This window comes from Bradyrhizobium sp. S3.3.6 (assembly GCF_040546905.1).
GTDB lineage: Bacteria > Pseudomonadota > Alphaproteobacteria > Rhizobiales > Xanthobacteraceae > Bradyrhizobium > Bradyrhizobium cytisi.
In genome coordinates this window covers 338484-450237 of sequence record NZ_JBEPOT010000002.1, presented here as the reverse complement: position 1 = coordinate 450237, position 111754 = coordinate 338484, and the positions used below count along the sequence as shown (strand labels likewise).

Here is a 111754-nt window from a genome sequence, read left to right as displayed (position 1 = left end):
GCCGACGTGTTCGCCGTGCAACCGGTGGTGAACCCCGACGACAGCGCCATGTTCACGGCAACGGTCGCAGGGCTGCAGCACGAGGCGCCGACCAATGGTGGCGCGACGCGTCAGGCCTCGGTGCTCGCCGGTCTCGAAGCGCTCGCCAGGCACAAGCCCGACATCGTCCTGATCCACGACGCCGCGCGTCCCTTCGTCTCGGCCGGCGTGATCTCGCGGGCGATCGAAGCGGCAAGCCGGACGGGCGCGGCGATCCCCGTCGTTCCCGTCACCGACACCATCAAGGTCACCAGCGCGGACGGCAATGTCGAGGACACGCCCGATCGGGCAAGTCTACGAATCGCGCAGACGCCGCAATCCTTTCGTTTCGACGTCATCCTCGAGGCGCATCGTCGCGCGGCAAAGGACGGACGAGGCGATTTCACCGATGATGCCGCGATCGCCGAATGGGCGGGATTGACGGTTGCGACCTTTGAAGGCGATGTTGCCAACATGAAGCTCACCACTCCCGAGGATTTCGTGCGCGAGGAAGCGCGCCTGGCCAGCCTGCTCGGCGACATCAGGACCGGCACGGGCTATGACGTGCACGCCTTCGGCGACGGCGACCATCTCATGCTCTGCGGCGTGCGCGTGCCGCACACCAAGGGTTTCCTCGCCCATTCCGACGGCGATGTCGGCCTGCATGCGCTGGTCGATGCGATCCTCGGTGCATTGGCCGACGGCGACATCGGCTCGCACTTCCCGCCGAGCGATGCCAAGTGGAAGGGCGCCTCCTCCGACCGGTTTCTGAAATACGCCATCGAGCGCGTCACGGCGCGCGGCGGCCGCGTCGCCAATCTCGAAGTCACCATGATCTGCGAGCGGCCGAAGATCGGTCCCTTACGCGACACCATGCGCGCGCGCATCGCCGAGATCTCCGGCGTCGACATCTCCCGCGTCGCGGTGAAGGCGACGACCAGCGAGCGGCTCGGCTTCACCGGCCGCGAGGAAGGCATCGCGGCCACCGCGAGCGCCACCATTCGCCTGCCGTTTAACGAGAAGATTTGGAGCGTCTAGGCCATGGGCGGCAGCGACGCACGCGCCCTCTCCCGCTCGCTGCTCGATTTGTGCCGGATGCGCAAGCTGACGATCGCGACCGCCGAGTCCTGCACCGGCGGTCTTGTTGCCGGCGCCCTGACCGACATCCCCGGCTCGTCTGACGTCATCGATCGCGGCTTCGTCACCTATTCCAACGACGCCAAGCGCGCGATGCTAGGGGTCGAGGCCAGCACGCTCGCCAATTTCGGTGCCGTCAGCAAGGAGACCGCGACCGCGATGGCGGTCGGCGCGCTGGAGCGTGCTGGCGTCGATCTTGCGGTGGCCATCACCGGCATTGCCGGCCCCGGGGGGGCCACGCCCGGCAAGCCGGTCGGCCTCGTCCATTTTGCCGCTGCTGCGCGCGACGGCCGCATCATCCATCGCGAGCAGCGTTTTGGCGCGATCGGCCGCACGGCGGTCCGCCAGCGCTCGGTGGTCGAGGCGCTGCGCATGCTGATGGAGCTCGCCCGCGGCCCGCAGGCCGCGGCCAAGCCGCGCCGCACCGCCGCCGCAACGAGACTGCGTCCCCGCGTCACCCGCTCGCCACGCCGGCATGTGGTGAAGCGCCGGCCACCGCGGTCGCCGCGGGGCTGATGCACGCTACGCCGCCGCCAGCAGCGCGCTGGCGTGGTCCAGCACACGCTGCTTGACCGCATCGGTATCCGACGGCTTCACCTTCGCGCTCACCGTCAATTCCACGACAGGCGCGGCCGGATCGGCGGCGATCACCTTGGACACGTTGACGGACGGCTCGGTCCGCGCGTCGACGCGGGGATCGTCGCGCAACTCCTTCAAGATCTGGTCGGCGAGCGTATTGGCTGAACCTGCCCGGACCGGAAACGTCACCTTGACCTCGCCCGTGCCGGGATAGGCGCTGTGATTGATGATCGCCGCGCCCCACACCTGCCCGTTCGGCAACAGAATCTGCGTGTTGTCGGCCGCGACCAGCTCGGTCATGAACAGCGACAGCGATCTCACCTTGCCGGCCTTGCCGCCGACCTCGACGTCATCGCCGATGTGGAAGGGCCGGAACAGCAGCAGCATCACGCCGGCCGCGAGATTGGACAGGGTGCCTTGTAGCGCCAGACCGATTGCGAGGGACGTCGCGCCCAACACCGCAACGAGGCTTGCGGTCTGGATGCCAAACAACTGGAGCACGGCGATGCCGACCACCGCCAGCACGCCGTAGCGCGTGACACTGGACACGAACAGAGTGACGAGCGGATCGACGCGATGGCCGACGGCGAGCATGCGCGTGACGACGCGCTGCATGGCGCCGGACAGGTACCAGCCGATTGCAAGCAGCAGGATCGCGTAGATCGCGTTGAACCCATACAGGACAAGCGAGGCTTTCAGCGTGTCGAAATTGATGGTCATGATATCTCCAACCGGAACATTCGGTTGAGAACTCGCAGTTGCGTAGAACGATCCCTTTCGAGCCCGACCGACCGTCAGACGCCCGTTGCTGGATCGCATAGGTGAGGTCGACCTGAATTCCCCGGTATCTATCGGCGGGAATTCGACATTCAAGGCAGGTCCGATCCTTGCGAGGTTCGCTCGATCCGATGGATGACGGGAAGGTTTTGCTCGATCGCCTTCGCGAGCACAGTTCCCGTGGTCCGACCGAGCTCCTTCGCGATCAACGTGATTGGCTTGGTCCCTGCAAGTTTCCTGAGCCGATTGAGGTCGTCGTCGCTCCACGATTGTTTCCAGCGCGCCATGTCTCCTGGGTCCCGCTACACAAGCCCTGCGCCCGACTCGGACTGTAATTGTCCTCCTCACGAAAAGCAGCCGGTCCAGATGTGCCGTCCACGGCAAGGGGTGTTCCGTCACTCCCCAGCGTTTTGGCACAAACTGCACTTGTCACCGTCGCTCATCGAGGCATGAGTGGCCTATTACGCCTCGCAGCCGCCGGATGTGGTGAAGGCGGTGGATTGATCAGGACGACGCCAGCTTCGGCCGGCCGTAGATCGCATCGGCCCGCTTCTCGAACGCGGCCGAGAAGAGCGCAAACGCAGCGTCGAACATCGAGCCCATCAGCATGGCCAGCATGCGGCTCTTGAATTCATAGGCGAGGAAGAAGCCTACATCGCAAACGTCATGGCCCTCCTGCTGGCTTTTGGGCTCGAACGTCCAGCGGTTCTCGAGATTGCTGAACGGACCTTGCAGATATTCGACCAGGATTTTCAGATTGGCGCGATCGAGCGTCACGCGGCTGGTGAAGGATTCCTTGACCAGCTTGAACGACACCGTCATGTCGGCGACGAGCACCTCGGTGCCGTCGGGTTTCGCCATGCGCTGACGGATCTTCAGCGCGCTGCACAGCGGCACGAATTCCGGGTAGCGCTCGACGTCGGCGACCAGATCAAACATCTTGGATGCGCTGTGATTGACACGGCGCTTGCTCGAAAATTTGGGCATAGCGGTTCAGCGGGCCGTTGCGGCCCGCGCAGCCTTCAGTCTCGCAAAGTCCTCGCCGGCATGATGCGACGAACGGGTGAGCGGGCTCGCCGACACCATAAGGAAGCCCTTGGTGTAGGCGACCTTTTCGTAAGAACTGAACTCGTCCGGCGGCACGTAGCGCATCACGGCGTGATGCTTGCGCGTCGGCTGGAGGTACTGCCCGATGGTGAGGAAGTCGACGTCGGCGGAGCGCAGGTCGTCCATCACCTGCTGCACCTCGTGGCGCTCCTCGCCGAGGCCCACCATGATGCCGGACTTGGTGAAGATCGCGGGATCGAGCTCCTTGACCCGCTGCAACAACCGGATCGAATGGAAATAGCGCGCACCGGGCCGCACGCTGAGATAGCGCGACGGCACGGTCTCGAGATTGTGGTTGAAGACGTCGGGCTTGGCCGCGACGACGATGTCAAGCGCGCCTTCCTTGCGAAGAAAATCGGGCGTCAGGATCTCGATCGTGGTCGAGGGGCACGCGGTCCGGATCGCACGGATGGTCTGTGCAAAATGCTCGGCGCCGCCATCGGCGAGATCGTCGCGGTCGACCGAGGTGATGACGACGTGGGCGAGTCCCAGCTTGGCGACGGCCTCGGCGACGTTCTGCGGCTCGGCCGCATCCAGCGCATTTGGCATGCCGGTCTTGACGTTGCAGAAGGCGCAGGCACGGGTGCAGGTGTCACCCATGATCATGAAGGTCGCGTGCTTCTTGTCCCAGCACTCGCCGATATTCGGGCAGCCCGCCTCCTCGCACACCGTGTGCAGGCCATTGGCGCGCACGATGTTGCGCGTGTCGGCATAGCCGCGGGTATTAGGGGCGCGCACGCGGATCCAGTCCGGCTTCGGCGGCGAAGCGGAATCGGGGCGGTTCACCTTTTCGGGGTGGCGCGGGCGCAACGGGTTCGTGATGGTATCGACAATAACGACCATGGGGTGTCCGGTCTGTTCAGGTCCTACCTAGTCGGTCTGGTTGTCTGCTGCAACCCGGCTCGCCCTGCTTCAGGGAACATGGCAGATATGGGCAATATCCTGCTCTGTTCTCTGGCGATTCTCACGTCGAATGGCTCCAACCTCGAAGACTTCCACACCGCGGCTCGGCAAAGCCCTGAAGCGCGGCTTTTTCGACCGCAATGTCCGCGAGGTCGCGCCCGATTTGATCGGCGCGACCATGCTGGTCGATGGCGTCGGCGGGATCATCGTCGAGGTCGAGGCCTATCATCATACCGAGCCGGCGGCGCACTCCTACAACGGCCCGACGCCGCGGAACCGGATCATGTTCGGCCCGCCCGGCTTTGCCTATATCTACCGTTCCTACGGCATCCACTGGTGCGTCAACTTCGTCTGCGAGGCGGAAGGCTCGGCCGCCGCCGTGCTGATCCGCGCGCTGGAGCCGACGCATGGCCTCGCCGCGATGCGCCGCCGCCGCCACCTCCAGGATCTGCACGCGCTCTGCTCGGGCCCGGGCAAGCTCACCGAAGCGCTTGGGATCACCATCGCGCACAACACACTGCCGCTGGACCGGCCGCCGATCGCGCTGCATGCGCGGACAGAGGATGTCGAGGTCGCGACCGGGATCCGCATCGGCATCACCAAGGCCGTCGAGCTGCCCTGGCGCTATGGCGTCAGGGGTTCGAAATTCCTCAGCAAGCCGTTTCCGAAATAAGCTTACGACGCCTGCTTCAGCCGCTCGAGCGCTTCGAGCAGCTTGGCTTTGCGGGCCAGCGCCGCCTCGCGCTTTTCGCGCTCCTCCTCGACGACCTCTTCGGCAGCGTTGGCGACGAATTTCTCGTTCGCGAGCTTCGACTCGGCGCGCTTGATGTCGGCGTCGGCCTTGCCGATCTCCTTGTCGAGACGCGTGCTCTCGGCGGCGACGTCGATCACGCCCTTCAGCGGCAACGCGGCCACCTCGCCCCGGACGAGGAGCTGAACTGCACCATCGGGCGCGCGGTCGGCAAAGGAGATGTCGGAGAGCCGCGCCATGCGCTTGATGACGTCGATCCAGCGCGGTGCACGTTCCCTGGTCTCGGCTGAGGCACCCACGAGCACGAGCGCCGTCAGCGTCGCCGGCGGGATGTTCATCTCGGCGCGCACCGAGCGGATCTGCGTGACGAGGTCGATCACCCAACCGATTTCGGCTTCAGCCTTCGGATCGGCGAAGTCGGCATGGTCGAAGATCGGCATCACCAATGCCGGCGAGATCAGCGGATCGGTCGGACCGGCCGCAGCCGCAAGCATCGCAAGCTGCTCCGGCGTCGGACCGGACGGCTTCAGCGGCCACGGCGCCAGCGCGAGCAGGCCGTCGCGCTTGGCCGTCACCTCCCAAAGCTCTTCGGTGATGAAGGGCATGAAGGGATGCAGCAGCTTCAAGATCTCGTCGCGCGCCCAGGCAACCATGGCGCGGGTCTCGACCCTCAGCGGGCCGTCGGCGCCGAGCAGCGCAGGCTTTGCGAGCTCGACATACCAGTCGCAATAGACATTCAAGACGAACCGGTACATTGCACTCGCAGCTTCGTTGAAGCTATGAGCTTCAAGCGCCTCTGTAACCTCGCGAGTGGCCTGTGCTGTCTCGTGTGCGATCCAGCGATTCAGCGGTTCATTCGCCTTCGCCGGCTCAAAGCCTTCCGGCAAGACGCAATCGTTCATCTCCGCGAAGCGACATGCGTTCCAGAGCTTGGTCGCAAAATTGCGATTGATTTCGACAAGCTGCGACGAAAGCTTGATGTCATGCGTGTGGGCCGCCTCTCGCGCCAACGCAAAGCGGAGAGCATCGGCGCCGTACTCGTCGATGAGGTTGAGCGGGTCGATGACGTTGCCTTTCGACTTCGACATCTTCGCGCCCTTCTCGTCGCGAACGAGGCGATGAATATAGACGGTCGAGAACGGCGCCTCCTTCATGAAGTGAAGGCCCATCATCATCATGCGCGCGACCCAGAAGAAGATGATGTCCCAGCCCGTGACCAGCACGTTGGTCGGGTAGTAGCGCTTCACCTCGGGCGCGTCTTCGGGCCAGCCGAGCGTCGAGAACGGCCACAGCGCCGAGGAGAACCAGGTGTCGAGCACGTCCTCGTCGCGGGTGATGAAGCCTTCGCGCTTGTTGCGGTCGAGCGCCATCTCGCGGCCCTGCTCGGCCGTGATGACTTCCTGCTCGACGTAATAGCCGAGCGCGTGGCTGACGGCCTCCTCCTCGGTCTGGGCGACGAAGACCCTGCCGTCCGGCCCGTACCAGGCCGGGATCTGATGGCCCCACCAAAGCTGGCGCGAGATGCACCAGGGCTGGATGTTCTCCATCCACTCGAAATAGGTCTTTTCCCAGTTCTTCGGCACGAACGACGTCTCGCCCGAACGCACCGCCGCGATCGCGGGTTTTGCGAGTGTCTTGGCGTCGACATACCACTGATCGGTGAGATACGGCTCGATCACGCTGTTAGAGCGGTCGCCATGCGGCACCATGTGGGTGTGCGGCTCGATCCGTTCGACGAAGCCGAACGATTCCAGCCGCTCGACGATGCGCTTGCGCGCAGCGAAGCGGTCGACCTTGTTGAACTCCTCGGCGAATTGCGAGGCGCCTTCAGGCAGGCCCTTCAGATAATCCTCGTTGTCGAGGAGATCGAGGCAGCCTTCCTTGTCGAGCACGCTGATGCGGCGCAGGCCGTGGCGATTGCCGACCTCGAAATCGTTGAAGTCGTGCGCCGGCGTCACCTTGACCGCGCCCGAGCCCTTTTCCGGATCGGAATATTCGTCGGCGACGATCTTAATCTTGCGGCCGACCAGCGGCAGGATGACGTTCTTGCCAACCAGCTTCTGGTAGCGCTCATCCTCCGGATGCACAGCCACGCCGGTATCGCCGAGCATGGTCTCCGGGCGCGTCGTGGCGACCACGATAAAGGTCGTGGGATCCTCGGGATTGAAGGTTTTGCCTTCGATCGGATAGCGCAGATACCAGAGGTTGCCCCTGACCTCGGTCTGTTGCACTTCGAGGTCGGAGATCGCGGTCAAGAGCTTGGTGTCCCAGTTCACCAGCCGCTTGTCCTTGTAGATCAGGCCGTCGCGGTGCAGCTCGACGAACACCTTGACGACCGCCTTCGACAGGCCCTCGTCCATGGTGAAGCGCTCGCGCGACCAGTCGCAGGAGGCGCCGAGGCGCTTGAGCTGGTTGATGATGGTGTCGCCGCTCTCGGCTTTCCATTGCCAGACCCGCTCCAGAAACTTCTCACGGCCCATCTCGCGACGGCCGGGCTGCTGGCGCTCCATCAGCTGGCGCTCCACCACCATCTGGGTGGCGATACCGGCATGGTCGGTACCGGGCTGCCACAGCACGTCGCGGCCCCGCATCCGCTCGAACCGGCACAGGATGTCCTGCAGCGTGTTGTTGAGGGCGTGGCCCATGTGCAGCGAGCCCGTCACGTTCGGCGGCGGGATCACGATGGTAAAGGGCACGGCGTCGCGGCGGTCGGGGCGACCGGCCTTGAACGCAAGGCTGTCCTCCCACACGACGGACATGCGGGCTTCAATATCGGCGGGCTGGTAGTTTTTCTCGATCATGGGGCGCTAGAAAGCCGCGCGCGGGGTTCAAGTCAACGGAAAGCTCAGCGGCAAAAGGGCTTTCCGGCCCGACCGGCAGGTCGATTATGACACAGGAGCAGGGTTTTATCGGGGTCGAGCGGCCTACTTCAGCGGCCGCCGCGAGAGACCCGCTCGATTTCGGCCTTCACGATGCGTTCGACGAGGCCCGGCAGATTGTCGTCGAGCCAGGATTTCAGCATCGGACGCAGCATCTCCTTGACCAGATCCTCCAGCGTCCGCGCATTGCTGCTGAGCACCGTGTGGGCCAGGGAATTGAAGGCGGATTCGACCGCCGAGACGGTCGACTGGGCCAGGATCGGCTGCTGCGGCGGCAGTGGCGGCGCATCGAAGTCGACCGATGCATAGGATGGCGGCGGCGATGTCGAACGGGGCGGCGGCGCTTCGGCGAATTCGAGATCGTCGCGCGGCTCGACCCTGTGGAAGCTCGGCGGCGGTGGCGCGGGCGTCGGCTCCGGGTCCATCGCCATCTCGTCGGTCAGCTCGAGCACGTCGGGTTCGGGCTCAGGCTCGGGTTCGGGGACCCGCACTTCTGGCGCAGGCGTAGCTTCGTCGAGGCCCGCCAGCAGCGCGTCGATGTCGTCCTGGTTGTTGGGGCCGACATCCGCTGCTGGCGCAGGGGGCGGCGCCGGCGCGGGCTTCGCGGCCGGCGGTGGCGCGGGCTTTTCAGCGGCAGGTTTTGCAGGCGCGACCTTGGATGGTGGAATGTCGGCCATCGCCTGGGGCTTTGGTGCGGGCGTGGCGGGTGCCGGCGCGGGCGTTGCAGCCTCTGCGGGCGGCGGCTTGGCCTCATCATCGGCAATGATGCGCCGGATCGAGGCCAGAATCTCCTCCATGGAGGGTTCTGTGACCTTTGCAGGCTGCGTCATCTCCGACTCCACATCATCAACGCCCTCGCATGCGTTGTTTTACACCAAGCACGACAGGATTGGCCGGTTCCGGATGTGCGCCCCGACATTTTCGTCGCGACAGCCAGACTTGTCCCCAGATCACGGCTCAACGTGAGGCGGCGCGCCCCAGCCCCGTCACTCAAGCATTACGCATGCAACATTGGATGCGGGGCGAATCGACCCGCAGCTTCTTGGCAAGGCTATGTCAGGGATTTTGGTGATTGCAAGCAAAGCACCGGTCGGCCATGGCAGTTTGCGAGGCCGACCGGAGGACTACGGGTCTTAGCGTCCGTCGGGCGTACGCACGCCGACCCAGCTATCGCGGACCTGCTGGTAGTGCACGCTCGGATCGTAGACCGTGGTGTTGAGTCCGAGCACCTGCGGTGCAAGGCGGCCAACCGCGTTGAGCACCGAATAGGACGCCACCACGCGGTCATGCTGGGCCGTGACGAGTGCAACGCGTGCGTTCACCAGGGCCTGCTGTGCGTTGAGCACGTCGAGCGTGGTGCGCTGGCCGGCCTTGGCCTCTTCGCGGACGCCGTTCAGCGCGATCTCGGAAGCCGTGACCTGCGCCTGCGCGGACTGCACTTGCGCCTTGCCGGCTTCCAACTGGCCCCAGGCCTGCACGACGTTCGCGCGGGTCTGGTCGCGGGTGGTTTCAAGATTCAGGCGCTGCTGCGCCAAGTTCTCTTTCGATTGGCGGATCAGCGCATATTCAGCGCCGCCTTGAAAGATCGGCACCGAAGCAGTCGCGATGGCGGATGCGGTATTCGTACGGAAAACCTGGAGGGTCTGCTGGTAGGCCGTACTCACGCCAGCTTGAACCGTGACCGTCGGCAGCAGCGCGCCTTCGTTGATCTTGACCTGGAGATAGTTGACGTCGATGCCGTACATCGACGCCGTGACGTTGGGGTTCTCCACCAGGCTGAGACTGACCGCGGAGGCGATCGTCCCGGGCAGGAAGCGATCGACCGGCGAGCCGGGGGCAAGGTTGGTCGGCTCGTTTCCGATGATCCGGCGGAAAGTCGCGCGCGTCGTCGTGAGATTCGATTCGGCGGTCAGCGCTTGAGTCTTGCCGGCAGCCAGCTGCGCTTCGGATTGCGCCACGTCTGTGCGCGTGACCTCGCCGACGTTGAAGCGATCTCGCGTTTGCTTGAGCGTCTGCTCGAGCACGCGCACGTTGCTGCGCTGAACTTCGAGAGTTGCCGCGTCACGCAGGTAGTCCATGTAGCTCGTGGCAGCCTGCAGCAGGACCGTCTGCTCGAGCACACGCAACGCCTCGCGGGACCCCGAGACCTGGCTCTCCGCCGCGCGCGTCCTGTTGGCAGTCTGATTGCCGTTGTAGAGCGTCTGATTAACGGTCAGGCTCGCACTGTTGGACTGGAGGACGCCATTGAATGTCGCTCCCTTCTGCGCTTGCTGGGTATCCTGATATTGATACCCGGTGCCGAGGGTCACATTGACCTTGGGGCGATAGCCCGACAAGGCCTGCGGCACACCTTCGTCGGTCGAGCGCACCTGAGCGCGCTGTGCGTTGAGCTGCGGATTGTTCTGATAGGCGCGCACCAGCGCGGCCTCGATCGTATCCGCCAATGCAGGCGTCGGCCCGGCGAGCGCCGTCAGGAGGACCGAAACCGCTGCTCCGGTGAAGAACTTCACCCCATGCATCCTTGAAAATCCGTTCATTCTCACGTCAGGCTCGTGCCCGCGAGCCTGGTTACCGTATCCAAGTGGAGTCGTTGCCCCGGTGCAACATAGGACGCGACCGAGCGCAACGGAACTACCTCCGGGTAGTTCTCGGTGGAAACTCTTCACGTGCAGCATCCCGGCCACACTTCTGATTCAGAACGGGATTTTAACGGGGTTTCGGCCGTCAGAAGACGAAGGCGGCGGCCCGTTCCAGCCCCGGAAGCACCGGGGCGGCGGCGTCGAACAGCGACCGATGGCCGAATTCGCCGTGGGTACGGGTCACGATCATGGCCCGTGATGGCCGGGATTCGGCCGTGACCCCCACCAGGCGTCCCCCTTCCCTGAGCTGGCCGAACAGCCCGTCCGGCGTCACTTCGGTCGCGCCGTTGAGGATGATCACGTCATAGGGCGCGGCAGCCGGATCGCCCTCGGCACAGGCGGCGACCTTGCAGGTCACGTTGGTGAGCCCGAGCCCGGCGAAGGCGTCCTTGGCTTTCGCAGCCAGAGCCGAATCGCTCTCCGTTGCCGTGACCTGGCGCGCAAGCTTGGCGGCCAGCGCGGCGAGGTAGCCGGTGGCGCAGCCGACGACCAGCACGTTGTCGCTTTCGCCGATCTCGGCGGCCTGGAGCAGCTTGCCGATCAGCTGCGGCTTGATCAGGAAGCGCTTGGCGCCGCCCTCGCTCACATCGAGATCGAGGTCGAGATAGGCCAGCGCCTGCCGGTTCGCTGGCACAAAGGCCTCGCGGGGAACCGTGAGCATGGCATCGAGAATGCCGCGATCGGTGACGTCATTGGTGCGCACCTGGCCATCGACCATTTTTAGGCGCGCGGTCGAGAAACCGGACATTTGCGGACCCTGCAAGGCGGACAATAGCCGCGGACGAAACTTGGCGGCATATTTGGAGCAGGCTCCGCGAAAACGCAACACGTCCGTTGGCCGGTGAACCAACGGCGACGCCACGCAGGCATCGGAGGCGAGATGGCCTATTCGATCGCGACGGCAAGGCGGCCGATCAGGGCCGCCACTTCGTCCAGCCGCGCCGAATCGGGGGTCTCGACCGCGCGGGCCAGACAAGCCAGGCATTCATCGTCGCTCAGCTCGGGAATATCGGCCGGCAGAATCGAGGGGGCCAGGTGGGCGCGGTCGATCTGGATGTCGGGCATGGGAATCAGCTCCGTAAGAGTCCGGCCCCACCAAGCTCGATTCGAATTAAGTCGATTTGGTGCCGTCTGCGTAGTGGGGATGCCGCCGTCCCACACATCCGCTTGAGCGCGATTCTGCTGGACGCAAGCGTAACGACGCGGAGAAACTGATCGTGCGACATCGCGCGCCGCATCAGCGAACGCCAACAAATAATTGAAAACGAAGCGGAATTTGGCTCCCCGGGCTGGATTCGAACCAGCGACCATCCGATTAACAGTCGGATGCTCTACCGCTGAGCTACCGAGGAAAAGGCGAACCAGTCGTTCGCGCGCGGCTGCGTATAACAAAGCCGGTTGCGCTTGCAAAGGACGAATTCGTCATCCTTCGCAAAGCATTGAGGAAGGGCCTGCCGCGTCCCTCTTCGGGCCTGGGTCAAGTCAAGATTACTCAGCGGTGAAGGACGTGGTCTTGGTGCCGGGATCGTAGCGCAGCCGGAGCGCGGTCATCTTGCAGAGATTGACGTTCTTCCAGAGCACCGACTCGTCATAGTTCTGCCAGTCGACGCGGATGTTCCAGACGCAGCCCTCGTCGTCCTCGTCGAACTCGACATAGGTCGAGGCCTGGTTCTGCAAAACCTTGTCCAGCTCGTTGTCCCATTCGTCCAGGCCATCGTCCGGCGCGTTGAAGCCGAGGAATTTGATGGCATAACCGGTCTCGTTGACGACGGTGACGTTGCGGGCATCGGCGGCGAACGACGACGAAGCACCTGCGATCGCAAGTCCGATCGCGATCAGTCCAGACAGAAAAAACTTCATGTGAAATTCTCCGGCTCGTTGCGCGACGCGAGACGCGCAACGGGCCAGTTCATAGCGTTTCGAATTCTCCGCAGCAATGAACCGGCATTCATAGATCGGCGGTGTTTGTCTTCTCCGGCGCAGGTACGGCCGGCGACGTTACCGCGGCACCATTGGCCTTGCCGGTAACAGCGCCGACCAGCGCCTTCACTGGATCATCGCCCGGCGCAAAACCGCTCTGGCGCAGGATCTCGTCGATCATCGGACGCAGCGCGTGGACCTTGAGGAGCTCGCCGGCAAGCCCCTCACCGAAGCCGACGCCGCCGCCCGCGGCCCCGTTTCCATTGCCGCCGAAGGCGCCGCCGGTGTGCAGGATGCGAACGTCCTTGAGGTTGCCGATCGGCCTGACCATCTCGGCCAGTGCCAACGGCATCGTCTCAATCCGCTTCTTGGCGAGCTCGAAATCGATGACGTTGGTGCCAAGCTTGTTCTGCGCTTCGTTCTTGAGCGTAATGACGGCAGCCTCCGCCTCACCGATATTCCTGACGCCGACCGCCTTGATCTTGTTCGACTCGGCTTCAGCCGTGGCCAGCGTCTTGACAGCCTCGGCGCGGTCCAGCGACGCCTTCTTCTCGGCTTCGGCCGCCACGATCAGCTCGGTCGATTTGCGCTCGGCCTCGGTGCGGGCGGCGAGCACCTGGGTCAGGCGGGAACGGTCGGCGACCTCGACGGCGCGCGCGGTCACGACCTTTTCCTCTGCCGAGACGGCGAGCGCTTCAGCGGCCTTGGCCTCGGCGACGGCTTCCGAGGTCTGCTTGCTCTTGGATGCGATCTGGATCTCGTTCTCCTGCGTTGCGATCTGGATCTCGCGCTGCGCGTCGGTCTTGCGCTTGTTAATCGCCAGATCGGACTCGATGACCGCGGTTTCCTTGACCTGCTTGGCGCCAGCCTCCTTCTCCGCGACCGCACGGTCGGTGTCGATGCGTGCGTTCTCCTCGGTCAGGCGCGCGGTCTGCGTCGCGGTTGCGACTTCAGCCCTCGTGCTCGCGGTCTTGTTGGCGATGTCGCGCTCCTGCGACAGCTCGGCCTCCTTCTTGGTCCGCTCGATCGTCAGCGTCTGCTGCCGCGCCTCGAGGTCCTTTTGCGCGATTGCTACTTCGTTGTCGCGCACGATCGAGTTACGGTCGCGCCTGCGCGTCTCGGTGACGGTTTTCAGCTGGGTCAGGCCTTCGGCGTCGAAAAAGTTTTCCGGATTGAAGAACTTCACATCGGTCTGGTCGAGCTTGGTCAGCGAAACCGACTCCAGCTCGAGACCGTTGGATTTCACGTCGGACTCCACGGTCGCCTGCACGTGCTTGACGAAATCGCTGCGCTTTTCCTGCAGCTCCAGGATGGTCATGGTGGCCGCCACCGAACGCAGGCCGTCGACAAATTTTGCCTCGACCTGGTTACGCAGGGCTTCGGCGTCATTCGTCAGCGCGCCCAGCGTCTGGCTCGCGAGCGCAATACTCTCATCGTCGGGCCGGACGCGGACGTAGAATTCGGCGACGATGTCGACGCGGAGGCGGTCCTTGGTGATCAGGGATTCCCGCTCCTTGCGCTCGACGGTCAGCCGCAGCGTCTTCAGATTGACGCTGGCGTAGGAGTGGAAGATCGGCAGGATCATGGCGCCGCCATCGAGCACGACCTTCTTGCCGCCGAGGCCGGTGCGCACGAAGGCCTCGTCGCGGGTGGCGCGCTTGTAGAGGATGGTGAAGACGATCCCGAGGACGACGATCAGCGCGACGCCGATCGTGGCCGGGACTGCGATGTCGAACATGACTTTCTCCAATAATGACTTGCTGGCTGCTTAGATTGATTAGAGTGGACTTGTTAGAGTGGGCCTGGACGGATTGAGTTCATCGTCGGCCTTGACCGCCACGAAGCGGGTGCCGGCGCGATCGACCAGAAGGACCAGGGTTCCCTGCGGCAATGGGCCCGATGCGGGCGCTGCAACCGCCCAGACGAAATGCCTGTTGCCGTGGATGTCGGCGACGCTGACGCGGCCGGGCGGCCCCTGATCGAGCGGGCCGATGACGACCTCGCCGACGCGGCCGACGAGATCGCCGAGGCCAACCACATAGCTTTCATCCCTGGGAATGATCCGCGCGATGGCCCCACTTGCGGCGCGGACCAGCGGCACCGACACCGCCACCGCCCCGACCGACGCGAGTGTCGCCGGCAAGGGACCGGCGATCATCCGCGCAATGTCCTGGATCAGGAAGCCGGTGATGGAAAAGGCGCCGAGCGCCAGCAGCAGGAAGATCAAGAGCGGCACGCCGCCGACATTGATCCAGGAGATGGCGTTGATCACCCCATTGTCGCTGGGATGACCGAAATCGATGTTGGTGCCGAGCATCTCGCTCAGCGACGCCCCGACCAGCATCGAGACGACCTCAATAGAGCCAACGATGAGGATCATGGCCGCCGCGATCGCGAACGGCCTGACCTCCGGCGAAATCACGTGCTCGAGCAGAGCGCTCATGACACATTACTCAAGAGCGCGATTTCAACCGCGCCAGCCTCGCTGCAATCTCCTTGTCGCGATGCAACGTGCTGAGCTCGTCGATGTCGCTCGAATACGGAATGCCTTGCGGCACGCCGGTGGCGCGCGCCACAGCCTTGCCCGCACGCAGTGCTTTCGCCGCGGCCGAGGCGCCGCCCTGTTTTCGGGGTGACGTCGAGGCCTGGTGGCTTGCGAGAGCCTCGCTCTTCTGGAGATCGGCGCGGCGCTGCTCGGCATCCTGGAGCGCCGACAGCACGGCACGCAGCGAGGTGACACTATTCTCGATCTTCTCATTGTTCTCGTCGATGGCGCGGGAGAGCACCTCGAACTGCGCCTCCAGATCCATCTGCCGCGCGATGCCGGCGCGGGCGAGATCGTCGCGGCTATCCGCGATCGCGCCCTCGATCTTCGCGGCGAGATCTGTCATCTCGCGCTCGATCTCGGTGCGCCGAGCATTGAGCCGGTATTCCTCGGCACGCGCGGCCGCGAGCGCGTCGCGCGCTTCGCTCTCCGCGCGCTCGATCTCGCGGATGGCCTGTCCGACCACCCCAAGCTTGTTCTTGCCTTCCGCCTGCTCGATCGCGTCATAGGCGATGCCGGCGATCAGACGTCCGACCCGGGACAGGAAATTTTCGGGAGCGGCAGCGATGGTATCCATAGCGTTCTCCTCCTCTGGCAGACTGTTCGGCGTGACGCCGTAGTGAACCTCGAAACCGTCGTCGGTGCGGATCAGGTGCGCGGGCACGCTCTGCCCCCAGCCCTCCGCGTAGCCGACGTAGTCGAAGGGCACGCTGAAGCGGCCCTGCACGGTTGAAATCGAAATGGTCGCCGGGCCCTTGATCTTGGCGAGCTTGTCGTCGAGCGGCAGGCGGCGGCCTTGCGCTGCGCGATAGTCGGCGCGGTCGCGCAGGCCCAGCGTCACCAGCCGCGACGGCAGCGCGGTCTGCTTGCGGATCGGCTCATAGGCATGGGCATGCAGCAGGACGACGTTGGAGCCCACATTATGGGTCCGCGCGACCTCGTCGAGGATCTCCATCATGCGGTCATAAGCCCTAAACGTCGCCTCCATCGCGGCCCTGGCGGCCGGGTCAGGGGCTAGCCTGTAACGCAGCGCCGAGGGCGCATGTCGGGGCGACGGGCTCACGGAAAGCACTAAAGCACCATTTTAGTGCTTTACAAGAGGGAAGTCGATCACCTTCCACTGATCCTGATGCACTCTGAGGGTTAGTCGCTGTCGCCCCGGGCCGCGTTCAAGGCGGGCCATCACCTCTAGATCACCGCCAATCAAAGACTTCTTGCACGCACGGGTTGCAATTTAAGCAAAGGCGCGAGCCGCGTCCGCGGCATGAGACCGAGGTTGAGACGCACGTCCTCTCAGCTCCGTCATTGCGAGGAGCCCGCGACAAAATTGCGAAGCAATTTTGCGCTGGTGCGACGAGGCAATCCAGAGTCTTTCTGCGGTGGGATTCTGGATTGCTTCGCTGCGCTCGCAAAAACGGAGCTGGACGCAACACCTCGCGCCACCAACTCGCACTGCAACCCGAATTTCGGTAAAGTGGAATATTTCTGGGGAGGCGGGTTGACCGAGCCCCTGGCGTGTTTTGCCCGTCGGGCAGCACAAAGGCTTGTAGGTGGGTTAGCCGAAGGCGTAACCCACTCTGCGTAGCTTTCGAGTTATTTAGTGAAGCGCCTTGACAGAGATATGACGCTCGAAAGACGCATCTGCTTTGAGGGTCCGCGGTACCGTCACGGCCTTCCACAGCCTGTCCGCAGCATATCCACAGGGCGATTATGCCGGATTCGCGAGCCCGCACGAGCCACTTGCTGCGCACAAATCCACAGGCCGCGCTCAGCCGCCGGCCTGGTCGAACATGGTGCGGCAAGCCTCGCTCAAGCTTGAGCGGTTACGGCGCAGGCAGGCCGTGATGGCGCGGACGTTGGGGATTTCGCCGGCGCAGAGCCGATAGACGTCGGGGGTGCAGGCCCGGCGCTGCTCCGGCGTGCCCTGCTGCGCCTGGGCGGCGCTGGCAAACAGCGTCAGGAACAGCCCGACCGTCGAGGCACGACGCGCCCGGCTTCTCACACCCGCAAACCGCAAGAACCTCGCCTTCATGACCGGTCTCCTGTCTGCCCTGCTCGCGCCGGCCCGCGTTGGCCGGCAAGTGCAAAGAGATAGGAGGAATAAATCGCGCCGGATGTGATCTCTTTCACACTGGCGGGGCGGCGGAGGAACCTAGTGTCTCCGCGGGGATTTTCAGGAATCGCTAACCAAACCGATCTCGATCGCCCGATCGTTAAAATGCGAACGATCGGGTCAATCGGGAAACAAGCCGGCTTTGCGACAGTGCGCCATCCGCGTTCGGGAGGGTGTGATGAGCGAAGCCGAATTCAACTTGCTGCTGGATACCGTCCGCGACGCCATGATCAACGAAGATTTCGCGCCCGCGCCGGAGCAGGAATTCGTGCCCCGCTCGTGGAGCTTTCACGCGACGCCCAAGGGAAATCCGATGGCCAGAAATCCAATGGCCAGAACTCCAATGGCCGCGAATGACAATGAGGGTGCCTGGCCCCTCGTCCCCTTTCCAGACGGCTGGTACGCCGCCTGCTGAGGCGTTGTCGCTAAGACCGACGTCGTGCGACGGCCGCGGGGTTGCCTAAACCGCTGATCCCCTATATTGCTCCGCCCTCGTTGAGGCCACGTGGCGGAGTGGTTACGCAACGGTCTGCAAAACCGTGTACACCAGTTCAATTCTGGTCGTGGCCTCCATCACAACTCCCTGATATCCGAGCATAAAACCGCCCCCAAGCGCCGGTCGTGCCGCGCCTGCGGGCATCGCCCTCACCGGGTTTGCCCGGGGTGGTTGGAAACCCCCGATTCAGGTCGCTTGGCATAAAGTTCGCATCACCTGGGTGATGCAGTCCCAACAAGCGAGCGCTGGAGAGCACGTGGGCGAGATCGTCCGACTTATCCCGAAGTCCGAGCTGGAGCGAGCTCGCCTCATTCGTGAGGCGCGCGCGATCTATGACAGCATCTTCCCGCCTTCCGCGCCCGACCAAGGGACGCAGGACGATGAGGAGAGCGTCGAGAACTAGCAGGCTGAAGTCAGGACCGTTTGCCGCGGCGGAAATCGCGTCGCCGGCCTTTCGGCGCCGGCTTTGGCGCCAGTTCCGGCATCTCGGCCTGAACCTCGCGGTAGCGCGTCAACAGCCGTTCAAAGCTCGCGTTCAGCGTCTCGGCGATGTCGGGGCGCCGCTCGAGACCGGCCAGCAGCGTTGCGGCTGCCTCGATGGTCGACAGTCCGTCCTTGCGCGGCTCCCGGCGCAGCCGCCCGTAGCGCGAGGGCTGCGCGGGATTGAGGATCACGCGCTGGCATTTCAGCATCCAGGGATTGCGCCACCACAGCGCCTTGGCCTGGCTCCAGGTGCCGTCGAGCAGCACCACACCCTCGAGCTTGCCGAGGATGGCGCGCTGGCTCTCCGCGACCTCGCCCTTGCGGTTGAGTGCAACGATCTCACCCTCCACTTCGAGGTCGGCCGCGCGGGCCGAGCCGAGATAGAGCACGGCCCAGTGCGAGGCGTTTTCAACGGGGTGACCGAGCGCCTTGGACAGGCTCGGCCAGGACAGGCCGACCCGCAGCGTCGCCTTGGGGAAATGCTTCGCAGTCAGCCGCGCAGTGCCGAGCGCCCTGTCCTGCTCCTGCGGATGCTGGAGGATCAGGAGTCCGAGGCGGCTCTCGATCGGCGTGACACTGTCGCAGATGCAGAGCGGCATCGGCTTCTGGCAGTGCGGGCATTCGGGAACAGGCTCCGGCGCTGCGGCCGTGGTTTCAGCTGGGTTCGACATGCCGCCGCTATACGCTTGAAGCGGTGCTGCAACAACCTATTCCGCCGGCGCCGCGAGTGGCTGCGGCTCGGACCGTCGGCGCAGGCGGTCGATCAAGAGGTAAATCACGGGTGTCGTGTACAGCGTCAGAATCTGCGAGACGAACAGGCCGCCGATGATGGTGATGCCAAGCGGGCGGCGCAGCTCCGTGCCGGGACCGGTCGCGACCACCAGCGGAATGCCGGCGAACAGCGCCGCCATGGTCGTCATCAGGATCGGACGGAAGCGCGCCTGGCAGGCCTCGAAGATGGCTTCCGCCGATGACAGGCCGCGCTGGCGCTCGGCATCGAGCGCGAAGTCGACCATCATGATGCCGTTCTTCTTGACGATGCCGATCAAGAGGATGATGCCGACGAAGGCGATCACCGTCAGCGGCGTGTTGGTGATTTGGAGCGCGAGCAGCGCGCCGAGGCCGGCCGAGGGCAGCGTCGAGATGATCGTGAGCGGATGGGCGAGGCTCTCATAGAGCACGCCGAGCACGATATACATCGCGACCAGCGCGCCGAGGATCAAGAGTGGTTGACGCCCGCTGGTCTTGGCGAAATCGCCGGCATTGCCGTCAAAGCTGCCGCGAATGCCCTCGGGCATGTGCAGCTCGTCGACCGCACGCTGGATGTTTTGCGTAGCGGCCTGGAGCTCCACGTCCGGCAAGGTGTTGAACGACACCGTGGTCGAGGGCACCGACTGCGAATGATAGACCGCAAGCGCAGCGAGCCCGCGCGTCGCGTGCACCACGGCGGACAGCGGCACCTGCACGCCGCCAGCGCCGGCGACATAGATGCGATCGAGGTTGGACGGATCGACCTGGAATTTCGGATCGATCTCCAGCACGGTCATGTACTGGTTGCGCTGGGTGTAGATGATCGAGATCTGGCGCTGCGAGAAGGCGTTGTTCAGGGCATTGTCGATGTCCTGAACCTTGACGCCAAGCGCTGCTGCCTTCTGGCGGTCGATGTTCAATGTCAGCTGAAGCCCGCCGGGATCGCGGTCGCTGGAAATGTCGGTGATGCCCTCGACCGTCTCCATCCGCTTGGCCACGATCGGCGCCCACTTCTGGAGCAGGTCGAGGTCGGTGCTTGAGAGCGTGTATTGAAAGTTGGAATCGCTCTGCCGGCCGCCGGCGCGGACATCCTGGGCAGCAAACATGAAGAGACGGATGCCGGGCACGGCGAACAGTGCCTTCCGCAACCGGTCGATCACGACCTGCGTCGAGATGTGGTCGCGCTCCTCGGGCGGCTTCAGGCTGATGAACATGGTGCCGCGGTTGGAGGTCGCCGCGCCCGGCCCCCCGCCTCCGCTGCCCACGGTCGAGCCGATGCCGGCCACGGCCGGATCCTGCATCACGATGTCGGCGAGGCGCTGCTGCAGCGTCAGCATGGACTGAAACGAGATGTCGGCCGAGGCGCGCGTCGCGCCGATGACGAAGCCGGAATCATCCGTCGGGAAATAGCCCTTGGGCACCTTGACGTAGAGCATCACCGTCAGGCCGATGGTGGCGAAGAACACCAGCAGCGTCAGCAGCGGGAACTCCAGCACCGCGCGCAGGGTGCGGGTGTAGAACGAGACGATGCGCGACAGCGAGCCTTCGATCAGGCGGTCGAACAGCGTGGCGGACCCCGAAGTGGTCTGCCGGATGTAGTGGGCGCAGATCATCGGCGTGACCGTCAGCGACACCAGGGTCGAGACCACAATCGCGAAGGTCAGCGTTAGCGAGAATTCGCGCAGCAGGCGGCCGACGATGCCGTCCATGAAGATCAGCGGCGTGAACGCGGCGATCAGCGACAGGCTGATCGAGACCACGGTGAAGCCGATTTGCTTGGCACCCTCCAGCGCCGCCTGCATCGGCCGCATGCCGTGCTCGAGATTGCGGAACATGTTCTCGATCATGACGATGGCGTCGTCGACCACGAAGCCGACCGAGATCGCCAGCGCCATCAGCGACAGATTGTCGATCGAGAAGCCGGCGACCCACATCCCGGCGCAGGTGCCGGCCAGCGCCAGCGGCACCGAGATGCCGGCCGCGATCGTCGGCGTCACCCGGCGCAGGAACACGAACACCACGACCATGACCAGGATCGCGGTCGCCAGCAGCGTCCATTGCATGTCCATCACGCTGGCGCGGATCGTTGAGGTGCGGTCGACCAGGGTGGAGACGTCGACGCCGGCCGGGATCCATTGCTTCAGCGCGGGGATCAGCGCCTTGACCCGGTCGACCGTGTCGATGACGTTGGCGTCGCCCTGCTTGGTGATCTGGATCAACACCGCCGGCTGCTTGTTGAACCAGGCGATCGAGCGCGCGTTGCGGACGGAATCCTCGATGTCGGCGACGTCGGAGAGCCGGACGAAATTTCCGTTCGAGCTCTTGATGACGATGTCGCGGAATTCCTTGGCCGTGCGCATCTGCCTGTTCAGCGACAGCGTCTCGCTCTGGCGCTCGCCGTTGAAGATGCCGACGGGACCGAGGGGATTGGCGTTGATGATGGCGGTCCGGACGTTGTCGGTCGCGATCCCCGCATTCGACAGCGCGACCGGGTTGAGCTGGATCCGCACCGCCGGCTGGTCGGCGCCGCTCACGGTCACGTCGCCCACGCCCGGCACCTGCGAGATGCGCTGCGCCAGCACCGTGTCGGCGACGTCGTAGATGGCGCTGGCGGACAGCGTCTTGGAGGTCAGCGCGAGCACGAAGACGGGCGCGCCGGCCGTGTTCGCCTTGCGGAAGCGCGGCAGCGCCGGCAGATCGCTCGGCAGGTCGACCAGCGCGGCGTTGATGGCGGCCTGAACGTCGCGCGCGGCCTTGTCGATGTTGCGGCCGATGTCGAACTGGAGCTGGATGTTCGCCGTGCCGAGCGACGAGGTCGACGTGATCTGGTTGATGCCTGCGATTTCGCCGAGCCGCCGCTCCAGCGGCGCAGCCACGGTTGCAGCCATCACCGACGGATCGGCCCCGGGGCGGTTCGCCGAGACGAAGATGGCGGGGAAGTCGACATTCGGAACCGAGGCGACGGGCAGGAACTCGTAGGCGACGCCCCCCAGCAGGAACAGCCCGATCGACAGCAGCGTGGTCGCGACGGGGCGGCGGATGAAGGGCTCAGAGATCGATACCATCACTGCATCCCCTCGGTCGCGCCGGCCGTAGGCGGCGCGTCGGGCTCGGGCGGCGGCAGCGCCTGCTCGAGGCGGCGGTTGATGCGGTCGAGCGCGAGGTAGATCACGGGCGTGGTGTAGAGCGTCAGCAGCTGGCTCAGCAGCAGGCCGCCGATGATGGAGATGCCGAGCGGAAAGCGCAGCTCGGCGCCGGTGCCGCTCTCGATCGCCAGCGGCAGCGCGCCGAACAGCGCGGCCAGCGTCGTCATCATGATCGGGCGGAAGCGCAACAGACAGGCCTGCACGATCGCCTCATGCGCCGGCATGCCCTGCCCGCGCTCGGCCTCCAGCGCGAAGTCGATCATCATGATCGCGTTCTTCTTGACGATGCCCATCAGCAGGATGATGCCGATCAGGCCGATGACCGAGAGATCCTGTCCGCACAGGATCAGCGCCAGGATGGCGCCAACGCCGGCCGAGGGCAGTGTCGAGAGGATCGTGATCGGGTGGATGTAGCTCTCGTAGAGCACGCCCAGCACGATGTAGATCGTGATCACGGCGGCGAGCAGCAGCCAGGGCTGGCCGGCGAGCGCCTTGGCGAACTCGGCGGCATCGCCGGCATAGACGCCGACGATGCTGTTGGGCATCTCGATCCGGTTCTCGATCGCCTTGACCGCCTCGACGGCGTCGCCGAGCGCGGCGCCCGGCGCGAGGTTGAAGCTGAGCGAGATCGCCGGGAATTGGGCCTGGTGCGAGATTGCAAGCGGCGCCGTGGTGCGCTTCAGCGTGGCCACCGCGTCGAGCGGCACCTGGGCGTTGGGCGCGCCGACGACGGAGCTGCTGGCGCCGCCCGGCAGATAGAGCTTGGACAGGATCGAGGGGTCGCGCTGGTACATCGGCAGCGCCTCCAGCACCACGCGGTACTGGTTGGCCTGGCCGTAGATGGTCGAGATCTGCCGCTGGGCAAAGGCGTCGTTCAGCGTGTCGGTGATGGCTTGCAGGCTGACACCGAGCTGGCCGGCGCGGGTGCGGTCGACGTCGAGCTGCGCGCGCAGGCCGCCTTCCTGGGCTTCCGAGGAGACGTCGCGGAACAGGGGATCGCGCCGCATCTCGTCGACGAGCTTCTTCGCCCATTCCGACACCAGCGTCGCGTCGGTCCCGGTCAACGTGTACTGGTATTGCGAGCGGCTCGACTGGGTCGATATCTGCACGTCCTGCACCGGCTGGAAGTAGACGGTCATGCCGGGGATACCGGAGACCTTGTCCTTCAACCGGGCAATCACCGCGCTGACATCGTCGCGCCGCTCGCCGCGCGGCTTCAGCGTCATGACGAGGCGCCCGACATTGGTGGTCGGGTTGACCGAGCCCGCGCCGATCACCGAGACCACGCCGGTTACGTCAGGATCGGCCTTGATGGCGTCGGCGGCGTCGGCCTGCCGCTTTTGCATCTCTCCGAAAGACACATCGGGCCCGGCTTCCGTCACCGCCGTGATCGAGGCGGTGTCCTGCAGCGGCAGAAAACCCTTGGGCGCGACGACGTAGAGGACCAGGGTCGCGGCCAGCGTCGCAAAGGTCACGACCAGCGTGGTGCGCTGATGCCGCAACACCACGAGCAGCGTGCGGTGGTAGAACTCGACGGTACGGTCGATGAAGCGGCTGACGGCGGCCAGCCCCGGCACCGCGAACTCCTCATGGGCGTGCTTAAGCAGCCGCGAGCACATCATCGGCGTCAGCGTCAGCGACACCACGGCCGAGGTCACCACCGCGATCGTCAAGGTCAGTGCGAATTCGCGGAACATGCGGCCCACGAGGCCTGACATGAACAGCAGCGGAATGAACACTGCGATCAGCGACACCGTCAGCGAGATCACGGTGAAGCCGATCTCGCTGGCGCCCTTCAGCGAGGCCTGCATCGCGCTGTCGCCGTTCTCCATGTGGCGGACGATGTTCTCGATCATGACGATGGCATCGTCGACGACGAAGCCGGTGCCGATCGTGAGCGCCATCAGCGACAGATTGTCGAGGCTGAAGCCGGCAAAATACATGATGCCGAAGCTCGTGATCAGCGACAGCGGCAGCGCGACGCCCGCGATCAGCGTGGCGCGCAGCGAGCGCAGGAACAACAGCACCACCAGCGTCACCAGCACCACGCTGAGGACCAGCGTGAACTGCACGTCGTGGACCGAGGCGCGAATGGTGACGGTGCGGTCGGAGACAATGGTCAGGTTCACGCCGGCCGGAATCGCACGCTGGACTTTCGGGATCTCGGCGCGGATCTGGCTGACGACGTCGATGACGTTGGCGCCGGGCTGGCGCTGGATGTCGATGATGACGGCCGGCGTGCCCTGGTACCAGCCGCCGGTGCGGTCGTTCTCCAGCCCGTCGACGATCTGGGCGACGTCGGCGATCGTGACCGGCGAACCGTTGCGATAGGTGATGATGATGGGACGGTAGGCCTCCGCGGCGGCGATCTGGTCGTTGGCCGCGATGGTGTAGGCTTGCTGGGCGCCGTCGAGCGAGCCCTTCGGCCCGGAGACGTTGGCATTGGCGATGGCGGCGCGCAGATCTTCCATCGCGATGCCGTAGGCCGCCAACCGCGCCAGATCCGCCTGGATACGCACGGCCGGCTTCAGCCCGCCGAGCACGGACACACGTCCAACGCCGGAGATCTGGCTCAGCCGCTGCGCCAGCAGCGTATCCGCAATGTCGCTCATCGCGCGGAGCGAGATCGTGTCCGAGCGCAGCGCCAGCGTCATGACCGGCGCGTCCGCCGGGTTCACCTTGGCGTAGGTCGGCGGATACGGCAGCGTCTTCGGCAAGACGCCTGCGGCCGCGTTGATCGCGGCCTGCACGTCCTGGGTCGCGCCGTCGATGTCGCGGTTGAGGTCGAACTGCAGCGAGATCTGGCTGACGCCGAACGAGCTCGTCGAGTTCATCGCCGTCAGCGACGGAATCTGCCCGAGCTGCCGCTCCAGGGGCGCAGTGATCAGCGAGGCGATCACGTCGGGGCTCGCGCCGGGCAACTGCGTCGAGACCTGCACGGTCGGGAAATCGACCTGCGGCAGGGCCGAGACCGGCAGCGCGAAATAGCCGAGCGCCCCGCCGATCAGCAGGGCAATGCCGAGCAGCGAGGTCGCGATCGGCCGGCGGATGAAGGGTTCGGAGACACCCATGAGATGCGCCTGCCGCTCAGGCGGCTGTTGCCGGGATCATGGCTGCTTGGCTCCAGGTCCCGATGGTTGAGCCCCCGGCCCCGGCGCCGGGCCCGTCTGGCCCTTCTGGTCGCCCTCACTGCTGCTCCGCTTGGCGCGGTGCTCGCCGTCCTTGCCCTGTCCGTCCTTCTGGCCGTCCGGCGCGCGCGTGCGCTTGCGCGGGGCGAGATCGGCCGACGGCGTCTGCTCGTCGCGGCCAATGATGACCTTGGAGCCGTCAGACAGATTGGCGAAGCCCGTGGTGACGACCTTGTCGTTCGCGGTGAGGCCGCTGGCAATGACCGCATCATGCTCGTTCTGCTGCGTCACCGTCACGGGCTTGGCCGAGACGATGTCGCCCTCGCCAATGACATAGCTGAACGTGCCGATCGGTCCGCGCTGTACCGCCGATGTCGGCACCACCAGCGCCTGCGACAGGGTTTCGACCTTGAGGCGGACGTTGACGAACTGGCCGGGCCAAAGCTGGTAGTTGGCGTTGGGGAATTCGGCCTTGAGCTTCAGCGTGCCGGTGGTCTGGTCGACCTGGTTGTCGATGCCGGTGAGCTTGCCGGTGTCGATCACGGTGACGCCGTCATTGCCGAACACGTCGACCGCGAGCGCGCCTTTGGCGGCGGCCGCATTGACGCGCATGATCTGCTGCTGCGGCAGGCTGAACCACACCGCGATCGGCTGCAATTGCGTGATGACGACGAGGCCGGTGGTGTCGGCGGCGTGGATGATGTTGCCCTGGTCGACCTGGCGCAGGCCGGCACGGCCTGACAGCGGCGCCACGATCTTGGTGTAGCTCAGCGTCGCCGCCGCATTGTCGATCGACGCCTGGTCGGCCTTGACCAGCGCCTCGGTCTGCGCGACCGCGGCGCGCTGGGTGTCGGCCTGCTGCTTCGAGCCGGCATTGGACGCCGCGAGCTGCTCGTAGCGCGTCAGATCGATGCGCTGATTGGCGAGCTGGGCTTCGTCCTGGGCTTTCTTGGCGACGGCCTGGTCATAGGTCGCCTGGTAGAGCGCCGGGTCGATCTCGCCGAGCACGTCGCCCTTCTTGACGTCCTGGCCTTCCGTGAACTTCACCGCGATCAGCTTGCCGTCGACCTGCGAGCGCACGGTGACCGTGTTGAGCGCGCGGATCGCGCCGACGCCGTCGAGATAGACCGGCACGTCCTGGACCTTGGGCGTCGCCGCCAGCACCGGCACCGGCAGATCGGGCCGCTGCTGGTTGCGACCGTTCCCCGCCTGCTGCGGCTGCTGGTGCATCACGGTCCAGCCGAGATAGCCGAGGCCGCCGAGGATCGCGAGCGTGATCAGGGTCATGACGAAGCCGCGGCCGCGCGACTTTTTCGCCGTCCCCGCTTTCGCGTTGTCCTTCGTATCCGGCTTAAAGAGCATTGACCGGTTTCTCCATTCGCGGCTCCCAGCCGCCGCCGAGCGCCTGATACAGGCTGACAATGGCAAGAAGGCGTGCGAGCTGCGCCTGCGCCAGCGTGTCTTCGGCCTGGAATAGCGTCAGCTGGGTGTTGAGCACGGTCACGATATCGGCGGTGCCGGCACGCAATTGCTGCTCGGCGAGGTCGAAGGCACGCTGCGAGGCGTTGACGACATCGCGCTGCAATTGCAGCTTGATCGTGGTCTGCTTGATCGAGAACAGCGCGTTGTCGACGTCGGTGAAGGCCTGGACGATGGTCTTGCGGTAGGTCTGGAGCAACTCCTCCTGCCGCGCCTTGGCGTACTCGAAATTGCCGAGGATCTTGCCGCCGTCGAAGATCGGCTGGGTTGCGCTGCCGACCAGCTGGAAGAACGCCGCGTGCGGCTGGAATAGCGACACCAGTGCCGAGCTCTGATAACCGCCGTTGCCGGTGAGCTGGATAGTCGGGAAGAACTGCGCGCGGGCGTTGCCGATATTGGCGGTCGCCGAGGCGAGCTGCGCTTCCTGCCGGCGGATGTCGGGCCGCTGCGTCAGCAGCTCCGACGGCAGCCCCGGGGTGACGCGCGGGATCGCGATCCGGTCCAGCGAGCCGCCCGCGACGCGCACGCTCTCCGGTGGCCGCGACACCAGCACCGCCAACGCATTGGTGTTCTGGTCGAGGGTCTGGCGCAGCGGCGGCACCAGCGCCTTCTGGTTGGCCAGCACGCTTTCCTGCTGGGCGACGTCGAGATCGGTGCCGGTGCCGGCCTTGCGGCGCTCGCGGATGGCATCGAGGATGCGCTGCGCGCTCGCAATATTGCGCTGGGCGGTGCGCAGGCGGTCCTGCGAGGACAGCACCTGGAAATAGGCATTGGCGACGGCTGCGAGCGTCGTCAGCGCGACGGTGTCGCGGTCGAACCGGCTGGCATTGGCGGTCTCCTCCGCCGTCTGCAGCGCGTCGCGGTTCTGGCCCCAGAAATCGAGCTGGTAGCTGGCGCTCAGCGACGCGGAGTAGTTGACAACCTCACGGCCGCCATTGGTCAGGCCCGATGCGCTCGAGCCGGATGTGCGCGAATAGGTCTCCGAACCGCCTCCCGACAGGCTCGGCAACAGCGCTGCGCCCGCCTGGCGCGCCTGGGCGTCAGCTTCGACAATCCGCGAGACCGCGGCGGCGATGTCGAGGTTGACGGTCTGCGCCTCCTCCATCAACTGCGTCAGTTCAGTCGAGCGGAAGCCGCGCCACCAATCCAGCGTCGGCGGCGCGTCCGCCTTCCCGGCGTACTTGTATTGCGTGGGGACATCGAGCGCGGGATCTGGAAGGTCCTGGGTCAGCACACAGGCGCCCGAGCTCGACGCCAGGCAGACCACGGCGAACGTACGCAGCGTTCGGGACGCAAGCTCGAGGAAGTGCCCCTTGGCGACGGCCGGAACCCGCTGTGTCACATCCACCCCCTGCCGGGCAGATCACACCGCCACCGCGCGGCCGGATTAGCCGATTCGCGGACGGACGGCCGGAGGCCTTTCTGTAACTCGTTCACGGCGTGATGCTTTCTGCGGGACCTGAGATTCATCCTAGCCGGGCGCGGAACTGCGGGACAGTCCCGCACCTGCGAAAAGCACACCTGATCGCCCCCGGCGTCTGGACGACGAAAATACAAAAAACCACTGTCTCGCAGCGGCTTTTTGATTTGTCGCGTCATTCCGAAGCGCGTTCAAGCTTACCAAGATTTCATGTGATATTGCGGCCACACTGGCCGCGAGACCAGCAAAGGCGGCCTTTGCTCCACTGAAACCTGCGCCGCAACGGACCGTAGCTTGTTTCACACAAGGCAGGACACTTTCAGACATGCGCATCGCGGTCGTCCGCGGCGAAACCATCTTGGCGGCTGGCAAATCGCACAGCTATATTACCAGTCGCTGACCGCATGCAGGGCGCGCTCGGGTCTGGCGACATGGTGAGTTGGGCGCGGCCGGCTTGCTGTCGGACAATATCCGTTCAATTGATGGATTTTCCGATGTCGAATGCCATCTCGGTGACGCCCGAGACTGTGGAGACAACGCTCGCCGATCTGCCACGCATCGTCCGACTTGCGGTTGCCTTCGGCTCCCGGCTCAGGCGCGGAACGCTTGACGTCACCCTGCCCGACGGGCGCTTGATCCGGATGGGCGGACAGGAGCCGGGACCGAAGGCCGCGATGCGCCTGCACAATTACAGCTTTGCCGCGCGCCTGATCAATGGCGGCGATATCGGCATCGCGGAAGCCTATCTCGGCGGTGATTGGGATACGCCGGACCTGACGCAATTTCTCTACCTGTTCTGCGTCAACCACGATCTGATCCAGGCCATGCTGCGCGACAAGCCGCTGATGCGGTTCGTGCAGACGGTGCAGCACTGGTTCAACCGCAACACCCGTCGCCAGGCCCGGCGCAACATCCACGCCCATTACGACATCGGCAATGCGTTCTATTCGGCGTGGCTCGATCCGAGCATGACCTATTCGTCGGCGCTGTTCGAGGGCTCGAGCACAAACCTCGCGGCCGCGCAGACCAACAAATATCGCCGTCTCGCCGAGGCGCTCGACCTGAAGCCGGGCCAGAAGCTGCTCGAGATCGGCTGCGGCTGGGGCGGCTTCGCCGAATTCGCCGCCAAGACTTTTGGTGCACGCGTCGTTGGCCTCACCATCTCGACCGAGCAGCGCGACTTCGCGCGCAAGCGCATCCACGAGGCGGGCCTCGCCGAGAAGGTCGATATCCGACTGCAGGATTATCGCGACGAGCGGGATCGCTACGACCGGATCGCATCGATCGAGATGATCGAGGCTGTCGGCGAGCGGTTCTGGCCGCGCTATTTCGCCCAGCTGCGCGACCGGCTGCTGCCGGGCGGGCTTGCCGGCATCCAGGCCATCACGATCCAGGACCGGCTCTTCCAGGGCTACCGGCGCGAGGTCGACTTCATCCAGCGCTACGTCTTTCCCGGCGGCATGCTGCCCTCGCCCGCGGTGCTGAAGTCGCTCGGCGACCGATTCAACGTCCCTGTCATCGGCGAGCGCATCTTCGGGCAAGATTATGCCAAGACGCTTGCCACCTGGCGAAATAATTTTCGCGCGGCCTGGCCGGGCTTGGTGCCGCTCGGCTTTGACGACCGGTTCCGGCGGCTGTGGGAGTACTACCTCGCCTATTGCGAGGCCGGATTCCTGTCCGGCAATATCGACGTCCGGCAGGTCATCTTCGCAAAGCAGCAATAAGAGTTTGCCGGCCCGCCTTGCAAGGCTCGCTTGTAAGGCCGGCAGCCCTACTTTAGGGTCTCGATGACTTCACGCATCCAGCCGGTAATTGCCTGACATGACCATCAAAAACGACGTTGTCGAAGCCATCGGCAACACCCCACTCATCAAGCTCGAGCGCGTCTCCGAGCTGACCGGCTGCACCATTCTCGGCAAGGCCGAGTTCATGAACCCCGGCCAGTCCGTCAAGGACCGCGCCGGCAAATGGATGATCCAGGAAGCGGAGAAGCGCGGCGAGCTGAAGCCGGGCGGCCTCGTGGTGGAAGCGACCGCCGGCAACACCGGCATCGGGCTCGCGGTGGTCGCGAGCGCGCGCGGCTATCGCACGCTGATCGTGATCCCGGAGACGCAGAGCCAGGAGAAGAAGGATTTTCTGAAGCTGTGCGGCGCCGAGCTCTTGGAATCGCCGGCACTGCCCTATTCCAATCCGAACAACTACCAGCATGTCGGCCGCCGCCTTGCCGACGAGCTGCGCAAGACCGAGCCGAACGGCGTGTTGTTCGCCGACCAGTGGAACAACCTCGACAACGCCAAAGCGCATTACGACTCGACCGGCCCCGAGATCTGGGAGCAGACCAGCGGCAAGGTTGACGGCTTCGTCTGCTCGGTCGGCAGCGGCGGCACGCTCGCCGGCGTCAGCCGCTACCTGAAAGAGAAGAACAAGGACATCCGGATCGCCTGCGCCGATCCGCACGGCGCCGGCATGTTTGAATACTTCAGGACCGGCGAAGCCAAGGCAACGCCAGGCGACTCCATCACGGAAGGCATCGGGCTCGGCCGGAAAACCGCGATCGTCGAGAGCGCCAAGGTCGATGACGCCTATCTCATTCCCGATGCCGAAGCGGTCACGGTGATCTACGAGCTGCTCCAGCACGAAGGCCTCTGCCTCGGCGGGTCCACCGGCATCAACATCGTCGGCGCGATGAGGCTCGCCAAGCAGCTCGGACCCGGCAAGACCATCGTCACCATTCTCTGCGATTCCGGCAGCCGCTATCAGTCAAAGCTGTTCAACGCCGACTTCATGCGCGCCAAGAACCTGCCGGTGCCGGAATGGCTGGAGAAGCGCAGCAACGTCAAGCTGCCGTTCGTCTAGCTCCAGGCTCTCAGCTCCAAGTTGGGCGCGCCGTGCCTTGCGACACGCGCGCAAGGCGCTGGTCCGATGTCGACGGCTTGCCGGCTGCGCGCGCGGGCGGCTCGAAGGGGTTGGTGTAAGAGCCCTCGTTGTCGGCGCCCGGCCAGAAGGTGAGCGCCAGCAGCAGAGCGAGATTGACCAGCCCGCCGAGCATCGTGCCCTGATGCTCCTGGCCGATCGCCCAGGCCGAAAACCGGCCTGCCGCCACATGATCCACGATCATGAGCGCGATCCAGGCCGGGATCACGCAGACCGGATCCCAGCCGATGTCGCGGATGCGCATCGATTGCAGCGTGAAGGTCACAACGCCGAAGAACACCACCGCCGCAATGATGGCCCAGTTTCGGGTGAGATCTTCGGGATGGACCATGCTCGGTGATGTCGTGCGCAACGCGGCCATTGCGATCGCAAAACAGATCGCGGTCATCACGATCGCCAGCACGACCGTGGCCAGAAAGAAATGCAGGCGCCCAAGGCGGGCATTGAGGCCGAACACGAAGCCGAGCATGTGACACACCCCTTTTGGCGCCTTATGCGCAGAAAGAGCTTTCGAACGCGTGAAGCGCCGGGGTGTCGAAAGGTGTTATGGTTTTTAGCTGGCGATGAAATTGCGTAAAAGTTTACGCTTCGGCGCGGTCGTGCGGCGGTGCGGTAGGGTGGGCAAAGCGCAGCGTGCCCACCATTCCGCTGGCGATCGCGGAGAGATGGTGGGCACGGCGCAAGAGCGCCTTTGCCCACCCTACGAGATCAAACCTTGCCGGCCGATCGGCGGCCCCTCCGGGATGTCGCGGGAATCAGCGCAGGATCTGGCTCAGGAACAGTTTTGTGCGGGCATGCTGCGGGGTGGCGAAGAATTCGTTCGGCGTGTTGGCCTCGATGATCTGGCCGGCGTCCATGAACACTACGCGGTTGGCGACCTCACGGGCAAAGCCCATTTCGTGGGTCACGACCAGCATGGTCATGCCCTCCTTCGCCAGGTCGACCATGGTGTCGAGGACCTCCTTGACCATTTCGGGATCGAGCGCCGAGGTCGGCTCGTCGAACAGCATCACCTTCGGGTTCATGGTCAGGGCGCGCGCGATCGCGACGCGCTGCTGCTGGCCACCTGACATCTGGCCGGGGAACTTGCTGGCCTGGTGCGGGATCTTGACCCGCTCCAGGAATTTCATCGCGGTTTCCTCGGCGTCCTTCTTTGGGATGTTGCGCACCCAGATCGGCGCCAGCGTGCAATTGTCCAGCACCGTCAGATGCGGAAACAGATTAAAGCTCTGGAACACCATGCCGACTTCGCGGCGCACCGCGTCGACATGCTTGAGGTTCGGCCCGAGCTCGATGCCGTCGACGACGATCTTGCCCTCCTGGAATTCCTCGAGCGCATTGATGCAGCGGATCAGCGTCGATTTGCCCGAGCCCGAGGGCCCGCAGATCACGATGCGCTCGCCCTTGTTGACCTCGAGGTCGATGTCGCGCAGCACATGAAACTCGCCGTACCATTTGTTGAGGCCGGAAATGTTGACGATGGGATCAGCGGACATGATGACCTCGATCAGTTGCGGCGGTGGATGTTGAGGCGGCGCTCGACGAAGAGCGAGTAGCGCGACATTCCAAAGCAGAAGATGAAGTAGATGATACCGGCGAAGGCAAAGCCGGTGAACGCGGTCGACGGCGTCGACCATTTCGGATCCGAGAACGAAGCCCGGAGCGAGCCCAGCAAGTCAAACAGCGCCACGATCGAGACCAGCGAGGTGTCCTTGAACAGCGAGATGAAGCTGTTGACGAGGTTCGGAATGACGTGGCGGAGCGCCTGCGGCAGCACGATCAGCGAGGTCGTCTTCCACCAGGACAGCCCCAGCGCCGCCGCCGCCTCGTTCTGCCCGCGCGGGATCGCGGCGAGGCCGCCACGGACGTTCTCGGCCTGGTAGGCGCCGGTGAACAGCGCGATGCCGATCAGCGCGCGCACCAGGCCGTCGACAGTGAAATTGCCCGGCAGGAACAACGGCAGCATGTAGGTGGCGAAGAACAGCACGGTAATCAGCGGCACGCCGCGCCAGAACTCGATGAAGGCGATCGAGAAGATCCGGATCAGGGGGATTGAGGCGCGCCGGCCGAGCGCCAGCGCAATGCCGATCGGCAGAGAGGTGACGATGCCTGTCACGGAGACCACCAGTGTCACCAGCAGCCCGCCCCAGAGATTAGTCGCGACGATCGGCAAGCCGCCGTGGTCGAGCCCCATCAGCATAATAACCATCGCGATGGCGACGAAGGTGGCGATGCTCGACGCGAGCGCGCGCCACCCCGTGCGAATGCCGCCGCCGAGGACAAAGGCGATCAGCGAGACGAACGCCGTCGTGATGGCAAAATCGACCCAGACCGACTGGCCCGTCCCCTGGAGCTGGTCGCGCAGCCAGGTCAGCGGGTAGATCAGCCAACGGATCGCAATGCCGACCAGCACGATGAGATTGCCGACAACCCACAGCAGCGGCGCGATGGCCGATGTCTTGCTCAGGCCGAGCAGCACGTGCCCGGCGCTAACGATGCTGTCGTCGAACAGTTCCAGCAGGCCGGCGGTCCAGCTCAAGCCGAAGCCGCTGATGCCGCCGCCATGCAGGAGGAAGAACGCGACGACCGGAAAGGCGAAGAAGAACAGGCTGGCGTTGAGGCCCTTGGCAGGCAGGCGTGGAATCAGCAGCGGCAGGAGCAGTGCAGCCGCCAGGATCAGCGCGAGATTGACGCGCCAGCGCTCGGCCTCGGGATAGAAACCATAGATCAACTGCGGCAGCTTGGCCTGAATGTAGGGCCAGCAGGCGCCGACGGTAAATCCGGCGTTCTCGGCGAGGCAGGCGCCGCGGTCGTTGCCGCTCCAGACCGCATCGACGATCAGGAACCTGATGGACGGAATGATGGTGAACCAGAGCAGCAAGGCGCTGACGATCGTGAGCAGGATATTGGTCGGCGAATTGAACAGGCGGGTGCGCAGCAGGCCGACAAAGCCGGTGGTCTTGACCGGCGCGGGACGCTCGGCGACGAGGTCCCGACGGACGAAGGATGACGCCATGATGTCGGTCATGCGCCGAGGCTCCGGTTCAGGCGCCAGCCGTAGATGCTCATCACGCCGCTGGTGACGAGCGAGATCAGGAGGTAGACGCCCATCGTCATCGTGATGATCTCGATTGCCTGCCCGGTCTGGCTCAGCGACGTGCCGGCCCATACCGACACGAGGTCGGGATAGCCGATCGCGACCGCGAGCGAGGAATTCTTGGTAAGGTTGAGATACTGGTTGGTCAGGGGCGGCACGATCACGCGCATCGCCTGCGGCACCACGATCAACCGCAGCGTGGTGCCGCGACTCAGGCCCAGCGAGGATCCCGCCTCCATCTGCCCCTTGTGGACTGACTGGATGCCGGCGCGCACGATCTCCGCAATAAAGGCCGCGGTATAGGTCGACAGCGCCAGCGCCAGCGCCACGAATTCCGGAATGACGCGCGCGCCGCCGGCGAAATTGAACCCCTTGAGCTGCGGCAGCTGGACGGTGATGGGCAGACCAAACACCAGCATGGTGACAAGCGGCAGCCCGATGACGAGGCCCAGCACATAAGGCCAGATGTGGATCATCTGTCCGCGCAAGAACAATGCCCGCCGCGCATGGATGCGCAAGCCCAGCGCGGCGACGACGCCGAATGCCAGCGCCGCCAGGAACGGCTCCAGACCGGCCTGGCCGATCGGCTGTGGAATGACGAGACCGCGATTGCTGATAAAGGCGATGCCGAGCAGCGAGATGCTCTGTCGCGGATTGGGCAGCGCCGCGAGCACCGCCAGGTACCAGAACAGGATCTGGAACAGGAGCGGCTGGTTGCGGATGAGCTCGACATAGATCTCGCCGATACGCGACACCAGCCAGTTCGGCGACAGCCGGCACAACGCGACGATGAAGCCGATCACTGTAGCGAACACGATGCCCACCGCAGAGACCACGAGCGTGTTCAACAGCCCGACCACGAACACCCGCAGGAACGTGTCAGAGCCGGTATAGGAAATCAGGGTCTGGTTGACGTCGAAGCCGGCGTTGTTCGCGAGGAAGCCGAAGCCGGCGGCAATGTGCTGGTTTTCGAGATTGGCGCGGGCATTCGAGATGATCTCGTAGGCGATCCAGCCCAGCACCGCCGCGAAGGCAAACTGGACGGCGACGCCGTTCCAGCCTGCCTTGCCACCCAGAAGCCGCCTGATCTTCAGCGCGATCTGGAGCGGCGGTTTACGAGCTTCGGTGCTCATTGCCATGTGCCGGCTGATCGGGCTGGATCAGCGGATCGGCGGCGCGTACTGAAGACCACCCTTGTTCCAGAGATTGTTGAGACCGCGGTTGATCGCGAGCGGCGAGCCCGCGCCGACGTTGCGATCGAACACCTCGCCGTAATTGCCGACGGCCTTCACGATCCGGATCACCCAATCCTTGGTCAGGCCGAGCTGTTCGCCGAAATTGCCGTCGGTGCCGAGCACGCGTTTCAGCTCCGGATTCTCCATCTTGGCTTTCTCGTCGACGTTCTTCGAGGTCACGCCGAGCTCCTCGGCGGTGATCATGGCGAACAGCGTCCATTTCACGATGTCGAACCACTGGTCGTCACCGTGGCGCACCATCGGTCCGAGCGGCTCCTTCGAGATGATCTCGGGGAGAACCATGTGGTCGTTGGGATTGGCGAGCTTCAGACGGTTGGAGTAGAGGCCGGACTGGTCGGTGGTGAAGACGTCGCAGCGCCCGGCCTCATAGGCCTTGACGGTCTCGTCGTTGGTGCCGAACGCGATCACCTCGTACTTCATGTTGTTGGCCTTGAAATAATCGGCGAGGTTCTGCTCGGTGGTGGTGCCGGTCTGCACGCAGACCGAGGCGCTGTTCAGCTCCAGCGCCGAATTCACCTTGAGCGACTTCTTCACCATGAAGCCCTGCCCGTCATAGTAGGTCACGCCGGTGAAGTTGGCGCCGAGCGAGGTATCGCGGGAGATGGTCCAGGTGGTGTTGCGCGAGAGCACGTCGATCTGGCCGGACTGCAGCGCGGTAAAGCGGTCCTTGGCGGAGGTCGGCACGAATGTGATTTTAGTCGGATCGTTGAAGATCGCGGCCGCGATGGCGCGGCAGACGTCGACGTCGAGCCCGGTCCAGTTGCCCTTGTCATCGGGCGAGGAGAAGCCCGGCAGGCCCTGGCTGACGCCGCAGGACAGCGTGCCCCGGTCCTTGATGGTCTTGAGCGTTTGTGCGTCGGCGGCCTGGGCAGAGAGGCCGACGGCGAGAGCAAGAGAGAAAGCCAGGGTCACGCGTTTCATGGGCTTCAAGCCTTTCAAAGTCATCTCAAGGTCGGGAACGGTGTCTCTGCCAAGACTTTCCCTACAAAAAGGGTAGCCTTGCAAGAGTCATGCTGGAAAACCTTGCCGAACACTCGCCCATCCCGGGAGGCCATACCTTAATCCTCGTCGCAGGCGCCCGCACTTGAGGCCGTGGCGCAAGGTCCGGTCAGACGATGGATCGAAGGTCGCGGCAGGCCCCTCAACATGCGGCGACTGAATAGCACCCGCGCATCACAGAACGACTGGCGAGCCGGGTCAAGGGGTTGACGGGACTCTTCTGTGTTCTGTTATTAACGTCGGTGGCCCCCAGGCCGCCCCGACCGCGCGATCCGCGCCCGGCGGAAACGCTTTTTGAAAGCAGACGCATGGATTCCTCGCACCCCGCACAGCAGCACGCCGAAACCCGGCTGGTCACCTCCGGCCGCGACACCAAGGCGCAGAAGGGGTTCGTCAATCCGCCGGTGTTCCACGGCTCGACCGTGCTCTATCCGACCGCCGAGGACCTGCACGCCCATCGCGGCGAGTTCACCTATGGTCGTCACGGCAGTCCGACGACCCGGGCGTTCCAGGACACGCTGATGGCGTTGGAGGGGACACAATGCGCTGGCGTCGGCATCGTGCCGTCGGGCCTGTCGGCGATCTCGACCACCCTGCTCTCGGTCTTGAAGACCGGCGACCATCTGCTGGTCTGCGACAATGTCTATCGTCCCACGCGCAATTTCTGCAACGGCATGCTCGCCCGCCTAGGCATCGAGACCACCTATTTCGATCCGCTGATCGGCGCCGGCATCGAGAAGCTGTTCAAGCCCAACACCCGCGCGGTGCTGGTCGAGGCGCCGGGCTCGCAATCGTTCGAGATGCCTGATATCCGCGCCATCGCTCAAATTGCGCATGCGCGCGACGCGCTCGTCATCGACGATAACACCTGGGCCACGCCGCTCTATCACCGCTCACTCGAGCAGGGCGTCGACATCAGCATGATGGCTGCCACCAAATATATCGGCGGCCATTCCGATATCATGTTCGGCACCATCTCGGCCAACGCCAAGACCTGGCCGCAGATCGCGGAAGGCATCCGCCTGCTCGGCGTCTGCGCCGGCCCCGACGACGTTTTCCTGGCGCTGCGCGGCCTGCGTACGCTGTCGGTCCGCCTCGCGCAGCATCACCGCTCCGGTCTCGACATGGCGCACTGGCTGGCCAGCCGGCCCGAGGTCGCGCGCGTCCTGCATCCGGGCCTCGAGACCGATCCGGGCCACGCCATCTGGAAGCGCGACTTCACCGGCGCCTCCGGCCTGTTCAGCATCGTGCTGAAGCCCGTGCCGCAGAAGGCCGTCGACACCATGCTCAACACGCTCAAGCTGTTCGGCATGGGTTTTTCGTGGGGCGGCTTCGAGAGCCTCGCGATTCCCTTCGATTGCAGCGACTACCGCACCGCCACGACGTGGGCGCCCGGTGGCCCGACGCTGCGACTCCATATCGGGCTCGAGAGCACCGACGATCTCAAGGCCGATCTCGATCGCGGCTTTGCGGCCCTCGAAGCGGCAATGTGAGCCTGCTCACAAGGCATTGCGCCTGCGGACGCGCCAAGACACGCCGCGGGAACGTGCAAGCACCGAATGCGTTAACGCCGACGCGCCAACAAGGGGTTTGATCCGCTGGCGTTTGGCGTTAGCCTGCCCCTTCGACTCCAATCCGGACACGGAGCATGGGAACGTTGGTACTGCTCGATCTGATGGGCGGCGTAGCGCTGTTGCTGTGGGGCCTCCATATGGTCCAGAGCGGCATCCTGCGCGCCTTTGGCCCCGACCTGCGACGCCTGCTCGGCAAGGCACTCGGCAACCGCTTCAGCGCGCTCGCTGCGGGCCTGGGCCTCACCGCGCTACTTCAGAGCAGCACGGCGACCGCACTCCTTACCAGCTCCTTTGCCGCCGAGGGTTTGCTCAGCCTCGTCGCCGCGCTCGCCATCATGCTGGGGGCCAATGTCGGCACGACGCTGATCGTGCAGGCGCTGTCGTTCAATATCGCGGCCGTAGCTCCCGTACTGTTCGTTCTCGGCCTCGTCGCCTTCCGCTCCGGCCCGCGCTCGCGGATCAAGGATATCGGCCGTATCGCGATCGGCCTTGGATTGATGCTGTTGTCGCTGCACATCCTGCTCGACACGCTGGCGCCGGCGGAGAACGCGCCTGGCGTGCGCGTCGTGATGTCGGCGATCACTGGCGATCCGGTTCTGTGCATCATCGTCGCCGCGCTTCTGACCTGGGCCGTGCATTCAAGCGTCGCCAGCGTGCTGCTGATCATGTCGCTGGCCTATTCGCAGTTCATCACGCCCGATGCGGGGCTGGCGCTCGTGCTCGGGGCCAATCTCGGCAGCGCCGTCAACCCCGTGTTTGAAGGCGCAAAACGCGACGATCCCGCGAGCTATCGCCTGCCGGTCGGCAATCTCGTCAATCGCATCGTCGGCATTGCGCTGGTCCTGCCGTTCCTGGGCACGATCGCCGGCCACATGCACGCCTGGCAGCCCGATCTCGCCAAGATGATTGCGGCCTTCCACATCGCCTTCAACGTCGGCACGGCCGTCATCTTCATCGGCCTGCTCGACACCATGTCGCGCCTGCTGACGAAGCTTCTGCCGGATCGCGTGCAGGAAACGGACCCGGCCCGCCCCCGCTATCTCGACGAGACGGCGCTGGAGACGCCCTCGCTCGCGCTTGCGGACGCTGCCCGCGAGACGCTGCGCATGGGCGATCTGGTCGAGGTCATGCTGCGCAAGGTGATGGCCGCGATGATGACCGGCGACCGCTCGCTGGTCGACCAGGTCTCGAAGACGGACAATGTGGTCGACAGTCTCGACGAGGCCATCAAGCTCTATGTCACCAAGCTGACCCGCGGCAGCCTCGACGAGAGCGAGGGAAGGCGCGCGATGGAGATCATCTCCTTCGCCATCAACCTCGAGCATATCGGCGATATCATCGACAAGAATTTGAGCGAGCTCGCGACCAAGAAGATCAAGCGGCGCTTCCAGTTCTCGGCTGAGGGCGCAGACGAACTCGCCGCGTTCCACAAGCGCACGATGGAGTCGTTGCGGATCGCCTTCGGCGTCTTCATGTCGGGCGATGCCAACGAGGCCCGCAAGCTGCTGGTGGAAAAGACTGCGCTGAAGAACACCGAGCTCGCCGCCGTCGAACGCCATCTCGACCGCCTGCGCGAGGGCCGCCCCGAGACCATCGAGACCACGTCGCTGCACCTGGACGTGCTGCGCGATCTGCGCCGCATCCACTCGCATATCTGCTCGGTCGCCTATCCCGTGCTGGATGCGGCCGGCGAGCCCTATCGCCGGACCGAGGCGGCGGAGACGAACGCCCTGCCCGCCTCGGGCGCCACGGCGCTGCCGCGCTAGGGCTGCGACGCGACGCGCGGCTTGACTTGCGTGATGGCGACGCCGGAGATCGCGAGCAGCCCGCCGACGATCAGCTTGGGCGTTATGCGCTCACCCAGGAACAGGACGCTCGAGATCAGCGCAAACACCGGAAGCAGCAGGCCAAACGGTGCGACGCGCCCCATCGAGCAACGCCCAATCAGCCAGAACCACAGGCTGAACCCGACAATGCCGCCGATGAAGATCGTGTAGGCGAGCGCCAGCCAGCCACGTCCATCCGCCGTGACAAGGCTCGCCAGCTGTCCATGCTCGAGGAGCAACGACATCAACATGACCTGCGGCACCGTGAGCAGCGACGCCCACCCCATCAACATCAGGGGATCAAAAGGGCCGTAGCGCTTCGTCAAGACGTTGGACACCGCGAACGCGAAGGCTGCCCCGACCACAAGCAGCAGCGGCAGTGCGTTTGCGGACAGGCCAGGCCCCGCCACCAACACGACCACGCCGACGAAAGCAAGCACCACTCCGGCGGACGTAGTTAGAGACGGCCGCTCCGCGAGCAGCGGCCAGGCCAGCAGGACGGTGAAAGGCGGCGCGAGTTGATATGCAACGGCCGACATGCTTCCCGAGCCGAGCCCAAGGCCAACATAGAAGAGCCCGAAGTTCAGTCCACCAAGGAAAAACGAAATAGCTGCGATAGGGCCGAACTGTTGCCGCGTGGGGCTTTTGACAAAGGGAACAAGCAGCAACGCGATGGCCAGAAAGCGTATCGCGAGGAAGAAGAGCGGCGGAAACTCCGTAACCCCCACCTTGATGGCCACGAACTGATAACCCCAGAGCAAGGGAACGGCCACCGCGCAGACTATCTGGATGGCAGACATGGCACCTTTCCTTTCAAGACCGATCAGTCCAAATATCGACGCGCCAATAGCGGAGACGCCCATGGGTTGTTACCTAATGAAACGGTCGAGAAGAGCGTCAACGGTGGCTTGCGACGTGTTTCGTGTCGGTGCCGTTTTGGCGACCACTCGTAGCCCCCAAAGGAAGCAGATGAGAATCCGGGCGGCGCTTGAAGGCTCAACGCCGTCTGCTAGCTTGCGCGCCGCCTTCGCACCGGAAAGTACATCCGCCACCCTGCCCTCCATCGTCTTAAAGAAGCCCGCGACGCGCCGGCCAACTTCGGCATCCTGACCCGCCAGCTCCATGGCGGTAGCCACCAGCAGGCAACCGCGCCGCCCGTTGCCCCCGCTGGTGCGCTCGACGTAACCGGCCAGGTAGGCCTTGAGGCCGTCAATCGGATCCTTGCGCGGGTCGAATTCGAACTCCATCCGCGCCAGGGCATCGGCAATGTAGCGATCGAGCGCCCGCAGGAAGAGCGAATGCTTGTCGCCAAAGGCGGCGTAGAGGCTGCCGCGCGAGAGTTTTGTAGCCCGCAGCAGGTCAGGCAGCGCCGTGCCGTGATAGCCGCGCGACCAGAACACATCCATCGCACGCTCGACTGCGGTCTCGATGTCGAAACCTCGGGGCCGCCCACGCGGCGACTGCACTGGGGATTGGTGGCGCATAGCCCATATATGAACCGATCGGTCTTGAAATAGCAAGCGCCGTTTTGGATCGGTTCCGAACAGCTTTTGGGAGGTTTGCGGCCTGGTCCCGGATCAGCGGTCCAGCGTCTTCGACGTCCGGCCGCGGTTCCTGATGATCAGCATGATGTTGCGGACATAGATGATCGTTGCCAGCGCCTGTCCGAGAATGATGACGGGTTCGCGCTTGACGACGCCGTAGACCAGCGTCATCAACCCGCCGCCCATCGAGCAGAACCAGAACGCCATCGGCACCACGCTGTTGCCGGCGCGCTCGCTCGCAATCCACTGCACCAGGAAGCGCGCGGTGAAAAACAGTTGCGCGACCAGGCCGAAGGCGAGCCAGAAATCGAACTTGGCGACGAAGACGTCGTAGAGATAGTTGTTCAGCGCCTGGCCGTATTGGATGATCATGCCTTCACCTCAGTCACTTCTGGCGCCGGCTTCTTGCGGCGGATCAGCCACCACACGCCGGCGAGATCCATGATCCCGATCCACAGCCGGTCGAAGAAGCCGTAATTGGACACTCCGGAATGGCGCGGCCGGTCGATCACGTCGACATAGGCAATGTCAAAACCTTCGCGGCGGACCAGCGCGGGCAGAAACCGATGCAGCCCGTCGAAATAGGGCATCATCAAGAACACCTCGCGCCGGAATGCCTTCAGCCCGCAACCGGTGTCGCGCGTGCCGTCCTTCAGGATGCCGTTGCGGATGCCGTTTGCTACGCGCGACTGGAATTTCTTGAAGCCGGTGTCTTTGCGCCCGACGCGCTGTCCCGCGGCAAGCCCGACATTTGCGCCGTTCTCGACCGCGGCAATCAGATCCGGCAGGAAGACGGGATTGTTCTGGCCGTCGCCATCGAGCGTCGCCACGATCGCGCCACGGGCCGCGCGCACGCCGCTGCGCACCGCCGCCGACTGGCCGCCCGATTTGGCATGACGCAACTGCCGTAGATTGTCCCGCTGCGCCATGATCGCCGCGAGCCGCTCGCCGGTCGCATCGGTCGAGCCGTCGTTGACATAGATGATCTCATAGGCCCAGCGGGCATCGAGCGCGGCCGTGATCTCCTCGATCAAGGGCGCAATGTTGTCGGCTTCGTTGCGCACGGGGACGACGATGGAAACCGAAGGCTGGGACGACGACAAATCGAAGCTCGTGGTTGGAATTGGCCTGCCTCCGGGGGGAACCGGCAGCCCCGGGAAGCAGCCGCTTTTATGGGGCGGATGCCCCGCGGGCAACCCTTTTGAGGCGCCCGGGAAGCGGTCCCGGCAGCGGCACGATGGTGCCGTCGGCCCGGATGGCAAAAGCGAGGCGGCGCGCCGCAAACCAGTAACGGACAGCCATGGCGCCGATCATGCCGACCAGCGCACCGGCCGTGACGTCGCTCGGGTGATGCGCCAGCAGCACCAGCCGCGTCAGGATGATCACGACCGCGTAGGTGAACATGAACACGCGCAGACGCGGCCATAGCGCTGAGACCGCAAAGGCGAGCGCGAACGCCGTGATTGCATGGCCTGACGGCAGGCTCGCATAGGCTCCCGTTCCCTCGAACGGGATGAAGTTGAACGGATCGGCCTTGCCGCCGACGAAGGGCCGGCCCCGACCGATTAGATATTTCAGGATCTCTCCGGCGAACACCGACAGGGCAACAGACAGAAACAAGAATTGGAGCCGCGTGCCCAAGCCCAATAGCAGTACGCGGCGGGCGCCGTGGAGCCCCGCCGCAACGAGCGCCACGACAACCAGCGCAACTCCCAGCACCGAGAGCACATACTCGTCCTGGCCGAAATCGGTGAGGATGCGGATCGGCCAGAGCGCCGGCGTGCCGCGCGCCGGCATCAGCTGGATCTCGGTCCCGTCGAACGCGACCATCAGCACGATAATCAGAGCGGCGCCCGCCGCACTGAGCCACAGCGAATGCCGCGCCAGCTTTCGCGCGGCCTCGGCGCGGCGCGAATGCGATGGCGTGCGCACGAGCTGAGCCAACGCACCGCCAAAGATCGCGAGCAATTGCGCGGGGTAGCTCGCGCGCGGCGCAATATCGGTTGAGGCCGGCATCCTACTCGGTGCCCTCGGAGCGGAAGATCGAGATCGAGATCGCGCGTCCCTGTGAGAAATTATAGCCGTCGATGCGCGCCCCAACCTTGTAGCGCAGCCCGATCGCCTCGGCGCGCTGGACGAAGCTGCGCTCCGAGCGCTGCTCGATCAGCGCAAACCGGCAGCTTCCCTGCCTGAGGAAATCGGCGGCTCCCGATCCGTCGGTCAGTAGCGTCTGGGTGCCGGTCAGAAACACGAGGCTCGGCTCATGATAGCCGGCCGACGCCGCCTTCGGCCCGACACAGGTGACGTTACGCAGCGCGCGCGCGACCTCGATGCTCGGAAATAGCGGCGTCAGCGACGGCAGCACGATGCCGTAGACCACGACCGCCAGCATCAGCGCCGCGACCAGCGCGTTGAGCACCGAGCGTTCGGCGCGGTTGCTGTCGAAGAGCCACCAGGCGAACAGGCCGAAGATCAGCGAGGCCGCGATGAACGGCCAGGCCACGAAGGCCGGCTGCCGCGTCAGCATGACGGCGCCGACGACCGCGATGATCGAGCCGCCTGCGGGGATCGCGAACCACCAGGCCGAGCCGCGCGCCAGCCAGGAGCGCGACAGCACATTCCGCTCCAGCGCGCCGGCGGTGAGGATCGCAATCGCGGGATAGAGCGGCAGCACGTAATGCGGCAGCTTGGTCAGCACCGCCTCGAACACGATCCAGGACGGGATCAGCCAGGCCAGCAGGAACTGCGCGCCGGGCTCGCGCCGCGCCCGCCACACCGCAGGCGCCGCCATCGCCGCGAGCGGCGCGCCCGGCCAGAAGGTGATCCAGAACAGCGCCAGGTACAGTCCGGGCGGCGCGCCATGGGATTCCTGCGCGCCGATCTTGCTCAGCATGTCGCCGCCGACGGAGTCGGCGAAGAAGGCATCGCCCGCGCGCCAGAAGATCGCGATGAACCAGGGCAGCACCAGCACCAGCAGCCACATCAGGCCCCAGAGCGGACGCAGCTTCCACAGCCAGGAGGAATCGCGGTCCTGGATCGCGAGTGCAACGATCGTCAGGCCCGCGAACATCAGGATCAGCGGGCCCTTGATCAGGATGCCGACGGCGAGCGCGGTCCAGAAGATCGCAGGCCAGCTCCAGGGCGGATGGGTTTCGTCCTCGGCGCGCTGCCAGGACAGATAGGCGCGTGCCATCGCGCCCATTGCGGCGACCACGCAGAACAACAGCATCGCGTCGGTCTTGGCGAGCCGCGCCTCGACGCCGAGCAGCACGGAGGAGCACATCAGAAGCCCGGCAAGGACCGCGGCGCGCCGCGTCACGAAGCCAAGCGCCGCCCAATAGGTCATCAGCACGGCGCCGATCGCCCCCAACAACGACGGCAGCCGGTAGACCCAGATCCGCAGTTCAGCCTTCGGCAGCTTTAGCGCCGTCGCGACTTCGACCGCGGCGGATTGCAACCAGTAGATGCCGACCGGCTTCTTGTAGCGCACGTCCTCCTGGAAGCGGATGTCGACATAGTCGCCGCTCTCGACCATCTGCTTGGTGGCCTGCGCAAAGCGCGCCTCATCGCGGTCGACCGGCGGAATCGTGAAGAAGCCGGGCAGGAAGAGCAGTAGCGCGCACAGCACGAGGAAGGCCACAGCGCGGGCGTGGCTGGCGGTGACAAGGTCGAGCATCAGCACGAGCCGGCTGCCCGGATTCACAGGCGTTTTCGGCTCTCGGGGCGCTCCAAAACGGGGAGTCGGATAGGTCTCGGCCATTGGTTCCGCTTACGCTGAAACCGCCATCGCCACAACCGCTTGAGCCACAGTCATTGAATTCGAATGACAACTGTGTCCGCGGCGCCAACGGCGTCGATCACGGTCAGCCGTGCAAAGCCCGGGCCGGGCGGATCGATCAGGCGCTGGCGCCGCCCGTCGATCTCGCCGAGCGCGGTACCGTTGACCATGACAGTCATCGGCAACACCCCGCCGGCGACCTTCACCGGCATGGCGGAAGCCTCGGCCCCGCCCGAGCGATCCACGTCGATCCGGGAGCCGTTGAGCGGGAACTGGATGTGGAGCGCCTGCTCGCCGCCGGGTCGGACCAGCTCCCCGACCGGACGAAACCGTTTCAGCGGCAACGGCAACTTCGCGTTGCTGGCGACCAGGGTTCCCTTGGGCGGCTTCGGCAGCGGCGTCAACGTCTTGCCGGTCCGCGCGAAGGCATCGAACAGGATGGGCGCAGCGGCGACACGGCCAATCAAGCCAGGAACCGGCGCGCCGTCGGGCCGGCCGACCCAGACGCCGATCGTCATGCGGCCGTCGAACCCGACCGACCACGCGTCGCGATAGCTATAGGAGGTGCCGGTCTTGAAGGCGATACGGTTGTGGGCGGCGTTCTCCGGCGGTGGGGTTCCGAGAAGCACGTTGCCGACCTGCCAGGCCGCGACCTGATCCAGCAGCCGAAGCGGCTCGCGCTCGTCCGTGGCCGCCATGACCTCGCGCAGCGGCTTGGTGGTGCCGAGCCGGGCGAAGCCTGCATAGAGCTGGGTGAGATCCTGCAGCGTCACGCCGACGCCGCCAAGGCCCATCGCGAGCCCCGGTGCTTCGTCTTTGGGCAAAACCAGATTGCCGCCGGCCTGCCGCAGCCGCGAGGCCAGCCGGCTCGCGCCGACGCGGTCGAGCAGCACGATCGCCGGCACGTTCAGCGACAGCTGCAGCGCCTTCTTCACCGGCACCGTGCCCTGGAACGTCATGTCGAAATTTTCCGGCGCGTAGGAGCCGAAGCGGACCGGACGGTCGTCGATCAGGCTGTCGGGGTGGACAAAACCGTCCTCGAAGGCGAGCCCGTAGATGAACGGTTTCAGCGTCGAGCCCGGCGAGCGGATGGCGCGGGTCATGTCGACCTGCCCTGCCCGGCTCTCGTCGAAATAATCGGCAGACCCCACGCGTGCGAGCACGTCGCCGCTCTCATTGTCGACCACGATGATGCCGACCGAGATGTTCGGCCCCAGCGCAATCGCGCGGTCGCGCGCCAGGGGCTCGAGCACTTTCTGGAGATTGGAATCCAGCGTCAGCTTGATGACCGGCGCATCCTTGACGGTTGTCAGCGCGCTGTCGGACGCGTGCGGCGCCAGGATCGGCATCGGCTTGCGCAGCTTTGGCACGGGCACGGCTTGGGCCTGCTTCGCGTCGTCCGCGCTGACCACATGTTCCTCGACCATGCGGTCGAGCACGCGATCGCGGGCGATGCGCGCGGCGTCCGGATAGCGGTCGAGCCGACGCGTCTCCGGCGATTGCGGCAGCGCGACCAAAAGTGCTGCTTCCGCCAGTGACAGCCGCTTCGGCTCCTTGCCGAGATAGGCGATGGAGGCGGCACGGATACCTTCGAGATTGCCGCCATAGGGTGCGAGCGCGAGGTAGAGGTTGAGAATATCGTCCTTGCTCAGCGTCCGCTCCAGCTCGATCGCGCGCACGATCTGGTGCAGTTTTGCGTAGAGCGAGCGCTGCCGCCTCGGCTCCATCAGCCGGGCGAGCTGCATCGAGATGGTCGAGCCGCCGGACACGATGTGGCCGCGCGTGGTGAGCTGCACCGCGGCGCGGCCCAGCGCCAGCGGATCGATGCCATCATGGGCGTAGAAGCGCTGATCCTCATAGGCGAACAACAGCTTGAGATAGGTTGGATCGACATTGGCTTTCGCATCGACCGGCAGCCGCCAGCGCCCGTCGGCCATGGCATAGGCGCGCAGCAGCTTTCCATTGCGGTCGACGACCGTGGTCGAGACGCGGCGCGCCTCGTCGAGCGGCAGCGGACCGAGGGAATAGACCCAGCCGACGAAGCCGATGATGGCAAGGATGAATGTGAACGCAGTTATTGAGAGGATACGAGCACCGTATCCCCGCACTCCGTCATGGCCGGGCTTGTCCCGGCCATCCACGTTCTGACTCGCGGCACCAAAGTCCGTGGATGCCCGGGACGTCCGCGCGAAGACGCGCTTCGCGCTTTTGCCCGGGCATGACGGCGGAGTTGCTGGCTCGTTCGGAGCATCAGTCATTCCAAACACTCACTTCGCCGCCCGCACCTCGACAGTGCCCGTGCCAGTGCGGCCGTAGCGCGAGGGGTTGTACATGTCCTCGACATAGGCCTGCGGCAGCACGTATTTGCCGGGCGAGACCACGCGCACGACATAGGCGACGGTGAAGACCGCCTTGGAGTCCGAGGCGCGATCCACGGCCGCCGTAAAGCGGTCGTCGCGGAACTCGGTATCTTCCGGCTCCTGGCCGTCCTCGATCCAGTCCAGGGTGCCACTGTCACCCGACGACACCAGCTTGGGATTGTCGATCTCAAGACCTGCCGGGAGATAGTCGGACACCATGATGTGGCCGTACTCGGGCTTCGCCTCCGTAATCTTCAACACCACGGCGAAGCGATCGTTCTGCTTGACCTTGCTGATATCGGCGGGCTTGCCGTCGAGCGTGAAGTAATTGCGCTCGATCTTGAAGCCGTTCGATGCAGCCGGCTCCGGCGTGACCGGAGAGCCCGACACCGAGATCACCGCCTGCACCGGCGCGTCGCCGGTATTGGTGATCTTTAGCGGCTTGCCGCTCAGCGTGTCCGCCTTGTAGCTGCGGTAGAGCGCGGTCTTGACGCTCTGGCCGTCGACCTCGATCGAGAGGTTTTCCTTGGCCAGCGCCCGCGCCGCCAGCACCAGCCACGCATTCTCCTGCGTCGAGGTGTAGGGCGTGAGCCCGCGCGCGGTTTCGACCCGCATCACGGCTTGCGTCAGCGTCGCCTTCGGCGCGTTGCCTTCGCTTGCGAGCGAGACCAGTGCTGCGGCATCGCGCAGCTGCGAGCCGTAGTCGGTGCGACCGAACTCCAGCACCGGCTTTGGCGCGAGGCTATCGAGCGCCGCGCCATAGACCCGCTCCGCACGGTTGCGATCGCCGACCAAAGCGAGCGCTGCCGCGAGCTGGGATTTGGCGATCGGCGTCGCCAGATTGTTCAGCTTGGTATCCGCGAGATAGCGGAGGTCGCCGATGGGAGCAGCGCCATTGCGGGCCAGCACATAGAGGCCGTAGGCGAGATCACGGCCACCATCCTTCTCCGGCTCATTGCCGTTGACCACCGAGTTGCGGATACGATCCAGCGCGTTCTTGAACAGGACGTCCGGCACCACAAAACCCTTTTCGCGGGCGCGGGTGAGGAAGTCCGTCACATAGGCATCGAGCCAGGCATCTTCGCCGCCCGCCGACCACAGGCCGAACGAGCCGTTGGATCCTTGACGGGCCAGGAGCCGCTCGATCGCGTCCCGGATGCGGCTATCGACTTCGGTGTCCATCGCAAGATGTGCCCCGGCCGCGAGGTCGTTGACGTAGAGCAGCGGCATGGCGCGGCTCGTGATCTGCTCCGAGCAGCCATAGGGATAGCGGTCGAGCGCCTTGAGGATCGTCGCCGCATCGAGTGCGGTCGACAGGCTCGCCGAGACCGAGACGCTGCCGGTGCCCGGCACCAGGTCGGAGAACATGTCCGATGTCAGCGTCAGGCTCTCGCCCTTCGCCAGCGTCCGGATCGAGCGCCGTGCCAGCACTTGCGTTGCCGCCTTGACGTCAAGCGCATAGTGGCGCGCGAGCGCAAGGCCGTTCGGTCCCTTGATGTCGACGTCGAGCGTCGCCTTCCCTGCCGCGGTCGCGTCGAGCGCAAGCGTGAACGAATTGCGCTGCTTGGCGGCGAGCTTGACCGTGGTTGCGGCATTGCCGGTCATCTTCACCGGACCGCCGGTCTTCACGTCGATGATGTAGTCGCCGCCCTCGCCCTCGACATTGTCGATCTCGAGATTGACCGTGCCGTGGTCGCCATTGAGCAGGAAGCGCGGCAGGGTCGTGGTCAGCACCACGGGATCGCGGATCACCACGTCCGTGTTGGCGCGACCGAGCTTGGTCGCGGTCCACGCCACCGCCATCACGCGCGCGGTGCCGGCGAACTCCGGAATATCGAAGCTCACTTCCGCACTGCCGTCGGCGCCGACGGTGACGATGCCCGAATAGAGCGCGAGCGGCTTCTGCGCGGGCGGCGAGCCCTGGAGCTCGGCAGCGCCGGCGTCGCCGCCTGACTTGATCTGGCCGCGCGTGCCCGACATGCCGTCGATCAGTTGCCCATAGAGATCGCGGATCTCCGCGCTCAGGCGGCGCTGGCCGAGATAATAATCATCCGGCGCCGGCGGCTTGTAATTGGTGAGGTTGAGAATGCCGACATCGACCGCAGCGATCACGATTTTGGCGTCCTCGCCCGGATTGAGCCCGTCGAGCTTGACCGGAATCTTCAGCATCGCGTTCGGCCGGATCAACGCCGGTGGCGTCAGCTTGACCTGGAGCGTACGCGTCTGCTTGTCGATGCCGAACCATTTCAGGCCGATGGCGCGGCCCGGCATGCGCTGGGCTGCCGCATCGAGCGGACGGCGCAGCGTCGCCACCACATAGGCGCCCGTGCCCCAGTCCTTGCCGACCGGAAGTTTTATCTGCGCGGTGCCTTCCTTGACGTCGACGGTCTGCGTCGTCAGCAGGCGATCGCCGAGCACGTTGACGGTGAGCTTGCCGGCGGAGCGGACATTGACCGAGACGGTCATGGTATCGCCGGAGGTGTATTGCGGCTTGTCGATCGAGGTCTCCAGCAGGTCCGGCGTATCGGCGCTGCCGTCGGAATACCAGCCGACGTCGAACTGCACCGAAGTCACGGAGCCGTCTGCATCGTTCGACTTCACGTCGAGCCGGTAGCGACCGGGCTTGGGCGCCAGCGTGATCCGCGTTGGCTTGTCGGCGGCAATGGTGACGTCGCCGTCGGCGACGCGCGATGTCGACTTGACCGGCTCATACTCCCAGTAATTGTTCTGGCGGTACCATTGGTAGCGCGACTCCATCTTCAGGAGCTCGTAGCGCAACCCGTCGCGGGGAAGCGTCTTGCCCTCGGGCGAGACGAACACGATGTCGAACTCGGCCTTGTCGCCTTCCGCGACGTTCTTGTCGCCAAAGAGCGGCTTGATGCCGATCAGCCCAGTCGCCGGCGCAACCGGGAGCACGAGCTTGCGCTCGACGGCGCGGCCGCCGGTCTCGACCATGCGGACGAAGATCTGCGCCTCCTGCGGACGCGTCGAGGCCGGCTGCTTCTGCAGCGTCACCGGGAACGTGGCAACGCCATTGGCATCGGCTTCCGGCAGGTTCTCCAGCGGGGTGCGCTCGTTCGACGTCGTCTGCTCGTCATCGACGCCGAACTGGTAGCCCGCATAGCCGGGGCGTTCGCTCGCGGGCGCGATCAGCATGTCGCCCTCGAGCTGAAGGCCGGATGCGGGCGCGCCATAGAGGAAATGACCGTCGGCCTTAAGCTCCACAGGAGCGTTAGCTTTGATCAGCTTGTCCTTGGCCGACAAGTCGAATTCGATCCGATCGGGGACGTAGTCCTCGACCATGAATGTGGTCTCGCCGACCGATGAGCCCTTCGGATCGGTGAAGGCGCGCACCCGCCAGGTGCCGGTCGGAACGGCCGAGTTCAGCGGCACGGCAAGCGTGCGGCCGCCGGCGCCCTGGTCGGCTAGCACGGCGCGGCGGAATTCGACGCCGTCGGGGCGCTCGATCACCAGGGTCAGCGGTCCACCATTGACGGCATTGCCCTGCCCGTCGCGCAGCAGTGCGGTGAGATAGACCGTCTCGCTGGAGCGATAGACGCCGCGCTCGGCATAGACGAAAGCGTCGGCGCCCGCGGGCACCGCGCGGCCCGCAACGCCGCGGTCGGACAGGTCGAAGGCCGAGGTCTTCAGGCTGAGGAAGGCGTAGTCGGCCTTCTCGCTTGTGACGGTCAGCATCGCCGGCGACAGGCCGCCCTCGCCGCGCGCCAGCCCCGCCTCGAACAGCACGTGGCCGCTCTCGTCGGTCTTGCGCGTCGCCAAAATCTCGTTGTTGCGGGCGACCAGCCGTACCTCGGCTTTGCCGACCGGATCGGTCGAGGCCAGCGAGTTGACGAACACGTGGATGCCGTCATTGCCGGAATAGGCCGTGACGCCGAGATCGGAGACGATGAACCATTGGGTGGCGAGCTGGTAATCGTCGTCGCTGCCCGGGCCCTTGGCCGCTGCCGTCATCACATAGACGCCGGGCTGGAGCTCACCGAGCGCCTGGTCGACCGGAAAAGCGGTGATGACGTCCTGGTTCAGCGTCGTCGCAGTCGCGAGCTCACCGGACCAGACCTTTACGCCGCGCTCGCCGCCAAGATCGCTGAGCTGGTACTTTGACAGCGTCTTCTGGAAGTCGCTGTCGACCACCGTGTTGATCAAATTGCGATCGCCGATCCGGAACACGTTGACGGTAACCGCTGGCGTGTTGACGCTGACCACGGGAATGCCGCGCTGGCCCGTGCGCGGCAGCACATAGGCGCGGCTGGTGAAGCGCACGAACGGCTTGCGGTCGCGCACATAGATGTTGAACTCGGCCGATTTCGGCAGGCCTTCCTTCACGGTCGACGGCAGGCCGGCGCGCAGATTGATGTTGTAGCGCTCGCCGTGCTTCAGCCCGTCGACGCAGAGCTGCCTGCCCTCGGCCGACAGGGCCGGCTTGTCCTGGCCGGCAAGCGCAAGGAACGGCGCGAAGTCGGTGCGCTTGGCGAGCTCTTCCGAGAACTGGAAGCAGGCACGCGGGCTCGCCGAATCCGAGTCCACGGTATAATCGAGCAGCCGGAAGCCGTGCTCGTCGCGCAGCTTCTCGTAATTGCCGCGAACATCGGCGACCTCGCGCATATCGAGCGACAGCCGCAGCGCATCCAGCGCCGGCCGCCACAGTTTGCGTTCGGAGAGCGACTTGCCGAGCACGGCGAGCGCATCCGCCTCCTCACCCGGATTGCCGGCGCGCATGTAAGCGATGTAGGCAGCGGTCGAGGCGCGCTCCAGCAGGAAGGTCTGCTCGCTCGAGCTCTTCGGCGTGATCTGGAAGATGACTTTTGCGAGCCGCAGCCAGTTGCCGGCGTCCTCAGGCGTGACGGCGGCGATCTGGCCGAGCACCGAGAGCCCGGTGCGGTAATCGGTGCGCTTGAAGGCGGCATCCGCGTCGGTGCGCAAGGTCGCCCCGGTCTTGGCGACCAGCCCCGCCTCGCTCTTGATCTGCGCCTCCAGCTTGATGGCGGAATCGGCGAGATCGTCGCGCTTGAACGCCTTGTCTGCGGCTTGCGCGGCGCAAAGCCCAAGCGCCAGCGTTGCGCAGATGGTGACGGCGCGAACCAGACCGATCATGAAGGGACTCCCGGAAATCGCGGACGAACGCCGCGGCGGTGATAAAGTGCGCGGAAAGGTGACGGACTCAAGGCGATGGAACCAAAGGTGCAAATCGTCGCATTCACCATGGCAAGTCACGCCCCAAGGCACGCCCAGAGGAGACCGATCGAAATATCGCCGCGCACGCCGTCCTGGGGCGCAGCAATATCGGACCAGTCGTCCGGCAGCCGTGTCCCGGAAGCTAGTCAGCGCCCCCGGCGATGTGATCCATCGTCCAGTACGCTGCCGCTCGACCCGGCACCCTGACACTCCGCCGTTCCGCTTTGTCGCCGCTCCCTGGAAAACGGTTCGGTTCAGGCTTGGCGAAGCACCAGATTTTTCCTATTGGCATGATATATGACGGCCAGCCCCCGAACCGGGGTGGCCCAGGACGGTCCCGTAGCTCAACTGGATAGAGCATCAGATTTCTACTCTGAGGGTTGCAGGTTCGATTCCTGCCGGGATCGCCAGCCCTGATTTTGTCGACCGGTGCCGGCGTTCGTGATCGACGCCACGGCGTGACGCCCAATTGCAATTCGCGGCCTTTCACGAACGCGTGGGTGCCCTCGCCCCGGTCTTTGAACCGTGCGGGTGCGCCCTATCTATGCGCGGCGGGCAAACTGCGCCCGACTAGGGATTGTCGATGCCGCGAACGGAATTGACGAGAATGGGGATCGCCGTTGCGGTGGCGATCGTCGCGATGTCGTTTCTGGCGCTCGACGCAATCGTGGACGTTAACTCCAGCGTGATCGCAAAGCGGATCGAGCTCGCGCAGGCGTCCATTGCCGACGTCGCGATGAGCCAACATCAGCTCGCCTCCGCCGTTCAGGCCTGCGCGCATCGAGACCAGCAGCAGCAGCCGACGGCGGTCGAGCGATTCTAACTTGGGCCCCGAATGGTCCAGCATTCCGTTTGTTCACGGTCCGACTCTGCTTCGTTCCCAAAGCACGAATCGCGACCGCAAAACGTAGTGCCGCGCATGTCTTAACGGCGCGTTTCGCAAATCCCCCCGAGCACGGGGCTTTCTCATGACTGGTGCTAAGACCCGAACCGGGTCGACTTGTCTGTCAGACGAAAATCGGCCCTTCGCTCGTCGTCGCGCCGATCGCGAGCGAGTTGATGCCACGCCAAGGCCAGTTCGATGAGGCGTTGCCGGTCGGGGCCTTCGGACGCCGCGGCGCGCTTCATTGCTGCCTCGGCTTCATGCTGAGGGTCGTACTTCGTGCACATGCGGGCAACTTTAACCGGCCGATATGGACAAGGGCGTGGCAATTTCGTCCGTATGATTGCGGTGGACGTCGCACCGCGTGCGCGCTTCCGCACGATATTACCGCGACGAATTTGAGGTGCCGACGTCCCGACGCGACTGTTGTGAGCGCCGCGCGCTGCCGCGGGGAGCGCCAGAGAAAAGTTGGGACAGTTATCGCGTGTCGCCGCAACGTTGAGGCGGGCACCGGGCCCGCCCCATTCATGCCGGATGTCGCCGTGAGCCGTTCAGTAGCAGGCTCGCGGATCGGCCTGCACATACTGACCGCTCGGATAGCGGTAATAGCAATTACCTTGTGCGAAGTAGTAGCCGGGGCGCGAAGCAGCGGTGGCACCGGCGATGGCGCCAGTCGCGCCGCCGATCACGGCACCTGCGGCCGCCCCCGAGGCGTTGCCGGAAATCAGGCCGCCAAGGACGCCGCCGACGATGGCGCCGCCGAGCGCGCTCGCGCCCGGATCTGGTGCCGGCGGCGGCGGTTCGTAGGCGACCGGCGGACCCGGCGGTGCGTAGGCCACCGGCACGTCGTCGATATAGTCTTCGGAAATGTAGGCGGGCGGGCCGTCCATCGGCTGCGGATAATAGTACCAAACGCCGCCGACATCCCACCACCAGCCCGGACGGCCGTTGTGGACCTCGTGGCGCCAGCGTCCGCCGTCCCAGGCAAGATTGCCGCGATAGGCGTGGCCGCCCCAGTCGCGCGCCGGTGCCGGACCGCGTGCCATGTAGCGACCGGGTCCCGGCGGCGGGCCACCGGCATTACGCGGCCCGGGACCATGCGGGCCTGGAGCTGCTCCCGAACCTGGGCCTGGAGCCATGTGGGCCTGGCCGCCGGGCTGAGGCGCGGGGTGCACGGCCTGTTGCGGCGGAGGACCCTTGCGCATGTTCGGATTGGCGGGGGGTGGGCTACCTGCGCCCTGCCCTGGCGGCTGGCCGGTGCCCTTCGGCGGCGCTGCGTCCTGCGCTTGCGCTGACACTGCCAGCAACGCCATGGCCGAAACTATGGGAATGATGATCTTCATGCGGCTGGACGCACTCATGCGCGCTTACCCCCCTCAACTTTCGCAATTGCCGTAGTCCACGCGCGATAGACGATTCGGATCGCGCCTGGGTGATGCCGACGGACATGACCGGCCTGTCAAATTGACCCCGACAGGTCGGCTATGTCCCGTTACAAATGATTAAGATCACGGCAATTTTTCGTTCGGGCGTGTCCGGCGAGACCGGCCTAGCGGGCAGGCTCGATCACATTGCAATTGCTTCGCCCCGACATCAGGCAGTCCTGCATCTTGCTGGCGGCCGTGAGGTCGCGGGCGAGCCACAGCCCGACACCGAGGATGACAGCGGCGATGATCAGACCCGCGATTGCGCCGCGCCGACTGTCGCCGGATTGGGGTTTTGGCGGCGCGCCGGGCTTGTTGGCAGGATCAGGCTTGGACATGGCTACTTGGATTTGGGGACCTTGTCGCGCGGTGAGGCCCTTTATCACCTCTGCGACGTCGCGTCACATCCTGCCCTGCCCCTCGCCGCTTAGCCCCTGGTCGCCCTCAGCGCCTCCTTGCGCGAGGTCTCGACCGCCGGGATCGCCTGCTGCCGGCGCGGCGCGCAGCTGGTCAGGATGAAGGCGGTCTGGGTGCACTCCCATGCGGCCCCTAGAACGGTGCTCTCGATGGGCTGCGGGCGGGCAAGTAACAGCACCGCACCTGTCACCGCCACTGCGGCGGCCGTGATTGCAAGGGCCTTCAGGCTCAGCCGGAAAAAGATCATGCCCGTGCTCCGTCTCGTGGCGGACGCTAGGCGCCGCCGTTGGGGTGCCCTTATGAGGGACATCACAATTCGGCAGTTTTTCCGGGCTACGAAGGATCGGCTGGTCGAGCGATTTTCGTTGACCTGATCGGCTGCGATTATGGGTGGCTTCGCGGCGCGTGACGATGTACACGCTTCTGCGTCGCGTGGTGCCTGCTTGTGCCCAGCCGACGTACCAACAGTCACCGATGTAGGATTGAAAGCGAGGAAGGCAAGGCCCGTGAGTGGATTTAGGGAACCCGGGTTTTCAGACCGGCAAAAGGCGGCGCAGGAAGCGCGCAAGAATCTTTTGAACAAATTCAAGTCGCAGCCTGGGCCTGATGATCCCGCGGTTGTGGCGAAGCGTGCCGAGCGCGAGGCTCTCGCGGTCAAGCGCGCCGAAGCGAAGGCTGCGCGCGATGCGGAAAAGGCCGAGCAGAAGCGTCGCGAGGAAGAGGCCGCAGCGCTGGAAGCCGCGCGGATCGCCCGCGAAGCGGAAGAAGCGGCAGCAAAGGCGGCTGAGGTCGAGGCCGAGCAAAAGGCCAAGCGCGACGCGCGTTACGCCGCCCGCAAGTCCAAGCGGAAGTGACCTTCAACAAAATTTGACCTGAAGCGCACGTGCTTCAGGTCAAATCCTGACGGTACGGACCAGCCACGTCCGCGCGAACGCGCGCGTACGTTGTCAGGCCCTCGACCGAAATCGGAGCAGCGCATGCCGGGCTCGCCCCCTCGAGGCGCCCGGCACGACGGCAAGAGATCAGTTCTTCTTCATGCCGTCGTCTTTCTTCATGCCATCCTTCGACATCGTGTCTTTCTTCATGCCGTCGTCCTTGGACATGGTGTCCTTCTTCATGCCGTCCTTGGACATCGTGTCCTTCTTCATCATGCCGTCGTCCTTGCCCATCTTGTCCTGGGCGAACGCGGCCGGCGACAGCGCCAAGCCAAGCGAGAGAGCGGCAGCCGAGACGCCGAGCACGATGCGGGTGCGAATGGTCATGAGAAATAATCCCTTCAAGATGGTGTTTGCCAGCGACTTGTGCCGCTACACAATCTCGACGGATCGACGCGCAGGCTTGTTACGCGACGTTGCGGACTTTTTTTCTGTCAGGCCGGTGCCCCTGCTCGCCAATCGTGCTAATGCCCGGAACAGGGCAAAGCCGCGTGTGCGTCGCAGCAACGACGCGACTTGCAGCCGCATTCGATCTCGAACTATCAGATGAGAGAATATCGGGTGGAAGACCGGCTAGAATGGGCCCTGGGCCGGCCTCAAAACCCGATCCTGCCAACAAGAAAACAGTCCAAGGGGATCACGTCATGCTTACCCGCCGCCATCTGCTCGCGATCGCCGTCGCCGCGCCCGCCATTCTCCGCTTCGGCATCGGTACTGCGCATGCCGCGACCACGCTGAAGATCTCGCATCAATTCCCCGGCGGCACCATCGACAAGGGCGATTTCCGCGACCGGCTCTGCCGCATGTTCGCCGCCGAAGTCAGTAAGCGCAGCAACGGCGACATCGCCGCCGAAATCTATCCGAATTCCTCGCTGATCAAGACCAACGCGCAGTTCTCGGCGATGCGCAAGGGCGCACTCGACATCTCGCTGTATCCGATGCCCTACGCCGGCGGCGAATTGCCGGAGACCAATATCGGCTTGATGCCCGGCCTCGTCACCACCTACGACCAGGGCATGCGCTGGAAGAAGGAGCCGGTCGGCAAGGCGCTGACCGACTTCCTCGCCGACAAGGGCATTATCCTCCTGAGCTGGGTATGGCAGGCCGGCGGCGTCGCCAGCCGCTCCAAGCCGATCGTCGCTCCCGAGGATGCGAAGGGCATGAAGGTGCGCGGCGGCTCGCGCGAGATGGACATGGTGCTGCAGACCGCCGGCGCCTCGGTGCTGTCGGTGCCCTCGAACGAAATCTACGCGGCGATGCAGACCGGCGCCTGCGACGCCGGCATCACCTCCTCCACCAGCCTGATCTCGTTCCGGCTCGAAGAAGTAGCGAAGTCGCTGACCTCGGGCGCGGGCGCATCCTACTGGTTCATGCTGGAGCCTCTGATGATGTCGAAGGCGATCTTCGACAAGCTGCCGAAGAACCAGCAGGACGTTCTGGTCGCCGTCGGCGAGGAGCTCGAGGCGTTCGGCCGCAAGGGCGCGCAGGATGACGACGTCGAGGTCGCCAAGGTCTACGAGAAGGCCGGCGCAAAGGTCTCGGCGCTGGATGCCGCGACGGTCGGCAAGTGGCGCGACATCGCCCGCGACACCGCGTGGAAGGATTACGGCGCCAAGACCGCGACCGCTGCGAATCTGCTCAAGCTCGCCTCCGACGTCGCTGCATGAGCCACGGTCCGCTCCCGGATCGTGACGACACGGCGAATGCCGCCGCAAGGACCGGCCTTGCGGCGGCGCTCGATCGCGGCCTCGCCGTCCTCAATCGCATCATCGTCGCGTTCGCCGCGCTGGCGCTGGTCGCAGCCTGCGCCATCCTGAGCTACAGCGTGCTGAGCCGCGCGCTGTTCAAGGCCGCCAATTACTGGCAGGACGAAGCCGCTGTGTTCCTGCTGGTCGGCGCGACCTTCATGACGGCGGCCTATGTGCAGCAGAATCGCGGCCATATCGGCATCGAGGCCTTCGTCGGCCTGCTCTCGCCGCTGGCGAACCGGATCCGGCTCTGGATCGTCGACGCCGTGACGTTCCTGTTCTGCGTCTTCTTCGCCTGGAAGTCGTGGACGCTGGCGCATGAAGCATATGTCGACGGCCAGGTCTCGAACTCGATGTGGTCGCCGCCTCTGGCCATTCCCTATTCCCTGATGGCGCTTGGCATGAGCCTGCTCTGCGTCCAGATCCTCGTGCAGCTGGCGCTGCCGTTCGCGGGAGCCAAGCGTTCATGAGCGTTTTCGGTATCGGTATCGCTTACGGGGTCGCGACGCTGCTCGTGATGTTTTCGGGCATGCCGATTGCGTTCGCGCTCGGCGCGGTCGCGGTCGTGTTCATGGGCATCTACATGCCCGCGGCATCGCTGGATACGGTGACGCAGAACGTCTACGAGGAGATGGCCTCGATCACGCTGCTGTCGATCCCGCTCTTCATCCTGAAGGGTGCGGCGATCGGAAAATCGCGCGCCGGCCAGGATCTCTATTCGGCGCTGCACGCCTGGCTGCATCGGGTGCCCGGCGGCCTCGGCGTTGCCAACGTCTTCGCCTGCGCGCTGTTTGCGGCGATGGCGGGTTCCTCGCCCGCGACCTGCTCGGCGATCGGCTCGGCCGGCATCCCCGAGATGCGCAAGCGCGGCTACTCCGGCGGCTTCGCAGCCGGCATCATCGCCGCCGGCGGTACGCTCGGCATCCTGCTGCCGCCCTCGATCACCATGATCCTGTTCGCGGTCGCCGCGGAGAAATCGCTGGGACGCCTGTTTCTCGCCGGCATCGGCCCCGGATTGCTGCTGGTCTCGCTGTTCGGCGGTTATGCCGTGATCCGCTTCCGTCAGGAATATGCCGCGGCCGAAGCAGCCTACAAGAACGGCGGCCCGGAAGCCGCGATCCTCGCCCGCGACGAATATACGCTTGCCGAGCGCTTCAACGTGCTGCCGCGCGTGCTCCCTTTCGTCCTGCTGCTGACCGGCGTCATGGCCGCACTCTATGGCGGCTATGCCACGCCGTCGGAGACCGCCGGCCTCGGTGGCCTGCTGGCGCTGGGATTGATCGCGGCGATCTACGGCGTGTGGCGGCCGAGCGATCTTGGCCCGATCATGAAGTCGACGATCCGGGAATCGACCATGCTGATGATGATCATCGGCATGTCGCTGCTCTATTCCTACGTGATGAGCTATCTCCATATCTCGCAATCGGCCGCCGAATCCGTCGTCGCCATGCATCTGCCGCGCTGGGGGCTGCTGTTTGCGATCCTCGTCATGGTGGTCGTGCTCGGCTTCTTCCTGCCGCCGGTCTCGATCATTCTCATGACCGCACCGATCATCCTGCCGCCGTTGCGCGCCGCCAATTTCGACATCATCTGGTTCGGCGTGGTCATGACCATCGTGATGGAGATGGGTCTGATCCATCCCCCCGTCGGCCTCAACATCTTCGTCATCCGCAACGTCGCGCCGGACATCTCGCTGAGCGAAGTGATCTGGGGCACGCTGCCCTTCGTGCTGCTGATGATGGGCGCCGTGCTGCTGCTCTGCCTCGTGCCTGATATCTCGACCTGGCTGCCGGACCTGGTGATGGGGCCGGACGGGAGCAGGTAGAGGCGATCAAGCTCTCGTAGGGTGGGCAAAGCGCAGCGTGCCCACCACTCGCGAATGCGATTACCGAGAGATGGTGGGCACGGCGCTACGCGCCTTTGCCCACCCTACGAGAGCTACGATACCGCTCGCTTCTTCTTCGCATTCAGCGCCGACGCCACGCGGCTTACTGGCGGCTTGCCGAGCACGCCGCTCATCGTATTGGTCGCCGCCAGCAGCTTCTCCATATCGACGCCGGTCGTCACGCCCATGCCCTCGAGCATATAGACGACATCCTCGGTCGCGACATTGCCCGTCGCACCCGGCGCGTAGGGGCAGCCGCCGAGGCCGCCCGCGGCAGCGTCGATGACGCGGACACCCTCCGCCAGGCCGGCATAGAGATTGGCCAGCGCCTGGCCGTAGGTGTCGTGGAAATGCATCGCGAGCTTTGCGGCGGGAATATTGGCGGCCACCGCGCGCAGCATCGCCTTGGCCTTATCAGGCGTGCCGACGCCGATGGTGTCGCCGAGCGAGATCTCGTAGCAGCCGAGCTCCCACAGCGTGCTCGCAAGATCGGCAACCGCCGTCGGCTTGATCTCGCCGTCAAAGGGACAGCCGAGCACGCAGGAGATATAGCCGCGCACCTTCACGCCGTCGGCCCTGGCGCGCGCCAGCACCGGCTTGAACCGCTCGATGGACTCCGCAACCGTGCAGTTGATGTTGGCGCGCGAAAAGCCCTCGGAGGCCGCCGCGAACACGGAGACCACCTTTGCGCCGGCGGCACGCGCGGCGTCATAACCCTTCTCGTTCGGCACCAGCACGTGGAATTCCGCGCCGGTCACGTGGGCAACGCCGCGCAGCACGGCATCCGAGCTCACCATCTGCGGGATCGCCTTGGGCGAGACGAAGGCGCCGACCTCGACCGTGTCGAGGCCGGCAGCAACCAGCGCCTCGATGAAGGCGATGCGGGCCTCCACGCTGACGGGCGTCTTCTCGTTCTGGAGGCCGTCGCGCGGCCCCATCTCGATGATGCGGACGGGATCGCTCATGTCATTCCCCGGAAGCCTCGACCACGGCGAGCTCGACGCCCTCCTGCACGATATCGCCGACCTTGCACTTGATCGACTTCAGCACGCCGGCATAGGGCGCGCGCAGCGTCTGCTCCATTTTCATGACTTCCAGTGTCAGGATCGGCGCGCCCTTCTCGAGCTTCGCCCCCTCCTCGGCCAGCACGGCGACGACGGTACCCGGCAAGGGCGCCGCGATCTTGTCCGCGCCGGCCTGCTCCTCGGTCTCGCCGCCGAACGGATCGACCCAGTGCAGGTCGAAGCGGCCGTTGCGCGTGCGCAAATACAGCTCATGGCCGTCGATCACGGCGGCGACGGAGGATTTCATACCGTCGAGCGTCAGGTCGAAGCCGCCCTCCTTCGGCGCAACCGTGAACGCCAGCTCGCGCTCGCCGATCAGCAGCGTCGACGGCCCGCTGCCGTAGTTCAGGCTGATCTCCTGCTCGGGCCCGTGGCCGACGCGGAACGCAAAGCTGCGCTGACGGCGGCCGACCGGCATCCAGCCAAAGGTCTGCCAGGGTGAATTCGCCTCCCCTTGCGCGGCCTGCCGCTCGTCATTGACGATCGCGGCGGCTGCGGCACACAGCTCGAGCTCACCGGGCGCCGGCGCCGTTGAGGTCAGGGCTGCCAGCTCGCGCTCGATGAAGCCGGTGTCGATCGCATTCGTCCGCACCTTCGGGTGCGTGATCAGCGCGGACAGGAACGGAATGTTGGTGACGATGCCGCGGACGTCGGAGTCTTCCAGCCCGCGGTTGAGCCGGTCGATCGCAACGTCGCGCGTCGGCGCCCAGGCGATCATCTTTGCCAGCATGGCGTCATAGTACGGCGAGACCGTATCGCCCTCGCGATAGCCGGCGTCGATGCGCAATCCGCCGGTCTCCTCGGGCAGCCGCCAGGTCGAGAGCTTTCCGACCGAGGGCATGAAGTTCTTGGTCGGATTCTCGGCATAGACACGCGCTTCGACGGCGTGGCCGTTGAGCTTGATCTCGTCCTGCTTCATCGGCAGCGCCTCACCGAAGGCAACGCGCAGCTGCCATTCGACGAGGTCGATCCCGGTGATCAGCTCGGTCACGGGATGCTCGACCTGAAGGCGCGTGTTCATCTCGATGAAGAACACGTCCTTGCCGTCGGAGACGAACTCGATGGTGCCGGCGCCGACATAATTCACCGCGCCCGCTGCTTTTCGTGCAGCAGCGCAAACGGTCTCGCGCTGGGCGGGATTGAGCGTCGGCGACGGTGCCTCCTCGATCACCTTCTGGTGACGGCGCTGCAAGGTGCATTCGCGCTCGAATAGCGACAGCAGATTGCCCTGGCTGTCGCCGATGATCTGCACCTCGATATGCCTCGGATTGTCGACATACTTCTCGATCAGCATGCGGTCGTCGCCGAACGCGGCCTTGGCCTCACGCTTGGCGCTGACGATCGCGGGCGCAAGCTCGGCCGCCGAGCGGACGATGCGCATGCCGCGGCCACCGCCGCCGGCGGAGGCCTTCACCAGGATGGGAAAGCCGATCTTGTCCGCGGCCTTCGACAACGTCGCATCGTCCTGGGCCTCGCCGTGATAGCCGGGGACCAGCGGCACGCCGGCCTTTTCCATCAGCGCTTTCGAGCCGGATTTTGAGCCCATCGCCGTCATCATCCCGGCGGTCGGGCCGACAAACACCAGGCCTGCATCGAAACAGGCCCGCGCGAATTCGGCATTTTCCGATAGGAAACCGTAGCCGGGATGCACGGCCTCCGCGCCGGTTTTCCGTGCGGCCTCGATCAACCGCTCCGCATTGAGATAGCTGTCGCGAGCCCGTGCAGGCCCCAGCAGCACGGCCTCGTCCGCGAGCGCGACATGCATCGCGTCGCGGTCGGCCTCGGAATAGACCGCGACGGTGCGCAGGCCCATGGCACGCGCGGTGTGGATGACACGGCAGGCGATCTCACCGCGATTGGCGATCAGGAGCGTGCGAAAACGGCGGTAGAGCTTTGAGCGGTCCATCGCATCACATCCTGAACAGGCCGAATTTCGTCGGCTCGATCGGCGCATTCGACGCCGCCGAGAGGCCGAGGCCGAGCACCAGCCGCGTGTCGGCCGGGTCGATCACGCCGTCGTCCCACAGACGCGCGGTCGCGTAATACGGATGGCCCTGGCTCTCATATTGCGCACGGATCGGCTCGCGGAATTTATCTTCCTCGTCCTTCGACCAGCTATCGCCCTTGGCCTCGATATTGTCACGGCGGACCTGGCTCAGCACCATCGAGGCCTGCTCGCCACCCATCACCGAGATGCGTGCATTCGGCCACATCCAGAGGAAACGCGGCGCGTAGGCGCGGCCGCACATGCCGTAATTGCCGGCGCCGTAGGAGCCGCCGATCACCACAGTGAATTTCGGCACCGAGGCGGTCGCAACCGCCGTCACCAGCTTGGCGCCATCGCGCGCGATGCCGCCGGCCTCGTATTTCTTGCCAACCATGAATCCGGTGATGTTCTGCAGGAACACCAGCGGAATGCCGCGCTGGCAGCACAGCTCGATGAAATGCGCGCCCTTCAGCGAGCTCTCGCTGAACAGGATGCCGTTGTTGGCAATAATGCCGACCGGATAGCCCCAGATGTGCGCAAAGCCGCACACCAGCGTCGTGCCATAGAGCTTCTTGAACTCGTCGAACTCGGAGCCGTCGACGATGCGCGCGATGATGTCGCGGACGTCGAACGGCTTGCGGCCGTCGACGGGGACGACGCCGTAAATCTCCTCCGCCGCGAACAGCGGATCGCGCGGCGGGTGCATGTTGAGGTTCGGCCGCGCCGATGGCTTCAGCGTGCCGACGATGCGCCGTGCGATGCCGATCGCGTGCGCATCGTTCTGGGCGTAATGGTCGGTGACGCCGGATTGCCGCGAATGCACGTCGGCGCCGCCGAGCTCCTCCGCGGTCACCACCTCGCCGGTCGCGGCCTTCACCAGCGGCGGGCCACCGAGGAAGATGGTGCCTTGATTGCGCACGATGATGCTCTCGTCCGACATCGCCGGCACGTAGGCGCCGCCGGCGGTGCAGGAGCCCATCACGATCGCGATCTGCGGAATGCCCTGCGACGACATCTGCGCCTGGTTGTAGAAGATGCGGCCGAAGTGGCGCTCGTCGGGAAATATCTCGTCCTGCAGCGGCAGGAAGGCGCCGCCGGAATCGACCATATAGACGCAGGGCAGATTGTTCTGCCGCGCGATGTCCTGCGCCCGCAGATGCTTCTTCACGGTCATGGGGTAATAGGTGCCGCCCTTGATGGTGGCGTCATTGGCGACAACAACGCATTCGCGGCCCGAGATGCGCCCGACGCCGGTGACGACGCTCGCCGAGTGCACGTCGCCGCCATAGAGGCCATGGGCCGCAAGCGGCGACAGCTCCAGGAATGAGGTCCCGGGATCGACCAGCAGATCGACGCGCTCGCGCGCCAGCATCTTGCCGCGCGATGTGTGGCGGTTGCGCGAGACCTCGCCGCCGCCGCCGGCCACCTGGCTGAGTTTCTCGCGCAAATCGGCGACGAGCGCGCGCATGGCGTCGGCATTGCGCGCAAAATCCGACGATGACGTGTCGATGCTGGAATGGAGCGGCATGTGGTCCCGCGTTTCTGGTGACGTGGTTGCGTGGTGGGTTTAAGCCGTTTCCGCCATCAGCTCACGGCCGATCAGCATGCGGCGGACCTCGGACGTACCGGCGCCGATCTCGTAGAGCTTGGCGTCGCGCCAGAGACGGCCGACCGGAAACTCGGATGTATAGCCGACGCCGCCCAGCGCCTGGATCGCCTCGCCCGCCATCCACGTCGCCTTCTCCGCGGAATAGAGGATCGCGGCGGCAGCGTCCTTGCGCAAGCTGCGGGCGTGATTGGCGCTGTCGCAGGCCTTTCCCACGGCGTAGACGTAGGCGCGCGTCGCCTGCCAGGTCGAATACATGTCGGCTAGCTTGCCCTGCATCAGCTGGAAATCGCCGATCGGCTGGCCGAACTGTTTTCGTTCGTGCATGTAGGGCACCACCGCGTCCATGCAGGCCGCCATGATTCCGAGCGGGCCGCCGGAGAGCACCGCGCGCTCGTAGTCGAGGCCCGACATCAGCACGTTGACGCCCTCGCCCACGCCGGCGAGCACGTTCTCCTCCGGCACCTCGCAGTCGTCGAAGAACAAGGGATAGGTGTTGGAGCCGCGCATGCCAAGCTTGTCCAGATGCGGGCCGTGGGTGAAACCCTTGAAGCCCTTCTCGATCAGGAAGGCGGTCATGCCGCGCGGGCCGGCCTCCGGATCGGTCTTGGCATAGACCACCAGCACGTCCGCATCGCCGCCATTGGTGATCCACATCTTCGAGCCGTTGAGCACATAGCGGTCGCCGCGCTTGTCGGCGCGCAGTTTCATCGAGACGACGTCGGAGCCGGCGCCCGGCTCGGACATCGCGAGCGCGCCGACATACTCGCCGGAGATCAGCTTCGGCAGATAGCGCTGCCGCTGCGCGTCGTTGCCGTTGCGGCGGATCTGGTTGACGCAGAGGTTGGAGTGGGCGCCGTAGGACAGCCCGATTGCGGCCGAGCCGCGCGAAATCTCCTCCATGGCGACGATATGGGCGAGGTAGCCCATGTTGGAGCCGCCATATTGCTCCGGCGCGGTCATGCCGAGCAGGCCGAGGTCACCAAAACGCTTCCAGAGATCGGCCGGGAACAAATTGGCCTTCTCGACCTCCGCCGCGCGCGGCGCCACCTCAGCCTCGACAAAGGCGCGCACGGTGTCGCGCAGCATGCCGATGTCTTCGCCCAGATCGAAGTCGATGCTCGGGATGTTCAAGGCGATTCCTCCAGTTCCCTGCGAATTTCTTGTCGGCCCCGAACCTACCCCCGCCCGGGCGCCGTGGCGGTCGAAAAGGTTGCATTTTCCGCCAAGTTTGGCGAGGGTTTTCCAAAGGACTATCGATGCCCTTTCAGGCCGCAACCGCCACGCCCCGTCGCGCCATGACGCCCGCCGCCTTCGTCCGCAGCGTGGTCGCGGCCTATGCCCGTTATGGGCGAGATCCGGCCGAGGCATTGAGCAAGGGGCAAGTTCTGTCCGACCTCGTTGGATCTGCCGACGGGCGTGTCACCGCGGCGCAGTTTGAGGCGCTGGCGGGTCACGCCATGCGCGAGCTCGATGACGAGGCGCTCGGCTGGTTCTCGCGCAGGCTGCCTTTCGGCACTTACGGGATGCTGTGCCGTGCCTCGATCACCGCGCCCAATCTCGAGGTCGCGCTGAAACGCTGGTGCCGGCATCATCGCCTGCTGACGGAAGACGTGCTGTTCGAGCTTGCGGTCAGCGGCGAGACCGCAATCATTTCCATTCGCGAGAAGCACGATCTCGGGCCCCTGCGCGAGTTCTGCCTCGTCACCCTGCTCCGCTATGTGCTCGGCTTCTCCTGCTGGGCGGTGGATTCAGCAATCGCACTCCGCGCGGCGGAATTTCCCTATGCCGAGCCCGGACACGTCTCGGTCTATCCGACCATCTTCTGCAAGCACATCCGCTTCGACGCAGACGGTGCCCGCATCGTCTTCGACAAGCATTATCTCTCGCTGCCGCTGACCCGCAGCGCGGCAGACCTCGACAGCATGCTCAAGGGCGCGTTGCGGCTGACCGTGCTACCCTATCGCCGCGATCGTTTGCTGGTGGAGCGTGTCCGACGGGTGCTCCGCGAGGCGCGCGGACGCATTCTCGGCGCGGAGGATGTCGCCAGCGAGCTTGCGCTCTCTACCCGCACCATGCATCGTCGGCTGCGCGAGGAAGCCACCTCGCTCCGCGACCTCAAGGAGGAAGCAAAGCTCGAGCTTGCCAAGCAGGAGCTGATGCGCGGCCGCACGCCGATCAAGCGGATTGCGGAACTCGCCGGCTTCCGCAACGAAAAGAGTTTTTCGCGGGCCTTCCGCAGCTGGACCGGCGCCAGCCCGCGCGAGTTTCGCGACAGATATCGTTGAGTCTCGCGCGGCCGCTATCCTGCCGGCGCCGCAGCCGCGATCTCCTGCACCGGCAGCGGCACGTCCTTCGCGACGCCCAGCACCGGAAAGCTGCGCACATTCTTCACGTTGGGCATCGCTGCGAAATGCAGGAGCTGCTGGCGCATGCTCTCGACGCTCGGCGCGACGCATCTCAGGAGATAGTCGGTGTCGCCGGAAATCCGCCAGCACTGCTGGATGCGCGGGATCACGGCGATCGATCCCTCGAACGCCTCCAGCACCGGCTGAGCCTGGCTGCCGAGCTGGATCGAGACGAACGACACCACCTCATAGCCGAGCAATCGCTCGTCGATGACGGCGCGCACCGCACGGATCACGCCGCGGCTGAACAGCGATTTGAGCCGCCGCAGGCAGTTCGGCGCGGACACGCCGACGCGCAGCGCCAGCTCGTTGTTGCGAACCCGCCCGTCCTGCTGCAGCTCGGATAAGATCTTCAGATCGACGCCGTCGAGCTGGTCACGCCCCGCCATCCCCCACCTCGTCATGGTCCCGTCACGTGGACCAGCGAAGCACGCGGCGGAATGGGTGCCAAGGGCTCCCCGCAGAGGACGGCCGAAGCGACGCCCCTCAGTGCGTCCAGGGCTCACCGCGGCGGAAGGAGAAGTTGTCGGCATACGCGACCTGGCGGTGCAGCGATTCCTTCGGCTCGATCACCTGGTAGGCGATGCCCTTGCGCTCGCAATAGGCGACCGCCTCGTCCTTGGTGTGGAAGCGCAGCGTGATCTGCTGCTTCATGTCACCGGACGAGGTCCAGCCCATCAGCGGCTCGACCGCGCGGGGCTGCTCCGGCTCGTAATCGAGCTGCCATTCCTTGGTCTTGGACCGGCCGGATTGCATCGCGTTCTTGGCGGGCTTGAAAATGCGTGCGGTCATTGGCGGTCCGGCCTCTCGGTCTTTTCGTTCGATTTTGATGCGTCACGGTAGCGATTGGTGGAAACCGCGGGCATAGTATAGAGACACCTTTCGGGAACTGATCGGTGATTCCGGGCCCCCGGGTCCCTCACCGGGGTATAGTCATTATGCTGCACTGTGACAATTGCGTACCCGCCGTCCGCCCGGGAATCATGCCCGGCGGTCCCGCCTCGCCGACCTCAGCGAAACCGTCCCCTTCGAGAGCTCCCGTCGCATGGCCTTCCTGAACATCAACGCCACGCTCCCCGAGAAGGGCCGTGACCTCAGGCTCGACCTGTTTCGCGGTGTCGCCAACTGGGCGATCTTCCTCGACCACATCCCCGACAACGTCGTGAACTGGATCACGACGCGTAATTACGGCTTCTCCGACGCGGCCGACCTGTTCGTCTTCATCTCCGGCTATACGGCCTCGTTCGTCTATGCCCGCATGATGCTGGAGCGCGGCTTCATCGTCGGCGCCACCCGCCTCACCAAGCGGGTCTGGCAGCTCTATGTCGCCCACATCATCCTGTTCGTGATCTACATCGCCTCGATCAGCTATCTGGCGCTGCGCTTCGGCGATTCCGAGATGATCAACGAGTTCAACGTCGCAGGCCTCGTCGACAATGCCACCGAGACGCTGCGCCAGGGCCTGTTCCTGCGCTTCAAGCCGCTCAATCTCGACGTGCTGCCGCTCTACATCGTGCTGATGGGCCTGTTTCCGCCGGTGCTGTGGTTCATGCTGCGCAAGCCCGATCTGACGATGGCGCTGTCCATCATCCTGTGGCTGTCCGCGCGCCATTTCGGCCTGAACCTGAACGCCTACCCGGCCGGCCAGTGGTACTTCAACCCCTATTGCTGGCAGGTGCTGTTCGTGTTCGGCGCCTGGTGCGCGATGGGCGGTGCGCGGCGCTCGATGACGCTGATCAACTCGCCGATCACGCTGTGGCTCTGCCTCGGCTATCTCCTGTTCGCGCTGGTCATGACCATGGCCGGCCGCTTCCCCACCCTCGGCGGCATGCTCCCGGAATGGCTGTTCTCGGCGTTCAATCCGAACGACAAGACCAACCTCGCGCCTTACCGCTTCATCCACTTCGTCGTGATCGTGATCCTGGTGATCCGCTTCGTGCCGAAGGACTGGCCGGGCCTGGAGTGGAAGGTCTTCGATCCGGTGATCGTCTGCGGCCAGCAATCGCTCGCCGTATTCTGCGTCGGCGTGTTCCTGTCCTTCGTCGGCCATTTCGAGCTGTCGATGAGCTCGGGCTCGCTGTTTGCGCAGCTCTTCGTCTCCATCGCGGGCATCGCGATCATGACGACGGTCGCCTATTACATCTCCTGGTCGAAGCGGCAGGACAAGCCGCTGAAGCCGCCGCCGGCGAAACCCGCGGCCGCTCCGGCGTCCAAAGCTGCTTGAAAACAAGCCTGCTTGAAAAGGCCGCCTGAGACCCGTGGCGGCGGAAGCCTCAGGCCGCCGCCTCGCCGTCGTACTCGGTGAACTTCTTGTAGATCCAGTCGCGGCCGTCGTGACGGCGCCAGACCTTGCCGTAGACGAGCTGCCCGTTGATCGAGCGGCGCGGCACGATCACGGTCCAGAGGTGCCAGATCTCGGTCCAGCTCGACCGTTGGCGGGGTGTTTTGGAGGTGAGATCGAAAGTCATGGCGGACAACTCGCGCGAAACGAAACGCCGCGACGAATGTGATCTCGTGTGAGCCGTTGATGCGGCGTCGTCGCGTGCCGGGACCAGCTTGATAGCAGTCGTCAAAGCGGCCGCAACGACGGCCCGTGCTTAACCTAACCGATCAACCTTACTTGCCGGCAGACCGCCGCCTTGCCGGTTGAAACGCCTGCCTATCTTTCCTAAGATGCATGCGCGATTTGAGAATGCGTGCGCCGTTTCCGAAGCGCGCGTCCGGTTGATTTTCAAGCTCCATTTTTTCAAACGACTGACTGCGCAGGTCGATGATCATGAATTTGCAGTTTGCACATTTGCATCTGACGATGGTTTTATCGCCCCCGACACCGATCGCCAGGCCGCCCCACGAGAAGTCGGCGAGGGCTGCCAACGACAATTGTCGGGTCTGGCCGCTGATCCCGTTTCCGGTGGGCTGGTACGCTTCGGGCTGAGCCCTCAAAAGCGCAACGCCGCGCAAGCGGAATATCATCGCTCGGCGGCGTCCGTTAGGCATTGGGCGCTGAAATCCCCAACTCTGATATGTCCGTGGCGACGGCCAAAGGTTCGATAAAGCCCAGGTAATTCTGCGCCGGCTAGGCTGTATTAGTTCCAGCAAAAATCGCGCAGAGACGGCGGCCTTCGAACAATAAGCGCCATGCGTTCGGCGTCGCGCTTGACCGCGCTTTTTGGCCCCGCCGCGAAGCAGGCGCAGCAGGCGTGAAAAAAGCGGCGACGCTGCCCTATCTCCGCTTCCCATGCAGCAACCAATCGGCGTGCCACGAGTTGCAGGTTCTTCCCTCTGTCCGGTTGGCCCGCGATCAGCCCGCAATCGGCTCCCGCCCGCCATGAATGGACAGTTATCCCGTCTCACGTCCGTGTGAGTTGGAGCGCGGCCGGTGAATTTTCGCGAGCGAACAGAGACCAATGAACAGCAGGCCGTTGGCCAAGGGGATGCCGTGAGCCAGGTTGATACGACCGAGAAACTGTCCGAGGCAGAAGAGCCCCCGACGTCGCCGTTAGCACTGTGCGGGCTCGGAATCGCGACGATCGCTATGGTGGGCTGGATCTGCGCACTGGGCTGGCTGGCCTGGCGCCTGGCGGACTGGCTGCTGTTCTAGGTCCGAACGACTCCGACGGGATCACGCCAGACGCCACGCCCACAGTCGCGGTGTGAATCGTATTCCTGAGTTGGTGGACGGTGACGCTGTTGACGGGACTGGTCAGCGGGAACGGCCGCGCCGCAGGCCGGCGATGACGGAACGAGGCACGAACCGCCTGTCAGAATCACGTCAGAATCACTTGGGAACAGTGTAGGAAATTCAACGTCGGGACTGGTCGGGGCAGCTGGATTCGAACCAACGACCTGCAGTACCCAAAACTGCCGCGCTACCAGGCTGCGCTATACCCCGAATGTCCGGCGAGCCCCGTCGATACACGCTTCCCCAAGCGCCAGCAAGCTTACGAAGCTCCAGCAAGCGTCCCAAACCGCCGAAACCGCGCCCCTTTGCTCAATTTGCGGATCTATTTGCTGCCGAACAAGGGGTGGCCGACGCGATCGCCGGGACGGATGCCGTATTTCTGCGCTGTTCCCGCCACCACCTCGAGGACGGCCCGGGCGGGACCTCTCGACGAAATGATCCTGGTCGAGAGCGGCTCGGTATTCTCGGCGATGCGCAGGATGCGCCCGTCGGCGCGAATGAAGATCATGTCGAGCGAGACATAGGTGTTCTTCATCCACATCGAGACTTCCTGCTCGGGGTTGAAGTCGAACAGCATACCTTTGCCGTCGGCCAATTCCTTGCGGTACATCAGCCCGGTCTGCTTCTCCTCGTCCGTGGTCGCCATCTCGACCGAGAACACCTGCACGCCGTTCTTGGTGACGATCTCGAGCGGCTGGAAGCTGGCCGCGCGAACGGACCCGATTGCGACGGCAAAGCCGGCAACGACGAGGACGGCGGCAAGCCAGCCCCGGGCAACGGACCGGGCGGCCTTTCGATCAAAGCTCATGGAAATGGACTCATGGGGCTGACGGCGAGGGATTGGGCCTGACGGCGCGGGACTGCGGCATCCTTACGCGGCGATCATGACAAAAGCCAGAAGCGCCCGACCCCGGGGCCGCGCGCTTCTGCTCACGAATACGAAAACGGGAAGCCGCCAGCTAGTGCGACTGGAGACCCGGCGATCCGGTCTCGGGATGGATCTCGGCGGCCATCATGCCCTTGGAGCCCGGCCCAAAGCGGACCAGCACATACTGGCCCGGCCGCAGCTCGGTCATGCCGAAGCGGCGCAGCGTCTCCATGTGCACGAAGATGTCGGGGGTGCCCTCGCCGCAGGTCAGGAAGCCGAAGCCGCGCAGCCGGTTGAACCATTTGACCTGGGCCCGCTCGAGCCCGCTGGTCGCGGTCACCGTGACGTGGGTGCGGGGCGGCAGCATCTGCGCGGGATGGATGGCGGTCGACTCGTCCATCGAGACGACGCGGAAGGCCTGATAGCCCTTGGCGCGCTGGATGCACTCGACGACGATGCGGGCGCCCTCGTACGCGGTCTGGAAGCCGTCGCGCCTGAGCACGGTCACGTGCAGGAGCACGTCGGGCCATCCATTGTCGGGCACGATGAAGCCGTAGCCCTTTGAGGCATCGAACCATTTGATGACGCCGTGGACCTCGACGAGGTTGGCGCTGCTCTCACCCAACCCGGTGAAGGGACTGAGCGCGCTATCGCGACCGGCGCCGTGCTCGCCCGGCGCGGGAGCTCCCAGCTTCTTGGACTCAAATCCGTCCGACGACCCCATAACCCCGGACCCCACACATGCCATGCAACCCGCCTCAATGGCGGCGTCGAATCACGCGTCTCTAGAGAACCTTCAGAGAATCTTCTCAATCGACGCGACGCGAATCTTTCGAATCAAAAGATAACACTCCCGGTTGCGAGGCATAGACAAAAAAGAGATTCGCCGGAACCTATGAACAGCTTGCACAGGCGCGAATCAAACTGATGCCTCAATTCCCGACAAAGGGCCCGAGTGCTTCGCCGATGTCGTGATGGATGACGAGGTCGGCGATGTCGTCCTGCCCCGTCGGCTCGCGATTGATGATCACCAAACGTGCACCTGCGTTCTTCGCCATCATCGGAAAGCCCGCCGCCGGCCACACCACGAGCGAGGAACCGATCGCGAGAAAGAGATCGCAGGCCTGCGACAGCTCGGTCGCGCGCTGCATTTCATCCTCGGGCATGGCCTGACCGAATGAGATCGTTGCGGTTTTGACCGGCTCGTCGCATGCGGTGCAGTTGGGCGCGGCGCCGTCCTGGTCGAAGCGGCGCTTCACCCAATCGAGCTGATAGTCCTGCCCACATCCGATGCAGCGCGCGTAAGTGGTATTGCCGTGAAGTTCAATCACGCGATCGGCGGCGAAGCCCGAGGCCTGGTGCAGATTGTCGATGTTCTGGGTGATGACCGCGGGAATCTTGCCGGCGCGATGCAGCGAGGCGAGCGCGCGATGGCCGCGGCCGGGTTTCGCTGCGGCGAACACCTCCTCCATCGCAAAACGCCGGCGCCAGGATTCATCGCGCGCCTCCTGGCTGGCGACAAACTCGTCGAACGGGATCGGACGGTTGCGGGTCCAAATTCCACCCGGCGAACGGAAGTCGGGGATGCCGCATTCGGTCGAGATGCCGGCGCCGGTGAACGGCACGATGATCCCAGCGTTCGCGATCATGTCGCCGAGCCGTTCGACACCGCTCTGAAGGTCCGATGCAATCACTCGCCGCCTCCTGATTTGCCGTCGCGCCAGCTGCAACATCTGCAAGCGACAAGATTGTTGACGCTGTTATCCACCGCCGCGCAAGTCGCGGGCGGCGATAGGGCGGCAATTTTTTCCGGCCTTCGCTTATCACAATCCTGCAATGCCTCCTCCCCATTGACGCCCCAATCAGAAGCGCCAATGCATGTGTTGACGCGACTCAACGTGATTGCGGCGGCAGTGCTTGAGTTCAGCAGTGCACATATACTCAGGTGTAGTGGGGGATTTGACATGACCGAAGAAGAACAACGCAAGATCCGCGAACGCGAAGAGATCGCCGCCCGTGTCGCCGCTTTCCGTGCCACGCAGGAAAAATTCAAGCGCGAGCGCGAGGAGTATTTCGTCTCGACGCTCGAGAACGCCCGCAAGGTGGAACGGCCCTCACTCTGGCCGTAAGACGTCGCGAAAGGACGCACACGAAACAAGACCCTGCGCCTACGAAAAAGCCCGGAGCACCGCTCCGGGCTTTTCGATTCTGCGGCCGTTACCAGTGACGGTAGTAACGGTGGTATCGGTAGTACGGTCCACCATAATAGGCGTACGGGCCGGGGCCGTAGACGTAGGCCGGGCCACCATAGTAGCCATAGCCCGGACCGTAATAGTCATAGCCATACGGATGCGACGCGGCGATGGCGCCTGCGGTGATCGCACCGGCGGCCAAGCCGAACGCCAGGCCCGGGCCAATGTGGCGCGCCTCGGCAGGCGCAGGGGCCGCGACAGCGGTCACGCCGACGGCTGCGACGGTGGCGAGGACTGCGAGTGTCTTCTTCATGATCTCCTCCTTCGCATCTCGCGGAGACAACGCGGACCATCGGGGATGGTTCGTCTTCGGTGGAACCGCGCCGCGCAGAAAAGTCTCGTGTGAAGAGGAACAATTTCGGGACGCGCGGATTGGACCTGCAAGTGCGGAAGCCTCCGCCATCCGGGTCGAGGCGACAGCACGACGACCCCGTCAGCATCTCCGCGGTGCTGGCGGGGTTTTTATCTGCATTGCTGACCCGTATTCGCAGGCTTGTTCCCAAATCCAACGCGCGGCATTGCGACGAGCTCGCCCGCGCCATTGCCAAGTTCCTCAAGGATTCGCCCTCGGCGGAATCGGAACTCGGGAACAAGCGCGCCGCGCACACGTTGAGGTAGTCTTCCCGCAAGAGGAGAGGCGCGTCATGCCTGCCTGGCTCGAAGTATTGCTCAACCTGTCCGGCTATGCCGGGTTCGTGGCGCTTGCGACCCGCGGCGCCGCACGCCGGCAGGAGTCCGCCGACGATGAGGTCTATGGCAGCAAGCGCTAGTTCGCGTGCGGCGGCTGTCCTGCCGTGCGCACCAGCCGGTCGGCCTTGACCGCGGCGCGCGTGTCGTCGACCTCGGGCCGCAGCGAAAAGCTGATCACCACGAAGGCGAGACAGAACAGCGTGCCGACGACAGCGACACGGCGATAGGTCTGGCGGTCGCCCTGATAAAACGACGGTTCTAGAAATGGGGTCATTGGCAAAAATCGGTTTCTTGTTGTCTTTGCCGGACTCCTATCCCAAGGCGCGGCAAGCGCAACGCGATTGGGCTTTTAACCTAACCGAATAGGGTTATCGCGATCGCTGCAAGCTTTCGTTAGTAGACAGCGGAGCGTCTCAGGCCTCGGCCAGCCACTTCAGCGACGCGCGAAATCCGAGGCTGCGATGGCCCGCGACCAGCACGGTGCCGTACACTTCGGCCCCCTCCTCGCTGAACGTGCCGGAGAAGCCGCTGGTCGCCTCGGCGCCGGCGAACAGCGGCCTGACAAGCGGATCGGCGAACGGCGAATGCTGGTTGGTGGCAAGCTCACCCTTCCAGGTGCCGTTGCCGACTGTGTAGGAGCCGCGCGACCAGAAGTAGGGTCCGCCGCCGAGCAGCACGCCATCGCGCAGGATCAATACGCCGCTGTCGCGGCCCTTCACGCCGTCGAGCATGTGGATGTGGATGGAGTAGAGCCCGTTCTTCATGGCAGCGCCCGCCGTGGCCTGCAACGATAGCGCGGCGCGCGGGGAGCGTCGAGCCGGCAGCCTCTCGTCCTTCGGTGACCGGCTTTGTTCAGGCTTCGCCGCCATTTCGTTCCCGGAGAACGAATCGGAATCGACGAAATCGGAACCAGGTAACTCCTAACAATCGGTTTGCGTCGCGCCAACCGATGCGCGGGTCACATCACCGTTGCGGACGGCGCTCGCGACGGCGGCGCTTGCGGCACGGACGAGCACGCGCAGCTTGTTCTGCAAACGACTCCATTTCGTTCCCGAAGAACGAATCGGAGTCGCGAAAATCGGCGCGATGCGATTCCTAACAATCGATGAAGCGCCGTCACGTCTTCAGCCGCGTACGCTCAGGCCGCGCGCTTGTTGCCCTTCTCCGAGAAGCATTCCAGGATCTGGATGCGGAGCTCTTCCGCGGCCGGGCCCTCGAGCTTCCTGAGCTGGTTCCAGAGCCGGATCACTTCGCGCTGTTTCTCGACGGTCATGAGTCACCTCCAAGGCGGGTGACTCACTAGAACAAAATGAGAACAAAAAGTCCAGCCCTCACGCAAAATTTCACGGGCATGTCGCGCTGAACATTTTCGCCGCGCCGGAGACCCATGGACGCCAGGGATTTCAGCGCCCGGTCACATGGCAGCGCCGCGAAGGACGAACATAGTCCGTCACCGCGGCGCGGTTGCTTTTTGGATCTTCAACCTTAAGTGAAGCACGATCTCGAGTTTGAGATGGCTGACGGCCAGGCGCTGAAATCCCAACGCCGTTAGCGAGAGAGCCCCGTGCGCAAGCGCGGGGTTTTTCTTCTTGGAGATCGGACGATGACTTGCGGGGACGGGCGAGCACGATCTCTCTTTGCGCGATGAACTTTTTCAGTGCTGGCGCGTCTCATAAAGGAAGCTTTCCCCAGGCTTCACCCCCATCAGAAAACCCCGCTCCCCCCAAGGCGGGGTTTTCCCCTTTTATCGGCATCACGCCGGCGGTCCGCGCGCTCAAGGCTCACGCAGACGGTGCGCGATCGCCGTGGATCAGACCGAGTCCTTGGCCACCTTCAGCGGCGAGGCCTTGACCGATTTGCTCGCCGGCTTCGCAGCAAACTGCATCGGCTCCTTGGTGAAGGGATTGACGCCCATGCGGGCTTCGGTCGCAGGCTTGTTGACGACCGACATCTTCACGAAACCGGGAATGACGAACTCACCGGACTCGTTGAGCTCCTTGTAGCCAACCGTCGCCATGTATTCGATGACCGACTTCACGTCGTTCTTCGCAAGCTGCGTGCCTTCCGCAATTGCATCGATCAATTGGGTCTTGGTCATCTTCGCCATGTCTGGATTTCCTCTGAATTGGATGCGCGCGAGCGGCGACGGTGCTTGGTCCGGGAAGCGGTAAAACTACGCGGGCTGCGCGTCAGTTCATGCCTGTCGGCCACGAAGCAGCCGGGCTTAGAACCCATTGAGGCCGAAAACGCAAGCAGCAGTTCGACCTGAGTTCCGTCATGTTTCCGCCGGAGAGTGCTGGCTGTGGCAACGGCAAATCGAATTCCACAGCATCCCTAGAGAGTTCTGCCAACCCGCGGACGCATCCGCGCTCGCGCGCGACCAGGTCTCCCGAGACACACGGGCATGCGCGGCAGCACGCGATCAAGCGCGCCCGCCTCGCCGCGTCATGCTCACAGGCTCGGACCGAGGATCGGTCGAGACCGTTCCTCGCGATGACCGCAATCAAGGGTTCTCTTTTCGGACCATCTCCTGCATAATGCTGCATGGCAAAAATAAAAGTGACCTTCAGAACCGCCCGGATTGCAGACAACGAGTGGAAAATCCTGGCTGATTACCCCGACCACGAGCAGCGCCAGATTACCGGCTTCACCAGCAAGGCAGATGCCGACGACTGGATCAACGGCGACCGCAAGATCGCCTGGCTCCGTTCCCAGGGCTATGCCAAATAAGGCTACGCCAAATAGGGCTACGGCAAGTGAGCTAGCCGAGTGAGGTAGCCGCGTGAACACGTGAGATTGCGTCACCTCGCCGTGAAACTTGTGACTCGACAGACATTGTTCAGACTCTGGTAACCCAACGCATCCACTCTCCATTCAGTATCGTTGCGTTGGAGTACCCCACAGTGCTGGATTTTGACGAGCTGCGTGAACTCGCGGCCGATGTTCGTGTGTTTGTCGATGTCGCCGAAGACAAGGCCGAAGCGCTCAGGGCGGTCATCGGCGCCTATGACGTGGTGCTGGCGATCTTCCCGTCCGGAGACGGCATGGGCCTCCACGTCATCAAGGGCAAAGAGATCCTGGACAAGATCACGACATCACGCACGCACGCGGCCTACAGCCACACGGCGATCGCGGTTCCCGACCTCGAGCATGCGGAAGTGCTGAAGCTGCTGACGACGGCGGCGCCGGTCGTGCAGCGGATTGCAGCTTAAGCGCAGACTTCTGCCAGCGACATCAACGCAGCCGTACGCACTGGTTGTGACCTCCGGAACGAGGGCCGCGTCGGAGACGGCAAGCCGCCGAAAACGACGAAGCACGGCACCGGCCACTCAAGCCGCTTTTCGAAAACCGCTCCCGGCGATGTCGGGGGCAGTTTTTCGCATTTCGGATTGGCGCTGCCGGAACGTCTCGCTTCAGTGTCCCCACAACGCGGCCGTCAGGCCGATCGCGATGAAGCCAAGACCGATGATCGCAGTCGCGATTTCGGCGGCGTTTTCCAGACTGAACAATTTGACGATGGCGGTCCCGACCGCACTGAGGACGATGTCGAACACCAGGCTGAGCAAGGCGTCAAGCATGGCCGCTCATCCTGCCTTGCCTTGGCGGACGTCATGCACCACGTCGCCGATGGTGCTGCCCACCACAATTGCAGCGACGACAGGCCAGCCGGCCGACGCAAGCAGGATGGCGCCGTAGCGCATCTCCTCGCCCGGGCGTTTGGCGCTATCGACGGCGGCAAACAACAGCACCGCGATCAGGCAGCCGACCACATATCGTTTGAACCAGTTCACGGCGAAAGACCTCGTTTCCAGGCATTCGTCGCGTCACACGCCACGCTGGTTCATCGGGCGGGCCATCCCGCCCCTCGCCGGCAGGACAGTGCCGACGATCACGCATGCGTGGCCACGAATTTCGGTGACAGTGCACTCAATTCACTCGTCGTCGCCGCCCTGCTCGTCCTGCGGCTTCGGTCCGCGCTTGGCTGCTTTTAGAGGCCGCCCGGTCAGCCGCTCGAGGCGGGCGAGGAAACGATCATTTCCGAGCGGCCGGCCGATGCTTTCCGCAGCGCGCAGCCGGTCGAACAGGTCCGTCTCCGGCGTGCCGTGGAGCAGGTCGGCGAAACGCGGGAAACGCTCCCTTATCGGTGCAAGCGCAGTCACTCCGTCGTCCTTGCCGCGCAGATGCGCACGCGTGCTCGCCCAACGCCAATCCTGTGCCCGCTGCACCAGCCGGGCGCGCACAGGGTTGAGCGATACGTAGCGCAACGCCGCCGCGAGATGCTCTTCGTCCATGGCCACCGCGCCGAAGCGCCCCTGCCAGAAGTGCCCCGCGCGCTTGCGCCGCGCCTGGATCACGCCCGCATAGGACCGGTGCACGCGTGCAAGCGCCCGGCGCAGCCCGTCCGTGTCGGACGGGACCAGAACGAGATGCACGTGATTCGGCATCAGGCACCACGCCCACACCTCGACCCCGGCCGCCTGGCAATTCTCCGCGAGCAGGTCGCGATAGAGCGCATAGTCGTCATCGCCAAAGAACGTACGCGCCCGGCCATTGCCGCGCTGGGTGACATGGTGAGGATGACCTGGAATGACGACACGGGCAAGACGGGCCATACCCCATCATGACCCCAGAGCCGCGCGATGTCAATTTAGTGCACTGTCACCGTAATTTGCCGCTGCGTGTCAAGCAACTCGCTGCTCCGAGACCTTGGCAATCGCATCCTTTAATACGTGACGTCGGCCCCTTACGTGTCCCGTGCTCAGCCAAATGTCGCCGGCTGGCTCGTGCGTCAGGCTGTCGATAGCGGGTTTCTACGGAAATCTCAAAGGTTCGTCCGGCCTCGCCGTCAGTACACCGCATCCGACCGGTGGCGGGTCAATGCCACCTTCTCCCGCTCGCCGGATCAGAACGCTCACGCCGTCAGCGTTCTGTATGTCGCCGGTGCAGCCGCGGCTCCTTTGCCCGTTCAACCGGCGCCAGCGCCGAACATTTCACCATCTCCGACGCCACGGGCGAAATGACAGGGCTTGGCACCTCGCCGCGCAAGTGTGGCCCCTCTGTCTCGCGACCAGCGTAGGCGGCGGCGTTGCCCAAATCGGACCGAAGTCAACCGAACGGTGGAGGCAGCGGCCGCTCGTTTCAGATTGAGTGTTTGTGCTTTGCCGGGGACGTCAACCATTGCGATGAAGGAGTTTAAATTCGATGGCGGACAAGCCGGTTTATTCGACGGACCAAATTATCGCTCAGCTTCAGACGCAGTGGGCGACAAATGATATCGCCTACCACGACTGGGACCAGTCGACTGTCAGCTACTTCATTGGCGACACCACCGCCGTAGGCGACGGCAAGACTGGCGAGAGCAAGGGCTGGACGGCCATGGCCGCGGATCAGACCGCGGCTGCGACCGAGGCCTTTTCGATCTGGAATGAGCTGATCGCGAATATCAACCTCGTCGCGGTGACAACGGTCGATACCGCGAACATAACGTTCGCTTACTCAACCACGACGACCAAGGATGGCACGTACACCGCGCCCACTCTCGGCAGCTCGACAGGCGATGTGAGAAGCATTCTCGGGACTTATTCCGATTTTTCGATCAAGCATCAAGCGATATGGATGGATGCCAATCCAACATGGCCGTCGCTGCAGACCGGTGCAATCGCGACTTTCTCGAGTTACGGGCTGGATACATTCGAGCATGAGATAGGGCATGCGCTGGGTCTGTCGCATCCTGATCCTTACGATGCCTCAGACGCCATCAAACCAACTTACGATGCGAATGCGACCTTTCTGGAGGATCAGCGCAAATATACGATCATGTCGTATTTCGGCTCTGAGAACACAGACAACTCGGGCTGGTCGAACACGGAAACTCTCACATCAAACTTCTTCTCGTCCACCCCGATGGTCTACGACATTGCGGCGATCCAGGAAAAATATGGCGCCGACTTCACCACCCGCGACGGCGACACCACCTATGGCTATAACTCAAACGCCGGGTGGGACTTCTTCGACTTCACTAAAAACGCGAATCCGGTGTTCACCATCTGGGATGGCGGCGGAAACGATACAATTGACGCCTCCGGCTACGACAAGGCCCAGACGATCGACTTGACGCCGGGCGGCTATTCGAGCGTGATGGGCCTGACCGATAACGTCGCGATCGCGTTCGATCCCGGCAATGGATACTCCGGCGGCGCCAACGATGCCCTGATAGAGAATGCGATCGGCGGCAGCGGCGACGATACGATCACCGGCAATTACGGCAACAACCACCTGGTCGGTAATAGCGGAGACGACCGGCTCTACGGTATGACCGGTGCCGACGTGTTGGAAGGCGGCGACGGCGACGATCTCCTGGATGGAGGCGGCACCGGCAACGGCATCTATGTCAGCTTGACCGACGTTCTGACGGGTGGCGCTGGCCGTGACGCCTTTGTCTACACCCCGGGTGATCACCACACCACCATCACCGATTTCTCGATCACCGACGACAAGCTCGACCTGACGCAGGTGACCCAGGTTCACGACATGACCAGCCTGATGGGCTACGCCCAGCAGGTCGGGAATGATCTCGTCTTCGATTTCGGAAACTCTGGTGACTCGCGCGACGTGCTGCGCCTGCAGAACACGACCCGCGCGCAGTTCGAGACCATCGATCCGCTGTCGCTTGAGGTGACAGCCTCGGCAAGCATCACGATCACACCGAATCCGGCCGACAATGTTTCGCCCATGTATGTCTCGGTGGCGCCGCTGTCCGGAGGCGGGTTTGTCGCCACGCGGTTTTCGGCCCTGGACTATCCCGCCCACCGGATCCTCGCCTTCCGCTACGACGCCACGGGCACGCTGGTGGATAGCGTCCAGGTCAACACCGGCCCGTCGGACGCCATCATGGTCCGCGCGATCGGGCTCGGCAGCGGCAAGACGCTCGTTGTCTGGGATTCCCCGAACGGGGGAGAGGGCAGGACCCACGCCATCCTCGCCCGTCTGCTGGACGACACTGGCACCCCGATCGGGGACGAATTCACCGTCAACCAGACGCACTTCGCACCGGGCGGCGACTCATATTATCTTTCGGTCTATGCGTCGAGCGGCGGCGGCGCCGACGTGGAGTACTACGCGCCCTCATCGCTGATAAGCCATGGCAGCCCGGTAAACCTCGCTTACCGCGCCGGCATCTCGGCAGACGGCGACGTGGTTGGCGAAACCAGTCTGGGCGATGACTATCGAGGAATGTTCAACTCGAACGTCAACTATACCTATGCCATCCCAGGGTATGACTACTACGCGCAGAGCGGCGAGGATGGCAAATATCACGCCTTCTACAAAAAGGTAGGCGAAGCTCCGGTACAGCTCGACGACGGTGACTTCTTCCCGGATAGCATCGGACTGGACCAACCTCCATTGCAGGCGATGCGACTCACCGATGGACGCATCCTGTTCTCGTATCTGAGCGGTTACTTTGCCGGCTTGTCGCAGTGGGTGGTCGCCGACAAGGTCACTATAGTGAACGCTGATGGGCATGGATTCACCAGGCCGGGCACGGATGGTGATGACTATCTGCAAGGCGGAGTGGGCAACGACCAACTCTACGGCTTTGGCGGTAACGACGTGCTGTTGGGTATGGGTGGCGGCGACCTGCTGGATGGCGGGGCCGGAACGGACACCGCGGCCTATTCGCGCTCGACGGTGGGTGTCACGATCGATCTGCACCTCACCGGGCCGCAAGGCGGGGCAGGCGACGGTACCGGCGACACGCTGGTGTCGATCGAGAACCTGATCGGCAGCGACTTCGGCGACAGTCTGGACGGCGATTCCGGACCAAACCGCATCGATGGCGGGAAAGGCGACGACATCATCCATGGCAATGGCGGCAGCGACATGCTGCTCGGCAGCGCCGGCAACGACACGATCGTCCTGACCGCGAATGTCCCGATCGGCGAACCGGCGCCGGAGGCCCATGGCGGCGATGGCGACGACAAGATCACGATCAATGGCGACAACGCCGTCGCCTATGGCGACGATGGTGACGACAAGATCACCGTCAACGGCAATCACAACACGGTCTACGGCGGCGCTGGCAACAATACCCTCACCGTGATCGCTGGAGAGGGGAATATTCTGTTTGGCGGAGACGGCGCCGACGCTCTCACCGGCGGGCCCGGCGACGATGTTCTTCGTGGCGGCGACGGCAACGATTTCTATGCCCCCTCTACAGGCCACGACATCTACGACGATACGGGCGGCGATCGGGATTACCTTATATATGATGGCGTCCTGGCGGATTTCGCCATCAGCTATGACCCGATCTCCGGCACCCTCACGATCAGAGACACCCGCCCTGGGGCGCCGGATGGCGTCGCGACCATCAACGGCATCGACGATTTCACTTTCCGGGACGGCGACCATACGCTGGCCGAAATGGTGAAGATTGCCGGCGGACCAAGTGGCCTCAGTCGGGTCGTGGACGGGTATATCGCCGGCGCGACGGTTTTTGCCGACGCCAACGATGATTTGTTGCTCAGCCCCGGCGAGGTCTCCACCCGCACCGGTGCGGACGGCGCTTTCACGCTCGTCGGCGGAACGGGGGTGTTGGTGGCGACCGGCGGGACCGATGTTTCGACCGGCCTGCCGTTCGGGGGGCTGCTTCTCGCTCCCGCAGGTTCGAGCGTGCTCACGCCGCTCACGACGCTCGCGACGCTGCTGAGCGTCGGGACGGTGCTGACGAAGCTTGGCTTGCCGACCGGTTTCGATCTCCTGCACGCCGACCCGGTCGCGCAGGCGGGCGCCGGCAACGCGGATGCAATCGCCGTGCTGATCGCCGGCGCACAGGTGCAGGACACGGTCTCGTTGATCGCGGCCGCGCTCGTCGGTTTGGGCCAGGACCCGAGCGAGACGGCATTCAACGCGATCCGCGCCGTCGCGGGACAGTTGAGCACCCAGAGCGCCGTCGACCTCACGAGCGTCGCGCAACTGACCGCAATGGCCACTGCGGCGGGGCTCAGTGAGGCGGTCGCCGATGCTGTCGCGCATGTCGCGGCCGCGACCAATACGAGCCTGGCGCACCTCTCCACCTCTTCGACGGTGTTAGACGACGTGGCGTTCGTGGAAACGGCGGTCCAGGGAAGCGCGGTGGACGCCGTCACGCAGGCGGGGAGCGACCCCGTGCTGCTCAACGCCGTGGTCGCGGCCTTTGCGGATGGCGTCGAGACCGGGAATGGGTTGCCCACCGCGGGCGGTGATCACGTCACCGCACAGGAACATACGCCGCTCGTCATATCGGCCGCCGCACTTATCGCGAACGACACCGATCCCGACGGCGACACGCTGAGCCTGGTCAGTGTCGGTCACGCGACCCACGGCGACGTGGTGTTCGATGCCACAAATCAAACCGTCACCTTTACGCCGGATGCCGGCTACAGTGGCGCCGCGGCTTTCGACTACACGATTTCCGACGGCCATGGCGGCCTGGCCACGGCGACGGTCGGCGTTACCGTCGCCATCGCGACACCCGCGGCTCCGACGCTGACACTTGCCCACGATTCCGGCGCGTCCGGCACCGACCGCGTCACCAACGATGCAACCATTGCGGTCGCGGCGGTCCCCGGGGCGACACTCACCTATACGGTGGATGGAAGCGTCGTTGCTTCCTATGACCCCGCTGGCCTCACGCAGGGCGTCCACCACGTCAGCGTTACCCAGACCAATGCCGCCGGATCCGTCTCGGCCGCCGGCGAGATCGAGTTTACTTACGACACCGTGGCGCCGGATCTCGCATTCGCCGCGCCAACCGGACCCATCATCACGGACAGGCCAACCGAAATCTCCGGCACCGCCGGGCTTGAGGATTCCGGGCGGACCGTCCAGATCAGCGAAGGCGGATCGGTGCTCGGCGCCGCGATTGTAGGCTCCGACGGCAGCTGGCACGCTGATGTCACGCTCCACGGTGTCGGCGATCACACGCTGGTCGCGTCGGCCACCGACCTCGCGGGCAACACGGATCAGATCTCGACCACGCTGTCGGCGGCCGCCAATGGGGTACCCACCGCGGGCGGTGATCACGTCACCGCACAGGAACATACGCCGCTCGTCACATCGGCCGCCGCACTTCTCGCCAACGACACCGATCCCGACGGCGACACGCTGAGCCTGGTCAGTGTCGGTCACGCAACCCACGGCAACGTGGTGTTCGATGCCGCCCACGATACCGTCACCTTTACGCCGGATGCCGGCTACAGTGGCGTCGCGGCGTTCGACTACACGGTTTCCGACGGTCATGGCGGCCTGGCCACCGGGACCGTTGGCGTCACCGTCAAGTCAGGCACCACCGGGGGCGGCTGGGGCGACGTTCACTACACTTCGTTCGATGGATTCAAATTCAATCTGCAGTCGACTGGCGATTATGTCATCGCCCACGCGACGTCAGGCCCGGAATTCGAGATCGAGGGACGCGCTGAAAATCTGGGGCACACCGGGGTCAGTTATCTGACAGCCGTCGGTGTCGAGGCGGGCGACCACCTCATTGTGTTCGACGAGGCCAAGCCGAGCACGATGCTCGTCGACGGCCATGCCGTCACGTTCGCGGTCGGCGACCGCCTCGACCTCGGAGATGGTGTCGTCATCGGCAGGGCGACAGCGACGACGCACCAGATCGAGACATCGCTCGATTTCGTTCAGATGACCGATCACGGCAGCTATCTCGATCTTTCCGTGCATGCGGGAAGCGCCCGCGGGCCCGGCAGTTTCGAGGGATTGCTCGGCAATCTCGACGGCAACGCCAGGAACGATTTCGGCCTTGCCAATGGCTCGTGGCTGGTCAATCCAAGCACCAAGGTAATCGAAGGGCTGTTTGCGGATGCCTGGCGGGTTGGACCGCAGGACAACATGCTCGTGAGCCTCGGCAACGAAACTTTCGCGCAAAGGCTAAGCGATGCGACGCATGATCATGCGTCGGCGATCTCCGTACACGACTGGCACATGATCTGAGCGTTTGCCAAAGAGATCGCGGCCCGTTCAGATTGACCGGGCAAGCATTCCCGCAGCCGGATCGCGGCGGGGCCTGTGGCTCAACGGTTATAGCCGGCCGCTCATAACGGTCTGGTTGCAGGTTCGAGCCCTGCCGGCCCCACCACGCTTCCCAACCGCAAGGCCGACCACGGCTCGCGCCCGCAACTCAAATATCGAAAACACCCCCGTGCAAAGTAACAGGGGGCGCCGGCATGGATGCTTTTGGGCGGATCCTGCCCGGCCAGGAGTCGCGTCGCCGCTGTGTGCCTCAAGGTGAGCGATGTGACGTCTCCAGCGTTAGGATCCAGCCCGGAAATTACGGTGACAGTGCTGGACTGCACTAAATTTGCTCGCCATCGTATTACGGTGGTATTTCGGTGACAGTGCACTAAATTCACTCGTCGTCGCCGCCCTGCTCGTCCTGCGGCTTCGGTCCGCGCTTGGCCGGTTTTAGAGACCGCCCGGTCAGCCGCTCGAGGCGGGCGAGGAAACGATCATTTCCGAGCGGCCGACCGATGCTTTCCGCAGCGCGCAGCCGGTCGAACAGGTCCGTCTCCGGCGTGCCGTGGAGCAGGTCGGCGAAACGCGGGAAACGCTCCCTGATCGGTGCAAGCGCAGTCACTCCGTCGTCCTTGCCGCGCAGATGCGCACGCGTGCTCGACCAGCGCCAATCCTGCGCCCGCTGCACCAGGCGGGCGCGCACCGGGTTGAGCGACACGTAGCGCAACGCCGCCGCGAGATGCTCTTCGTCCATGGCCACCGCGCCAAACCGCCCCTGCCAGAAGTGCCCCGTGCGCTTGCGCCGCGCCTGGATCACGCCCGCATAGGACCGGTGCACGCGTGCAAGCGCGCGGCGCAGCCCGTCGGTGTCGGACGGGACCAGAACGAGATGCACGTGGTTCGGCATCAGGCACCAGGCCCACACTTCGACCCCGGCCGCCCGGCAGTTCTCCGCGAGCAGATCGCGATAGAGTGCATAGTCGCCATCGCCAAAAAACGTGCGCGCCCGGCCATTGCCGCGCTGGGTGACATGGTGGGGGTGACCGGGAATGACGACACGGGCGAGACGGGCCATGCCCCATCATGACCGCAGAGCAGCGCGATGTCAATTTAGTGCACTGTCACCGTAATTCCGGTCAGCCGCTCGAGGCGGGCGAGGAAACGGTCATTTCCGAGCGGCCGGCCAATGCTTTCCGCGGCGCGCAGCCGGGCGAACGGGTTCGGGCTCTGCCGCGCCGCTCTAACGGCAAGTACCTGACGGCGGCGCGTTGAACCGATCAAGGAAAAGGTCTCTGACTTTTTGAAAAACGACAAGACCCGTTCCGTCAGACACGCCCCTGATTATGTCCGGACAGATCGCGAAAGTACCCTGCTTTGAAACAATTCTGACGCCGTCGATCTTGTGATAATAGTAAGTTAGCGGGAACTCCTGATATTTTTCGTAGTAGGCGAGAAGTCCGACGATGGCGGCTTTGCCTAAAAGCTCCTCTGAGAGTTCATTAGGGACAAACGTCTTGGCAAAGAACGACGCGACCAACGGGGCATTTTTATCATCTTTTTTACGTAGCTGGTTTGCGTACATCTGGGCGAGTTCACCCCGATCGAGCACCAGCGTTCCGGCTCCCTTGTCACCGCGCAACGAGCAGACGAGGCCATCAGTGCTGTGCGCGCAAAGCGTGAGTGCCGGGTTGAACTGAGCGTTTTTCGCCCCTGTCTTGAAATCTTGATAAAATCGATCGTATCCGGAATGCGTAGGCAGCAGCGTGGACGTCAGAGCGGTCTGCAAGAAGTCCTTTTCTCTATCGTCATTGTATGCCTTACCCATGCCAATACCGGCCAGCAGCAAAGCCACAGCACTCAAACCAAGCTTTAGCTTCTTAGGTGGCGCTGGAATCCAGACTGCGACGACAGCCACGACGCAAGTGAGTCCAAGCGCCAAGTATTCTGAGATTGAGTACAGAAATTCCATCACTGACTTCCAAGCATCAAAGGATTTTGGAGGCTGAATATTTTAACGTGCATTGATAGCGTGGCACAGCCAAAGAACAATGTCTCGCCAGAGACGCGCATTCCCTGTTGATAGCCAATACGCTATTGTCAGATGAACGCACTAGGCGCCACGCCGGAGTGCGCCATCGGTATCATGGGCTTTTCGTCGAGGGAGATTCTCGACATCGAGATAAGTACCGAAATTGGCCACAGGACGACGTCCGATAAATGTCAGACTGGATACCGATTTTCCTGATGCCGAACCTTCGGGTTGGCCACGAGGTGATTGCCGAGGAGATGGCGATCGTTCCTTTCGATGACCCGCGCGTTGCCGCATATGAGAAGGAGTTTCCGAACTTCCGGCGTTTCGTGCGGAAATTTACTGACCCCTTTGGGGCTCGCATCGCACCAGGTGTCTTCCTTCTTCATTCGAAGGCGCCCAAGACCTTTCGCTCGATTGACGCTGTTTCGAGCTTTCGCGACCTCCTCTCCCTGTCGGTAATCCCGCTCCAGCGAGCGCGAGGCATCATTCACGGCCACTCGCACAACATCCAGTATTCGGACTATTTCGACTTTTACCCGTGGACCTTCAACGACCAGAACATGCATCTCGTCTGCAACACGCCGGGACTGGTCGGGTTGCACGAGGTGAGCGCGTTCAAGGGCCAGTCATCACCAGTTCTGTCTGCGCTCGACTTCAAGCATATGGACGTTGACGCGCCCCTGCTGAAGGCGCTGCTGGCGCGGTGGCGGGGCCGCTACTCGACGACGAAGCCTGAATGGGTAGACCGGGCCCTCTTCCGATCTTTGAACATGGCGATGGCGGCCTCCAAGGTGCCCGCCGGCGCCGACGTGACGAACTTCGCGTCGGGCCGGAATCTGGGCCTTTGGGTGAGTGCCTTCGAGATTCTAACCCACACCGGCCAGGAAAAGCTCAAGCTCGGCCATGTCTACGACAAGGTCGGGAACGCGCCGTGGAGAAACAAGAAGACCAAGCGAAAGCTGTTCAGCCCTCACCACTCGCAGATCAAGCGAAACCTTGGCTGCTGGGTGTATGGCGAAATCTACCGAGTGCGAAACCACTTCCTCCACGGGGAGCCGGTATCGCCCCAAAGCCTAATCGTGAAGCGGTCAAAGCGAAATCTATTCTCTTACGCCCCTATGCTTTACCGGATGCTCCTTACCGGCTTCCTCAAGCTGCCTGAGCCTTCAAGCATCAAGAGCGTAGAATGGTCCCGGGAGCGCTTTGACCTAATCTCAAACCAGGGAGACATCGAGGAAGCCATCATGACTGTTCTGGTCTCTGAGAAGCAGTACCGCGCCGAGCGAGCCGCACGGCTGGCCACAGCCAGAATGCGGTCACGTCAGGCAACGCCTGTTCAGCCGCCACCCGAAGCCGCGGGTTGATGGCCCGAACCGGACTCCCCATCGTACTTATGGTGACAGTGCTGGACCTCCACCCCGCAAGTGAGACATGCGGCGAGTTGGGTCAGGGTCCGTGCCACTCGCGCGAGACCTCAGCCGGAGACCGACATCGAGCGTGAAATGGAGGACTCGCTAACCTATTAATCGCTCCCCCCGGCTTGTATACTGAGGTGTTTCCTCGGGAGGTTGCGATGGAGATCAGTCTTCGACTCGCTCAGGATATCGTCGAAGCCCTCGATAAGGTCATTGACGCCGTCGAGAAGCTGGGAACGATGGTCTATAAAGCAGGACAGACGGCAAACGAGGTCTTAGAGAGGGGGTTCGCAAAGAGAACAGAAGGCCGACTTCGTGCGCTTTCCACTAAGACCACGTATTTGGTCGAGAGCATGTGCCCACGACTGCTAAATTCGATTGAGCAGTATCTCAATCTCCGCGACGCCCAGCAATGGGACGAGTTCCAAAAGGAGCTCCAAAACACATTAATTGCGGTCGGCGGTCTCTCCGATAAGATCGAAGGCAGTTCGAAGGCCCTCGCCACGACTGACTTTTTTCCGGTCTTGGTCAGTGCCGTCACTCAACGGGAGTTGGTCTTAGCCAACTTCGCAAAAATGAAACCTCCTACCAGCCATGAAGAAATCGAGGCAGCTAAGGCGCTTGTAGAGAAGTATGCGCGGCTACTCGTCGTCCTTTCCAACGCAACTAAACAACTCGGTGGCTACATCGAAGCATTGGAGGCAAAGAAGGCCTAGCGAAATTAGAATGTCTCATTCCAGGGGCGCAGTCCAACACTGTCATCGTAATTCGAAATTGCCAGGAATTACTCAAGCTGACGCGTGTCAGCGGGTTGACGAAGTTCCTTACTACCGTCTTCCCGAAGTCGATCGACGAACCACCATTAATGGCGATTGGGTACTTCCTACGATTCCACACCTCGAACGTAGTGACCGCTTCGAAGAGCCCCTCCTCAAGCGGCGAGCGCGCCCTGCCGGTCACGAGTACGGTGGGCGACCAACCATAAAGATTGCGATACCCGATATATGCGGTCGTCACCGCGACGATGATGCTCGCGAGGCGCGAACGCGGTATAGGCGACGAGCTGAAGCGTAGCTACCAGCATGGATTCTCCCATTACGCGTACCACCGTCCCCACAAAATAAGATTGGAATAGAATCGGCACGCCATACTTCCAGACCAAGCCGCCAGCCGCTCGCTTGAAAAGCGAGGAAGGCTACCCACAATGCGACGACTGCTGTTGAGCCGGGTGCAGTCCAGCACGGTCACCACAATTCCGAGAGAATGCAACCAAAGTCGCCTTCAGTCGCGCGAATTAGCCGATATATTTCAGCTTCTTCCAGCGCTTCCGCCAAGCGGCGTGGTCAAAATCTGTGAGATACTCAGATGCCAGCCTCATTGCAGTTCGCTCAACCGCGTCCTGCACATCCACCAGCGTGTAATCCAAAGTCTCTATTGTACCGCTTCTGGCCCGCCAACCATAAGAACTTGGCTCAACGAGCATACGATTCCAAGAATTCCGAGTAGCGATGTATTCGCTAATATACTCGTGCGGTGATTTCGAGCCGAAGTGGTAAGGGTCGATCCAAGCAGCTAACTGTACCCAGCCCTCGGTCAGGATGTCGATGATGAGGTGCGTACCCGGTACTACTCCCTCTCGATCATTGATCCACATCTTCTCCCCCTCATTGACCGCCGTCTGAAACATGCTCGGGAGGCTGTTCACGTAAATTAGGAGCTTTTGTTGGGGAGGCGCTTCCCAAGTAGGTGGGGAAGCTTGCGATTGAGTGAGGCCCACCATGCGCTCTACGACAAAACGATCCGCTTGCGCTCGTCGCTCTCTGACCCTTCTGATCCATTCGTCTCGATACTTTGTAACCTCCGCAGCGCCGAGCTTTCGACCGAATCCGCCGCTAATCTGAGTATCGTTATGGTCCTGTAGGCAAAGCACTGCGAGATTTTCGCAAGCGGGGTTCGTATTATCGTCGTCTATGTGGTGGATCTGAACATCTTTACCCGGCTCGTTGCAAATGCAGCAGGTATGATCATGTTCGAAGAGTACTTGGACGGCGGTTTGCTCTGGAATCGGAATGCGCATATTCACGCTACTTTTTGAAAAATGCCAAAACGCCGAAGATGCTGCCTGTCAAAGCTAGTGCAAGCGTTACACGGTTCGCCCAGTATTCCCAGTCGGCCTTTTGTTCGGCTCTAATATCCGCGCGAAGCTTTTGCGCCGCCGCCGCGGTGAGATATTGCTTACGAGTCCCCCTCGGTTGCATCCAGCTCTCTGCATCCTCCGGCAAAGGCACGTGGAACTTGTAGGCTTGTCTTACAAGATATTCCGAACGGAATTGGTCAAGCGCCCGCTCGTGAATTCCTAGCTCCTTCCCTACCATATACTTCACCCGCGGCTCGTCGTCGTCGGTTGGCTCGTGATCATCGGGTATCTCTTCATACGCCTCCGATAATGCAAAACGCTCTTTGAGGTGCTTTCTCAGCAGCCAGCGGTATCGCAATTCGTCCAGCATTCGCGGCCTCTCAAGGCAGATCCCGCCTCCTACTACCACTAATTGAGTGGCAATCTCAACGAAGCGGGAGCGGGTGTGCGGCGGCATTCGGCCCTATGGTGATGGCGCACTAATCATTCCCCACCGACGTCCTAGTCCACGCTTAGCTGGTTTAATTCACCACCCGCTTCACACTCACGTACATGTGCCCCCGCCCCCTGCCCCTCTTCCCACTTTCCTGCTATCTCTCCCCCGCCGTCCCGGCCCAAAGCAAAACCCCATCCATCCAAGGGAGCAACAACCATGCGATATCTTCACACCATGCTGCGCGTGCGCAATCTCGATGTCGCGCTGAAGTTTTACCAGGATGCGCTGGGGCTGAAGGAGGTGCGGCGGATCGAGAACGACAAGGGGCGCTTCACGCTGGTGTTCCTGTGCTCGTCGGACGATCTCAAGGCGCTGAAGACGCAGCCGCAAACGCGCGGCGCGCCGCTGGTCGAGCTCACCTGGAATTGGGACGAGGAGACGTATGGCGAGGACCGCTTCTTCGGCCATCTCGCCTATGAGGTCGACGACATCTACTTAACCTGCGAGAAGCTGATGAAGGCCGGCGTCACCATCAACCGTCCCCCGCGCGACGGCAACATGGCCTTCGTGCGCTCGCCCGATCTGCACTCGATCGAGATCCTCCAGAAGGGCGAGCCGAAGGCGCCCGCGGAGCCGTGGGCGTCGATGCCGAATACCGGCCACTGGTAAGGCTCTCGCCACAGGAACAAGGCCCTCGCCCGCCGCGTTCACTCCCCAACGATGCGATTGGAGGAGGAAACAATGGGACGCGGATTATTGTTGTGGCTGCTGGGGGTGCCGATCCCGGTGATCATTCTGCTGTGGCTGTTCTTCGGCCATTGATTGCCTGATCGACCCTGCCATGAAAGCTCCGCCTCGGGCGGAGCTTTTTGCATGAGGGGCGCGCGGCAATCGCGGCTCGCTGACTTCGCGAAATTCCGCTATCACCCGCGAAAACGAAACGCTGCGGGAGGAACGACATGCCAGAGACGAAGCTGACGATCTGGGGCCGCGCCAATTCGGTCAACGTGCAGAAGGTGCTGTGGTGCCTCGCCGAGCTCGCCCTGCCCTACCAGCGCATCGACGCCGGCATGGAATACGGCAAGACCCGCGAGGCCGGCTATCTCGCGATGAACCCCAATGCGCGGATCCCGACGCTGGTCGAAGGCGACTTCAGCTTATGGGAATCCAACTCGATCATGCGCTATCTCTGCATGGCGCATGGGCGCGGCACGCCGATCTATCCGGAGGCGCCAAAGCTGCGCGCCGGCGTCGACCGCTGGCTCGACTGGACGCTGTCGATGGTGCAGCCGGTCGACCGCCCGGTGTTTTGGGGCATCGTGCGCACGCCGCCCGCCGAGCGCGACATGGTCAAGATCCAAAGGGATGCCGATGCGGCCGCCGAGGTCTGGGCGATCGCCGATCGCCTGCTCTCCACGCGGCCCTTCATGGAGGGCAACCAGTTCACGCTCGCCGACATCGCTGTTGGCGCCTATGCGCGACGCTGGCTCGGCGTCGAGGGCATCACCCGGCCGGCGCAGCCGAACCTGACGCGGTGGCTCGCCGAGCTCGGCAAGCGACCCGGATTTGCGCAGCACGTGGCCCCGCCGATGTCGTGACCCGCTGACGCGGCTTAAGCTGCGGTGAGCGCGCGCAAAATCGCTATGAGCGCGCAAACCGCCCGCGCCTGGCCTCTACTGTGCATGGGGTTGTTTTCGCGTTTTCTGTTCGGGCGGCCTAGTGCCGGCCGCGCTCGACCAGCACGACGACGACGATCAGCACCAGCGTGACGATCGCAATGGAGATCTTCGCGGTCCAGGACATCCCGCGTCCGACCCACCACAGCAGCGCGCAATACATCAGCGCGGGGACGAGGAGATCGAGCCGCAACAGGTCCGGCGACATCGGGGCTAGCGCCCGACCGTGGTGCCGACGCTGACCGCGCCGCCGATCTTGACGCAGGTCCCCTCGACCATGGTGAAGCCCCGGCCATAGGCGGCGCAGCCGTTGGGTCTCGCAGACCCGGCGGCGCCCTTCAGCGGCAGGGCCTTGCCCGACTGCGGCTGCTCGCTCGGCGGCAGGCGCAAGGTCTCGGCCCCGGCTGAGGAGGTAGTAGCGAGAGAGATCAGAAAGAGGACGGTCGCGCGCATCCGCGCCTTGTAGCCCGGACCCGCGCCAGGCGCCATCCGGGCCGCCGTCAGAGGAACTTGACGCCGGCCGACTTGCCGCGGCGCCACACCACCTGGCAGCTCCGCCCGGTCCGGGCATCGCGTGCAAATGCCATCCGGATCACGCCCGGCAGCTGGCTCGCGTCCTCGTCCAGCGTGATCCTGGCGCCCGAGGCCGAGATGTCCTCGACCAGGCAATGCCGCGCCGCGAATCCGCCCGCGAGCGTGATCCAGGCGTGCTGCGACAGCAGCTTGCGGCTTGCGCGCTTCTTGGGCTGTGGCATTGGCGAAAAATCTCTCCCGCTCCAGCGCTAGCCCAGGGAACCCTAAGAAACGGTTGAAATCGCCGCCCGAATGATCCCGGGGCGCGTATCCACCGGGCCCAAAACAGCGTTCCGGAACGGCTTGCCCGCGGGCCCAAAGGCCACTATACGTTCGCCCGCTGCCAGCCGCCGGGCACGACTCGCGCGGCCGGCAGGCCTGTCGCCAAATGCGGCCCGGCCTTGCGTTTGCTCCCTTCGTCTATCGGTTAGGACGCCACCCTTTCACGGTGGAGAGAGCGGTTCGATTCCGCTAGGGAGCGCCAAGCAGCCCCCATCCCTCACCGCTCGCCCAGGAAGCTCTCGCGCACCTTCGCGCAGGCGAGCCCGATCGTGTAGACGTGGACCCCCTCGATCACGCAATGGTCCGGCTTGAGCGCCAGCAGCCCGATCGAGGTTTCCTCGTTCAGCTCCCACGGTGCGCGGACGATGATGCAGGGATAGTCCGCGGCGAGCTTGGCGTAGCTGGTGGTGCGAAAATTGCTCTTCAGGACGCGCGTGTAGGTGTTGTGGTCGAGCAGGGCGACCGTGAAGGCGCGCTCATAGGCAGCAGAGAACCTCTCCCGCATCGCCTGGTCGCCCCAGAGCTGCAAGGTCATGTCCCAGCCGTGGTTCATGTCGTTTTCCGGTGCACGCACGAACATGCCGGAGACGTTGGCGCAAGCCGGACCGGCAGCGACCACGGCGTCCGAGAGCCTGGCCCCGATCGCATTCGCGCGCGAGGTTTGCAGCGCGACAGTTCTGGCGTCGATCAGCGTCACCGCGGTCGTAGCGGCACACAGGCTGCCCGCCAACAGGGATAGCGCCACCGCCGGGATGGCCGGGACCAGACGCCTGATCTGCACCACGATCAGGACGAGGACGCCGCCCGTCAGCGCCCAAGATGCCATCATGTAATGCAGCGCAAAATGCTTCGACGTCGCCACGAGGTGCGCCGCAAAGATCAGGACGGCGGCGCTAAGCGTGAGGCTGACCGGATCGCGCCACTCGCGCGTCTTGATGCACCAGGCGAGCACCACGGCCGCGGCTGCGATGTAGGTGCCCGCCGCGAACGGCACGGCCGCGATGATCTCGCGCATGTTGGACCAGAACGTCGCGAAGTCGATGAATCCGGTCTCGCCCTCGCCGTAATGGCCCTTGTGGGTAGCGACTTGCACAAGCCATCCGAACCCGCGCGTGATCGTTCCTGGGTTGAAGATCAGACTGAAGCCAACGAAGCCGATCGCCCCGGTGATCAAGGCGGCGACGAACGCCCGCCGGCTTCTCAGCAGGCACACGGCGAACAGCGCCTGCGGCAAATAGAGATATTTGGTCGAGAAGCCGAGCGCGAAAATCAAACCGGACACGACGCCGAGGCTGGTCGCCGGCGGTCGCTCGTCGAGCACAGCCTTGAGCACGATCGCCATGCCGAACAGGGCGATCGCGACCATGAGGCTTTCCGGAGCGAGCACCGTCTGAAAGTGAAGCGCATCGGGATGAACGAACGCGCCGGCCTGAAACAGCAAGCCGGCAATGGCGCTCCGCGTCGTCCGGCCGACGATGAGCCCGCCTGCCAGCAACGCGCCCGAGAGCACCAGCGCCTCGCAAGTCCGCGCCGCGGTGGTGATCGCATCGTAGTGCTTGAGCCCGAACGCGACGATATCATCGGGCCGGGCGACCAAGGCCCAACCCCTGATGACCAGCTCGACGAGCAAAGTCGTCGTCGTTCCCGGATGATCGAATTTCAGCGAGCCATATCCGGCCGCCGCCACCAGCCCGTTCATGGTGTAGGCCGATTCAGGATCGACCTGGACACCCCAGACCGCCTGCCAGGCCGAATAGAGCAACGTCGCCGCCAGATACAATGACGGCGCGATGAGGATCAGCGATGTTCGGCCCCTCCCGCTCAGGCGCGCGTCAGGAAAACTGCAATCGGCCGACATCATCGTCGTCGCACCGTGGTTTCCACGGCCTAGATCGCCTTGATCTTGAGAAAGGCGAAAGCCACCATCTTCAGCAGCATCCAGCCGTGGCGAAACCTGGAGATCTGGGTCTCGCCATAGGTGCGCGCGGCGTAGCGGATCGGAAGATCCACCGATTTCAGATTGAGCTTCGATGCGCCGAAGATCAGGTCGAAATCGCCGAACGGATCGAAATCGCCGAAATAGGCCTTTCCGGCTTTCAGGCGCTGATAGTCGCTGCGCCGCAGAACCTTGGTGCCGCAGAGCGTATCCGTATAGCGCTGATTGAGCAGCCAGGAGAACAGATAGGAGAAGATCTTGTTGGCGATCAGGTTGAGGAAGCGCATCGCGCCCTCGTCCATGGGATAGACCAGGCGCGAGCCATTGACGAACTCGCCCTTGCCCGACAGCAGCGCCTCGACGAATTTCGGAATCTGCTCCGGCGGCATGGTCAGGTCGGCGTCAAGAATGATCAGCACGTCGCCGCGCGCCGCGTCGAACGCGGTGAAGACGGCGTCGGCCTTGCCCTTGCCCAGCTGGCGCATCACCTTGATGTCCCTGGAAGGATGCGCCTGCTTGACCCGCTCCATCTCCTCGAAGGTGCCGTCCTGGCTATGGCCCTCGATGAAGATAATCTCGATGTCGCCGCAGAAGTCGGGCATCCGCAGGACAGCCGGCTCGATGTTGCCGCGCTCGTTACGCGCCGGCACCACGACGGTGGCCGAGCCAAACTCCTCCCTCGCCCTGCGGCTCGAGCGCGCGACCATATAGTGCCGCAGCGCCACCTGGCGGATTCCCGGCAGCACGCTGACGAAACGATTGAGGAGGCGCCCGAGCCCGAATATCCGGACCGGCGAGAGCACGCGTTGCTCGGACTTGACCGGATCGAAATCCGCAAGCCTCGCCAGGCTGCGCAAGTCGGACGGCGACAGCACGTTCTGATCCGGCTGCGGCATCCGCAGGCCGATGAGCTCGGCGAATTTCAGCACGGGGTACCAGAGATGCGAGAAGTAACCGATCACCAGCCGCGTATCACGCGTGCAGAGCGGATGCAGCTGGGCGATGAACTTCTGACAATCTTCCAGCGAACCGATCGTATCGAGGACGAGAATATAGTCGAACGGGCCTTGCAGCGCTTCCAGTGTCGCGGGGTCTTCGGCATCGCCTTCGACGAACGTGAGATAGGGGTGGCGCTGTCGCGCGATCCCGATTTGCGTGCCGCAAAAATCTATTCCGACGCCATGTGATGGCGCGAGGCTCGCGAGCGTGTCGCCGACGCCGCATCCGATGTCGAGGACGCGACTTCCCGCCGGGATTAGGAACCGGAGATAGCGTTCGTCCTCGTCGTGAAAAAAGCTGTTCTTCTCACGCCATGCCACGCGGTCCGTGGCGACGCGGTCGGCGTGATCGAGGATGCCTGCTTTTCGCGGAGACAGGCCGCCAGACATGACGGTCATGTCCGTGACAAGACATAGGCCCCGTCGGGCCTGCTCGAACGACAATTTATCGCGACATCAGGCACCACGGCGCGAAGCGCCGCAGACATAAAACGACACATAAAAAGCAGTCCCCCCGAACCTGTTGCTACTCAAGCGCAACTGCAGCGGGACTTCAACAGGAACATCATCCGGCGCGCCAGAAATTCTGTCCCAGTCCACCGACGATCCGATGCTGACCGAACGTGCCGTACCGGCGCGGCGAAGGCTAACGACCGCGCTGCGGACGTCTTCAGGTCGTCGTGAAGACCTCACGTCGCCGGTCGCGCCATTTTCGGCTTATCGCGATGAACGGCTCTTCGATGAACCGCCGGGATATCCACGCCATCGGCGTGGTCAACAGCACGCCGAGGACAATGCTCAACAGGATCGACAGCATGGGCCAACCGTCGATGGCGCTGATGCGGACCGCGACGCTCAAGCCGATCATGTGGAAGAGATAGAAGCTGTAGGATATCCGGCCGTAGAAGCCGATCACCGGCTGATCCAGCAAACGAATGCCGCGCTGCAGCTCCCCAAACGCGATCAGCGCAACCAGCAGCCCGGACGAACAGGCTTCGAGCAGGATGATCGGCGCGGTTTGCTTTTGCAGGCCGCAATAGAGAAGCAGGACACCGGCCACGACAGCCACCACCATCTGCCGACCGCCGATAGCTTCCACGAGGCGGCGTCCCGAGAAGTGCAGCGCTACGCCAAGCACAAAAGCGTACAAAGGCGCGAGGTTCGTATAGCCGCCGAGCAGGTGCGCATATGGTCCGATGAACGACAGCCCGAACAACACCGAGATCGCCGCGATCAGGACGCGCGGGCCAAACCGCCGGCCGCCCAGGAAGGTCAGAACGATAACCGGTGTTGCGAAGCACTCCACCGTCATCGACCACATCGGCCCATTGATGTCGTGCCGGATCATCAGAGCGTTCAACATCACGTTGAAGGGCGAAAAATCGGACCCGAAGCCCAGATAGAATCCGAAGGCCTCGTGAAGCCCGGCCAGCAGCAGTACGACCGCAACCGCCGCCGGAAACAGCCGGAGAATCCTGTGACGCAGGAATACCGCGATGTCGTCGTTCCGAGCCAGCGAGCGCGACAGCACGAAGCCGCTCAGCACGAAGAAGAGCACCACCGGCGCCATGCCTGTGACATAGGTGTCGGTGAATCGTCCGAACGCATGGTAGCCGACGACAGAGACCGCAGCCAGGCCGCGCAACGACTCAAGTCTAGGCAGGAATTCGAGTTCTTGAACCACGATCGTCCTGACATCCGAGGTCTGGATTTTGGACGGCTTCTTGATCTTGCAGCATCCGCGTTCGCACTTAGCCACAACACGGCACGTCATGGCAATCTATGGAAATGAGATCGTCGGGGCCGGCCTTGATCGCTCGGGAAGCCGGCCAGGCCGGCGATGCGCCGGCAGAATCTGTCATCCCGGTATGAACCTCCCGGCCCCTCACCTCCGACCAATGTCCGAAGGAAACCAACCTCGCCCACCGCGACGGTGTCACGGCTTGAAGGATCGGGTTCGGTCCATGGAGCAGCACAAATCCACCCCGGACGGCCACTCCGGCGCCCCGCCGGCTGTGACCACGCCCCCGGCCTGGATCCACTGCACCGCGCCCTATTTGCCGGACCGACGCGCCAAAATGCTGGAGCACATGGCGCGCGCCAGATCGGTGCCGCAGCCCCAAGCCGCCAAGGCAACTGAGCCGTCGGGCATGAGCGGCTGGCACATTCTCCGCGCCGCCTATGGCTGCGCAATCCTGTCAGCGATCATCGCGTTCTTTTTCCAATCGCGCGTGCCATTTTACCTCGGGGCATTCATCTTCCTGACCGATGGCGAGCGCATCGAACGCGCGCTCGCAACGATCGGGATCCGGTTCGAGCCGGAAGCGATCGGGCCCGAAATCGTCAAAGGCTTCGTCTCCCTGTTCGGATGGTTTGCGCTGCTCGTGTCGTTGCGGGACCTGGTCCCCGGCTGGCTCGCGGCATGGATGCCTCCGGCCGAGGCGTCGTGGTCAGTCATCGCCGGCATTGCCCTTGCGATCGTCATCGTCGAAGCGCTCGCGCACGCGCGATGCGGCCCGCATTGCCATGGCTCGGATTGGAGATCAGGTGGGACAGCCTGACCTGGAAGGTGATCAAGCTCGCCGTGGCCATTGGCGCGCTGGTTTTGCTGGCGCTGCACGGGCCTGCCTGAATGCCGCCGCTCAGCTCGGGCCAAGAAGCCCGCGTCAGGTCTCAGTAAGCCGGTCGAGAAGCGGCGAGAGCCTCGACTGCACCGCTGGGTCGCAATGACGTGGTTGTGAATGAGCGCACCCGATAGCCGGGACGTTTTGCCGCTTACCCCGGCACACTACCGCCCCGGCCATTTACCGGAAATTTACCCCTGCTCCTGAGCGCCGGTATCATTTGCTTAGAATTTGATCGCTACCGTGGAATTACGGAAACAACCAGAAACACGATCGAGCGCCCATGTCCGTCGCAGAGTTCCTCAGGCAGCGTGCAGTCGAAGTAACCGTGAGCGGCAGCTATTCGCTGCATCGCTGGTACGATTGCGAGGGCAAGCTGCGAAACTTCGCCTGCCGCACCAAGCGCGTCTCGCCCTTCCGCATGATCGTCGACGTGCCGGTCGTCGGCAAGATCGGCGAGCGCGTAACCTCCTACTTCCAGGATTTCGGCGAATTCCAGTGCACCATCAGCGCGACGCTGAAATCGGGCTTCCTGATGGAGCTCGACATGACCCGGGCCCGCCGCGCCTGGATGTCGGAAAAGCTGACCTGGCTCGAAAAGAAGCAGAAGGACGACAGCGTCCTGGACCTGCGCCGTGACGCGCGCTTCGTTCCGCAAGCCTCGCACACATTCCTGACGGTTGCCGACGGCAGCACCCATTCCTGCTTCATCATCGACGTCTCCACGGCCGGCGCTGCGATCTCCTGCGAATACGACCCGCCGATCGGGACCCCGCTTGCCGTCGGCGCCTGCGTCGGACGCGTCGTCCGCAAGTTCGACAATGGCTTTGCGGTGAAGTTCGCCGAGAAACAGCAGCGGGACGACCTCGTCCGCCTGGTCGTGCGCCAGGCCATGCCGCAGCCAGCCTGAAGCCGGTCCAAACCAATCCGTATTGCTGCCCCATCGCGGCCCCATTGCTGGATCAGCTTTTGGGGTCCGTGCCACGTGCCGGGCTTCATTTGCAGACTTTTGAGTTGCGGACTTGCGATCGGGGGACCGGATGGCAGTCGACAAGATCACGGTTGATAAGATCACCTGGGAGAGGGTTGGCCGGGTCACCGAGCCCGGGCGCTACATATACACGTTCGGCTGGCTCACCATTACGGCCGACGATCTCGATATCTGGAAGCAGTATCCGCAAGCCGCCTTCACGCTGCTCGCCCACCATTCCCAGCCAGACGAGGCCGCCGTCGGTGATGAATTCCACCTTGGGGCCTTCGACATCGCGCCCGACGCTCCACCGCCGTTCACCACCCATTGAGAGCAGAAAGCACGGGCCCTGCTCGCCTTGCGGGCGCTGGTGTGACATGCCGTTGCGCAGTGCGCAGGCCTGCTCGGGAACGCATGGCATGCGCGTTGCTTAATCAACGCCATGATTCATATCCCTCCCGCCGACCAGGCCTTCGTGCTGCTGCTCATCGTCTCCTGCCTTGGCACATGCCTCATACGCGCCATCTGGGAGCTCGAGCAGGTGCGAACCCGCCTGGTGGCATCACCACTCCGCGGACGTGCAACGAAGCGTGACTAAGCGGTCCAGCTGGCCGCGCGGTGGCTTGTCCCGCCTCTGGACTCGCTGCCCGCCCACGTGCATCGTGGATTGAAGAAACCTGCACATTGCCTTGATCTGACTTATCAATCGCGATCCGCTGACAGGCGCGCAGCCGTTACGGTTGACGACGAGGTGGTTCTGTCATGCGATTGATTACGCTCGTATTCTACACGTTGCGGTCCTGATGAACGCCAGCTGTCGCGCTTGTTAAGCAACGGGACAGCTGGCGCATGACAGATGGTCGCATCGGGAAACGTAGATAAGCGGACTAAGGGAACCTATTTTCGGCGCCGATGTATCTGATTGAAGCGTTACCCACCGTGATCGGAACGGCCGCCATCGCCCCGGCGCTGCTGATGCTGTGGCTTGTCATTGCCGCCGAAGAGCGCCCCGGGCCGCCGGCCCAGGTCTGGACTGCGTTCCTGCTCGGCGCGGCCAGTATCTCCTTGCTGGGTCTCGCCCGGGCCCCCTTCGCCAAGATGGTCGCGGCGCCCGACAATCCCTGGACGGCGCTCGCCATGCATTCGGTTTTCGGCGTCGCGCTGCCCGAGGAGGCGGTGAAGGTGATCGCCATCGTGCTGGTCTCCTCGACCAAGCGAAGAACCTTCGCCAATCCCATGGACACCGTGGTCTATGGCGCCGCTGTCGGCCTCGGCTTCGCGGCTTACGAAAACCTCGCCTATCTGGTGCAGCACGCCGAGATGTGGCGGTCGCTGGCGGCCTTGCGCAGCGTTCTCACCGTGCCGTTCCACGGCGCGCTCGGCATCATCGCAGGCGCCTATCTCACGATCGCGCGCGCCGGCACGGCGCTGGGCGCAAACCGCCACCACCGCGACTGGGCCCGCCTGTCCAGCCGCCTGCTGATCTTCGCCGGTCCGCTGGCGCTGCATTCGGCCTTCGACTTCCCGCTCCTGACCTTGCAGAGAATGCCTGATCTCGATCCCGGCTTGCGGATGTGGCTGGGCGCCGCGAGCCTGCTGATCGGCTTCAGCTCGATCGCCTTCGCCATGCGCCTGGTGCGGCGCGTCGCGCGCCATCACGCGCCGCGAACCGACGTTGCGCGCGAGCGACTCAGCCAGCTGCGCCGGATGTGGGCGCTGCTGCTCGCCGGCGGCGGTGTCGGCTTCCTCGGCCTCGCCTTCGTGCTGACCTCGATCCATCACTGGCTGATCAATCCCGAGCGCAATCTGACGTTGGCGCTGATCCCGATCGGCCTCACCTCGATCCTGCTCGGCCTTGCGCTTCTGGTCGTCACGACCGCGATCTACGTTCTTGGCCGCAACCGCATCCGCACCAGTGGCGAGGGTTTTTCGTCAGCGCACGGCAGCGGCTGATCCGCGGGATGGCAAGCGGGCTGCGCGCATACTAGATTGAGCCGCATCCGCTTCCCGTGACGTGAGAGGCCATCATGACTTCGCCCGAGGATTTTTCACGGCTGCAATCCGCGATGAGCCAGGCGGTCAAGGCGCATTGGAAGGCGTTTCTGTTTGAAGGCATTTTGCTTGCCGTTCTCGGCATCGCCGCGTTGATCCTGCCGCCGCTCGCCAGCCTTGCCATCACGATCTTTCTCGGCTGGATGTTCCTGGTCAGCGGCATCGGCGGATTGATCGTGACCTATTGGGCGCGCGCCACACCGGGCTTCTGGTGGTCGCTGCTCTCGGCGGCCCTCGCCGTGCTCGCCGGCATGCTGCTGTTGGCCCGCCCGATGCAGGCCGTGCTGACGCTGACCATCGTGCTCGGTGCCTACTTCCTCGCCGAGGGTGTCGCCACCATCATGTACGCACTGGAGCACCGCCGCGAGTTGAGCGGCCGCTGGTCGTGGCTGCTGATCTCGGGCCTCTTCGACATCGCGATCGCGTTCATGGTGATCACGGGACTGCCGAGTTCGGCGGAATGGGCCATCGGCGTGCTGGTCGGCATCAACCTGTTGTTCGGCGGCGCCACCCTGATCGGCATGGCCCTGGCGGCACGCAAGAGCAACAGCTGAGGCGCCTCAAAGCCCCTGACGCCGATTGGGGGGTGACAAGGAGCCAACGGCGCGCTATATGGCCCCCATGATCACCGTTGCCACCAGCTATTTTTGGTACTTTAGCTACGACAGCTCGCTGGCGGCAGGAGGATCGCGCTCAATCTGAAATATTGAAGCAAACGTCCGAACAGCCGCCAGACCTGGCGGCTTTTTTATTGGCCGGCAGGTTCTCAAAATGACAGGAGCCCGCCGTGCTGAGCACGACCGACGATCTTCGTATCCGCGAACTGAAAGAGCTGAGCACGCCCGATGACGTGATGCGGGAGGTCCCGCGCACCCTCACGGCCACCCGTGTGGTCATGGCGGCGCGCAACGCGATCCATGCCATCCTTAACGGCCAGGACGACCGGCTTCTGGTCGTGGTTGGCCCCTGCTCGGTGCATGATCCCAAGGCTGCGCTCGAATACGCCGAGCGCCTTGCTGCGTTGCGCGAAGACCTCGCTGACCAGCTTGAGATCGTGATGCGGGTCTATTTCGAGAAGCCGCGCACCACCGTCGGCTGGAAGGGCCTGATCAACGATCCCAATCTCGACGGCAGCTTCGACATCAACAAGGGCCTGCGGCTCGCGCGCAACGTGCTGTCGGCCATCAACAATCTCGGCCTGCCCGCCGGCGCCGAATTTCTCGACATGACGACGCCGCAATACATCGCCGATCTCGTGTCCTGGGCTGCGATCGGCGCGCGCACGACCGAGAGCCAGATCCATCGCGAGCTGGCCTCGGGGCTGTCCTGCCCGGTCGGGTTCAAGAACGGGACCGACGGCAATGTGCGCATTGCCGCGGACGCCGTGAAGTCCGCCTCGCATCCGCATCATTTCATGGCGGTGACGAAGCTCGGCCGTTCGGCGATCGCCTCGACCGCAGGCAATGAGGACTGCCACATCATCCTGCGCGGCGGCAGCAAGCCGAACTACGATGCCGCAAGCGTCGCCGCGGCTTGCAACGATCTGGCGAAATCCGGCGTCGCGCCGCTGGTGATGGTGGATGCGAGCCACGCCAATTCGAGCAAGAAGCCGGAAAACCAGCCGCTGGTCATGGCCGATATCGCCGGCCAGATCTCGGGCGGCGAGAACCGCATCATGGGCGTGATGATCGAGAGCAATCTCGTCGCCGGCCGCCAGGACGTGGTGCCGGGCAAGCCGCTGACTTACGGCCAGAGCATCACCGACGGATGCATTGATTGGGCGACGACGGCAACCGTACTCGAGCAGCTCGCCGATGCGGTCGAGATCCGGCGCAACACCGCGCGCGCCGGACTGCACGAACGTTCCGCTTAAGCGGGCAACAGGTGGGCGGGGCGATGCTGTTCGCGTCCTGCCCACCGCGCAGCAGTTCCGGCTTAGCAGCCGCGGCAGATGCTCTTGATCTTCTTGTCGAGCAGAGCGTCTTCCTTGTTCACGGGATTGTTCGGGTCGGTCAGATTCTTCTCGTTCGGTACGTCGCCGGCACGCGGCTGGCGGTGACCGACCGGCGCCTGTGGCAACGTTCCAGACGCGGCGCCGCCGGATGTCGATCCCTTGGTGCCGGTCTGCGCAATCGCCGCACCGCCGAGCAAGACTGCGAGCGATGCTGCCACCATGATCTTCTTCATGTCCGTTCCTCCATTCCTCAAACCGGCGTTCTCTTACCGCTCAGATTTCGGGCGGATAGAGATGAACGTCGCCGCAATAGTCGACGATACGATAGCGCGTTTCCGAGGCTGCATCACGTGGTTCGGCTGCGGTATTTTGCTCCGCCAACACATAATTCGGTCCGACCGGCGACTTGCCGGCACCGCCCGGTATGTCGATGACGTAGTCAGGCTGACACAGTCCTGACACCCGCCCCCGCAATTGCCGCATCAACTCCTGCCCCTGGGCCAGCGTCGTGCGCAGATGCGCCGTGCCTGGCGCGAGATCGCCGTGATGCAGGTAATAGGGCTTGATCCGGCACTCGACGAAAGCTCGCATCAAATCCGACAAGGTTGCGACGCTGTCATTGACGCCGCGCAACAGCACGGACTGGCTCACCATGGGAATCCCGGCATCGACCAGCCGCGCGCAGGCGGCGCGGGCCGGTCCCGCCAGCTCGCGCGCATGGTTGGCATGCAGTGCCACCCAAGTGGTCGCGCCCTCGACCTTCAGCGCCGCGACCATGTCGTCGCTGATCCGCGCGGGGTCGGCCACGGGCACGCGGGTATGAAGGCGGATGATCTTGACGTGATCGATGCCGGCGAGATCGGCCATGATCTCGCTCAGCCGGCGCGGCGACAGCATCAGCGGGTCGCCGCCGGTCAGGATCACCTCCCATATCTCGCCATGCGTGCGGATGTAATCGATCGCGGCGCGATAGGCGCTATCCGAGAGCGCGTTCTCCTTGCCGGGCCCGACCATCTCGCGGCGGAAGCAGAAGCGGCAATAGACCGCGCAGACGTGAACGAGCTTGAACAGCACGCGATCGGGGTAGCGATGCACGATGCCCGATACCGGCGAATGCGGGTGGTCGCCAATCGGATCGGCGTTTTCGCCCGGCTGCATCTCTAGCTCCGCGGCGGTCGGAACGAACTGCCGTGCGATCGGATCATCGGGATCCGATTTGTCGATCAGATCGACAAGCGCCGGCGTGATCGCGACCGCATAGCGCGCGGCAACGCGTTCGAGCGCCGGCAGCGCCGTAGCAGGCGCGAGGTCCGCGGCCACGAGTTCGGCTGGCTCACGCAATGTCCGTGCAAGACTGGTCTTCGTCATGTTTCACTTAACGTTTCATTTGCAGGCGGCGTCCACACCACCTGATCAATCCGTGTTGCGCCGCTCGCCAGCATCACCAGCCGGTCGAAGCCGAGCGCGACACCGCTCGCCTCGGGCATTTGGGCGACCGCAGCCAGGAAATCCTCGTCTAGCGGATAGGCCTCGCCGTAGCGGCGCTGCTTCTCCGCCATGGACTCCGTGAAGCGCTTGCGTTGTTCCTCGGCGTCGGTGAGTTCGCCAAAGCCGTTGGCGAGCTCGACGCCGCAGGCATAAACCTCGAACCGTTCCGCGACCCTGGGATCGTCGGCCTTTACCCGCGCCAGCGCCGCCTCTGGAGATGGGTACTCGAACAGAATGGTCAAACGTCCCTGCCCCAGATGCGGCTCGACATGCTCGACCAGAACCTTGCTGAAGATATCCGACCAGGTGTCGTCTTCGGCGATGCGGACCTTGCCGGCGGCCGCCTGGGCGAGCGCGGCGCGGTTAGCCTCGTTGCCCGAGATTGTCGACAGCAGGTCGATGCTGGCGAAACGCTCAAAGGCACCTGCGACCGTCAGCAACTCCGGCTCGGCGAAGGGATCGGCGGTCCGGTCCCGGAAGGCAAAGGTCCCGATTCCGGTCGCCTGCGCAGCGCGGGCGATGACCACCACGGTATCGGCCATGATGGCGTCATATGGGGTGCCCGCCCGGTACCATTCCAGCATGGTGAATTCGGGCAGATGCAGGTCGCCGCGCTCGCGGTCGCGGAACACCCGGGCGAACTCGAAAATCCGCTCCTCGCCGGCCGCCAGCAGCTTCTTGCAGGCGAATTCGGGCGAGGTCCGTAAGTAGCGGCCAGCCCGGCTGCCATCGGGCCGGATGAGCTCGGTCCGGGGGGCGTGCAGATGGGTCTCATTGCCCGGGGAGACCTGGAGGACGGCGGTTTCGACCTCGACGAAGCCCTGCTCGGCGAAAAAGCCCCTGAGTGACCCGGTGATGGCCCCCCTGGCCTGGAGGAACGGCCGCCGGTCGAGGTGCCGGCCGGGTGTCCAGAACGGCGAAATCGGCTTGTCCCCCGTCATTAGGCGATCGTCCCGCAGGCCAGCAAAATGCTGGCATTCAACGACAAAATGCGTATGTTGCGGCCCGAAACGGGCGCCGAGGTCTGAGGCCCCAAGTTCCCCATCCATTTGACCACGTCCTGGCCTGAGCCGGGCCAAGCAAGCAGGAAATATAGCTTTGAGAGTCATCGCCAGTTCTATTCGCAAGGGCAACGTGATCGAGCAAGACGGCAAGCTCTATGTCGTCGTGACCGCCGAGAACATCCATCCCGGCAAGGGCACTCCGGTCAGCCAGATCGAAATGCGCCGAATCTCGGACGGGGTAAAGATCTCCGAGCGCTACAAGACGACCGATCAGGTCGAAAAGGCCACGATCGAAGAGCGCAACTTCACCTACCTCTATGAAGATGGTGACGGCTACCACTTCATGAACCCGGAAACCTATGATCAGGTGCAGGTGTCCAAGGACGTGATCGGCGACGCGGCCGCCTATCTCCAGGAGAGTATGACGGTCAAGCTGTCGACGCACGACGTCAACGTGGTGTCGATCGCGTTGCCGCAGCGCGTGACGCTGGAAGTGGTCGAGACCGAGCCCGTGACCAAGGGCCAGACCGCCTCATCCTCCTACAAGCCGGCGGTGCTCTCCAACGGCCTGCGTACGACCGTGCCGCCGCACATCGCCGTCGGCACCCGTATCGTGGTGATGACCGAAGACGGCTCCTACTCCGAGCGCGCCAAGGACTAGGCAAGAGATCGAGGATCGGAACAGGTGCCGCCGGGGGGCGAGACAGTGGGTAGGAACGGTTTCCGCTTCGTCTCGCTTCTGCTGGCGTCGCTTTCGCTCCCCTTTGCGACGCCGCTCGCTGCGGACGAATTCCGCAGCCCCTCACTCACAGCCTTGCGCGTCGATTGGCGCACAGCGCTCGACCAGCTCCGTACCGAGATCAATAGCCACCCCCAGGTCGCCGGCGATTTCATCTTCGTGCCGCGCCGTTCTGTGCCGCGCTTCGATCCGCGCGCAATGCCGGCGCTGGTGCAGCTCAACGGGGTCTCCTCGCAATTCTTCACCGGCATTGCCCGCAGCCCCGTTCCCGTGCTGCTGCCGTTCGATGCCGCTGCCTATCTCGAGGCGCAACGCAGCGGCGCACGATCCCCGCTGGCTCTGCCGCGCTACCAGGCCGATTTCAATCCGGTCGACGTGTTCGACGCCGGTCCCGCCGGCTACAGCGCGACATTCTCGCTCGAGCCAGGCGCCGGCGACGGCATGCCTTCGCGCACCTTCGCAAAGCCGGTCGAGGTGCAGATCACCGGTTCGGCACTTGTCTACGACATCGCCGATCCCGCCGGCGGCAAGGGCGAGCCGGTGAAGCCGTTGGCGACAATCTACCCGGACCTGCGCAAATTCATCCGCGAAGGCTATGTCCGCTACGCCTTCAGTCGCTTCGGTGCCGCCTATGTGGTGTCGATCCAGTGCCTGGACAGCGTCGCGAAGCCGCGGCGGCTCGCCTGCAAGGAGGCCTACCCCGTTGCCGAGCGCTTCCTGAAGGCGCTGCATATCGCCGGCGGCCAGCGCGCGCGGCCACTGATGGACATTGCCTCTGATCTGATCGATCGCCCGGCCCCACGTTCGACGGATTTCAGCTACCGGCCGAGCGGCGACATCATCCCGAACTCCGGCTATCGCAAGCAGGGCGGCCATCCCGATCCGATGGCCTATTCGCAGATCCGCTTTCCGCTCGAGAAGGCGCCGGCCTTCGTGCATTCGCAATCCTACGCCAAGCGCGACAAGGACGATGGCCCGACCGCCTATCCCTGGCGTGACAATTTCTGCGAGTCACGCAGCTTCGAGGTCTGGCAGTGCGGCGGCGGCTATGGCCACCAGGGCGAGGACATCCGCGCCGCCGAATGCCCGTCGCCGGGCGACGGCCGCGAACCCTGCGATCCCAGGCAGCGCAGCGTCGTCGCCGCGCGCGACGCCATTGTGATCCGTGGCTCCAAGGACCAGGCTGCGACGCTCGAGGTCAACAGCCGCACCGAGCACATCCGCTTCCGCTACATGCATATGAATCCGCAGGCGTTGAACGCCGACGGAGTTCTCAATGGCCGCATCGTCACCGAAGGCGAGAAGATCGGCGTGATCTCCAACTACCTTGACCACCCCGCGGGTACGTCGATGCACCTGCATTTCGACGTCCAGGTATTCACGCGCGACGGCTGGATCTGGGTCAGCCCCTACGTCACGCTGGTCTCGGCTTATGAGCGCATGATCCGCGCCCGAGGCCGCGAGGTCGGCCCGGAGATCGCAAGCACCCCGCAGCCCGTCGCACACGCGCAGCCCGAGGATGCGATCAAGCCCGATCAGCGCGAGGGATCGAGCGGCGAAGAGAACTGACGCGCGGCTCGCGCAGCCGACCGCATTTCGATGACCCATCAATGACAGCGCGCCACGCTCGGCCAGACCCGATTTCGGGCCCGCTCCGCCTGACCCGACCTTCTCTGGCCCCAGAATTGCTTGGCTCCCCGCAGCCAAACAGGATGAAGGGGAAGTTCATGCGTTGTCTCACCACGGCGGCCATTCTCGCAGTCGCCTTCGCCGTGCCGGTTCATGCGGAGGAATTGAGCGGCACGCTGAAGAAGATCAAGGACACCGGCGCGATCACCCTCGGGATACGAGACAGCGCCGTGCCATTCAGCTACATCGACGACAAGCAAAAGATCGTCGGCTACGCGGTCGACATCTGCATGAAGATCATCGACGAAATCAAGGGTGAGCTCAAGCTCGACAAGCTCGAAGTTAATGAGAATATCGTTACTTCGTCCACCCGCATTCCGCTGATGGCGAACGGCACTGTCGATCTCGAATGCGGCTCGACCACCAACAATGCCGATCGCCAGAAGCAGGTGTGGTTCACCAACACGCATTTCCTTACGGCGAGCCGCTTCGTCTCGAAGAAAGCGCTGAAGCTCGATCAGGTCGATGACCTCAAGGGCAAGGCCGTCGTCTCGGTCTCCGGCACGACCAATATCACCCAGCTCAACAAGGCCAACGCTGCACGCTCGCTCGGCATCACCGTGATGAACGCAAAGGACGTCCCCGAAGCATTCCTGATGGTCGAGACCGACCGCGCCGTGGCCTTCGTCATGGACGACATCCAGCTTGCGGCGATGATCGCCTCGTCAAAGGATCCGTCGCTCTACGCCATCAGCACCGGCGCATTTTCCGATCCGGAGCCCTACGGCATCATGCTGCGCAAGGACGATGTGCCGTTCAAGACTGTCGTCGATCGGGCAACCGCCAAGCTCTACAAGAGCCCCGAAATCGAGACGATCTACAACCGATGGTTCATGGAGCCGGTACCGCCGCGCGGCCTCAACTTCCATGTCCCGCTGCCGGCCTCGCTGAAAAAATCGTTCGAGAACCCGTCAGACAATCCCGATCCTGCATCCTACGGAGGATGAGGACAGCTTGAGGCGTAGCCCGGATTGGGCTTTGGTCAATCCGGGCTACAAGTCACTCCAGATACGTCGTCAGTTGCGCGCCCTCATCCGCCACGAACACGGCGATCAGTTCGGCCGGCTCTGTGGTGCTGGCGTTGGCAGAGACCAGATGCGTCGCGCCCGGCGGCTCGAAGAAGGACTGGCTGGCACCGAACGTCTCGACCGGGCCGCCGCCGAGCTGGGAGCGGATCTCGCCTTTGGTGATGTAAGCGGTCACCGAGCCGGCGTGCCGGTGCGGTCGCGAAAACCCACCTGGACCGTAGAACACGCGCACGATGGTGACGCGCTTGCCCGGTACGTTGGGCAATGCGTAGGAGCCGATCGGCTCGACCTTGTCGAGCGGCGAGCTTTCCGCGGCCGAGGCGCAGAGCGGCGCGAGTGCGCCTGATACGGTGTCCATCGTCACCGGCAGCACCTTGCCGATCGTAAGCGCGCAGACGAGTCCACCGACAACGGCCACCGTCGTCGAGCGCAATGGCACAGGGCGCGGCACGGTGACCAAATTCATTGCAGTCATGACAACCTCCCCTCGTTGCAATCAGGACGCCGCGGCATTCGCCGCGACCGGCCGCTTCGCCGGCGTCCAGCGATAGGCCGCACCAAACCGATTCCAGACGTTGATCGAGGCGATTGCTGAGGTCAGGTACATCAGCTCGGTCTCCGAGAATTCACGCTGCACCTCGGCGTAGACCTCGTCGCCGAAGCCGTCGGCAAGCAGGGTCAATGCCTCGGCCCAGGCCAGCGCGGCGCGCTCGCGCGCCGAGTAGATCGGTGCCTCGCGCCAGACCGCGACCAGATGGAGCTTGTCCGCGGGCACGCCGAGCCGCTCCGAGAGAAGGATATGATGCTGCACACAGAAGGCGCAGCCGTTGATCTGCGAGGCGCGCAGCTTGACCAGCTCAAGAAGCTGCTTGTCGAGGCCGGCCTTGGCCGCAACCTGGCCCAGCGCAAGCACCAGATCATAAGCGTCCGGCGCAATCTTCTTGAAATCCTCGTATTCGCTGCGGGCGTGTGACATTGCCGTTCACCTCGTGCTATTGTAAGAATACTGATATAGTATAAGAGCCATTATATGT

107 protein-coding genes and 6 tRNA genes (2 of these 113 only partly in view) are annotated in these 111754 nt (G+C 64.0%); 42 read left to right on the top strand and 71 right to left on the bottom strand.

From position 1 onward, the window contains the following. Nucleotides 1-1056, top strand: the 3' portion of a protein-coding gene (locus tag ABID59_RS06760; protein WP_354082848.1) for a bifunctional 2-C-methyl-D-erythritol 4-phosphate cytidylyltransferase/2-C-methyl-D-erythritol 2,4-cyclodiphosphate synthase. Its footprint begins 141 nt before the window's first position; 1056 of the gene's 1197 nt are visible here — the last part of the coding sequence; its start codon lies beyond the left edge, outside the window; the stop codon is at nucleotides 1054-1056. 3 nt (nucleotides 1057-1059) lie between these two features. Then, the gene (locus ABID59_RS06755) at nucleotides 1060-1671 is read left to right on the top strand and encodes a CinA family protein (RefSeq protein WP_354036824.1); all 612 of its coding nucleotides are present in this window, start codon (nucleotides 1060-1062) and stop codon (nucleotides 1669-1671) included. Nucleotides 1672-1677: 6 nt separating this feature from the next. Here the strand turns inward: ABID59_RS06755 and ABID59_RS06750 are convergent, their stop codons facing one another. The 3 genes from ABID59_RS06750 to lipA form a co-directional block, all read right to left on the bottom strand. Next, the gene (locus ABID59_RS06750) at nucleotides 1678-2454 is read right to left on the bottom strand and encodes a mechanosensitive ion channel family protein (protein WP_354082847.1); all 777 of its coding nucleotides are present in this window, start codon (nucleotides 2452-2454) and stop codon (nucleotides 1678-1680) included. A gap of 561 nt (nucleotides 2455-3015) precedes the next feature. After that, entirely contained in the window at nucleotides 3016-3498 is a 483-nt protein-coding gene (locus tag ABID59_RS06745; RefSeq protein WP_354082846.1) for a type II toxin-antitoxin system RatA family toxin, read from the bottom strand. Nucleotides 3499-3504: 6 nt separating this feature from the next. After that, nucleotides 3505-4461, bottom strand: coding sequence for a lipoyl synthase (gene lipA / locus ABID59_RS06740; RefSeq protein ID WP_354082845.1), 957 nt, complete (start codon nucleotides 4459-4461; stop codon nucleotides 3505-3507). 130 nt (nucleotides 4462-4591) lie between these two features. Between lipA and ABID59_RS06735 the strand changes: the two genes are divergently transcribed. Then, a complete protein-coding gene (locus tag ABID59_RS06735; RefSeq protein ID WP_148752276.1) occupies nucleotides 4592-5194 on the top strand; it encodes a DNA-3-methyladenine glycosylase in 603 nt (200 codons plus the stop codon). 2 nt (nucleotides 5195-5196) lie between these two features. Here the strand turns inward: ABID59_RS06735 and ABID59_RS06730 are convergent, their stop codons facing one another. The 11 genes from ABID59_RS06730 to ABID59_RS06680 form a co-directional block, all read right to left on the bottom strand. Continuing rightward, nucleotides 5197-8073, bottom strand: coding sequence for a valine--tRNA ligase (locus tag ABID59_RS06730; RefSeq protein ID WP_354082844.1), 2877 nt, complete (start codon nucleotides 8071-8073; stop codon nucleotides 5197-5199). 128 nt (nucleotides 8074-8201) lie between these two features. After that, the gene (locus ABID59_RS06725) at nucleotides 8202-8981 is read right to left on the bottom strand and encodes a PopZ family protein (protein WP_354082843.1); all 780 of its coding nucleotides are present in this window, start codon (nucleotides 8979-8981) and stop codon (nucleotides 8202-8204) included. 303 nt (nucleotides 8982-9284) lie between these two features. After that, nucleotides 9285-10670: a TolC family outer membrane protein gene (locus ABID59_RS06720; protein WP_148752347.1), complete on the bottom strand. Its 1386-nt coding sequence runs from the start codon at nucleotides 10668-10670 to the stop codon at nucleotides 9285-9287. 205 nt (nucleotides 10671-10875) lie between these two features. After that, nucleotides 10876-11538 (bottom strand): protein-L-isoaspartate O-methyltransferase family protein, encoded by a 663-nt coding sequence (locus ABID59_RS06715; protein WP_354036828.1) that lies wholly within the window; start codon nucleotides 11536-11538, stop codon nucleotides 10876-10878. Between the two features lie 137 nt (nucleotides 11539-11675). Further along, a complete protein-coding gene (locus ABID59_RS06710) occupies nucleotides 11676-11855 on the bottom strand; it encodes a hypothetical protein (RefSeq protein WP_148752283.1) in 180 nt (59 codons plus the stop codon). A 212-nt stretch (nucleotides 11856-12067) separates the two neighbouring features. Beyond that, nucleotides 12068-12142: transfer RNA gene (locus ABID59_RS06705), tRNA-Asn, on the bottom strand. 136 nt (nucleotides 12143-12278) lie between these two features. Further along, on the bottom strand, nucleotides 12279-12650 hold the full coding sequence (locus ABID59_RS06700) for a hypothetical protein (protein ID WP_354036829.1): 372 nt from the start codon (nucleotides 12648-12650) through the stop codon (nucleotides 12279-12281). An 88-nt stretch (nucleotides 12651-12738) separates the two neighbouring features. Beyond that, entirely contained in the window at nucleotides 12739-14448 is a 1710-nt protein-coding gene (locus ABID59_RS06695) for a flotillin family protein (RefSeq protein ID WP_354082842.1), read from the bottom strand. A gap of 39 nt (nucleotides 14449-14487) precedes the next feature. Then, nucleotides 14488-15153 carry an OB-fold-containig protein gene (locus tag ABID59_RS06690; RefSeq protein WP_354036831.1) on the bottom strand — a complete coding sequence of 222 codons (666 nt, stop codon included), beginning with the start codon at nucleotides 15151-15153 and terminating at the stop codon, nucleotides 14488-14490. 10 nt (nucleotides 15154-15163) lie between these two features. Then, the gene (locus ABID59_RS06685) at nucleotides 15164-16327 is read right to left on the bottom strand and encodes a PspA/IM30 family protein (protein ID WP_354082841.1); all 1164 of its coding nucleotides are present in this window, start codon (nucleotides 16325-16327) and stop codon (nucleotides 15164-15166) included. 696 nt (nucleotides 16328-17023) lie between these two features. Then, nucleotides 17024-17287, bottom strand: a complete 264-nt coding sequence (locus ABID59_RS06680; protein ID WP_148752321.1) for a hypothetical protein — start codon at nucleotides 17285-17287, stop codon at nucleotides 17024-17026. Between the two features lie 259 nt (nucleotides 17288-17546). Between ABID59_RS06680 and ABID59_RS06675 the strand changes: the two genes are divergently transcribed. The 3 genes from ABID59_RS06675 to ABID59_RS06665 all read left to right on the top strand — a co-directional run bounded on the left by ABID59_RS06675 (nucleotide 17547) and on the right by ABID59_RS06665 (nucleotide 18267). Then, complete coding sequence (locus ABID59_RS06675) at nucleotides 17547-17783, top strand: hypothetical protein (RefSeq protein ID WP_148752323.1); 237 nt, start codon at nucleotides 17547-17549, stop codon at nucleotides 17781-17783. Nucleotides 17784-17867: 84 nt separating this feature from the next. Next, nucleotides 17868-17941: transfer RNA gene (locus tag ABID59_RS06670), tRNA-Cys, on the top strand. Between the two features lie 179 nt (nucleotides 17942-18120). Continuing rightward, nucleotides 18121-18267 (top strand): hypothetical protein, encoded by a 147-nt coding sequence (locus ABID59_RS06665; RefSeq protein ID WP_354036832.1) that lies wholly within the window; start codon nucleotides 18121-18123, stop codon nucleotides 18265-18267. A 10-nt stretch (nucleotides 18268-18277) separates the two neighbouring features. Here ABID59_RS06665 and ABID59_RS06660 read toward each other — a convergent pair whose 3' ends face one another. Genes ABID59_RS06660 through ABID59_RS06640 form a run of 5 tightly spaced genes read right to left on the bottom strand, consistent with a single transcriptional unit; the run spans nucleotide 18278 to nucleotide 28198 of the window. Further along, nucleotides 18278-19018, bottom strand: a complete 741-nt coding sequence (locus ABID59_RS06660) for a tRNA-uridine aminocarboxypropyltransferase (protein ID WP_354082840.1) — start codon at nucleotides 19016-19018, stop codon at nucleotides 18278-18280. Nucleotides 19019-19054: 36 nt separating this feature from the next. Then, nucleotides 19055-22162: an efflux RND transporter permease subunit gene (locus ABID59_RS06655; RefSeq protein ID WP_354082839.1), complete on the bottom strand. Its 3108-nt coding sequence runs from the start codon at nucleotides 22160-22162 to the stop codon at nucleotides 19055-19057. Beyond that, a complete protein-coding gene (locus tag ABID59_RS06650; RefSeq protein WP_354082838.1) occupies nucleotides 22162-25314 on the bottom strand; it encodes an efflux RND transporter permease subunit in 3153 nt (1050 codons plus the stop codon). The genes ABID59_RS06655 and ABID59_RS06650 overlap by 1 nt, the downstream gene beginning before the upstream one ends. Before the next feature lie 36 nt (nucleotides 25315-25350). After that, complete coding sequence (locus ABID59_RS06645; RefSeq protein ID WP_354082837.1) at nucleotides 25351-26733, bottom strand: efflux RND transporter periplasmic adaptor subunit; 1383 nt, start codon at nucleotides 26731-26733, stop codon at nucleotides 25351-25353. After that, nucleotides 26723-28198: an efflux transporter outer membrane subunit gene (locus ABID59_RS06640; protein ID WP_502916778.1), complete on the bottom strand. Its 1476-nt coding sequence runs from the start codon at nucleotides 28196-28198 to the stop codon at nucleotides 26723-26725. The genes ABID59_RS06645 and ABID59_RS06640 overlap by 11 nt, the downstream gene beginning before the upstream one ends. 566 nt (nucleotides 28199-28764) lie before the next feature. On the opposite strand from ABID59_RS06640, the gene ABID59_RS06635 reads away from it, so the two are divergent. Further along, on the top strand, nucleotides 28765-29994 hold the full coding sequence (locus tag ABID59_RS06635) for a class I SAM-dependent methyltransferase (protein WP_354082836.1): 1230 nt from the start codon (nucleotides 28765-28767) through the stop codon (nucleotides 29992-29994). 97 nt (nucleotides 29995-30091) lie between these two features. Then, a complete protein-coding gene (locus ABID59_RS06630; protein ID WP_354082835.1) occupies nucleotides 30092-31126 on the top strand; it encodes a cysteine synthase A in 1035 nt (344 codons plus the stop codon). 10 nt (nucleotides 31127-31136) lie between these two features. Here the strand turns inward: ABID59_RS06630 and ABID59_RS06625 are convergent, their stop codons facing one another. The 5 genes from ABID59_RS06625 to ABID59_RS06605 form a co-directional block, all read right to left on the bottom strand. Then, entirely contained in the window at nucleotides 31137-31673 is a 537-nt protein-coding gene (locus ABID59_RS06625; RefSeq protein ID WP_354082834.1) for a DUF805 domain-containing protein, read from the bottom strand. Nucleotides 31674-31959: 286 nt separating this feature from the next. Further along, nucleotides 31960-32700 carry an amino acid ABC transporter ATP-binding protein gene (locus ABID59_RS06620; protein WP_354036838.1) on the bottom strand — a complete coding sequence of 247 codons (741 nt, stop codon included), beginning with the start codon at nucleotides 32698-32700 and terminating at the stop codon, nucleotides 31960-31962. A gap of 11 nt (nucleotides 32701-32711) precedes the next feature. Beyond that, nucleotides 32712-34232 carry an amino acid ABC transporter permease gene (locus ABID59_RS06615; protein WP_354082833.1) on the bottom strand — a complete coding sequence of 507 codons (1521 nt, stop codon included), beginning with the start codon at nucleotides 34230-34232 and terminating at the stop codon, nucleotides 32712-32714. Then, nucleotides 34229-35434 (bottom strand): amino acid ABC transporter permease, encoded by a 1206-nt coding sequence (locus ABID59_RS06610; RefSeq protein ID WP_354036840.1) that lies wholly within the window; start codon nucleotides 35432-35434, stop codon nucleotides 34229-34231. The genes ABID59_RS06615 and ABID59_RS06610 overlap by 4 nt, the downstream gene beginning before the upstream one ends. A 27-nt stretch (nucleotides 35435-35461) precedes the next feature. Further along, nucleotides 35462-36478 (bottom strand): amino acid ABC transporter substrate-binding protein, encoded by a 1017-nt coding sequence (locus ABID59_RS06605; RefSeq protein ID WP_148753932.1) that lies wholly within the window; start codon nucleotides 36476-36478, stop codon nucleotides 35462-35464. Between the two features lie 386 nt (nucleotides 36479-36864). On the opposite strand from ABID59_RS06605, the gene metC reads away from it, so the two are divergent. Next, nucleotides 36865-38049 (top strand): cystathionine beta-lyase, encoded by a 1185-nt coding sequence (gene metC, locus ABID59_RS06600; RefSeq protein WP_354082832.1) that lies wholly within the window; start codon nucleotides 36865-36867, stop codon nucleotides 38047-38049. A gap of 155 nt (nucleotides 38050-38204) precedes the next feature. Then, the gene (locus ABID59_RS06595; protein ID WP_354082831.1) at nucleotides 38205-39896 is read left to right on the top strand and encodes a Na/Pi cotransporter family protein; all 1692 of its coding nucleotides are present in this window, start codon (nucleotides 38205-38207) and stop codon (nucleotides 39894-39896) included. Here ABID59_RS06595 and ABID59_RS06590 read toward each other — a convergent pair. The 8 genes from ABID59_RS06590 to ABID59_RS06555 form a co-directional block, all read right to left on the bottom strand. Next, on the bottom strand, nucleotides 39893-40756 hold the full coding sequence (locus ABID59_RS06590) for a DMT family transporter (RefSeq protein ID WP_354082830.1): 864 nt from the start codon (nucleotides 40754-40756) through the stop codon (nucleotides 39893-39895). The genes ABID59_RS06595 and ABID59_RS06590 overlap by 4 nt on opposite strands. A gap of 69 nt (nucleotides 40757-40825) precedes the next feature. Then, on the bottom strand, nucleotides 40826-41362 hold the full coding sequence (locus ABID59_RS06585) for a TetR/AcrR family transcriptional regulator (RefSeq protein WP_354082829.1): 537 nt from the start codon (nucleotides 41360-41362) through the stop codon (nucleotides 40826-40828). 171 nt (nucleotides 41363-41533) lie between these two features. After that, nucleotides 41534-41872, bottom strand: coding sequence for a lipid-A-disaccharide synthase N-terminal domain-containing protein (locus ABID59_RS06580; protein WP_148753928.1), 339 nt, complete (start codon nucleotides 41870-41872; stop codon nucleotides 41534-41536). Further along, a complete protein-coding gene (locus ABID59_RS06575) occupies nucleotides 41869-42603 on the bottom strand; it encodes a glycosyltransferase family 2 protein (protein WP_354082828.1) in 735 nt (244 codons plus the stop codon). Before ABID59_RS06575 ends, ABID59_RS06580 begins: the two co-directional genes overlap by 4 nt. A gap of 67 nt (nucleotides 42604-42670) precedes the next feature. Beyond that, nucleotides 42671-43516, bottom strand: a complete 846-nt coding sequence (locus ABID59_RS06570) for a phosphatase PAP2 family protein (protein WP_354082827.1) — start codon at nucleotides 43514-43516, stop codon at nucleotides 42671-42673. Nucleotide 43517: 1 nt separating this feature from the next. Beyond that, nucleotides 43518-45260, bottom strand: a complete 1743-nt coding sequence (locus ABID59_RS06565) for an ArnT family glycosyltransferase (RefSeq protein ID WP_354082826.1) — start codon at nucleotides 45258-45260, stop codon at nucleotides 43518-43520. A 50-nt stretch (nucleotides 45261-45310) separates the two neighbouring features. After that, on the bottom strand, nucleotides 45311-47419 hold the full coding sequence (gene pbpC, locus ABID59_RS06560; protein ID WP_354082825.1) for a penicillin-binding protein 1C: 2109 nt from the start codon (nucleotides 47417-47419) through the stop codon (nucleotides 45311-45313). 126 nt (nucleotides 47420-47545) lie between these two features. Next, nucleotides 47546-52750, bottom strand: a complete 5205-nt coding sequence (locus ABID59_RS06555) for an alpha-2-macroglobulin family protein (protein WP_354082824.1) — start codon at nucleotides 52748-52750, stop codon at nucleotides 47546-47548. Between the two features lie 414 nt (nucleotides 52751-53164). On the opposite strand from ABID59_RS06555, the gene ABID59_RS06550 reads away from it, so the two are divergent. Both ABID59_RS06550 and ABID59_RS06545 read left to right on the top strand, forming a co-directional pair. Further along, nucleotides 53165-53241, top strand: a tRNA-Arg gene (locus ABID59_RS06550). Nucleotides 53242-53438: 197 nt separating this feature from the next. Next, entirely contained in the window at nucleotides 53439-53654 is a 216-nt protein-coding gene (locus ABID59_RS06545) for a hypothetical protein (protein ID WP_354082823.1), read from the top strand. A gap of 611 nt (nucleotides 53655-54265) precedes the next feature. Here ABID59_RS06545 and ABID59_RS06540 read toward each other — a convergent pair. From ABID59_RS06540 to ABID59_RS06530, 3 genes are all read right to left on the bottom strand, one after another. Further along, complete coding sequence (locus tag ABID59_RS06540; protein WP_354082822.1) at nucleotides 54266-55075, bottom strand: hypothetical protein; 810 nt, start codon at nucleotides 55073-55075, stop codon at nucleotides 54266-54268. Between the two features lie 188 nt (nucleotides 55076-55263). Next, on the bottom strand, nucleotides 55264-55476 hold the full coding sequence (locus ABID59_RS06535) for a hypothetical protein (RefSeq protein WP_354082821.1): 213 nt from the start codon (nucleotides 55474-55476) through the stop codon (nucleotides 55264-55266). An 89-nt stretch (nucleotides 55477-55565) separates the two neighbouring features. Next, entirely contained in the window at nucleotides 55566-55802 is a 237-nt protein-coding gene (locus ABID59_RS06530; RefSeq protein WP_187435166.1) for a hypothetical protein, read from the bottom strand. Between the two features lie 259 nt (nucleotides 55803-56061). Here ABID59_RS06530 and ABID59_RS06525 point away from each other — a divergent pair, with 259 nt between their 5' ends. Next, nucleotides 56062-56409: a DUF6481 family protein gene (locus ABID59_RS06525; RefSeq protein ID WP_354083114.1), complete on the top strand. Its 348-nt coding sequence runs from the start codon at nucleotides 56062-56064 to the stop codon at nucleotides 56407-56409. A 168-nt stretch (nucleotides 56410-56577) separates the two neighbouring features. On the opposite strand, the gene ABID59_RS06520 is transcribed toward ABID59_RS06525, so the two are convergent. Continuing rightward, complete coding sequence (locus ABID59_RS06520; RefSeq protein WP_148753916.1) at nucleotides 56578-56817, bottom strand: pentapeptide MXKDX repeat protein; 240 nt, start codon at nucleotides 56815-56817, stop codon at nucleotides 56578-56580. Nucleotides 56818-57134: 317 nt separating this feature from the next. On the opposite strand from ABID59_RS06520, the gene ABID59_RS06515 reads away from it, so the two are divergent. Genes ABID59_RS06515 through ABID59_RS06505 form a run of 3 tightly spaced genes read left to right on the top strand, consistent with a single transcriptional unit; the run spans nucleotide 57135 to nucleotide 60063 of the window. Next, nucleotides 57135-58157 carry a TRAP transporter substrate-binding protein gene (locus ABID59_RS06515; RefSeq protein ID WP_354082820.1) on the top strand — a complete coding sequence of 341 codons (1023 nt, stop codon included), beginning with the start codon at nucleotides 57135-57137 and terminating at the stop codon, nucleotides 58155-58157. Beyond that, nucleotides 58154-58708 carry a TRAP transporter small permease gene (locus ABID59_RS06510; protein ID WP_354036854.1) on the top strand — a complete coding sequence of 185 codons (555 nt, stop codon included), beginning with the start codon at nucleotides 58154-58156 and terminating at the stop codon, nucleotides 58706-58708. The genes ABID59_RS06515 and ABID59_RS06510 overlap by 4 nt, the downstream gene beginning before the upstream one ends. Then, nucleotides 58705-60063, top strand: coding sequence for a TRAP transporter large permease (locus tag ABID59_RS06505; RefSeq protein WP_354036855.1), 1359 nt, complete (start codon nucleotides 58705-58707; stop codon nucleotides 60061-60063). The genes ABID59_RS06510 and ABID59_RS06505 overlap by 4 nt, the downstream gene beginning before the upstream one ends. 113 nt (nucleotides 60064-60176) lie before the next feature. Here the strand turns inward: ABID59_RS06505 and ABID59_RS06500 are convergent, their stop codons facing one another. The 4 genes from ABID59_RS06500 to ABID59_RS06485 are packed head-to-tail and all read right to left on the bottom strand — an operon-like array spanning nucleotide 60177 to nucleotide 65869. Beyond that, complete coding sequence (locus ABID59_RS06500) at nucleotides 60177-61088, bottom strand: hydroxymethylglutaryl-CoA lyase (RefSeq protein ID WP_354082819.1); 912 nt, start codon at nucleotides 61086-61088, stop codon at nucleotides 60177-60179. A 1-nt stretch (nucleotide 61089) separates the two neighbouring features. After that, nucleotides 61090-63093, bottom strand: coding sequence for an acetyl-CoA carboxylase biotin carboxylase subunit (locus tag ABID59_RS06495; protein ID WP_354082818.1), 2004 nt, complete (start codon nucleotides 63091-63093; stop codon nucleotides 61090-61092). Nucleotides 63094-63097: 4 nt separating this feature from the next. Further along, nucleotides 63098-64702: a carboxyl transferase domain-containing protein gene (locus ABID59_RS06490; protein ID WP_354082817.1), complete on the bottom strand. Its 1605-nt coding sequence runs from the start codon at nucleotides 64700-64702 to the stop codon at nucleotides 63098-63100. A 39-nt stretch (nucleotides 64703-64741) separates the two neighbouring features. Then, nucleotides 64742-65869 carry an isovaleryl-CoA dehydrogenase gene (locus ABID59_RS06485; RefSeq protein ID WP_502916781.1) on the bottom strand — a complete coding sequence of 376 codons (1128 nt, stop codon included), beginning with the start codon at nucleotides 65867-65869 and terminating at the stop codon, nucleotides 64742-64744. A gap of 170 nt (nucleotides 65870-66039) precedes the next feature. Between ABID59_RS06485 and ABID59_RS06480 the strand changes: the two genes are divergently transcribed. Then, on the top strand, nucleotides 66040-67068 hold the full coding sequence (locus tag ABID59_RS06480) for an AraC family transcriptional regulator (RefSeq protein ID WP_354082815.1): 1029 nt from the start codon (nucleotides 66040-66042) through the stop codon (nucleotides 67066-67068). A gap of 14 nt (nucleotides 67069-67082) precedes the next feature. Here ABID59_RS06480 and ABID59_RS06475 read toward each other — a convergent pair whose 3' ends face one another. After that, complete coding sequence (locus ABID59_RS06475; RefSeq protein WP_354082814.1) at nucleotides 67083-67577, bottom strand: Lrp/AsnC family transcriptional regulator; 495 nt, start codon at nucleotides 67575-67577, stop codon at nucleotides 67083-67085. 97 nt (nucleotides 67578-67674) lie between these two features. Then, nucleotides 67675-67980 carry an ETC complex I subunit gene (locus tag ABID59_RS06470; RefSeq protein WP_057754809.1) on the bottom strand — a complete coding sequence of 102 codons (306 nt, stop codon included), beginning with the start codon at nucleotides 67978-67980 and terminating at the stop codon, nucleotides 67675-67677. A gap of 253 nt (nucleotides 67981-68233) precedes the next feature. On the opposite strand from ABID59_RS06470, the gene ABID59_RS06465 reads away from it, so the two are divergent. Beyond that, entirely contained in the window at nucleotides 68234-69412 is a 1179-nt protein-coding gene (locus ABID59_RS06465) for an OpgC domain-containing protein (protein ID WP_354082813.1), read from the top strand. A 49-nt stretch (nucleotides 69413-69461) separates the two neighbouring features. On the opposite strand, the gene ABID59_RS06460 is transcribed toward ABID59_RS06465, so the two are convergent. Next, the gene (locus ABID59_RS06460; RefSeq protein ID WP_148753906.1) at nucleotides 69462-69656 is read right to left on the bottom strand and encodes a hypothetical protein; all 195 of its coding nucleotides are present in this window, start codon (nucleotides 69654-69656) and stop codon (nucleotides 69462-69464) included. A 148-nt stretch (nucleotides 69657-69804) separates the two neighbouring features. Continuing rightward, nucleotides 69805-70185, bottom strand: a complete 381-nt coding sequence (locus ABID59_RS06455; protein WP_354082812.1) for a hypothetical protein — start codon at nucleotides 70183-70185, stop codon at nucleotides 69805-69807. A gap of 382 nt (nucleotides 70186-70567) precedes the next feature. Between ABID59_RS06455 and ABID59_RS06450 the strand changes: the two genes are divergently transcribed. Then, nucleotides 70568-70789, top strand: a complete 222-nt coding sequence (locus ABID59_RS06450) for an RNA-binding protein (protein ID WP_354082811.1) — start codon at nucleotides 70568-70570, stop codon at nucleotides 70787-70789. A gap of 214 nt (nucleotides 70790-71003) precedes the next feature. On the opposite strand, the gene ABID59_RS06445 is transcribed toward ABID59_RS06450, so the two are convergent. The 4 genes from ABID59_RS06445 to ABID59_RS06430 all read right to left on the bottom strand — a co-directional run bounded on the left by ABID59_RS06445 (nucleotide 71004) and on the right by ABID59_RS06430 (nucleotide 73432). Continuing rightward, nucleotides 71004-71080: transfer RNA gene (locus ABID59_RS06445), tRNA-Pro, on the bottom strand. 112 nt (nucleotides 71081-71192) lie between these two features. Beyond that, a complete protein-coding gene (locus tag ABID59_RS06440; protein WP_354036869.1) occupies nucleotides 71193-71678 on the bottom strand; it encodes a DUF192 domain-containing protein in 486 nt (161 codons plus the stop codon). Between the two features lie 151 nt (nucleotides 71679-71829). Next, nucleotides 71830-72462 carry a cold-shock protein gene (locus tag ABID59_RS06435; protein ID WP_354082810.1) on the bottom strand — a complete coding sequence of 211 codons (633 nt, stop codon included), beginning with the start codon at nucleotides 72460-72462 and terminating at the stop codon, nucleotides 71830-71832. Nucleotides 72463-72670: 208 nt separating this feature from the next. Then, nucleotides 72671-73432 carry an SIR2 family NAD-dependent protein deacylase gene (locus tag ABID59_RS06430; RefSeq protein WP_354082809.1) on the bottom strand — a complete coding sequence of 254 codons (762 nt, stop codon included), beginning with the start codon at nucleotides 73430-73432 and terminating at the stop codon, nucleotides 72671-72673. Nucleotides 73433-73702: 270 nt separating this feature from the next. Here ABID59_RS06430 and ABID59_RS06425 point away from each other — a divergent pair, with 270 nt between their 5' ends. Continuing rightward, complete coding sequence (locus tag ABID59_RS06425; protein WP_354082807.1) at nucleotides 73703-73867, top strand: hypothetical protein; 165 nt, start codon at nucleotides 73703-73705, stop codon at nucleotides 73865-73867. 88 nt (nucleotides 73868-73955) lie between these two features. Here ABID59_RS06425 and ABID59_RS06420 read toward each other — a convergent pair whose 3' ends face one another. Next, nucleotides 73956-74243 (bottom strand): hypothetical protein, encoded by a 288-nt coding sequence (locus tag ABID59_RS06420; RefSeq protein WP_148753902.1) that lies wholly within the window; start codon nucleotides 74241-74243, stop codon nucleotides 73956-73958. Nucleotides 74244-74362: 119 nt separating this feature from the next. On the opposite strand from ABID59_RS06420, the gene ABID59_RS06415 reads away from it, so the two are divergent. Beyond that, nucleotides 74363-74608 (top strand): hypothetical protein, encoded by a 246-nt coding sequence (locus ABID59_RS06415; RefSeq protein ID WP_354082806.1) that lies wholly within the window; start codon nucleotides 74363-74365, stop codon nucleotides 74606-74608. 26 nt (nucleotides 74609-74634) lie between these two features. Further along, nucleotides 74635-74760: a hypothetical protein gene (locus ABID59_RS06410; RefSeq protein ID WP_354082805.1), complete on the top strand. Its 126-nt coding sequence runs from the start codon at nucleotides 74635-74637 to the stop codon at nucleotides 74758-74760. Here the strand turns inward: ABID59_RS06410 and ABID59_RS06405 are convergent. The 4 genes from ABID59_RS06405 to ABID59_RS06390 form a co-directional block, all read right to left on the bottom strand. Further along, nucleotides 74757-74954 carry a hypothetical protein gene (locus ABID59_RS06405; protein WP_354082804.1) on the bottom strand — a complete coding sequence of 66 codons (198 nt, stop codon included), beginning with the start codon at nucleotides 74952-74954 and terminating at the stop codon, nucleotides 74757-74759. The two genes, ABID59_RS06410 and ABID59_RS06405, sit on opposite strands and share 4 nt — an antisense overlap. A gap of 139 nt (nucleotides 74955-75093) precedes the next feature. Next, the gene (locus tag ABID59_RS06400) at nucleotides 75094-75444 is read right to left on the bottom strand and encodes a GrlR family regulatory protein (protein WP_148753939.1); all 351 of its coding nucleotides are present in this window, start codon (nucleotides 75442-75444) and stop codon (nucleotides 75094-75096) included. A 374-nt stretch (nucleotides 75445-75818) separates the two neighbouring features. Continuing rightward, nucleotides 75819-75953 carry a hypothetical protein gene (locus ABID59_RS06395; RefSeq protein WP_354082803.1) on the bottom strand — a complete coding sequence of 45 codons (135 nt, stop codon included), beginning with the start codon at nucleotides 75951-75953 and terminating at the stop codon, nucleotides 75819-75821. Nucleotides 75954-76490: 537 nt separating this feature from the next. Further along, nucleotides 76491-76787, bottom strand: a complete 297-nt coding sequence (locus ABID59_RS06390; protein ID WP_027531020.1) for an HU family DNA-binding protein — start codon at nucleotides 76785-76787, stop codon at nucleotides 76491-76493. A 437-nt stretch (nucleotides 76788-77224) separates the two neighbouring features. Here ABID59_RS06390 and ABID59_RS06385 point away from each other — a divergent pair, with 437 nt between their 5' ends. Together ABID59_RS06385 and ABID59_RS06380 are read left to right on the top strand one after the other, a co-directional pair. Further along, nucleotides 77225-77410, top strand: a complete 186-nt coding sequence (locus ABID59_RS06385) for a hypothetical protein (RefSeq protein WP_148753900.1) — start codon at nucleotides 77225-77227, stop codon at nucleotides 77408-77410. Between the two features lie 173 nt (nucleotides 77411-77583). Continuing rightward, entirely contained in the window at nucleotides 77584-77892 is a 309-nt protein-coding gene (locus ABID59_RS06380) for a hypothetical protein (RefSeq protein ID WP_148753899.1), read from the top strand. Nucleotides 77893-78093: 201 nt separating this feature from the next. Here the strand turns inward: ABID59_RS06380 and ABID59_RS06375 are convergent, their stop codons facing one another. The 3 genes from ABID59_RS06375 to ABID59_RS06365 form a co-directional block, all read right to left on the bottom strand. Then, entirely contained in the window at nucleotides 78094-78258 is a 165-nt protein-coding gene (locus ABID59_RS06375) for a hypothetical protein (RefSeq protein ID WP_187435161.1), read from the bottom strand. A gap of 6 nt (nucleotides 78259-78264) precedes the next feature. Continuing rightward, nucleotides 78265-78471, bottom strand: a complete 207-nt coding sequence (locus ABID59_RS06370; RefSeq protein WP_354082802.1) for a hypothetical protein — start codon at nucleotides 78469-78471, stop codon at nucleotides 78265-78267. 141 nt (nucleotides 78472-78612) lie between these two features. After that, nucleotides 78613-79293 (bottom strand): transposase, encoded by a 681-nt coding sequence (locus tag ABID59_RS06365; RefSeq protein ID WP_354082801.1) that lies wholly within the window; start codon nucleotides 79291-79293, stop codon nucleotides 78613-78615. Nucleotides 79294-79882: 589 nt separating this feature from the next. Between ABID59_RS06365 and ABID59_RS06360 the strand changes: the two genes are divergently transcribed. Further along, complete coding sequence (locus tag ABID59_RS06360) at nucleotides 79883-85666, top strand: cadherin-like domain-containing protein (RefSeq protein WP_354082800.1); 5784 nt, start codon at nucleotides 79883-79885, stop codon at nucleotides 85664-85666. Between the two features lie 68 nt (nucleotides 85667-85734). Next, nucleotides 85735-85811: transfer RNA gene (locus tag ABID59_RS06355), tRNA-Ile, on the top strand. Nucleotides 85812-86081: 270 nt separating this feature from the next. On the opposite strand, the gene ABID59_RS06350 is transcribed toward ABID59_RS06355, so the two are convergent. Further along, nucleotides 86082-86762, bottom strand: a complete 681-nt coding sequence (locus ABID59_RS06350; RefSeq protein ID WP_354082799.1) for a transposase — start codon at nucleotides 86760-86762, stop codon at nucleotides 86082-86084. A gap of 8 nt (nucleotides 86763-86770) precedes the next feature. On the opposite strand from ABID59_RS06350, the gene ABID59_RS06345 reads away from it, so the two are divergent. Beyond that, nucleotides 86771-86959: a hypothetical protein gene (locus tag ABID59_RS06345; protein WP_354082798.1), complete on the top strand. Its 189-nt coding sequence runs from the start codon at nucleotides 86771-86773 to the stop codon at nucleotides 86957-86959. Here the strand turns inward: ABID59_RS06345 and ABID59_RS06340 are convergent. After that, nucleotides 86928-87656, bottom strand: coding sequence for a hypothetical protein (locus tag ABID59_RS06340; RefSeq protein ID WP_354082797.1), 729 nt, complete (start codon nucleotides 87654-87656; stop codon nucleotides 86928-86930). The two genes, ABID59_RS06345 and ABID59_RS06340, sit on opposite strands and share 32 nt — an antisense overlap. Before the next feature lie 248 nt (nucleotides 87657-87904). On the opposite strand from ABID59_RS06340, the gene ABID59_RS06335 reads away from it, so the two are divergent. Continuing rightward, nucleotides 87905-89083, top strand: a complete 1179-nt coding sequence (locus tag ABID59_RS06335) for a hypothetical protein (protein WP_354082796.1) — start codon at nucleotides 87905-87907, stop codon at nucleotides 89081-89083. Nucleotides 89084-89292: 209 nt separating this feature from the next. After that, the gene (locus ABID59_RS06330) at nucleotides 89293-89850 is read left to right on the top strand and encodes a hypothetical protein (protein ID WP_354082795.1); all 558 of its coding nucleotides are present in this window, start codon (nucleotides 89293-89295) and stop codon (nucleotides 89848-89850) included. Between the two features lie 578 nt (nucleotides 89851-90428). Here ABID59_RS06330 and ABID59_RS06325 read toward each other — a convergent pair. Both ABID59_RS06325 and ABID59_RS06320 read right to left on the bottom strand, forming a co-directional pair. Beyond that, on the bottom strand, nucleotides 90429-91211 hold the full coding sequence (locus ABID59_RS06325; protein WP_354082794.1) for an HNH endonuclease signature motif containing protein: 783 nt from the start codon (nucleotides 91209-91211) through the stop codon (nucleotides 90429-90431). Nucleotides 91212-91218: 7 nt separating this feature from the next. Then, nucleotides 91219-91641: a hypothetical protein gene (locus ABID59_RS06320; protein ID WP_354082793.1), complete on the bottom strand. Its 423-nt coding sequence runs from the start codon at nucleotides 91639-91641 to the stop codon at nucleotides 91219-91221. Between the two features lie 282 nt (nucleotides 91642-91923). On the opposite strand from ABID59_RS06320, the gene ABID59_RS06315 reads away from it, so the two are divergent. Next, entirely contained in the window at nucleotides 91924-92376 is a 453-nt protein-coding gene (locus tag ABID59_RS06315) for a VOC family protein (RefSeq protein WP_354082792.1), read from the top strand. 290 nt (nucleotides 92377-92666) lie between these two features. After that, nucleotides 92667-93305 (top strand): glutathione S-transferase family protein, encoded by a 639-nt coding sequence (locus tag ABID59_RS06310; protein WP_354082791.1) that lies wholly within the window; start codon nucleotides 92667-92669, stop codon nucleotides 93303-93305. A gap of 118 nt (nucleotides 93306-93423) precedes the next feature. Here ABID59_RS06310 and ABID59_RS06305 read toward each other — a convergent pair whose 3' ends face one another. Genes ABID59_RS06305 through ABID59_RS06295 form a run of 3 tightly spaced genes read right to left on the bottom strand, consistent with a single transcriptional unit; the run spans nucleotide 93424 to nucleotide 94138 of the window. After that, nucleotides 93424-93591: a hypothetical protein gene (locus ABID59_RS06305; protein ID WP_187435159.1), complete on the bottom strand. Its 168-nt coding sequence runs from the start codon at nucleotides 93589-93591 to the stop codon at nucleotides 93424-93426. A 5-nt stretch (nucleotides 93592-93596) separates the two neighbouring features. Next, nucleotides 93597-93836 carry a hypothetical protein gene (locus tag ABID59_RS06300; RefSeq protein WP_354083113.1) on the bottom strand — a complete coding sequence of 80 codons (240 nt, stop codon included), beginning with the start codon at nucleotides 93834-93836 and terminating at the stop codon, nucleotides 93597-93599. 47 nt (nucleotides 93837-93883) lie between these two features. Further along, nucleotides 93884-94138 (bottom strand): PilZ domain-containing protein, encoded by a 255-nt coding sequence (locus tag ABID59_RS06295; protein WP_148753893.1) that lies wholly within the window; start codon nucleotides 94136-94138, stop codon nucleotides 93884-93886. Nucleotides 94139-94365: 227 nt separating this feature from the next. On the opposite strand from ABID59_RS06295, the gene ABID59_RS06290 reads away from it, so the two are divergent. Continuing rightward, nucleotides 94366-94440: transfer RNA gene (locus ABID59_RS06290), tRNA-Glu, on the top strand. A 15-nt stretch (nucleotides 94441-94455) separates the two neighbouring features. On the opposite strand, the gene ABID59_RS06285 is transcribed toward ABID59_RS06290, so the two are convergent. The 3 genes from ABID59_RS06285 to ABID59_RS06275 all read right to left on the bottom strand — a co-directional run bounded on the left by ABID59_RS06285 (nucleotide 94456) and on the right by ABID59_RS06275 (nucleotide 98856). Next, nucleotides 94456-96099 carry a hypothetical protein gene (locus tag ABID59_RS06285; RefSeq protein WP_354082790.1) on the bottom strand — a complete coding sequence of 548 codons (1644 nt, stop codon included), beginning with the start codon at nucleotides 96097-96099 and terminating at the stop codon, nucleotides 94456-94458. Nucleotides 96100-96125: 26 nt separating this feature from the next. After that, the gene (locus tag ABID59_RS06280) at nucleotides 96126-97571 is read right to left on the bottom strand and encodes a glycosyltransferase (protein WP_354033560.1); all 1446 of its coding nucleotides are present in this window, start codon (nucleotides 97569-97571) and stop codon (nucleotides 96126-96128) included. 271 nt (nucleotides 97572-97842) lie between these two features. Further along, a complete protein-coding gene (locus tag ABID59_RS06275; RefSeq protein ID WP_354082789.1) occupies nucleotides 97843-98856 on the bottom strand; it encodes an acyltransferase family protein in 1014 nt (337 codons plus the stop codon). A gap of 394 nt (nucleotides 98857-99250) precedes the next feature. On the opposite strand from ABID59_RS06275, the gene ABID59_RS06270 reads away from it, so the two are divergent. The 6 genes from ABID59_RS06270 to ABID59_RS06245 all read left to right on the top strand — a co-directional run bounded on the left by ABID59_RS06270 (nucleotide 99251) and on the right by ABID59_RS06245 (nucleotide 104691). After that, nucleotides 99251-99733: a hypothetical protein gene (locus ABID59_RS06270; protein ID WP_354082788.1), complete on the top strand. Its 483-nt coding sequence runs from the start codon at nucleotides 99251-99253 to the stop codon at nucleotides 99731-99733. A 346-nt stretch (nucleotides 99734-100079) separates the two neighbouring features. After that, on the top strand, nucleotides 100080-100706 hold the full coding sequence (locus ABID59_RS06265) for a PilZ domain-containing protein (RefSeq protein ID WP_354082787.1): 627 nt from the start codon (nucleotides 100080-100082) through the stop codon (nucleotides 100704-100706). Between the two features lie 130 nt (nucleotides 100707-100836). Beyond that, nucleotides 100837-101097: a hypothetical protein gene (locus tag ABID59_RS06260; protein ID WP_354082786.1), complete on the top strand. Its 261-nt coding sequence runs from the start codon at nucleotides 100837-100839 to the stop codon at nucleotides 101095-101097. A gap of 581 nt (nucleotides 101098-101678) precedes the next feature. After that, nucleotides 101679-102719: a PrsW family glutamic-type intramembrane protease gene (locus ABID59_RS06255; RefSeq protein ID WP_354033553.1), complete on the top strand. Its 1041-nt coding sequence runs from the start codon at nucleotides 101679-101681 to the stop codon at nucleotides 102717-102719. Between the two features lie 74 nt (nucleotides 102720-102793). After that, on the top strand, nucleotides 102794-103372 hold the full coding sequence (locus ABID59_RS06250; protein WP_354082785.1) for an HdeD family acid-resistance protein: 579 nt from the start codon (nucleotides 102794-102796) through the stop codon (nucleotides 103370-103372). Nucleotides 103373-103605: 233 nt separating this feature from the next. Continuing rightward, nucleotides 103606-104691: a 3-deoxy-7-phosphoheptulonate synthase gene (locus ABID59_RS06245; RefSeq protein WP_354082784.1), complete on the top strand. Its 1086-nt coding sequence runs from the start codon at nucleotides 103606-103608 to the stop codon at nucleotides 104689-104691. Between the two features lie 62 nt (nucleotides 104692-104753). On the opposite strand, the gene ABID59_RS06240 is transcribed toward ABID59_RS06245, so the two are convergent. Genes ABID59_RS06240 through epmA form a run of 3 tightly spaced genes read right to left on the bottom strand, consistent with a single transcriptional unit; the run spans nucleotide 104754 to nucleotide 107201 of the window. Then, complete coding sequence (locus tag ABID59_RS06240; RefSeq protein ID WP_148753884.1) at nucleotides 104754-105005, bottom strand: hypothetical protein; 252 nt, start codon at nucleotides 105003-105005, stop codon at nucleotides 104754-104756. A gap of 40 nt (nucleotides 105006-105045) precedes the next feature. Further along, complete coding sequence (locus ABID59_RS06235) at nucleotides 105046-106140, bottom strand: lysine-2,3-aminomutase-like protein (protein ID WP_354082783.1); 1095 nt, start codon at nucleotides 106138-106140, stop codon at nucleotides 105046-105048. Next, entirely contained in the window at nucleotides 106137-107201 is a 1065-nt protein-coding gene (gene epmA / locus ABID59_RS06230; RefSeq protein WP_354083112.1) for an EF-P lysine aminoacylase EpmA, read from the bottom strand. Before epmA ends, ABID59_RS06235 begins: the two co-directional genes overlap by 4 nt. A gap of 157 nt (nucleotides 107202-107358) precedes the next feature. On the opposite strand from epmA, the gene efp reads away from it, so the two are divergent. From efp to ABID59_RS06215, 3 genes are all read left to right on the top strand, one after another. Next, nucleotides 107359-107925 carry an elongation factor P gene (gene efp, locus ABID59_RS06225; protein WP_148753881.1) on the top strand — a complete coding sequence of 189 codons (567 nt, stop codon included), beginning with the start codon at nucleotides 107359-107361 and terminating at the stop codon, nucleotides 107923-107925. Nucleotides 107926-107949: 24 nt separating this feature from the next. Then, nucleotides 107950-109572, top strand: a complete 1623-nt coding sequence (locus ABID59_RS06220; protein ID WP_354082782.1) for a M23 family peptidase — start codon at nucleotides 107950-107952, stop codon at nucleotides 109570-109572. A 158-nt stretch (nucleotides 109573-109730) separates the two neighbouring features. Continuing rightward, nucleotides 109731-110639: an amino acid ABC transporter substrate-binding protein gene (locus tag ABID59_RS06215; protein WP_148753879.1), complete on the top strand. Its 909-nt coding sequence runs from the start codon at nucleotides 109731-109733 to the stop codon at nucleotides 110637-110639. 52 nt (nucleotides 110640-110691) lie between these two features. On the opposite strand, the gene ABID59_RS06210 is transcribed toward ABID59_RS06215, so the two are convergent. Both ABID59_RS06210 and ABID59_RS06205 read right to left on the bottom strand, forming a co-directional pair. Further along, nucleotides 110692-111195: a cupin domain-containing protein gene (locus ABID59_RS06210; RefSeq protein WP_354082781.1), complete on the bottom strand. Its 504-nt coding sequence runs from the start codon at nucleotides 111193-111195 to the stop codon at nucleotides 110692-110694. Between the two features lie 21 nt (nucleotides 111196-111216). Further along, nucleotides 111217-111696, bottom strand: coding sequence for a carboxymuconolactone decarboxylase family protein (locus tag ABID59_RS06205; protein ID WP_148753877.1), 480 nt, complete (start codon nucleotides 111694-111696; stop codon nucleotides 111217-111219). Between the two features lie 54 nt (nucleotides 111697-111750). Here ABID59_RS06205 and ABID59_RS06200 point away from each other — a divergent pair, with 54 nt between their 5' ends. Next, a protein-coding gene (locus tag ABID59_RS06200) for a MarR family winged helix-turn-helix transcriptional regulator (RefSeq protein WP_354082780.1) crosses the window boundary here: on the top strand, nucleotides 111751-111754 show its start. 533 nt of this gene lie beyond the right edge of the window; the window shows 4 of its 537 coding nt (coding positions 1-4); its start codon is at nucleotides 111751-111753; its stop codon lies beyond the right edge, outside the window.

Excerpts from the sequence above, each read along its gene's own strand:
- ABID59_RS06610 (WP_354036840.1), bottom strand. The coding sequence starts at position 35,434 with ATGAGCACCGAAGCTCGTAAACCGCCGCTCCAGATCGCGCTGAAGATC.
- ABID59_RS06730 (WP_354082844.1), bottom strand. The coding sequence starts at position 8,073 with ATGATCGAGAAAAACTACCAGCCCGCCGATATTGAAGCCCGCATGTCC.
- ABID59_RS06755 (WP_354036824.1), top strand. The coding sequence starts at position 1,060 with ATGGGCGGCAGCGACGCACGCGCCCTCTCCCGCTCGCTGCTCGATTTG.
- ABID59_RS06570 (WP_354082827.1), bottom strand. The coding sequence starts at position 43,516 with ATGCCGGCCTCAACCGATATTGCGCCGCGCGCGAGCTACCCCGCGCAA.
- ABID59_RS06485 (WP_502916781.1), bottom strand. The coding sequence starts at position 65,869 with ATGCTGCGCGACACCGTGCGCGCCTTTGTCGAGGCTGAGGTGGCGCCG.
- ABID59_RS06645 (WP_354082837.1), bottom strand. The coding sequence starts at position 26,733 with ATGCTCTTTAAGCCGGATACGAAGGACAACGCGAAAGCGGGGACGGCG.
- ABID59_RS06595 (WP_354082831.1), top strand. The coding sequence starts at position 38,205 with ATGGGAACGTTGGTACTGCTCGATCTGATGGGCGGCGTAGCGCTGTTG.
- ABID59_RS06515 (WP_354082820.1), top strand. The coding sequence starts at position 57,135 with ATGCTTACCCGCCGCCATCTGCTCGCGATCGCCGTCGCCGCGCCCGCC.
- ABID59_RS06520 (WP_148753916.1), bottom strand. The coding sequence starts at position 56,817 with ATGACCATTCGCACCCGCATCGTGCTCGGCGTCTCGGCTGCCGCTCTC.
- ABID59_RS06435 (WP_354082810.1), bottom strand. The coding sequence starts at position 72,462 with ATGGGGTCGTCGGACGGATTTGAGTCCAAGAAGCTGGGAGCTCCCGCG.
- ABID59_RS06310 (WP_354082791.1), top strand. The coding sequence starts at position 92,667 with ATGCCAGAGACGAAGCTGACGATCTGGGGCCGCGCCAATTCGGTCAAC.
- ABID59_RS06455 (WP_354082812.1), bottom strand. The coding sequence starts at position 70,185 with ATGCCTAACGGACGCCGCCGAGCGATGATATTCCGCTTGCGCGGCGTT.
- ABID59_RS06465 (WP_354082813.1), top strand. The coding sequence starts at position 68,234 with ATGGCCTTCCTGAACATCAACGCCACGCTCCCCGAGAAGGGCCGTGAC.
- ABID59_RS06605 (WP_148753932.1), bottom strand. The coding sequence starts at position 36,478 with ATGAAACGCGTGACCCTGGCTTTCTCTCTTGCTCTCGCCGTCGGCCTC.
- ABID59_RS06650 (WP_354082838.1), bottom strand. The coding sequence starts at position 25,314 with ATGGGTGTCTCCGAACCCTTCATCCGCCGGCCGATCGCGACCTCGCTG.
- ABID59_RS06375 (WP_187435161.1), bottom strand. The coding sequence starts at position 78,258 with ATGCTTGACGCCTTGCTCAGCCTGGTGTTCGACATCGTCCTCAGTGCG.
- ABID59_RS06500 (WP_354082819.1), bottom strand. The coding sequence starts at position 61,088 with ATGAGCGATCCCGTCCGCATCATCGAGATGGGGCCGCGCGACGGCCTC.
- ABID59_RS06505 (WP_354036855.1), top strand. The coding sequence starts at position 58,705 with ATGAGCGTTTTCGGTATCGGTATCGCTTACGGGGTCGCGACGCTGCTC.
- ABID59_RS06420 (WP_148753902.1), bottom strand. The coding sequence starts at position 74,243 with ATGAAGAAGACACTCGCAGTCCTCGCCACCGTCGCAGCCGTCGGCGTG.
- ABID59_RS06510 (WP_354036854.1), top strand. The coding sequence starts at position 58,154 with ATGAGCCACGGTCCGCTCCCGGATCGTGACGACACGGCGAATGCCGCC.
- ABID59_RS06365 (WP_354082801.1), bottom strand. The coding sequence starts at position 79,293 with ATGGCCCGTCTTGCCCGTGTCGTCATTCCAGGTCATCCTCACCATGTC.
- ABID59_RS06255 (WP_354033553.1), top strand. The coding sequence starts at position 101,679 with ATGTATCTGATTGAAGCGTTACCCACCGTGATCGGAACGGCCGCCATC.
- ABID59_RS06625 (WP_354082834.1), bottom strand. The coding sequence starts at position 31,673 with ATGCTCGGCTTCGTGTTCGGCCTCAATGCCCGCCTTGGGCGCCTGCAT.
- ABID59_RS06700 (WP_354036829.1), bottom strand. The coding sequence starts at position 12,650 with ATGAAGTTTTTTCTGTCTGGACTGATCGCGATCGGACTTGCGATCGCA.
- ABID59_RS06475 (WP_354082814.1), bottom strand. The coding sequence starts at position 67,577 with ATGGCGGGGCGTGACCAGCTCGACGGCGTCGATCTGAAGATCTTATCC.
- ABID59_RS06615 (WP_354082833.1), bottom strand. The coding sequence starts at position 34,232 with ATGACCGACATCATGGCGTCATCCTTCGTCCGTCGGGACCTCGTCGCC.
- ABID59_RS06405 (WP_354082804.1), bottom strand. The coding sequence starts at position 74,954 with ATGACCCCATTTCTAGAACCGTCGTTTTATCAGGGCGACCGCCAGACC.
- ABID59_RS06340 (WP_354082797.1), bottom strand. The coding sequence starts at position 87,656 with ATGGAATTTCTGTACTCAATCTCAGAATACTTGGCGCTTGGACTCACT.
- ABID59_RS06385 (WP_148753900.1), top strand. The coding sequence starts at position 77,225 with ATGGCAAAAATAAAAGTGACCTTCAGAACCGCCCGGATTGCAGACAAC.
- ABID59_RS06345 (WP_354082798.1), top strand. The coding sequence starts at position 86,771 with ATGACCGCAGAGCAGCGCGATGTCAATTTAGTGCACTGTCACCGTAAT.
- ABID59_RS06215 (WP_148753879.1), top strand. The coding sequence starts at position 109,731 with ATGCGTTGTCTCACCACGGCGGCCATTCTCGCAGTCGCCTTCGCCGTG.
- ABID59_RS06630 (WP_354082835.1), top strand. The coding sequence starts at position 30,092 with ATGACCATCAAAAACGACGTTGTCGAAGCCATCGGCAACACCCCACTC.
- ABID59_RS06695 (WP_354082842.1), bottom strand. The coding sequence starts at position 14,448 with ATGTTCGACATCGCAGTCCCGGCCACGATCGGCGTCGCGCTGATCGTC.
- ABID59_RS06470 (WP_057754809.1), bottom strand. The coding sequence starts at position 67,980 with ATGACCGCACGCATTTTCAAGCCCGCCAAGAACGCGATGCAATCCGGC.
- ABID59_RS06690 (WP_354036831.1), bottom strand. The coding sequence starts at position 15,153 with ATGAGCGCTCTGCTCGAGCACGTGATTTCGCCGGAGGTCAGGCCGTTC.
- ABID59_RS06540 (WP_354082822.1), bottom strand. The coding sequence starts at position 55,075 with ATGAGTGCGTCCAGCCGCATGAAGATCATCATTCCCATAGTTTCGGCC.
- ABID59_RS06235 (WP_354082783.1), bottom strand. The coding sequence starts at position 106,140 with ATGACGAAGACCAGTCTTGCACGGACATTGCGTGAGCCAGCCGAACTC.
- metC (WP_354082832.1), top strand. The coding sequence starts at position 36,865 with ATGGATTCCTCGCACCCCGCACAGCAGCACGCCGAAACCCGGCTGGTC.
- ABID59_RS06460 (WP_148753906.1), bottom strand. The coding sequence starts at position 69,656 with ATGACTTTCGATCTCACCTCCAAAACACCCCGCCAACGGTCGAGCTGG.
- ABID59_RS06480 (WP_354082815.1), top strand. The coding sequence starts at position 66,040 with ATGCCCTTTCAGGCCGCAACCGCCACGCCCCGTCGCGCCATGACGCCC.
- ABID59_RS06390 (WP_027531020.1), bottom strand. The coding sequence starts at position 76,787 with ATGGCGAAGATGACCAAGACCCAATTGATCGATGCAATTGCGGAAGGC.
- ABID59_RS06720 (WP_148752347.1), bottom strand. The coding sequence starts at position 10,670 with ATGCATGGGGTGAAGTTCTTCACCGGAGCAGCGGTTTCGGTCCTCCTG.
- ABID59_RS06675 (WP_148752323.1), top strand. The coding sequence starts at position 17,547 with ATGAGCGAAGCCGAATTCAACTTGCTGCTGGATACCGTCCGCGACGCC.
- lipA (WP_354082845.1), bottom strand. The coding sequence starts at position 4,461 with ATGGTCGTTATTGTCGATACCATCACGAACCCGTTGCGCCCGCGCCAC.
- ABID59_RS06710 (WP_148752283.1), bottom strand. The coding sequence starts at position 11,855 with ATGCCCGACATCCAGATCGACCGCGCCCACCTGGCCCCCTCGATTCTG.
- ABID59_RS06680 (WP_148752321.1), bottom strand. The coding sequence starts at position 17,287 with ATGAAGGCGAGGTTCTTGCGGTTTGCGGGTGTGAGAAGCCGGGCGCGT.
- ABID59_RS06410 (WP_354082805.1), top strand. The coding sequence starts at position 74,635 with ATGCCTGCCTGGCTCGAAGTATTGCTCAACCTGTCCGGCTATGCCGGG.
- ABID59_RS06660 (WP_354082840.1), bottom strand. The coding sequence starts at position 19,018 with ATGTCGAACCCAGCTGAAACCACGGCCGCAGCGCCGGAGCCTGTTCCC.
- ABID59_RS06360 (WP_354082800.1), top strand. The coding sequence starts at position 79,883 with ATGGCGGACAAGCCGGTTTATTCGACGGACCAAATTATCGCTCAGCTT.
- ABID59_RS06270 (WP_354082788.1), top strand. The coding sequence starts at position 99,251 with ATGCTGGAGCACATGGCGCGCGCCAGATCGGTGCCGCAGCCCCAAGCC.
- ABID59_RS06425 (WP_354082807.1), top strand. The coding sequence starts at position 73,703 with ATGACCGAAGAAGAACAACGCAAGATCCGCGAACGCGAAGAGATCGCC.
- ABID59_RS06440 (WP_354036869.1), bottom strand. The coding sequence starts at position 71,678 with ATGAGCTTTGATCGAAAGGCCGCCCGGTCCGTTGCCCGGGGCTGGCTT.
- ABID59_RS06555 (WP_354082824.1), bottom strand. The coding sequence starts at position 52,750 with ATGATCGGTCTGGTTCGCGCCGTCACCATCTGCGCAACGCTGGCGCTT.
- ABID59_RS06260 (WP_354082786.1), top strand. The coding sequence starts at position 100,837 with ATGGCAGTCGACAAGATCACGGTTGATAAGATCACCTGGGAGAGGGTT.
- ABID59_RS06350 (WP_354082799.1), bottom strand. The coding sequence starts at position 86,762 with ATGGCCCGTCTCGCCCGTGTCGTCATTCCCGGTCACCCCCACCATGTC.
- ABID59_RS06495 (WP_354082818.1), bottom strand. The coding sequence starts at position 63,093 with ATGGACCGCTCAAAGCTCTACCGCCGTTTTCGCACGCTCCTGATCGCC.
- ABID59_RS06395 (WP_354082803.1), bottom strand. The coding sequence starts at position 75,953 with ATGACCGTCGAGAAACAGCGCGAAGTGATCCGGCTCTGGAACCAGCTC.
- ABID59_RS06490 (WP_354082817.1), bottom strand. The coding sequence starts at position 64,702 with ATGCCGCTCCATTCCAGCATCGACACGTCATCGTCGGATTTTGCGCGC.
- ABID59_RS06250 (WP_354082785.1), top strand. The coding sequence starts at position 102,794 with ATGACTTCGCCCGAGGATTTTTCACGGCTGCAATCCGCGATGAGCCAG.
- ABID59_RS06655 (WP_354082839.1), bottom strand. The coding sequence starts at position 22,162 with ATGGTATCGATCTCTGAGCCCTTCATCCGCCGCCCCGTCGCGACCACG.
- ABID59_RS06240 (WP_148753884.1), bottom strand. The coding sequence starts at position 105,005 with ATGAAGAAGATCATGGTGGCAGCATCGCTCGCAGTCTTGCTCGGCGGT.
- ABID59_RS06725 (WP_354082843.1), bottom strand. The coding sequence starts at position 8,981 with ATGACGCAGCCTGCAAAGGTCACAGAACCCTCCATGGAGGAGATTCTG.
- ABID59_RS06295 (WP_148753893.1), bottom strand. The coding sequence starts at position 94,138 with ATGCCACAGCCCAAGAAGCGCGCAAGCCGCAAGCTGCTGTCGCAGCAC.
- ABID59_RS06325 (WP_354082794.1), bottom strand. The coding sequence starts at position 91,211 with ATGCGCATTCCGATTCCAGAGCAAACCGCCGTCCAAGTACTCTTCGAA.
- ABID59_RS06620 (WP_354036838.1), bottom strand. The coding sequence starts at position 32,700 with ATGTCCGCTGATCCCATCGTCAACATTTCCGGCCTCAACAAATGGTAC.
- ABID59_RS06280 (WP_354033560.1), bottom strand. The coding sequence starts at position 97,571 with ATGACCGTCATGTCTGGCGGCCTGTCTCCGCGAAAAGCAGGCATCCTC.
- ABID59_RS06735 (WP_148752276.1), top strand. The coding sequence starts at position 4,592 with ATGGCTCCAACCTCGAAGACTTCCACACCGCGGCTCGGCAAAGCCCTG.
- ABID59_RS06320 (WP_354082793.1), bottom strand. The coding sequence starts at position 91,641 with ATGCTGGACGAATTGCGATACCGCTGGCTGCTGAGAAAGCACCTCAAA.
- ABID59_RS06285 (WP_354082790.1), bottom strand. The coding sequence starts at position 96,099 with ATGATGTCGGCCGATTGCAGTTTTCCTGACGCGCGCCTGAGCGGGAGG.
- ABID59_RS06300 (WP_354083113.1), bottom strand. The coding sequence starts at position 93,836 with ATGCGCGCGACCGTCCTCTTTCTGATCTCTCTCGCTACTACCTCCTCA.
- ABID59_RS06400 (WP_148753939.1), bottom strand. The coding sequence starts at position 75,444 with ATGAAGAACGGGCTCTACTCCATCCACATCCACATGCTCGACGGCGTG.
- ABID59_RS06585 (WP_354082829.1), bottom strand. The coding sequence starts at position 41,362 with ATGGATGTGTTCTGGTCGCGCGGCTATCACGGCACGGCGCTGCCTGAC.
- ABID59_RS06535 (WP_354082821.1), bottom strand. The coding sequence starts at position 55,476 with ATGTCCAAGCCTGATCCTGCCAACAAGCCCGGCGCGCCGCCAAAACCC.
- ABID59_RS06530 (WP_187435166.1), bottom strand. The coding sequence starts at position 55,802 with ATGATCTTTTTCCGGCTGAGCCTGAAGGCCCTTGCAATCACGGCCGCC.
- ABID59_RS06205 (WP_148753877.1), bottom strand. The coding sequence starts at position 111,696 with ATGTCACACGCCCGCAGCGAATACGAGGATTTCAAGAAGATTGCGCCG.
- ABID59_RS06715 (WP_354036828.1), bottom strand. The coding sequence starts at position 11,538 with ATGTCCGGTTTCTCGACCGCGCGCCTAAAAATGGTCGATGGCCAGGTG.
- ABID59_RS06745 (WP_354082846.1), bottom strand. The coding sequence starts at position 3,498 with ATGCCCAAATTTTCGAGCAAGCGCCGTGTCAATCACAGCGCATCCAAG.
- ABID59_RS06210 (WP_354082781.1), bottom strand. The coding sequence starts at position 111,195 with ATGACTGCAATGAATTTGGTCACCGTGCCGCGCCCTGTGCCATTGCGC.
- ABID59_RS06315 (WP_354082792.1), top strand. The coding sequence starts at position 91,924 with ATGCGATATCTTCACACCATGCTGCGCGTGCGCAATCTCGATGTCGCG.
- ABID59_RS06635 (WP_354082836.1), top strand. The coding sequence starts at position 28,765 with ATGTCGAATGCCATCTCGGTGACGCCCGAGACTGTGGAGACAACGCTC.
- epmA (WP_354083112.1), bottom strand. The coding sequence starts at position 107,201 with ATGACGGGGGACAAGCCGATTTCGCCGTTCTGGACACCCGGCCGGCAC.
- ABID59_RS06590 (WP_354082830.1), bottom strand. The coding sequence starts at position 40,756 with ATGTCTGCCATCCAGATAGTCTGCGCGGTGGCCGTTCCCTTGCTCTGG.
- ABID59_RS06330 (WP_354082795.1), top strand. The coding sequence starts at position 89,293 with ATGGAGATCAGTCTTCGACTCGCTCAGGATATCGTCGAAGCCCTCGAT.
- ABID59_RS06305 (WP_187435159.1), bottom strand. The coding sequence starts at position 93,591 with ATGTCGCCGGACCTGTTGCGGCTCGATCTCCTCGTCCCCGCGCTGATG.
- ABID59_RS06335 (WP_354082796.1), top strand. The coding sequence starts at position 87,905 with ATGTCAGACTGGATACCGATTTTCCTGATGCCGAACCTTCGGGTTGGC.
- ABID59_RS06545 (WP_354082823.1), top strand. The coding sequence starts at position 53,439 with ATGGGGATCGCCGTTGCGGTGGCGATCGTCGCGATGTCGTTTCTGGCG.
- ABID59_RS06580 (WP_148753928.1), bottom strand. The coding sequence starts at position 41,872 with ATGATCATCCAATACGGCCAGGCGCTGAACAACTATCTCTACGACGTC.
- ABID59_RS06565 (WP_354082826.1), bottom strand. The coding sequence starts at position 45,260 with ATGGCCGAGACCTATCCGACTCCCCGTTTTGGAGCGCCCCGAGAGCCG.
- ABID59_RS06265 (WP_354082787.1), top strand. The coding sequence starts at position 100,080 with ATGTCCGTCGCAGAGTTCCTCAGGCAGCGTGCAGTCGAAGTAACCGTG.
- ABID59_RS06750 (WP_354082847.1), bottom strand. The coding sequence starts at position 2,454 with ATGACCATCAATTTCGACACGCTGAAAGCCTCGCTTGTCCTGTATGGG.